The following is a 115343-nucleotide window of genomic DNA, read 5'->3' on the forward strand; positions in this document are numbered from 1 at the left end:
CGACGGAAAAGGCGCCCATCAGCATCTTGTGGTTGGTTTCGACGCTGCGATCCGGCCCGGAAGCGACGACGCGCATCAGGATGGGATCGCCGGGGTTGCGCTGCGGCGGTTCGATGCGCCAGGCTTCGCCGTTCAACAGCTCCCCAGTGGTGAAGCGCCAGTCTTCGGCGGCAAGGTCGAAGAGGTCGGCGACGACAGGGCCGGTGACGCTGAAATGCGTATCATGGGCGAAGCTCTCGCCCGTCTCCTGCTCGCTGAAGCCCGCCCGGATATTCATGCCGCCCGTCAGCGCAATACGGCCGTCAACGATCAGTATCTTCCTGTGGGTGCGCAGATTGGCATAGGGCAGCCGCAAGCCCATGATGACGTTGCCGTTGAAGACGGCAACGGTGACGCCGCCCTCCTTGAGATGGCCGAGAATGCTCGGCACCGAATAACGCGCCCCGACGGCATCGATCAGCACTCGCACCGCAACGCCGCGCTTGACCGCCGAAATCAGCGCGTCGGCGATGCGAAGACCGATGGCGTCGCGATCGAAAATATAGGTTTCGAGCAAGATGCTGCGGTTCGCCTCGTCGATGGCGGTCTTCATCGCCGCATAGGCCTCGTCGCCAGTCTCGAGCATGTCGATCGCATTGCCCGAGGTCAGCGGGTTGCGGGTCACCCGGTCGCCCAGCGTCTGCAGCGCCGCAAAGCGGCGGCCGAACTGGCTGATGACCGTCTCGGCCTCGGCGTCGAAGGTCTCCAGCTCGTCGGTGCCGGGCGCAAGCAGCAGCGCGTCGCGGCGAATGCTCAGCGATTTGCGGCGGATGCGGTTGATGCCGGCAATCGCATAGAGCACCGCGCCGACGATCGGCGACAGAATGATGACGCCGACCCAGCCGATCGCGGCGCGTACCTCCTCCTTGGTCATGGCGGCATGGATCGCCGCCGCGGCTCCCATGGCGATCGAAACGACAAAGAGGATATGCGGCCAGTAGGTCGACAGGAGATAAAACATCGCTGGCCAATATAACCGCGAAATGGTGACGTTCAATTGTGCCCGCTCGCTCCCATGACGGGAATTTTTTCACCGCAACTGTCAGCGTCGCCGGCTCGACCGCGGGAACAATCCCGGTGGTGAGTGATTGATCCAGAAGAGATGAGGATCGCGATCATGAACGTCGCCGCAAACGTCGGCCCCGCCTTGACCCTCGACGTCGCGGATGCCGAAAGCATTGCCGACCTCCGACGTCAGGCCGAAGGCTGCACCCGCTGCGATCTCTACAGAAATGCCACGCAGATCGTCTTCGGCGAAGGCCCTGACAAGGCCGAGGTCGCCCTTGTCGGCGAGCAGCCGGGCGACCGCGAGGATATCACCGGCAGGCCTTTTGTCGGTCCGGCCGGCCATCTGCTTGACCAATGTCTCGAAGAAGCCGGTCTCGACCGCCAGCGCTGCTATGTCACCAATGCCGTCAAGCACTTCAAGTTCACGCCGCGCGGCAAGCGGCGGCTGCATGCAAAACCCAATGCCGGCGAAATTCGGCGTTGCGCCTGGTGGCTCGGGGCGGAACTCAACATCCTGCAGCCGAAACTCGTCGTGGCGCTGGGCGCAACTGCGCTTTACGCGCTGCTCGGACCGAAAGTGAAACTGACGCCGGAACGCGGCCATATCCTGCAGCCGACAAACCGTCCGCCCGTTCTGGTCACCATTCATCCCTCCTATCTGCTGCGCATCCGCGACGAGGCCGAGCGGCACCGGCAGCGCCGCCAGTTCGTCTCAGATCTGCACAAGGCGGCGGAATTTCAACTGAGATGAACGTGGATTCTCAACCCTGATATGCTGCGATGCGAAATATTTAGGGTTGCAGCTCGATTTCGCTTGAAACGGCGGCGCTCCTCTGGAACCATCCCGGCAGTATCGCGTTCGAACGACGGCATTCATGTGACTGGAGATCAGCGATGGCAGAAACTCGGGAAGAGTGGATCAAGAAACGTGCATACGCCCTCTGGGAAGAAGAGGGCTATCCGACAGGGCGAGATTCCATTCATTGGGAACAGGCACGGCACGAGCGCGAAACGCTCGACGGCTCTGCTGCCTCTTCCAACGGCAAGGAAGCCAAGCCCAAGGCCAAGCGCACTGTGACGGCCACGAAGCGTGCTGCAACCGGCGCCAAGACGAACGGCGTCGACACACCAGCGTCCAAACGGACTGCGAGCCGCAAAACGGCGTCCTGAACACTGGCATACCGAACATTGCAATCGAAAGGGCGTCGTCGCGACGCCCTTCGGGCTTTCTTTGTCATACGCCTGAATTAGTTGTGGTTTATGAAGGTTCGGAGGTGGGCTTTTCCATGCGGGGGTGAACAGAAGCCGGATGACGCTGCAAGCTTTGAGGCTTCCCAAAAAGGTTGATCCCTCGCCCGATCGCCGGGAACAAGTCCTGGCCGCGACTGTTTATGGCAAAACCGGGGAAAGCGCCATGAACGGCGGTCTGACCGAGATGCACCCTGTTGCCCTTTTCACAGGCGGCCGCGCCTTGACCGTGGCCATGTGAGGCATGGAGATGTCACTTCTGCTCGTCGCCGCGGTGCTCTATCTCGGTCTTGCCCTTGGGTTGATCCTTGTCGTCGACAGGCTCGTCGGACTGGTTTTTCGCGATCCCCGCAGACCGCTGCAACTGCCCTCCTTCGACATTGGCCGCGCCCTCGCAGCGTCGCAAAAATTCTATCGAAAATAACCGCTCGAAAGCGACCTGCATCGTCCGTGCAAAAGCTTGAACGCACTGTGATTAATGATATTTCGACAGCGCCCTTTCCCTGCCCTCGCAAGCCGCTATCTTGACGGTTGGATGAAGCTGAACCCCTGCAGCCGTGCCTCTTTCAGAAGGGCAAGGGAGGCTGCAGGCCTTTGAATTGCCGCCGCTCACACCGGCGCGGCGGGCGACAGGAAAGCGTTTTTGCATGGGAAGCGTCGGCAACGGCTGGCCGAGAGGCGGCGGCGAAATCGGCGAATTGTTGCGGCATCCGGCCTTTGACGCCATCGGTCTCGGACCGGTCGAGAGCTGGCCTGCCTCTCTCAAGCACATTGCCGAAATGGTATTGAATTCGCGCCAGCCGAAATTCGTCGCCTGGGGTCCGGATCTCGCCTTTCTCTACAATGACGCCTACGTACCCGTATTCCCCGAGCGGCATCCCGCCGCACTCGGGAAACCGTTCCGCGAAGTCTGGGCGGATATATGGGAGCAATTCTCGCCGATCGTCGCCCGCACGCTCAGCGGCAGTCCGCAGCTCTTCAAGGAGCTGCTCATTCCGATGCGCCGCGACGGCCGCACCGAGGACACATGGTTCACCTTCTCCTATACGCCGCTGCGCGACGATGACGGCACGATCGCCGGCATCCTCTGCGCGACACTCGATGTCACCGACCAGGTGGCGGCCAAGCGTGGCGAGAAGCTGGCCCTTGACGAACTGCGGGCCAAATCGGAAGCGCTCGCGGTCGTCAACCGGGCGGGTGCGGCGATCACCGTCGAGCCCGATGTGGAACGCCTGACACAGATTGTCGTCGATGCCGGCGTGACGCTCACCGGCGCGGAATTCGGCGCCTTCTTTTATAATGTCGATGATGGCGAGGGCGGCAGCTATATGCTGTACGCGCTTTCCGGCGTCGACAGGAAAAACTTCGAAAAATTCCCGATGCCGCGCAATACCAAAGTCTTCGCGCCGACTTTCGACGGCGAAGGGATCGTGCGCTCCGACGATATCCTGCTCGACCCGCGCTACGGGCAGAATGCACCGCATTCCGGCATGCCGAAGGGGCATCTGCCGGTCCGCAGCTATCTTGCCGTGCCGGTCAAATCGCGCGATGGCAGCGTCATCGGCGGCCTATTCTTCGGCCACGGCGAACCTGGCCGTTTTTCCCAGGCGGCGGAGGCAAGCCTCGTCAGCCTCGCCAGCCAATCGGCCGTGGCAATCGACAATATCCGGCTCTTCCGTGCCGCCAAGCTCGAGATCAGCCAGCGCCGCGACATGGAAGATCAGCTGCGCAAGCTCAACGAAATGCTCGAGGTCCGCGTCGCGGCCGAGATCGCCGATCGCCAGCAGGCCGAAGCGGCGCTCCAGCAGTCGCAGAAGATGGAATCGATCGGCAAGCTCACCGGCGGGGTCGCCCATGACTTCAACAATCTACTGCAGGTGATCTCGGGCAATCTGCAGCTACTGGGCAAGGACGTGGCGGAAAACCGCCGGGCCAAGGAGCGCATTGCCAACGCGCTTGTCGCCGTCGAACGTGGTTCGCGGCTGGCCAGCCAGCTGCTCGCCTTCGGCCGCCGCCAGCCGCTGGAACCGAAGGTCGTCAATATCGGCCGTCTCGTCACCGGCATGGACGATATGCTGCGCCGCGCGCTCGGCGAAGAGATCGAAGTCGAGACCATCGTCTCCGGCGGCCTTTGGAACACCTTCGCCGATCCGGTCCAGATCGAGAACGCCCTGCTCAATCTGGCGATCAACTCGCGCGACGCGATGGATGGAGCGGGCAGGTTGACGATCGAGGTCGGCAACGCCTTCCTCGACGATTCCTACAGCCGCACCCATCCTGAAGTGAAGGCCGGCCAATATGTCGTGCTCGCCGTCACCGATACCGGCTCCGGCATGACCGAGGAGGTGAAGGAACAGGCCTTCGAGCCCTTCTTCTCGACGAAACCGGAAGGCAAGGGCACCGGTCTCGGCCTGTCGATGGTCTACGGCTTCGTCAAGCAGTCCGGCGGCCACGTAAAGATCTACAGCCAGACAGGCGAAGGCACGACCATCAAGCTCTATCTCCCCCGCTCGTTCCGCAGCGAGGATCGCGCCACCGCCGCCGACACCGTGCCGGCAACCGGCGGGACGGAAACCATTCTTGTCGCCGAGGATGACGAAGGTGTTCGCGCCACGGTCATCGAGATGCTGTCGGATCTCGGCTATTACGTCTTGAAAGCGAAGGATGCGCAAAGCGCGCTGACCGTCATCGAGAGCGGCGCCCATATCGACCTGCTTTTTACCGATGTCGTCATGCCAGGCACGTTGAAAAGCCCGGAGCTTGCCCGCCTGGCGCGCGCACGTCTGCCCGACATAGCCGTGCTTTATACATCCGGCTATACGGAAGACTCGATCGTCCATGGCGGCAGGCTCGATCCCGGCCTCGAGCTGCTCTCCAAGCCCTATACGCGCGAGGATCTGGCCCGCAAGATCCGCCACGTGCTCGCCAGCCGGGCCCAAGGCGGCCGAGGAGCAGCCGATGCAGCTCGGCCCAATGCAAAACCCTCTGAACCACACCATCCCGAAACGGCCGCGAAGCCGAAGCTGCTGCTCATCGAAGATGACGCCTTCATCCGCATGGATACCGCAGAAATCCTGCAGGACCTCGGCTATGACGTGATCGAGGCCGAGAGCGGCGAACAGGGCGCCGACATTCTCGACCATACCGTCGTCGACATCATCGTCGTCGATCTCGGGCTACCCGGCATGTCGGGTTCCGCCTTTGCCGCCAGGGCGCGGGAAGCGCTTCCATCGGTCGGTCTGGTCTTCGCCACGGGCGGCAGCGACCTGCCCGATTCCGATCATCTCTCCGGATCGGTACTGCTGACGAAACCTTTCAACAGCGCCGCGCTCGACCGGGCCGTCAAGGCCGCCCTGCAGCCGCGGCTCTAATGCCGCCGAACTCCGGATATTTGCCCATCAGATCGGCCTCGCTGGTGCAGCTGTCGTCGCGCGCCGTCAATTCGATCGAAATCGCGTCGGCAGGATCGAGGCCGCCGCCATCGTGATGGCTGCCGCCATCGTGGCGGTTGGCACCGCCGTGATAGACGGGAATGCGCGCGCCGCTTTGGCTGACCAGCACGGCGTCACGGTTGAATCCCCTCTGCAGCAGCCAGTCGCGCGGCGCGATCAGGCGGATATCGACCTCGTAGGAATGGCCCATTCCCTCCTTGAAGCTGACGGTGTAGGTGACCGGCGATACCTGGCCGTTCACGTCGATCATGCCGTTTCCATCGGCTTTGACGAAGTGTTTCTCCATGGTCTCGGCTCCTTGCTATATCAGGATTATGCAGGATTCCTCCTCGAAAACCTGACAAAACCGGCTTTTGTTCCGAAATCGGGGCACTGACGCCGAGGGAACTTTTGCGCTCCGCACCGGTTGGATTCTCCTCACAAACGCATTGCATGCTTTGCAAACAACAGGAGGCGAAGATGCCGCGAGGAGACAAATCCGACTATACCGACAAGCAGAAGCGCAAGGCCGAGCATATCGAGGAAAGCTACGAGGATCGCGGCGTTTCCGAGAAGGAGGCCGAACGGCGTGCCTGGGCGACGGTCAACAAGGAAAGCGGCGGCGGCAACAAATCCGGCTCCGGCCGCGGCAAGAAGGACACGCACGAATCCTCCGAAAAGGGCGGCCGCGCCGGCGGCGCTGCATCCGCGGCCCGCTCGAAGGAGGAAAGGTCTGCTTCAGCCAAGAAGGCGGCTGCGACGCGCAAACGCAACGAACACCACAGCCACCACTGACGATGGACGCGGCTGCCTTGGCGCCTGCCGCAGCCGCAAAGAGGTTTCGACATGGCCAAATCGAAGAAGAAATGGTCGCAGAACGTCACCGAACACAGCGACGCGATGGACCTGAAGGAAGGTGTGTTCAAATCGGACGATCCGAAGAAGGTCGCCCGCTCGGTCAAGCATTCGGCCGAGGAGAGTCATCGCCGTAAGTCCAGTCCCTTCCGCGCGGCCATGTCGATGCTGACCTTCTACATCAACCGCGCCGGCGACCAATTGACGAAAAAACGACGGGCCACTCTTGAAGAAGCCAAGGACGAGCTGCGAAAAGACTTCGGTCGTAAACCGAAGGATTGAGCTGAGATGGCCTATGAGCTTTATTATTGGGGCGGCATCCAGGGCCGCGGTGAATTCGTCCGGCTTGCGTTGGAGGAAGCCGGCGCCGATTACGTCGACATCACCCGTGAGCCCGGCCGCGGCACCGGTGCCATGTTCGATATCATGGAAAGCGAAAGCGTAGCGCATATTCCCTTCGCACCACCCTTCCTGAAGGATGGCGAGCTGATTATCCCGCATGTCGCCAACATCCTGTTTTATCTCGGCCCGAGACTGGGGCTTGCGCCCCAGGACGAGGGCCTTCGTCATGTCGCCAACGGACTGCAGCTTACCGTCACCGATTTCGTCGCGGAGGTGCACGACACTCATCACCCGATCGACATGGGGCGATATTACGAAGACCAGAAGCAAGAGGCGAAGGCCCGCTCGGCGGCCTTTATCGGCCAGCGCATTCCGAAGTATCTTGGCTATTTCGAGCGTGTGCTGCGGCAAAACCCTGATGGTTCCGGTCATGTCGTCGGCGACACGCTGACCTATGTCGACCTTTCACTCTTCCAGGTGATCGAAGGCCTGACCTATGCCTTTCCGAAGGCAATGGCCAAACGCAAGGCCGAATATCCCGCCCTCCTGGCGCTGCATGCTGCGGTCGTAAAGCGGGCGAACATCGCCCGCTATCTCGCCTCCCCTCGCCGCTTGCCCTTCAACGAGGAGGGGATTTTCAGGCATTATCCCGAGCTCGACAGCACGGAATAAGCGAGCCATTCATTGCAGCGGCACGGCCGCATCGAAGAAATCGGCCCAGGGATCGCGAGGCCGGGCCTCCAGCCGCTGCGGCACATTGGCGAGGGTGAAGGCGGCCGGACCACCGAGCCCCTTCAGATCGGACCAATCGAGCGGCATCGACACCGGAGCACCCGGCCGCGCCCTGGTCGAATAGGGTGCGACCGCCGTGCTGCCGCGACCGTTGCGGAGATAATCGATATAGATATGCCCGCCGCGTTTTGCCTTCGTCGCCGTTGCCAGATATTTCTCCGGCGCATCGGCCGACATGCTTTCCGCAAGCGAATGAGCGAAACCCTTGACCTCGGCCCAACCGGCCTTCGGCGCAAGCGGCGCCACCACATGCAGCCCCTTGCCGCCTGAGGTCTTGACGAAGGCGGCAAGGCCGCGGGATTCCAGCCGCGCCTTGACGTCAAGCGCCGCCGTTATCACCGCGCTCCAGACCACGTCCTCGCCGGGGTCGAGATCCATGATGATCATATCGGGTCTTTCCCAATGATCGGTCGTCGTGCCCCAGGGATGAATTTCAAGTGCGGCCGATTGCACCAGCGCGACAAGCCCGTCGAAATCGGCAATGCGCAACAGTTTCTCGCCCTCCGGGTCCTCAGGGTCGGCGATCTCCTCGATATGGGAATTCATGCCTTTCCAGCCATGTTTCTGGAAAAACCGCTGGTGGCTTTTTATTCCGTCCGGCAGGCGCAAGAGCGCCAGTGGCCGATTGACGAGATAGGGCGCCATGAAACGCCAGACGGCAGCGTAATAATCCGCCAGATTCTGCTTGGTCACGCCCTCGTCCGGCCAGTAAAGCCGGTCGGGATGGGTCAGGGATACGTCCGATGCCGGTGGGTTTGCGGGGCTCATTCCTCGATCTCGCGTGTCAGGAAATCAAGTAGCCTGTTTTCTTCCGCCCGCAAGCCCCGCAACGGCTCGTAGCCACCTTCGATCAATGCATGATCATTCCCTGAGAGCGCGATGATCGCCGGATGGATGTAGCTCGAGCGTGAAATTGCCGGCGTATTGTGCAGCGCTTCGGCCGCAGCCTCCGACATTTCCTTGACGGTCGGCCGGCCGCCGCCGACAATTTTTTCCCGGGCCGCACCGAAGGCCGCCAGCGATCCGGCCCAGGTGCGGAACGTCTTGGCGGAAATCGGAATGCCCGATATCTCCGCCAGATAGGCATTCAGCCGGCCGGAATCGACGGGTTTCAGCGCGCCGCTCTCATCCTTCCAGACGAAAAGCTGACGGCCGGGCAGATCGGCGATCTCCTCGAGGATCTTCTGCAGCCTGGGATGCTTGAGGCTGCGCTGGACGCGCTTGCCGCCCTTGGCGCGGAACTTCAGCTCGATCCGCCCATCAACGATCTTCAGGTGCCGCTTCAACAGCGTCGTTGCGCCATAGGTGCCGTTTTCCCTGACATAGGCCTGGTTGCCGACCCGCAGATGCGCCTCGTCGAGCAGCGTCGTCAAAGCCGCGAGCACGCCGTTGACATCCTCGGCACCGGTGTCGAGATGGCGCAGCACGGTGCGGCGGATCTTCGGCAATGCCCGGCCGAATTCGATCAGCTGGTGAAACTTTCCGGCGCTACGGAAGGATTGCCAGTCCTTGTGATAGCGATATTGCTTGCGCCCGCGCGCATCGATCCCGGTCGCCTGGAGATGGCCGTTCTCGTAGAGACAGATCCAGACATTCTCATAGGCCGGCGGCAAGCCGAGTGCGCCGATGCGGGCCCGCTGCAGTTCGTCCGAAAGCGTCGTACCGTCAGGCATCACATAGCTGAAGCCCTTGCCTTTCCTGCGCCTGCGGATGCCCGGTTCGGTATCGCTGACATAGATGAGGCCAAGTTCGGTGATGGCTTCGGCATTCATGCTGTTGAGGACCTGCTATTTGCCGCGGCGGCCGAACTGAAACCACCGGCGGCGCTGCGCCTTGGTCGCCCCCTCCGGCGGCTGGGTCTGGCCTGTCGGCGCAAAGACGGCCAGGCTCTGGGTGAAGACCATGACGGGATTGTCCTGGTCGTGCACATCGAAGGCGCCAGTCTCCGCGCCGGTGTCGAGAACCCGGGACCACTCTTTCAGTCCGTTCACCACAGGCAGACGAACTTCGCAATCACCACCGGCATTGAACACGAGGTAGAGATCGTCCATCGTCTCGGTATCCGGCGCATGCGCGCTCTTCGACAAGTAAACGCCGAGCACCTGCAATCCATCGTCATTCCAGGCGCCGTCGTCCATGAAACTGCCGTCCGGCTTGTACCAGGCGATTTCGATGCGCCCGTCCTCGCTGGTCTCGCCGGTCAGGAACCGCTCCTGCCTGAGAACCGGATGGGCCTTGCGGAAGGTGACGGCCTGCCGGCAGAAATCGAGGAAGGGATCGTCGAGCCCGTCCCATCCCGTCCAGCCGATCTCGTTGTCCTGGCAATAGGCATTGTTGTTGCCGCCCTGGCTGTTGCCGAGCTCGTCGCCGGCCAGGATCATCGGCACGCCCTGCGAGAGCATCAGCGTCGCCATCATGTTGCGCCGCCGCCGCGCCCGCGCAGCGTTGATATCGGCATTATCGGTGGCGCCCTCGACGCCCATATTGTCGGAATGATTGTCCGAATGGCCGTCCCGGTTGTCCTCGCCATTCGCCTCGTTGTGCTTGCCGTCGAAAGAGACGGTATCCATCAGGGTGAAGCCGTCATGGGCCGACAGGAGATTGATCGAGGAGGTCGCTCCCCGGTCCGAATGGTTGAATTGCAGCGCCGAGCCGGTGATGCGCGCCGCGAGCTCCGACACCATGCCGCCGTCGCCCTTCCAGAACCGGCGCACATCATCGCGGAACTTGTCGTTCCACTCGCGGAAAGGGTGCGGGAAACCGCCGACCTGATATCCGCCTTCGCCGATATCCCAGGGTTCGGCAATCAGCTTGACCCCAGCCAGGATCGGATCCTGGCGGATCGCGCCGAAGAACAGGCCTTGACGGTCGAACTCCAGATCCTGCCGGCCGAGCGTGCTGGCAAGATCGAAACGGAAACCGTCAATATGCATGACCCCGACCCAATAGCGCAGGCTGTCAAGCACCATGCGCATCACCATCGGATTGGCGACGTTCAACGTATTGCCGGTGCCTGTCGTATCGAAAGTGTGGCGGGGATCGTCGGGGGAAAGGATGTAATAGCTCGCATTGTCGAGCCCGCGGAAGGACAGGGTCGGCCCCTTCTCGCTGCCTTCGGCGGTGTGGTTGTAGACCACATCCATGATGACTTCGATGCCGGCGGCATGGAACCTCTTCACCATGGTCTTGATCTCGGTGATCTTGTCGCCGGATATGTAGCGCGACTGGGGCGCGAAGAAGCCGAGCGTCTGGTAACCCCAATAGTTGCTGAGGTTCTTTTCCAGCAGATAACGATCGTCGAGGAAGTACTGGATCGGCAGGAGCTCGATCGCCGAGATGCCGAGCTTGACGAGATGGTCGACGATCGGATCGCTGCACATGCCGAGAAAGGTGCCGCGCAGCCGATCAGGCACTTTCGGATGCGTCATCGTCAGGCCGCGCACATGCGCCTCGTAAATGATGGTATCAGGCCAGGGCCGGCGGATCGCCTCTTCACCCGCCCAGTCGAAATCAGGATCCTGCACGACGCTCTTGACCATGAAGGGCGCACTATCGCGCTCATCGAAGGAAAGATCGTCCTCGCCGATCCGATAGCCGAACAGCGCGTCGTCCCATTTCAGGTCGCCCGTCACCTGCTTGGCATAGGGATCGATCAGCAGCTTGTTCGGATTGAAGCGATGGCCGGCCGGCGGGTCGTAGGGCCCATGGGCGCGATAACCGTAGACCGTGCCGGGCCCGACGCCGGCAATATAGCCCGACCAGATATCGCCTTCGCGTTTGGGCAGCGGCAGCCGCGCGATCTCTTCCTTGCCGTCGGCAGAGAAGAGGCAAAGTTCGATCTGTTCCGCATGGGCCGAGAAGACGGCGAAGTGGGTGCCTGAACCAATATATTCCGCCCCGAGCTCCGGTTTGAGGAAGTCGAGTTCCGAAAATGAAAAGCTCATGGTGCCCCGCTTGGTAATATGGCCAAGCGGGAAACGTGACGGCGGTTCGAAAGTTCCCTCCGGCAGGCAAAAGGAAGAGATCGCCTCCGGAGAGAATGGCTTATGGCATCAGCTGGCCGCCATTGACCTCGATGATCTGGCCGGTGATGTAGCCGGACAGCGTCGGCGAGGCGAGAAACAGATAAGCGCCAACGCAATCCTCGGAGGTGCCGACGAAACCCATCGGGATCGACTTGCGCTGCAGCTCCATCTGCTCGTCATTGGTATAACGCTCGTGGAAAGGTGTTGCGATGACGCCCGGCGCCACGGCGTTGACGCGGATTCTGTCGGCGACGAATTCCTTGGCGTGGCCGCGCGTGATCGTCGAGACGAAGCCCTTGGAGGCCGCATAGAGGATCGCCCCGTTGCCGCCGCCGTTGCGGGCGGCGATCGAGGTGGTGTTGATGATGAAGCCGCCCTGCTTTTTCAACCAGGGATGGGCCGCACGCGTCGCCGCCAGCACCGAGCGGGCGTTCAGATCCATGACCGCGGCATAATGCGCGTCGGTATATTCTGCGGTCGGCTTGCGCCCCAGCATGCCGCCGGCATTGTTGATGAGCCCGTCGAGATGACCGAAGGTCTTCGCCGTCTCTTCGACGACACGCTCCGTCTCGCCTTCCCGCGACACATCGCCCTGGATCAGATGCACCGTGCCGCCGGCCGCCCGGATCTCCTCGCCAAGCTTCTCCGCCGGCTCGCGGCTGGCATTGTAATGCACGCCGACCTTGGCGCCCTGCGCCGCAAAGGCGCGGGCGAGCGCCGCGCCGATGCCGGTCGAGGCGCCGGTGATCAGCACCGCCTTGCCCGACAGATCCGGCAGTTTGATGGATGCGAGCAATTGAGCAAGTTCTGTCATGGCTATGAAGTCTCCCGAAAAACCAAGGACATAGGTGAAGAAACAGGCACGGGAAGTCTATCAGCCGAAATCTGAGGAGGGCAATGCACGAAAAGGCGAGAATTGCATGAGAGGTCCGACCGACAGCCGCCAGGGGGCACTGCCGGTGAGAAACTCAAGCCTGCAAATTACCCAGATTCCTGGTGATCGCCGGCATGCCTGCCGGCCGCAGATGTTTCCGCAGGGCGGCGATCCTGAAGATGGCGTTGGCGGCACCATAACCGCGATAGCCACGCCGCTCGACGATCTCGAAGAACAGCCCCTCGCCATAGGTCGGGCTGTAGAGCTGGAAATATTCGCCGGCCTCGTCGCGGTCATAGAGGATGTTGTTGGCCTTCAGGCGCTCGGCGAATTCGGCCTCCAGGCCGAAGCGGGCTTCGAGATCGTCATAATAGTTCGGCGAGATCGAAAGCGGCACGAAGCCGTTGGCGGCAAGGGCGGCAGCAGTCGCGAAGATGTCGTCGGTCCGGAAGGCAAGGTGCTGGATGCCGGAGCCGAAGGTCTCGGCGATGAAACGGCCGGCGAGCGTATTGCGGTTCTCCGCGCCGTTCATGGTGATGCGCAGCGAGCCTTGCTCATTCTCGACCACCTGGCTGCGGACGATGCCGGAGGGATCGACGATATCGATCATCGGCGTCTTCTCGGCCTCGACCAGCGCGGTGTAGAACAGCAGCCAGGTCAAAAGCTCCTCATATTTCATCGTCTGCGCCATATGGTCGATCGCTTGCAGCCCGGCTGACTGCGGTGGCATCGCGTCCTCAATCGCGTCGAATTCGATCTCCCAGATGCGGCCGAGTTCGCTCTGGCGGTCGAGGAAATAGAGGATGCCGCCGCCGACGCCGCGCACCGCCGGCATCTCGATCTCGCCGGCATCGAGGGCTTGTTCGAAGCGATCGGCGCCGAGTGCGACGGCCCGCTGCAGCGCCGCCTTGGCGTCGTCGACCAGCAGCCCGGCGGCATAGGCAGAGGCGCCGTGCACGGCATAGGAGGCGCTGGCAAAGCCCTTGCGTTCGGTGTTGACGACGAGGTTGATGGCGCCCTGGCGAAACACCGTCACCCGCTTGCTCTTGTGTCTGGCCGCCTTGTGGAAGCCGAGGCTTGCAAACAGCGCCTCGAGTGCTGCCGCCTCGTCCTCGTCGGCGGTGAACTCGATGAAGGCGATGCCTTCTACCTTGGCGCGTGGCGGCATCACCGGCACCGGCAGCGCGCTCTCCGGCAGCTGGCGCTTGACCTGATCGCCGAGATAGATCAGCGAGCGGCGGCCATCGACGGCAATGGCACTGGCAGATCCGCCGCGGAACTGATCGTTGAAGATCTCCAGCGACAGATAACCGTCATAACCGGTGGCGGCGACCGCCTTCATGAAATCGAGCACCGGCAGGTCGCCTTCGCCGGGCATGTTGCGGAAGTGACGGCTCCAGTAGAGAAGATCCATGTCGATCAGCGGCGCATCGGCAAGCTGGATGATGAAGATCTTCTCCTTCGGGATCGAGCGGATCGAATTGACGTCGATCTTGCGCGACAACGTATGAAAGCTGTCGAGGATCAGGCCGATATTCGGATGATCGGCCCGCCGAACGATCTCCCAGGCATCGCGATGATCGTGGATGTGACGGCCCCAGGCGAGCGCCTCGTAGCCGACGCGCAGGCCGCGCCTGGCGGCGCGCTCGCCGAGGTCATGAAAATCGGCCGCCGCCCGGTCGAGACCGCCAAGGGCAGCGGGCGAGACGTTCGAGCAGACCAGCACGAGGTCGGTGCCCATCTCCTGCATCAGGTCGAACTTGCGCTCGGCCCGGTCGAAGGTGCGGCTGCGCAGCGGCTCCGGCATGCCTTCGAAATCGCGGAACGGCTGGAACAGCGTGATCTCCATGCCGAGATCGCGCACCATGCGGCCGACCTCCCTCGGGCTCTCGTCGAAGCTCAGCAAGTCGTTCTCGAAAATCTCCACCCCGTCGAAGCCGGCCTTGGCGATCGCCTCCAGCTTGTCGCTGAGGTCGCCGCTCAGCGAAACGGTCGCTATCGATGTCTTCATCGCAGTGGTCCTTCCGACTAGCGGTGTTTATGTTGTCATTGTCTTGGCGACGAGCCGCGCGGCCGCCTCGAGTGCAAGCTCATAGCCATCCGGCCCGAGGCCGCAGATCACGCCGGTCGCCGCAAAGGAAATGTAGGAGTGGTGGCGAAAACTCTCGCGCCGATGCACGTTAGTGATGTGCAGCTCGATGATCGGGCCCTCGAAGGTCTTCAGCGCATCATGGATCGCGAGCGATGTATGGGTATAAGCGCCGGCATTGATGACGATGGCGTCGGCGGCATGGCGGGCCTCGTGGATCCAGTCGATCAGCTCACCCTCGTGATTGGACTGTCGGAAGACGACCCCATGCTTTCGCCCTGCGGAGCTCGCATGACACATGGTTTCGATATCGGCGAGCGTCGTGCTGCCGTATATGTGCGGCTCGCGCTGGCCGAGCAGGTTGAGGTTGGAACCGTTGAGAACGAAGATCGGCTTCATGTCAGGATGCTTTCCTTGGATTCGTATTTTGGGATGCCGACGGGAATTTTCCGGCAGCGAGCGCCTCGTAACGATCGTTGAGATCGATCCTCCTTCCCGATGCGGCAGCCTCCGCCACGGCAAGCGTCGCGATCAGCGTTCGCGCGCCATCCTCAACCGTGAGCAAGGATTCCGCCTTGCCGAGAACGACGTCGCGGAAATGGTCGAGCTGGGCGCGGTAGGGATCGATCGAGCTGGCAAAAAGTCGTTGCGACCGGATCGGCTCGTTCCAGTTCTGGCCACCGTCTGCCTGCGCCCAATGGACCAGGCTCGGGAACTCCAGCGAACCGCAACTGCCGACGAAGCGGTAGCTGCTCTCTCCGCTGAACGGAAATTCGACCGCTTCACCGACGCCCTGTTCGGTTGTCCAAGGCGAGACCGCACTGTCGCTCGCAAAGAAGGTGCCGATGCAGCCTGCATCGAATTCGAGCAGGGCGCCGGCCGTATCCTCGACGGCAAATTGCCGCTGGCGGCTTGAGGCGATGGCGCTGACGCCGCGGATCTCGCCGGCGGTGTAACGCAGGAAATCGACCTCGTGGATGAGGTTGATCAGGATCGGTCCGCCGCCCGGCTGGGTGCGCCACGGCGCGATACGGAAATAATCATCCGGCTTGTAGGCCGCCCAGATGGCGGAGACGCCGACAAGATTGCCGATCAATCCGTCCCTGAGCAGGCGCCTCAGCGTCTTGACCTGATCGTGATGGCGGCGGTGGTGGCCGACAAGTGTGCGGACCCTGTTGGCGCGCACCTCCAGAAGCAGATCGGCGGCACTTTCGAGCGTATCGGTGACCGGCTTTTCGATCAGCATATCGATTCCGAGACGTGCGCATTCGATGCCGATCGCCGCATGGCTCTGATTGGGCGAGGCAATGATGACGGCCTGCGGCCGCGCCTCGTCGAGCAGCGACCTGTAATCCTTGAAGACCGCAATGCCGGGATATTGCGCCGAGACGGCATCGCAATCGAGGTCGGCGATGCCGGCAAGGTCGAAGTCGGGATGCTCGATAATCTTCTTGATGTGCTTGCGGCCGATCAGGCCCGCGCCGATGACGCCGATGGATATATTTGCCATGCTTTCAACCATTCCGTTTCAGTCACATGAAGTCTGCAGGCGCGCGCGAGGCGACTGTCTGCGAACGGATTTCCGAGATATTTCGAAGGGCGCGTCGCCGTCGAAGCAAAGGCCCCTTCCCGCTCAGTGCCCGAGAATCTGTCCGAGAAAAGCGCGGGTGCGCTCGTTCCGCGGCGCGGTGAAAAATTCCTCGGGCGGCGCCTCCTCGATGATTTCGCCGTTCGCCATGAAGATCACGCGATCGGCCACAGCGCGGGCAAAGCCCATTTCATGGGTCACGCAGATCATCGTTCGCCCTTCGCCGGCGAGCGAGACCATGGTGTCGAGCACCTCCTTGACCATCTCGGGATCGAGGGCGGAGGTCGGCTCGTCGAAGAGCATCACCTTGGGATCCATGCAGAGCGCCCGGGCGATCGCTACGCGCTGCTGCTGGCCGCCGGAAAGCTGCGCCGGATATTTATGCATCTGATCGGAGATGCGCACACGCTCGAGATGGGCGCGTGCGACCTCTTCCGCCTGCGCCGCCTTCATCCCGCGCACCTTCATCGGCGCAAGCATGCAGTTCTTCAGAACCGTCATGTGCGGGAAGAGATTGAACTGCTGGAAGACCATGCCGACCTCACGCCGGATGGCGTCGATCGAGGCGCCTGATTTCAACTCGATGCCGTCGACGACGACCCGGCCGCCAGCAAAATTCTCGAGATAATTGATGCAGCGGATGAGGGTCGATTTTCCCGAGCCGGAGGGCCCGCAGAGAACGAGCTTCTCGCCCCGCCTCACTGTCAGGTCGATGCGCTTGAGGGCGTGGAAGGCGCCGTAATACTTGTCCACGGCTTCCATGACGATCATTGGATCGGCACTGGCATTGTCCGTAATTTTCGTCATCGTATTCACGGCGTCTTCCCATCTGCTTGGTTATTGAACGGCGAACGGAATATCAGGTAACGAATCCGGGAAGTCGGGCGTGTCCTGGCCAAGCCATTTCTGGTAGATCTTCTCAAGGCGGCCATCGGCGCGAACCTTGTCGATGAAGGCGTTCAACTCCTCGACGAACTGCTTTTGGCCCGGGCGCACGGAAATGCCGTTATATTGCCGGTTGAACTGCAGTTTCTTTTCGAATTTGAAGTCGGGCGCGATCTTGGCGATGCTGAGGAAGTAGGTGTTGTTTGCGCCGAGCGCGTCGACCTGCCCGGAGAGAAACGCCTGGATGGCGGTAGCATCGTCATCGAAGCGCTGGATCGTCGCGCCTTCGGGGGCATTTTTGGTCACCTGCGTATCCTGTGCCGAGGAACGGGCAACGGCAATCCGCAGGCCCTTGAGGTCCTCCGGCGCCTTGATATTTGTCTCCGGTTTGGCGAGCAGTATGATGTCGATCGCCGAATAGGGCTTGGTGAACTGCACCACCTTGGCGCGGTCGGGATACATGCCCATGACGGCAATCAGCGCATCGACCTTGTTGGTCATCAACGTCGGGATGCGATTGGCGACGGCAACGCGGTTGAACTCGACCGGCACGCCGATCTCGTCGCCGAGAAGCTTGGCGAAATCGGCATCGAAACCGGCGCTCTGATTGCTTTCGTCGACGAATCCCCATGGCGGATTCTCGCCCTGAATGCCGATCACGATCTTGCCGTTCGCCTTCAGCTCCGCGAAGCTCTGCGCGTCGGCCTGGCCGGCGCCGAATGCGACGAAAAGGCCGAGGCCGATTGCCCCCACAGCCCCCCAGGCTTTCCTCAACACATTGGTATTCTTGGTCATTAGGCTTCCTCCTTGCCCTTTGGCGTTATTCCCCTGCGCGCGTTAGCGGGCGCTCGCAAAGCGTTTTTCCAGCTGGAAACTGAAGTGCGACAGCGGCCAGCACAGCGCGAAGTAAAGCGCGCCGACGAGGCCGAAGACGATAAGCGGTTGATAGGTCGCGTTGGACACGATCTGGCCGGCGCGCGTCAGCTCGGTGAAGCCGATGATGGCGGCAAGCGACGTGCCCTTGACCAGCTGCACCAGGAAGCCGACGGTGCTCGGCAGCGAAATCCGCAGCGCCTGCGGCAGGATGACGTAGATGATACGGGTCCGGTATCCGAGCCCGAGCGCCTTGGCCGCCTCATCCTGCCCCTTCGGCAGGGCCATGATGGTGCTGCGCCAGATTTCGCCGAGATAGGCGCTCGCATGCAGCGTCAGGCCGGCGGCAACAGCGATCCAGGCATTGACCGTGATGCCGATCAGCGGCAGGCCGTAATAAATCACAAAGAGCTGCATCAGCAGGGGCGTTCCCTGAAAGACGATGATGAAGGCTGCCGCAACACCTCGCAGCGCCTGGAACGGCGCGGTGCGGATCAGGGCGATGCAGAGCCCTCCGCCGGCGCCGCAGACAAAGGCGATGGCTGCGAGCAGGATCGTCCAGCGTAAAGCTTCGAGCAGAATGATGAACTGGTTAAGGCCGAGTGTCTGAACCATTGCCGTCACCGCGTGGGATAAGAGAGAAGGCCGCGATCGATTGCGGCGAACAGCCCCGTCAGCATGGCGGACATTCCGAGATAAAGTCCGGTCAGGGTCAGGTAGACCTCGAAGCTGCGAAAGGTCGTCGATTCCAGCTCCTGACCGATGCTGGCCAACTCCATCGCCGATATCGAGGCGACGACGCTCGAGGTCAGCATCAACAGGATGAACTGGCTTGCGAGTGCGGGAAAGCTGACGCGCAACGCAGGCCGAAGGATGATGTAGCGGAACACCTGGAAACCGTTCAGGCCGAGCGCGCGACCTGCCTCGACCTGGCCCTTGTGGATCGATTCCACCCCGCCGCGGATGATCTCGGCGGCATAAGCGCCGCCGTTAAGACCGAGCGCGACGACAGCGGCGGCATCGGGAGCCAGCCTGATGCCGATCGACGGCAGGCCGAGATAGATGAAAAAGGCCTGAACCGGAAAGGGGGTATTGCGAATGATCTCGATGAAACCCTTCACCAGCCAGACGAACGGCCCGAACCCGGTCCGGCGCAGCGCAACGCAGAGAAGGCCGATGGCAAAGCCCATCGCCATTGCTTTGGTCGAGATCGCAAGCGTCAGCCAGCATCCATAGAGAAGCCGAGGCCACGCGTCGAAAATGACGCTGAAGTCAAATTGATAGCTCACCGTGAGCCCCTCCCGAACCGCAAGCGCCTTCTCCATCCCAGACGCCTACGTGAAAATGTTCATATCGGTACAAAGATAGCTAGATGATGGAACATCTGTCAACTCTCCTCGATCAACGTCAACAACTTCCACGAATTTCTTTTATGTTCAGCTGCTTAACCGACAATCTCACGGCATGTGAATTTTATTTCTGTGCATTTGTTGCGTTTTCATCGGAGGTTTTGTTTCTTCTAAAATGTTCTAGTTAGTTCAAAAACTGCCGAACATAGGCAAGAGGAATCCGGTGTCCGGAGGAATTTTACCGTCGTGGAGTTTTCAGAATGTTCGAGAATGACCATACTTGCAAAGCGGGTCAAAGCTCGCGATAAGGGCGATTACATTTGGCTGGTCAGTGAGGAACCATGGCTGAAATTGGGGGCAAATCCGCCAAGTCGCAAACGACGCAAAAATATCAGCGGCAGCAGCGCTCCAACGATCCCGATCAGACCCGCGCCGATATTCTCGAGGCGGCGGAGGATCAATTCGCCCGGCGCGGTTTCGCCGGCACCACGATCGACAGCATTGCGCAGAAGACCCGCCGCAGTAAGCGAATGGTCTACTACTATTTCAATTCGAAGGCGAAGCTCTATGTCGCGGTGCTCGAAAATGCCTATGCGCGCATCCGCGTCGCCGAGGCGAAGGTCAATCTCGGGGAGGACGATCCCCGCCAGTCGCTGAAGAACCTCGTGGACTTCTGCTTCGATTTTCACTTCGATCATCCGACATATGTCAAATTGATCATCAGTGAAAATCTCAACGAAGCAAAGTACCTGACGGCCTCGTCCCTGATCGGCGAACTGCACCGGCCGATCCTGCAACGCATCGATCAATGCCTGCGTCTCGGATATCAGAAGGAACTCTTCCATCAGGTCGTTACGCCGATGGAAATCCATATGACGCTGAGCGGTCTCTGCTTCTTCAACGTTTCGAACCGCGCGACTTTCTCGGCGATCTTCGACGTCGACATGACATCCGCGGCCGCCCGGCGGGCGCGCAAACAGCAGATCCTGCTGACAATCCTCGGGCGGCTGAACACGACGATGGATGGCTTCGTTTCGGATTTTTCCTAAGGCTTCATCGTTCGTCAGCGGATGCTCAAGGGCCACCTCACGAGGACACGCCGAAAGCAGGCTGCGGCTTCTGGCGAGCCAGGGGCGGGAAGGCGAGCGCGATTGCCGCCGCACCCAGCCCGACCATCGCCGAGCCGATGAACAGCCAGGAATAATTGGCGAAGGTGTCGAAGATCCAGCCGCCGATCAGGGGGCCGAAGGCCATGCCGAGGCTGGAGAGCATCGTCGCCGCGCCGAGCACGGTGCCGATGATGCGCTGGCCGAAATATTCCCGCGCCAGGACCGCATAGAGCGGCATCACGCCGCCATAGGCGCTGCCGAAAATGATGGCGAGCGCGTAGAATTCGCCGAGCTGGCTGACGACGAGGTAGGTCGCGAGTGCCGCCGCCTGCACCAGCAAGCCGGCGACGAGCACCGGCTTCACGCCGATCCTGTCGGCAAGGCTGCCATAAAGCAGCCGGCCGCCGAGCCCCGCCAGGCCCTCGACGCTATAGATGCTGACGGCCGCCATCGGGGCGACGCCGCAGATCGTCGCATAATTCACCATGTGGAAGATCGGCCCGGAATGCGCCGCACAGCAGGCAAAGAAGGTCAGGCCAAGCACGACGAACTGCGGCGACCGGAAGACTTTCGACAGCTGTGGCCGGGCGCCATCGACCGCGAACTCGCTATCGCTGTCGGCGGCAGCGGCAGGCGGACGCCTGACCAGCAGGGCGGCCGGCAGCAGCAGCACCCATACCGCAACGCCGATGATCAGCATGGCGGGACGCCATTCATAGGCGGAAATCAGCCAGCGCGCGAAAGGCGAGATGGTCATCGGCGCCACGCCCATGCCGGCGGAGACGAGCGACACGGCAAGCCCCCGGTTTTCGTCGAACCAGGCGGTCGTCGCGGCGATCATCGGCGCGAAAAAGGCGCTGGCGGCCAATCCGACGAGCACGCCGTAGGTCAGCTGGAACTGCGTGAGCGTCTCGGCGCGGCTGGCGAGCACCAGCGCCAGACCGAGCAGCACGGATCCGATCATCACCACCAGCCGCGGACCAAAGCGGTCGCTGGCAGCACCCCAGAGGAAGCCGCCGAAGCCCATGACGATGAAGTTCAACGTCATCGCACTCGCAATCCCAACATGCGACCAGCCGGTGGCGCTGGCGATCGGTTCCTGAAAAATCGCCAGCGAGAACATCGCGCCGATTGCCACACACGACATCAATGCGCCCACGGCGACGATGACCCAACGATAGGAAACACCCATGGCTTCAAACCTCCCTGCCGACAGAGTGATCGCGAGGCATGCGGCCGGCCGCATCTCGCCTACGATCAAAGACGTTTGAACCGCCGCGATTTCAACAGCGCCGTCACATCTTTTTTCCGTATGGTCCTAGAGGGTACGGAACATCACCAGCGCGTCGACATACCCTTCGGTCGGATGCAGAAAGACGCCGGGAAGCCGGCCGACGATCTCGAAGCCGAGCGATTGCCAGAGCTCGACGGCGCGGCGATTGCTGCTGACGACGAAATTGAACTGCATGGCCCGAAAGCCCCTGGCGCGGGCATGCTCCAGCGAATGTTCGTGCATGCGGCGGGCAATGCCACGGCCGCCGGCTGCCGGATCGGTCATGTAGCCGCAATTGCAGACATGGCGTCCGCCGCCCGCCTGATTGGCCTTGATATAATAGGTGCCGAGGATGACGCCATCCTCTTCGGCAACGAAGGTCTCGCGGTCCGGCCCCATCCAGTAGGCCAGCGCATCGGCTTCCGAGAGGTCGCGGTCGAGCGCATAGGTCTCGCCGGCGCGGATCGTCGGGCCGATGATCCTCCAGATGGCGCTTCGGTCGTCGTTGTTTGCAGGTCGGATCAGCATGCCCGGTTTCTACAGAAGCCGGGCGCGGCGCGCAACGGCGCGCTCAACCCCTTTCGAGCGCGATCGCGATCCCCTGCCCGACGCCGATGCACATCGTCGACAGCGAATATCGTCCGCCGGTCTCGTGAAGCTCGAGCGCCGCCGTGCCGGTGATGCGGGCGCCCGACATGCCCAGCGGATGGCCGAGCGCGATCGCGCCGCCATTGCGGTTGACCCGCTGATCGTCATCGGCAATGCCGAGCGCGCGCAGCACCGCCAACCCCTGGCTGGCAAAAGCCTCGTTGAGTTCGATGACGTCGAACTGTTCCTGGCTCATGCCGAGCCGGGCCATCAGCTTGCGCGAGGCGGGAATCGGACCGACGCCCATGACGCGTGGCGGAACGGCGGCGGAGGCGCCGCCGAGGATGCGGGCGATCGGCGTCAGGCCGTGTTTTCGCGCCGCCGCTTCGGAAGCGACGATCATCGCAGCGGCGCCATCATTGACGCCGGAGGCATTACCTGCGGTCACCGTGCCGCCTTCCTTTTTGAAAGGGGTGGCAAGTTTCGCCAGCGCCTCGATCGTCGTCGCGCGCGGATGCTCGTCCCTTTCGACGATGACGGGATCGCCCTTGCGCTGCGGAATGGTCACCGGGGTGATCTCCTTCGCCAGCCGTCCATTCGCCTGCGCGGCCGCCGCCTTCGCCTGGCTGCGCACGGCAAAGGCATCCTGGTCCGCGCGGCTGACATGATAGTCCTCGGCGACATTCTCCCCTGTCTCCGGCATGGAATCGACGCCATATTGCTTCTTCATCACAGGATTGACGAAACGCCAGCCGATCGTCGTGTCGTGGATCTCAGCCGCCCGCGAAAAGGCCGTCTCGGCCTTCGGCATGACGAAGGGCGCGCGCGACATGCTTTCGACCCCACCGGCGATCATCAGCTCGGCCTCGCCGGCGCGGATGGCGCGCGCCGCGGTGATCACCGCATCCATTCCGGAGCCGCAGAGCCGGTTGATCGTCGTGCCCGGGACGGCGATCGGCAGGCCGGCCAAGAGCGCCGACATGCGCGCCACATTGCGGTTGTCCTCGCCCGCCTGGTTGGCGCAGCCGAAAATCACGTCGTCGACGGTTTCCCAGTCGACGGCGCCGTTGCGCTCCATCAGCGCCTTCAGCGGGACGGCGCCGAGATCGTCGGCGCGCACCCCTGAAAGCGCGCCGGCGAAGCGGCCGATCGGCGTTCTGACATAGTCGCAGATAAAGGCTTCGGTCATGGCTTTTCCTCAGAGTTTCGGGACGACGAGGTCGGCAACCGACCCCTCGATATGCAGCCGCGCGCCGGTCATCGCCTGCAATTCCGCCGCGGACATCGCAGCCAGCTTCTCGCGCAGGACGAAACGGCCGTTGACGATGTCAATGACGGCATGGCTCGTGTAGACGCGGGTGATGCAGGCCACGCCGGTCAGCGGGAAGGTGCATTTCTCCACCAGCTTCGGCTCGCCTGATTTGGTGACGTGCTCGGTGATGACGCAGACCTGCTTGGCGCCATGCACGAGATCCATGGCGCCGCCGACAGCCGGCACCCCCTTGCTGCCCACCCGCCAGTTGGCGAGATCGCCATTCTCGGCAACCTGATAAGCGCCGAGGATGGCAACGTCGAGATGGCCGCCGCGCACCATGGCGAAGCTGTCGGCGTGGTGGAAGAAGGCCGCGCCCGGCTTTAGCGTCACCGCCTTTTTGCCGGCATTGATCAGATCCCAGTCCTCGTCGCCTTCGGCCGGCGGCTCGCCGAAATTCAGGATGCCGTTTTCGGTGTGGAAGATCGCTTCGCGGCCGGGCGGCTGATAGCGGGCGACCATTTCGGGAAAGCCGATGCCGAGGTTCACATAGGCGCCGTCGGCGATGTCCTGCGCGGCGCGCCAGGCGATTTGCGCATTGGAAAGCTTGATGTCTTCACGAGTGTTTATAGTGCGGGTATCGACGGTCATACGTAGGCCACTCCGGCTCGAATGAGCTCTTCTTCCTGCTGCGGATTGGGAACGGCAACGACGCGGTCGACGAAGATGCCGGGGGTCACCACATGCTCGGGATCGATACCGCCGGCCGGCACGATCGATGAGACCTGGACGATGGTCTTTGCCGCCGCCATGCACATCAGCGGATTGAAGTTGCGGCCGGCCTTGTTGTAGGTGAGGTTGCCGTGTGCGTCGCCGACCGCGGCCTTCACAATGGCGAAATCGGCCTTCAGCCAGCGTTCCTGCACATAATGGCGGCCGTCGAATTCGGCGATGACCTTGCCCTCGGCGAGTTCCGTGCCATAGGCCGTCGGCGTGTAAAACGCCGGAATGCCGGCGCCGCCGGCGCGGATGCGTTCGGCGAGCGTGCCCTGCGGCACCAGCTCGAGCTCGATTTCGCCGGCCAGGTATTTGTCGGTGAAGGCGCGCGGATCCGACGAGCGCGGGAACGAGCAGATCATCTTCCTGACCATGCCGGCATCGATCATCGCGGCGATGCCGATGCGGCCGTTGCCGGCATTGTTGTTGATGACGGTAAGGTCCTTGGAGCCCTTATCGATCAGGGCGTGGATCAATTCGATCGGCGCGCCCGAACCGCCGAAACCACCGATCATGACGGTGGCGCCGTCGCCGATCTCGGAGACGGCCTCTGCCGTACTCCCGACTGTCTTGTCCATGCAGGATATCTCCTTGGCTCGACCGGGCCCAGTAGCTCGCGATCCCGTCTTCTGGTTTCAAGAGATAAAGCGCAGCAGGCACATTCTGCAAGGCGGTTTGTGCGATATTTGACATTTGTTCATATATCGCACATCATAAAGGCGTTAATCGGAGATTGAAAATCATGCGCGAAACGGATTTCGTCAGCGGCTTCGCCCGCGGCCTGAAGGTCATCGAAGCCTTCGGCGAGACGCGGCAACGGCTTTCGATCGCCGAGGCCTCGAAGCTGACGGCGCTCGACCGCGCCACGGTGCGCCGTTCGCTGTTGACGCTCGCCGAACTCGGCTATGCCGATTATGACGGCAAGTTCTTCACGCTGACGCCGAAGATCCTGCGGCTTGGCCATGCCTATCTCGCAGCGACGCCGCTGCCGGCGCTGTTGCAGCCGCATCTCGATCTTCTCTCGGAACGCGCCGGCCAGAGCGCCTCGGCCTCGGTGCTCGACGGCACCGAAATCGTCTATATCGCCCGGGCCTCGCAGCGCCGCGTCATGTCGATCAATCTCACCCCAGGCAGCCGCCTGCCGGCCTATTGCGCCTCGATGGGCCGGGTGCTGCTCGCCGCCCTTCCCGAAAGGGAGGCCCGCGCCGTGCTTGCCCGCAGCGAATTGAAGCAGAACACTGCCAATACCAAGACCAACCCGGAGGACCTCATTGCCGAGTTCCGCCGCGTCCGCTCCGAGGGGTATGCCATCATCGATCAGGAGCTGGAAATCGGCCTCTGCTCGATCGCCGTCCCCGTTGAAAACGATCGCGGCGAAACGGTCGCGGCGATCAATATCGGCGCGCCGGCGGCCCTCGTTCCGGCCGCTGACCTCAAGGAGCGCTATCTCAAGCTGCTGCAGGAGGCACAAGCCGCATTGCGGCCGCTCTTGCGGCGGTAACGGCGCGCAACAAGCGCCCAGTTCGGTGATCTCCAAAATCAACGCGTCGTCGCTTTGTCGGACACAATGTATATTGCCGAAGCCTTACCGGCGGCCATTCGGCACCTCACCCGATCTGCCCTCTTCAATTATCGTAGAGATGACCACTTGCTGTATCATAAATTCCGATATACATCATGACATCGGAAATTATGGGGAAATGATGGAACGTTCTTTCTTAACCATCGCCGCCGGCGAGAATAGTGACGCAATCCGCGCCCTTTCTGCTCCGGCGCGGATCGAGATACTTAAGCTGCTCTGCGCTAAAGGGCCAATGAATATCAATGATATCGCACGCACCCTGTCCCTTCCCCAGTCTACAGTCGCAACCGGTATCCAGATCTTGGAGGACGCGCGGCTGGTCGAGTCGCAGCTGGCCAAGGCCCGCAAAGGCAACCAGAAGATCTGCTCGGCGATCTACAGCGAAATCCTGATCAGCTTCGAGGAAAGTGCGGCCCAGCGCGCTAATAATATTATCGAAGTCGAGATGCCGGTCGGGCTTTACACTAGCTGCGAAGTGCATGCGCCCTGCGGTCTCTGCTCGACGGAAAGCGTCATCGGCCCGCTTGATGTGCCGGACTATTTCCTCGATCCGCAGCGCATGCAGGCCGGGCTCGTCTGGTTCGGCCGGGGTTATGTCGAATACAAATTCCCCAATAATGCCAAGGTCTTGAACAAGGATATCCGTGCCATCGAATTTTCGCTGGAGCTGTCCTCGGAAGTGCCCGGCACCAATCCGGACTGGCCCTCGGATATCACGCTCTGGGTCAATGGCATGGCAATCGGCACCTGGACGTCGCCCGGCGATTACGGTGACAAGCGCGGCGCCTTCACGCCGGCCTGGTGGAAACTCGAAGGCTCGCAATATGGGGCGATGAAGACCTGGCGCATCTCGACGCGCGGGACATTCATCGACGGCGTCGCCGCCTCCAATGTGACGCTCGGCGATCTCGCGCTCGGCCAGCACTCCTCCATCCGCCTGCGTGTCGGCATCGCCGAAAATGCTGGCCATACCGGCGGCGTCAACATCTTCGGCCGCGGCTTCGGAAATCATGGCCGCGACATTATCATGCGCCTGCACGTCTGAACAGAAACTATCGGAAATTCTGATTTACAAAACGCGATTTTTCTTTCTTCAGATACCTCTAAATAATTATCAGGCCTCTGAAACTAAACAGCTATTAAGCGAAAATTCAATAGTATGATTAAATGCAGGAGTCGGTTGACACAACGACATTCCTGATATCAAGCTAAAGGCAAGAAAACAAAATTCTTGATACATAAACGGGAGGATCCGTTGAAGACGAATGTCGTTGCCCACCGCGATTTCCGCATCGCGACCATTGATGCCAGGCTCTACAGCTCGTTTCTCGAGCATCTCGGCAGAGCGATCTACGGCGGCATCTATGAGCCCGGACATGCCACAGCCGACGAGGACGGATTTCGCCGCGACGTGCTCGATCTCGTCCGCGAGCTCGACACGCCCTACTGCCGTTACCCCGGCGGCAACTTCGTCTCGGCTTACAATTGGGAGGATGGCGTCGGCCCGCGTTCGGAGCGCCCGGTTCGCCTCGACCTTGCCTGGCGCACCCGTGAAGCCAACCAGATCGGCGTCAACGAATTCGTCGACTGGTGCAAGAAGGCCAATACCAAGCCGATGCTCGCCGTCAATCTCGGCTCCCGCGGTCTCGATGCCGCCCGCAACTTCCTGGAATATTGCAATCATCCCGGCGGCACCTACTGGTCGGATCTGCGCCGCAAGCACGGCTGGTCCAATCCGCACGATGTGAAATTGTGGTGCCTCGGCAACGAGATGGACGGCCCCTGGCAGGTCGGCCACAAGTCGGCCTATGAATACGGCCGGCTGGCCGACGAGACGGCCAAGGCGATGCGCGGCTTCGACAAGTCGCTCGAACTCGTGGTCTGCGGCTCGTCGAATTCCGACATGAAGACCTATCCCGATTGGGAAGCCCAAGTCCTCGAGCAGTGCTACGACAGCGCCGACTACATCTCGCTGCACATGTATTTCGCCAACCGCGAGAAGAATACGCTCAACTATCTCGCCCGGGCGACCAAGCTCGACCGCTATATCACCACGATCGGCGGCGTTATCGACTATATCAAGGCGAAGAAACGCTCGAAGAAGACGATCGGCATTTCCTTCGACGAATGGAACGTCTGGTACCATTCCAACCAGCAGGACAAGGAGATCCTGGCGCGCGACGAGTGGCCGGACGCGCCGCATCTGCTCGAAGACGTCTATAATTTCGAGGACGTGCTGCAGGTCGGCGGCATCTTGAACACCTTCATCCGCCGTTCCGACCGGGTGCGCATCGCCTGCATCGCCCAGCTCGTCAACGTCATTGCGCCTATCATGACCGAGGACGGCGGTGCTGCCTGGCGCCAGACGATCTATTATCCCTTCTACTACGCCTCCCGTTATGGCCGCGGCACAGCGCTGCAGCTCGTGGTCGACGGCCCGACCTATGACAGCGACGAGGAGAACGAGGTTCCTTATCTCGATGTTTCGGCCGTCCATTCCGAGGATGGCAGGACGCTCACCTTCTTTGCCGTCAACCGCCATCCCGATACGGCCCTCGATCTCGACGTGCGGCTGGAAGGCTTCGGCGGCGCCCGGCTGATCGAGCAGGTGGAGATGACCCATGGTAATCTCGAAGCCGTCAACACGGCACAGCGGCCGGAAACGGTCGTGCCTGCAAAGGTCGAGAGCGCCAAGATCGACGACGGACGTGTGCGGGCGGCGCTGAAACCGCTGTCCTACAACGTCATCCGGCTGTCTGTGTGACAGCTGCCGCCGGGATGCCGATCGGCCCCGGCTGAAAAATCGGCCCGCTGCGAGGAGGCAGACGGGCCGGAGCGATGGTTCGCCGAAGACTTTGCCCGCCAAGTGCTGAGGCTTTTGTGAACCGACAACCGCGACTTGCCCATGCGTGCCCATGCGGCCGCCGCTCGTCGCTTTCAAGGGAGGAGTTCATGCAAAAGTGGAAGAGGTTTGCGTTCGGCTTCGTGCTGGCCACGCTCGGTCTGACCGGTCTGGCCACCGCCGAGGACTACACCTCCTTGCCGCGCAAGGAGACGCTTATCGTCGAAAATCCGGAAGGGACGATCAAGAATCCCGGCTGGTTCAATATCTGGGTCAATGGCGGCGGCGGGGTATCGACCGGCCTGCAGCAGCTAACCATGGATACGCTCTGGTATATCGACCCCGAACAGGGGCTCGGCGGCGCGGCCTGGGACAATTCGCTCGCCGCCGACAAGCCGCAATATAATGCCGACTTCACCGAAATGACCGTGAAACTGCGCAAGGGGCTCTTCTGGAGCGACGGCGTCGAATTCACGGCCGACGACGTCGTTTATACCGTCAAGACCCAGATGGATCATCCCGGCATGGTCTGGAGTGCGGCCTTCTCGGTGCAGGTGGCAAGCGTCGAGGCGACCGATCCCCAGACCGTGGTGTTCAAGCTGAAGAAGCCGAATTCGCGCTTCCACGCCATCTTCACCGTGCGCTGGAACGGCGCCTGGATCATGCCGAAGCACGTCTTCGAGAAGGTGGAGGATCCGCTCCGCTATGATTTCGCCAACCCGGTCTCGCTCGGCGCCTACAAGCTGAAGGCTTACGACCCGCAGGGCAAATGGTATACCTGGGAGAAGCGCGACGATTGGCAGCGGACTTCGCTTGCCCGCTTCGGCGAGCCGGCCCCGAAATATGTCACCTATACCGATCCGGGCCCGCCGGATAAGCGGACGATCGCCCAGCTCGAGCACAATCTCGACATCATTCACGACAACACGCCGGAGGGCATGTTCACCCTCAAGGAGAAGTCGAAGACCATCGACACGTGGTTCCCGGGCTTCCCGTTCGCCCATCCAGATCCGACGCTACCGGCCGTCATCTTCAACACCCAGAATCCGCCCTTCGACAATGCCGACGTGCGCTGGGCGCTGGCGCTGCTGATCGACATCAAGGCGGTCGACATGGCGAGCTATCGCGGGGCAGCAACGCTGTCTGCGCTCGGCGTGCCGCCGACGGCGGCAACGATGAAAGACTATCAGGCGCCGATGCAGGATTGGCTGAAGGACTTCGAGATCGATACCGGCAAGAGCAAGATCAAGCCCTATGACCCGACAGTCGGGCAACAGATCGCCGATATCCTGCGTAAGCAGCCGAAGTTCAAGGACCAGATCCCGACAGATCCGGAAGCGATCAGCGGTGCCTTCGGCTATGGCTGGTGGAAACCGAATCCGAAAGCGGCCGGCGAACTTCTGGAAAAGGCAGGCTTCAAGAAATCCGGCGGCAAATGGCTGACCCCGGATGGCCAGCCCTTCAAGATCCGGATGACGGTCGAAGGCGACACGCGCTCGGTCTTCACCCGCGCCGGCACGCTGATTGCCCAGCAATGGGCGGCCTTCGGTATCGACGCGAAAGCCGTGCCCGCCGCGAAACTTTGGCAGACGGCGCTGCAGCCCGGCGATTTCCAGGTGGCGATCGCCTGGAGCGTCGAAACCTGGGGCGGCGATCCCGACCTCTCCTTCTTCCTCGACAGCTGGCACTCGCAGTTCGTGGCGAAGAAGGGTGACGTTCAGCCGCCGCGCAACTGGCAGCGCTGGTCCAATCCGGAGCTCGACAAGATCATCGAGAGCATCCGCGGCATCAGTGCCGATGATCCCAAGGGCATGGAGCTCGGCAAGGATTATCTGAAGCTGGTCGCCAAAGAAATGCCGACGATCCCGCTGATGTCCTATAACGTCTTCACCTCGATGGATACGACCTATTGGACCGGCTATCCGACGATCAAGGACCCCTATACGGATCCGGTGCCGAACTGGGCGAACTCGCGGCTGATGATGGTCAAGCTGAAGCCGGCTCAGCCGCAATAACCCTCCCAACGCCGGCGCGCAAGCCATCGCGCCGGCCCCCTCATCGACGGGCATGTGGCCTGAAACCGCCGCTGCTCGTCGATCCTTTCAAGAAGGGAAGCAGAGAGGTAACTCCGACTTATGACGTCCTATCTGATCTTTGTGCTGAAGCGGTTCGGTCAGTTTCTCCTCGTCGTATTCCTCGGCGTGACGATCACCTTCTTCGTCACCCACATGACCCCGATCGATCCGGTCGAAGAAAGCATAGGCGCCATCACGCAGATGGGTCAGTCCGATCCGAACGCGATCGAGCTGATGCGTCAGTCGCTGCGCGAGCTCTATGGAATGCAGGGTTCGATCTGGCAGCAATATGTGCATTTCTGGCTGCGGCTTGCGACCGGCGATCTCGGTCCCTCGCTCTCGGCCTTTCCGACCCCCGTTTCGACAATCATCCTGCGATCGCTCCCCTGGACGATCGGGCTGATGACGGTGTCGACGCTGATCACCTTCGTGCTCGGTAATGCGATCGGCGCGCTCGCCGGCTATTACCGCAAGGACATGGTGCTGAAGGCCGTCAGCCTCGTCTTCATCGCGCTGCTGCCCATTCCTTATTATATTCTCGCCTTCGTGCTGCTCATCGTCTTCGGCTTCATTTGGCCAGTGCTGCCGATCAATGGCGGCTATGAGATGAACGCCAATCTGGACCTCTCCTTCGCTCTCGTCGTCGATATTCTCAAACATTCGATCCTACCGGCCCTGTCGCTGATCCTTGTCGGCGCCGGCAGCTGGCTGATCGGCATGCGGGCGCTGGTTTCCAACATCATCACCGACGACTATGTAGTCTTTGCCGAGCTCGGCGGCGTGCCTAAGAGGAAGATCTTGCGCTCCTACATCGCCCGCAACGCCATGGTGCCGCAATTCACCGGGCTTGCCATGTCGCTCGGCGCGATTTTCAACGGCACCGTCATCACCGAGATCGTCTTCGGCTATCCCGGCATCGGCAATCTGCTGATCGAAGCGGTGCATGCCGGCGACTACAGCCTGGTGCTCGGCCTCAGCGCGCTGTCGATCGTCGGCGTCGCCGCCGCGGTCTTCATCATCGACGTGCTGAGCCCGCTCATCGATCCGCGCATCAAGGTGGAATAGCCATGTTTACCATCATTCGTGACCTCTCGCGCCACAACATGGAATTCCTCTGCGGCCTGCTGCTCTTTGCCGTCATCGTCGGCCTGGTGATCCTGTCCTATTTCTCGCCCTACGGGCCGACCGACATCTATCTGCTGCCGCCCGACATGCCGCCGGACGGCGAATATTGGCTGGGCACCACCTCACGTGGCCAGGATGTGTTCTGGCAGCTGACGACGGGGCTGCGCAACACGCTCTATTTCGGCATCGGCGTCGCCTTTCTCTCGCGCATCATCTCGCTGGTCGTCGGCCTGGTCGCCGGTTATGCCGGCGGGGCGGTCGACCGGGTGCTGATGGCGATCAACGACAGCGTCATGGTCATCCCGCAATTTCCGCTGCTGATCCTTTTCTATTTCGTGCTGAAGGACAACATGACCTGGGTGGCGCTGATCGTCATCATGGCCTCGCTCGGCTGGTCCTATGATGCGCGGCTGATCCGCTCCGTGGCGCTCGGCCTGAAGACCAGGCCGTTTACCACGCAGAGCGTCTATTCCGGCATGACCATGCGCAAGATCCTCGTCGAGGAGCACCTGCCCTATGTGCTGCCGATCGTCTTCGCCACGACGATGAACAACATGATCTGGTCGATCGGCATGGAGATCACCCTGTCGGTGCTCGGCTTCACCGATATCGAGACGCCGACCATGGGCATGATGATCTACTGGGCGAATGCGCATTCCGCGATGATATCAGGCATATGGTGGTGGGTCGCCGCCCCCGTCGCCGTCATCGTCATTCTCTTCCTGGCGCTGTTCCTGCTGTCCATGTCGATGAATGAATACAATGATCCGCGCAGCCGGCTCAACCGGATGGGAAGTTAGCATGGACCCTTTGGTCGAAATCGAGAATCTCAAAGCCTATTATCGCGCCTTCCTCTACGGCGTCGATCGCGAAGTGCGTGCCGTCGACGATATCAGCCTGACGATCGGCCGCGGCGAGGTCTATGGCGTCGCCGGAGAATCGAGCAGCGGCAAGACGACCCTGATCAAGACCATTGCCGGCGCCATCCGGCCGCCGCTGAGGGTCGTGTCGGGCAAGGTCAAATTCCATTTCGCCGGCGGCACCCAGGATATCTACGCGATGACGCCGGAAGAGCGCATGGCGCTGCGCTGGCGGCATCTGTCCTATATCATGCAGGGCTCGATGAACGTACTCAATCCGGTGCGCCGGATCCGCCATTCCTTCACCGACTTCGCCTTCCGCCATATGCAGGTCAGCAAGCCGGTCTTCTTTGAGAAGGTCGCCACCCATCTGCAGCGGCTGAAGCTCGATCCGCATCTGCTCGACGCTTATCCGCACGAACTCTCCGGCGGCATGCGCCAGCGCACGACCATTGCGCTCGCCACCATCCTGACGCCGGAATTCATCATCGCCGACGAGCCGACGACGGCGCTCGACGTCATCGTCCAGCGCGACGTGCTGCAGATGATCCGCGACATCCAACGCGAGATGGGCTCGTCCTTCCTGTTCGTCACCCATGACATGGGCGTCCACGCCACGGTTTCCGATCGTATCGGCATCGTCTATGCCGGGCGTCTCGTCGAGGAAGCGCCGACCGCCAAGCTCTTCAGCATGCCGCTCCACCCCTATACCCAGCATCTGGTCGGCAGCCTGCCGCGCATCGGCGATGCCTCGACGCGGCCATCGCTCGAGGGCCGTCCGCCGAACCTCGCCATGCCACCGGAAGGCTGCCGTTTCCATCCGCGCTGTCCGAAGCGGATGGATATCTGCTCGCAGAAGGTGCCGCCGCTCGTCACCGTCCAGCCTGGGCGGCGGGTGGCCTGTTTTGCAGTTACGGGAGATCAGCTTTGACGGCTCTGCTTCACCTCTCGAATGTCACGAAAATCTACCGCCAGGGCGGCATGCTCGGCCGGCGGCTGATCACGGCGGTCAAGGATGTCAGCTTCGAAGTCGGGGCGGAACCGGAGATCCTGTCGATCGTCGGCGAATCCGGCTCGGGCAAATCGACGATCGCGGCGATGATCCTGGGGCAGACCGAACCGACGGAAGGGCGGCTGGAATTTGCCGGCAAGACCGTCTCGATCCATAGCCGATCCGAACGCACGGCGTTCATGAAGGAGGTCCAGCCGGTGCTGCAGAACCCCTTCGAAGCCTTCAATCCGCTGAAACGGGTCGATCGCTACCTCTTCGAGACGGCCCGTAATTTCTCCGCCTCGGGAAAGCGACCGGACCGCAAAGAGGCCGAGCGCATGGCCGATGCCGCGCTCCATCATGTCGGCCTGACGCTGGAAGAGATAAAAGGCCGCTTTCCACACGAACTCTCCGGCGGCCAGCTCCAACGGGTCGCCATCGCCCGCGCGCTGATCCCGCAGCCCCGCCTGCTGGTTGCCGACGAGCCGGTCTCCATGGTCGATGCGTCGCTTCGCATGGCGATCGTCAACCTGTTCGGCCGCCTGAAAAACGAACTCGGCCTTTCGATCATCTACATCACCCACGACCTCGCCACCGCCTATTACATCAGCGACAACATCATCATCATGCGCAAGGGCGAAATCGTCGAACGCGGCCAGGCCCGCCCCGTGCTTGATAATCCGCAACACCCCTATTCGCGCGCGCTGAAGGATGCGGTGCTGGCGGCGGAGTTTGGTGAGGCGGTGTGAGTGGCTTGAAGCGGATATTTCGGTGGCGGCCGCCGCTGCAGCTGAAGCAGGCGCCAGGTAGCCTCCACGCCGACGGCGTGCTATTCTGTCGGTAAATATCAAGGTGAAGCTATGCGCCGGTTTCTTACATCGGTAGCGTTGTTTTTATCAGCGACCGCGGCGGCCGCGGGTGATCCCTTGTTCGATGCCGTTTCAGCAGGAAACACCGTTGCCGTAGAGCAATTTCTAGCTTCGGGTACCGATGTCAACAGCCGCACCCGCGATCAGGCAACACCACTCATCAACGCCGCGCTTGCAAAGCAACTGGCCGTTGCCGAGTTGTTAATAAAAAGAAATGCCGATGTCATGGCAAGGAATTCAGGCGGCTTTACGCCCCTTCACGCTGCGGCATTTTCGGGTAGCGTACCCATCAGCAAGCTGCTCCTAGACCACGGAGCAATTCTCGACGATGCGTCCAACAAAGCGGGTGTTACGCCGCTCATGGTTGCGGGCGAAGAGAACCATGTCCTCCTCGCGGAGTTTTTCCTCGCCAATGGGGCCGATGTCACCCACGCCGAGGTTCACGGCTACGCGCCGATCACGAGGGCTATGTGGAAAGGCAATTTCGATATCGTCCGCCTCTTCAAGCGACATGGTGTGTCGTGCCCTCCGGCCAGCGTTCTCGGCGCGGATAATTACGCTAAGTGCATGGAAATACACGAATAAACAGGAGACGCAAATGCATTCTGGAAACGGGACACAATGCATTGGTCGATCTTTGGCAGTGATCGGCCTAGCTGTCGCAGGCGCTGTCGGCGGATCGCCGGCCATGGCCAACGACTCGGTAAACACGGGGTACTTCGGTGGCGTCGCTATCATGGGATACGACACTGTCGCCTACTTTACCGAAGGCAAAGCGACGAAAGGTTCGGAAAAAATTTCCTACGAATGGATGGGGACTCCCTGGCATTTCGCAAATGCCAAACATCGCGAGATGTTTATGAGCGAACCGCTTAGATACGCGCCGCAATACGGCGGCTACTGCACGGGCGAGGTGAGTGGCGGGTCTGTCACGGTCAACATCGATCCGGAAGCCTTCAAGATCGTCGAAGGCAAGCTTTATCTGATGTATGACAAGGCGGATGCGGAGGACTTTGCCGCGCATCCGGCAGACACTGTTGCCAAGGCGGATGCCAGATGGGCGAAGGTCTCGGCCGATCTCGAACTCGATCAGTATCACTGACGGACTGGCAGGGCTCTATTGGGCAGGCGAAAAATAGAAAACCTTGGTCGAATTTACGTAAGCATAGCTGGTTTCGTCGGCCGGGTTTGGGTGTCTGTAGACCGGGCCGCAGTCGGGCCGGCCAAATGCGTTTTCACTTTGCTCGCAAAGCAGGTCTCCTTTGACAGAAACCTTCTCGGTCATCATCTGGGATGCCGAGCGGAATGCGGCCTTACCGTCCAGTTGGACTTGCATTAGCGCAGGGCTTTCGGACGGCTCGGTCTTTCCTCGCAGAAGCTTGCCTATGACTGTGGCCGCGATCTCGGCACCCTTCAACCGATTTTGCTCATTCCCCTGGAAACCAAACGGCCATTCCGGCAGTCCGGCCTTGCGCAACGCGTCCAGGATAAATGCCAAATCCTCGTCCCTGAAATGGGCATAGCCGAGCCGCCAGGAAGCGAGGCAGTCACGCCCCCCGAGAAGACGTTCAGCCTCGGCGACAGTCGCTCGAGCCTCATCCATGCGACCGACACGGACATAGGCCATGGCGAGAGCGGTAACGAACTCGCCGTTGCCTTGGGAGCCATAGCCCGCGCGTTTGAAACTGTCTATTGCCCTCTCGTAGTCACGTTGCAGATAAAAAATCATGCCAGCCGTATATCGGTCGACAGCGGAGGGGTTCGGATCGATCCTGAGCGCCTTCTCGACAGCCGCAGCGGCATCGGCGTGATTGCCCGATATCAATTGAACATATGCAGCCGCCATATGGGCTTCAGCGTCGGCGGGGCCGACTGACACGGCCTTCTGCGCGGAGGCGATCGCCTGCTCGTAACGTCGGTCCACGACCTGCATGATAGCGAGGACCGCATAAGGCGACGGCAGTTCGGGATCGAGGGCGAGTGCGCGACTTGCCTTATCGTAGGCTCTTTTTCGCGCCAGTGCACTCTGGAGGACGTCATCATACGCGCTTCGCCAGACATAGGCCGTCGCGTGCGCATCGGACGCGAAGGCTTCGGCAAAGCCGCTATCGAGTTCCTCCGCCTTCTCAAACAGCGCCAATGCCTCCAGCATCCGAGAACGGCGTCCGGTACGGGCCGCCTGCTCGGCACGCAGATAATAGTCATATGCCTCGAGATTGGCGGTCGGCGGGCGGGCAATTCGCTCTGCTTCGGACGGGGAGAGTTCCAGACCGAGCGCATTAGCGATCTGGCGGCTCATCGAATCCTGCACAGCAAACACGTCGGCGCCGCTGCGATCAAACCGATTGGCCCACAGATGGTCGCCGCTCTCGGTGTCGACCAGTTGCGCGTTGACGCGCATCAGGTCGCCCATTCGCTGCACACTGCCCTCCACGATATAACGCACGCCGAGATCACGGCGTATGTCCGCCAGCACGTGAGGTTTATCCTTGTAGGCAAAGACGGAATTTTCGGAAATGACATCAAATTTCGACAACCTGGCGAGATCTGTAATCAGGTTGTCGGTAATGCCATCGGCGAAATAATCCTGGGTTTGGTCACTCAAATTGGCGAAGGGCAGGACCGCGATCGATGCGCGTTGTTTATGCGGCCATTGCCATGCGAAGACTGTCGCACTGGCGGCGATCAATAATCCTGCCAGCGCCAACAGCGCCATACTCCGGGGCCTTGCCCGAGGGGAGAAGACGACTTTGCCGGTGTGGGCTGGGTCGAGCAGGACGCAATACACGCGAACCGGGTCCGCTATGTTTTTCAGTCGATGTTCGCCGAGTGCCGAGAAACCGACATCGACCTTGTGCGCGACGTGGTCGAATGCGGTACCGGAGATGAAAATTCCGCCAGGTTCGGCAATCGCTTGCAGACGGGCGGCAATGTTGACGCCGTCGCCATAGATGTCATCGCCTTCAACAATAATGTCGCCGAGATTGATCCCGATGCGAAACCGAATGCGCTGTTCCGCAGGAAGTCCCGGGTCTCTGCCGGACATTCCCCGCTGGATTACGGCCGCGCATTGAACCGCGTCCACAACGCTAGCAAACTCGACCAGCGCCCCGTCACCCATGAGTTTGATGATCCGGCCATGGTGCTCTTCGATGGCGGAATCGACCAGCTCCCGACGGCAGGCCTTCAACCGCTCAAGCGTGCCGCCCTCATCCGCGCCCATGAGACGACTATAGCCTACCACGTCCGCGGAAAGTATCGCGGCGAGACGCCTCTCCATTTCTCAGCCCACCCTTTCGATACAGGGAGCTGGACATCTTACCACGCCCGAGGGCGCGCTGGCACCGGACTCGGGTTTTTATCGGCAGGCGTTGCGGCCCTTTGAGACAGGAGGCGTTCGTCGGTAATTCCTCAGGAGGCGGATGCAATCTTCACATTCCCGCCATGTCCGCCTCCCCCGAAGACCCGGCGCTCGCCGAAGGAGGAGCGGATTTGCCCATGGGGGCCGGGCAGGCCGATTTCGGGGAAGAGCAACTCGGAAACCCGGTAGGCTTCTTCCAGATGCGGATAGCCGGAGGCGATGACGGTATCGATTCCGAGCGCCTGATATTCCCTCAAACGTTCCGCGATCGTCTTCGGAGATCCGACCAGTGCGGTTCCCGCGCCCGTGCGGACGAGACCGATCCCCGCCCAGAGATTGGGAGAGACTTCAAGCTTGTCGCGGCGCCCCTGATGCAGGGCAACCATGCGCGCCTGGCCGACCGAATCCGAGCTCTTGGCGAACACCTCCTGCGCTGCGGCAATCGTTTCGTCGGAAAGCTTGGAAATCAGCCGGTCGGCGGCAGCCCAGGCCTCTTCATCGGTCTCGCGAACGATGAAGTGAAGACGGATGCCGAAGGTGACGTTCTTGCCCTGCGCCGCGGCGGCCTTGCGGACCTTGGCTATCTTTTCTGCCACCTGCGTCGGAGGTTCGCCCCAGGTCAGGTATTTGTCGGTGATGCCGCCGGAAAAGGCGATCGCAGCGTCGGACGATCCGCCGAAATAGAGCGGAGGACGCGGTTCCTGTACGGGCGGCAGACCAAGTCTCGCATCGATGGCCTTGATATACTTGCCGTCGAGGTTGGCCTTACCGGTCTCGACCAGCGAGTTGAATACCTGAAAGAACTCGCCGGCATGATCGTAGCGTTCGTCATGCGGCAGGAAAATGCCGTCACCGGCGAGCTCCTGGACGCTGCCTCCGACCACGATGTTAATCAGCAGGCGGCCGTTGGAAACGCGGTCGAGCGTCGCGGCGAGGCGCGCATAATAGGCCGGCGATGCCGTGCCCGGCCGAATGGCCACCAGAAATTTCAGTCGCTCGGTATGGGCGGCGAGATCCGCGGCCAGAATGAAGGATTCTTCGCACGCCGCACCCGTCGGGATAAGCACGCCGGAATATCCCAGCCGGTCGGCAGCCTTCGCGATCTCGCGGAAATAGCCGGGATCTGCCGGGCGACTGAGATCGTCCGACCCCAGATACTGACCGTCACCGGACGAGGGGATGAACCAAAGAAAGTCGAGAGGCTTGTCGATTGCCATCATTCCATTCCTGTCAAAGCGGGAGCCGTTGCAGATTGCCGCGAGATTGTGAAATTCCAAAAAATCAGAGAGCGCCGTGCCGCGGGGGCAGGATGCCGTTCAGATAGAAGTTTCCGATATGGTGGTATTTCCAGCGCACCGGATCATGCAGCGAATGCGTCCGGGCATTGCGCCAGAAGCGGTCGAGCCCATAGCTTTCGAGCGTCGAACGCGCACCGCCGAACTCGATAAGCTTGGTGGCGGCAAGCTGCGCCACCTCCGTCCCGAGCGCCTTGACCTCCGCGACGGCGATCGATGCCTGCGCTACGCTCGCCGCCGTCGGTTCTGCGGTGGCGCGGTCGACAATGCGGCCCGCCCTTGCAAGCAGCGCATCGGCCGCATGCACTCTGATCGCCACGTCGCCGACGCCGTGTATGGTGTGCGGATCCTCATAACCGTGCTCGATCGCCAGTTCAAAAAATGGCCGAGCATGGGCCCGAACATAGGAAATCGTTTCGGCGAGCGCCCCGCGCGCGATGCCGACCTGCACGGCGGCATGGATGATCTGCGCGAAAGGACCCATCGGCGTCGGCAGTTCGAAGCTTCCATCATGGTCGACGATCTGGAACGGCGTCACCTCGACGTCGTCGAAGGTCACGGTGCCGCTGCCCGTCGAACGCTGGCCGAAGGACGACCAGTCGTCGACGAATTCGAGCCCCGGAGTCGCCCGGTCGAGGAAGACCAGATGGACGCGGCCGTTCGGTCCCTTCGCCACGGCGACGACGATATGGGCGAAGAGGGAGCCGGTCGCGTAAAACTTCTGCCCGTTCAGGTAGAGCTTTCCGTTGCGATCGGCGAAATGCGTCCTGAAGTCGACCGGCGTCTTCGTGCCGATCTCGGTGAAGGCATTGCCAAGGCGGTCACCTTCCAGCGCGCGCCGGAAATAGTGCTGCTTCTGCTCCTCGCTGCCATTCAGCCGCAGCGCCTCCAGCATGTAGAAATGGTTCTGCGGGATCTGCCCGATCGAGGAATCCGCAGCCGAGATGATGGCGGTGACCTCGGCCAGCGTCACCGCCGAGACGCCGGCGCCGCCATAGGCTTTCGGGATGCCGATCGCCCAGAGACCGCTCTGCGAAAAGCGGTCGATCTCGGCGAGCGGAAGGCGTCTCTCGCGGTCCCGTTGGGCGGCACCGGCCGCAAATTCAAGCGCAAGGTCCTTGGCGATCCGGATGGCCTCCGCATCGTCGCGGATGACATGGGCCAGGCGCCGACGCGGGGCGATGTGCGGCGCAGGACGGCCGGCGGTGAGCGCGGCCTCCCGGTGCAGCTTGCGATCATTCGTGCTCATCTTGGGCTCAGTTCCAGGCGTGGCGCGGCGGATGGACGCCGTTCAGATAATAATTGCCGACGTGGTAGTATTTCCAGCGCACGGGATCATGCAGCGTATGGACGCGGGCATTGCGCCAGTGGCGGTCGAGTCCATGCTCAGCGAGGGTCGAGCGCGTTCCCGCAAGTTCGAACAGTTTGTTCGTCGACAGGATCGCAATTTCCGTGGTCAGAACCTTGGATTCGCCTGTCTTGATCGTCGCCTCCGAGACCGTCTCCAGCGTCGGATTGGCGCGCGCTGTGTCGATGGCGTGGCCGGCGATCTCGAGCAGCGCTTCGGCCGCATGCAGCTTGATCTTCAGGTCGCCGATCTGGGCGATGGTGAAGAGGTCTTCGCCGGCCGTCGCCTTGCCGCTGTCGATCCAGGGGCGGCTATATTTGCCGACGAACTCGATCGTGTCGTCGATCGTGCCCCGGGCGATGCCGACATCGATCGCCGACTGGATGATCTGCGAGACGGGGCCGCCCACCGTCGGATGGTCGAAAGAAGTGACCTTCAGCGCCCGCGCCTTCGGCACGCGCACATTTTCGATCTTGACCGAACCCGACGCAGTGGTGCGCTGGCCGAAGCTCGACCAGTTGTTGGTGACGGTGAGACCCGGGGCATCGCGGTCGGCAAAGACGAGATAGCCCTGGCCGGTCTCGTCGACACCGACGATCGGCACGATATGGGCAAGCAGCGCGCCGGTCGTGTAGAATTTCTCGCCGTCGACGATCACCTCGTCGCCCTCATGAACGACCTTGGTCTCGAAATCGGCGACGGTCTTGCTCTTCAGCTCGGAGAAGGCATTGCCGTATCGGATCCCTTCGAGCGCCCAGCCGAAGAACAGTTTCTTCTGCTCTTCCGTGCCGTCGAGATCGACGGTCGCGACGATCGCCAGATGGTTCTGGGTGATCTGCGCGATGGCCGGATCGGCTGCAGCGATGATGGCGATCACCTTTGCAAGCGTGGCATAGGAGACTTCCGGACCACCATAGGCTTTCGGTACGTTGATGCTCCAGAGACCGCTCTGCGAATAGGCGTCGAGCTCGGCGACCGGCAGCAGTCCCTCACGGTCACGCAGGGCGGCCCCGACCTTGAAGCTCGCGGCCAGCGTCTCGGCGATCTGGATCGCCTCCTCGTCACTCCCGATCACATGCGCCGGCTTGACCGGGCGCGGACGGGGCGTGAAGGGATCGGTGGAATTGACGCGCGGATGGACGCTGTAATCGATCTTGGTGTCGGTGATGCTTCCCATGGGAAAACCTCGTCGGGTTGGATTGAAATTTCAGCTGGCATTGGCAAGCGTAATCGCCTGGTTGCGTTTGAAGGCCTCGATGTCGCGGTAACGGTCGGCCGGATGCGCCTTGGGCAGATAAGGCCCCTCGCCGAACAGCTTCTGCCGCAGCGTGCCGGGGCGATAGCCGGTCGGATAGACGCCGCGCGTCTGCAGTTCCGGCACCAGATAGCCAACGATATCCTCGAAGCTCTCGGGCGTTACGGCATAAGCAAGGTTGAAGCCGTCGACGTCGGTCTCGTCGACCCAGGCCTGGAGCTCGTCGGCAACGGTGGAGGGCGATCCCACGACCACCGGTCCCATGCCGCCGATACCGCCCCATTCGGCCAGCTCCCTGATCGTCCAGCGCTTATTCGGATCGCCTTCCGACAGGCTCTCGATCGCCGAATGGATGGCGTTGGTCTCGACCTTGCGCACGAGGTCATCCGGCGCGTAGCGGGAAAAGTCGACGCCGGTCCAGCCGGACATGAAGACCAGCGAACCATCATAGGAAACGTAGTCGAGATAGTCGCGGAATTTGGCGCGCGCCTTCTCATCGGTCTCGTCCACGATGACCGTCATCAGATTGTAGATGCGGAACTTCGACGCATCGCGCCCAACGGTCGCCGCCCGCACCCGGACATCGCGCACATAGTTCTTCAGGATCGTCCTGGTCTGTGCCGCGACAAAGACGCATTCCGCATGCTCCGCCGCGAATTGCTTGCCCGGGCCGGAAGCGCCGGCCTGGTAGAGCACCGGGGTCCGCTGCGGCGACGGCTCGGTCAGTGCGTATCCCGGCACTTCGAAGAAACGGCCCTTGTGGCCGATCTCGTGCACCTTCGAGGGATCGGTGAAGATGCGCTTCTCGCGGTCGCGCAGCACGGCACCTTCTTCCCAGGACCCCTCAAGGAGCTTGTAGATGACCTCCAGATATTCGCCCGCCACTTCGTAGCGGTTGTCATGCGCGCGCAATCCGCCTTGCCCGATATTCTTGGCGCCGCTCTCCAGATAGGAGGTCACGATATTCCAGCCGACGCGCCCCTTTGTCAGGTGGTCGGCGGTGGCCAGACGCCGCGCGAAGGGATAGGGGTGCTCGAACGAGATGGAAGCGGTGATGCCGATGCCGAGATGTTCGGTGGCGAGTGCAATCGGCGCCGCGAGCTGGATCGGATCATTGACCGGAATCTGCGCCGCCTGATGGATGGCGTGGTAGTTGTTGGCCTTGTAGACGTCGTAATAGCCAATCACGTCGGCGATGAAGATGCCATCGAAGACTCCCTTTTCGAGCGTCCTGGCAAGATCCTGCCAGTAGTCCAGATCCTTGTATTTCCAGGATTTGTCACGGGGATGGGCCCAAAGGCCGGGCGACTGGTGGCCGACGCAGTTCATGTCGAAGGCGTTGAAGTGTATCTGCTTGGTCATTCCTCGATCCCATCCGGATTTCAGGCGTGGTCCCTGAAGCATCCTGATGCGGCGCCTATTTAACAGTTATTATATGTTTTTTATGTACTATTTCGGGGAATTTTTTTCCGAGTTTTGTCAACGGGCGACCACCGGCTAGCCCTAGGTTATCACTCGCTGACCGGCCTCATCTGACCGCATCCGATCACACTTTTCCACGCGACCCGCCCTCTCGAAGCAAGAGGTGCCGCTGAATATGAAAATAAATTCTATAATTTTTATGTACTTTAAATTCCTGTTGGTTAACGGCGCGGGTGATCTGTCGAATGATCCCCCCAAGGCCGACGCAGCTGCCACACGGATACCCGCTCCGTGGGCATTCCTGCGGCCGGCACCGTCGCAACGAGGATCAATTCATGTCCAACCCCATCATCGACCAAGCCTATCGCCGCCGCACGGTGTTGAAGACCATGCTGGCATCAGGAGCGCTCCCTCTCCTGTCATCGGGCGTCTTTTCCTCCGCCCTGGCCGCGGACAACCGGTTCGCCGGCCGCACCCTCAATCTCCTGATCATTCAGCCGCATGTCATCACGGGCAAGAAGATCGCCGAGGATTTCGAGAAGCTGACGGGTGCGAAGGTCAACGTGACCGCGGTTCCCTACGACCAGGTCAGCGTCAAGGCGACCCTCGACTTTCAGTCCGGCGCCGGTGAATTCGACGTCATCGACTATTTCTATACCTACAAGGGTCAGCTCGCCGAGGATGGCGTGATCGAGGACGTGACCGACTTGATCGAGAAAGACAAGGCGGAAATCCAGCCCGACGACTTCATCCAGACAATTTATGACCAGTACACGCTGCATGACGGCCGTCGCTATGGCCTGCCTTATGACGGCGACAGCCACCTTCTGTTCTACAACAAGGAACTGTTCGATCGTTACGGCCTCAAGCCGCCGACGACCTGGGACGAATACAACGAAAACGCCAAGGTCATCACCGCGGCGGAATCCAGGAACGGCATCTATGGTGCTGCGGTCCTGGGTGCGAAGATTCCCGTCATCATCCTGTCGACCTATGCCAACCGCCTCACCGGTTTCGGCGGCAACTTCCTGAAGGCAGACGGCACCTCGGCCCTCGACAGCACCGAAGCCGTGGAAGCGCTGAAGTCGCTGCTCGCATCCGCACCGCATGCATTGCCGACGCCGCTCGAGACGCGCTTCGAGGAGGGGCTGCCTGCCTTCCTCAGCGGCAAGGCCGCCCAAATCGACTTCTGGACCGACCTTGGCGGCTACGCCCAGGATCCCAAGGGCTCGAAGATCGTCGACAAGTGGGGCGTCACCCGCATCCCCGTCGGCGGCGCCAACAAGACGCCGCGGCTTGCCTTCAACGCCGGCTTCGGCTTCGCAATCACCAGCGGCTCGAAGAACAAGGACGTCGCCTGGGAACTGATCAAGCTCGCGACCAGCAAGGACTACCACGAACAACTGCTCACGCTGACCGGCTCCGGGATCGATCCCGACCGTCACTCCGGCCTCAACTCCGAGAAGTTCAAGGCCTTCCAGCCGCTCGTGCAGCCGCTGCTGGCAGACGGCGCGCTGGAAAACAGCCTCGCCTGGCCGACGGCCGTCTATGCCCCGAAGCTGGAAAACGCGCTGACCGATGAACTGGCGCTGGCCCTTGCCGGGACGAAGAATGCCGAACAGGCAATCGCCGATGCCCACAAGGCCTGGACGAACATCATCGAAGCCAATGGCTGATCATTGAGCCTCGGCCACCTGGCCGACGCAAAACACGAGACCCGAAGGCGTGCCTCGCGCGGGGCACGCCTTTCGAGAGAAGAACAACAGGCGCGATGACATGACTGCGATCGATTTTCCCCTCGCTCGAAGACGAGCCGCCTCAACGACCGCCGATCACCGCCTTTCGGCCCACCGGCTCGTCCGCTGGCTGTGGATCTCTCCGATCCTGCTCGGGCTCGCCGCGACCCTGGTCTACCCCACGCTCTTCCTGGTGGCGCTTGCGCTCAGCAAGAGCACGCTCGGCAAACCCTTCCGCAGCTTTGTCGGATTGCAGCATGTGCGGGAGGTCCTCCAGGATCCGCTGTTTGTGACCTCTGTGGCCAAGAGCATCGCCTATGCTTTTGTCACGGCGAGCATCCAGCTGGTGATCGGCTTCCTGATCGCCTTGCTCTTCACCCGGCTCCTGAAGGCCGGACGGTTCCTGGTAAGCCTGATCCTGCTGCCGCTGATGACGCCGCCGGTGATGGTGGGAGTCGCATGGAAATTGATCCTCGCGCCGGCCGGAGGGCTCCTGAACGGGCTCCTCCTGAACCTTGGCATTGTCGACGCACCCGTGAGCTTCCTCGGCGATCCTGTCTTTGCCTGGTTCGCGATCGCGGTTGCCGATGTCTGGCAATGGACGCCCTTCGTCGTCATCCTCAGCTTCGCCGCCCTTTCGACCATTCCCGAAGGCGTCCACGAGGCTTCGATCATCGATGGGGCATCACCGCTGCAACGCTTCTGGCACATCACGCTTCCGCTCGTGGCGGCGCCGCTCTCCTCGATCTATCTGCTGAAGCTCATCCTCTCCTTCAAGGTCTTCGACCTCGTCTATGTCCTGACGTTCGGCGGTCCGGGCTTTGCCACCACGACGACCGGCTTCTCCATCTATCGCCGCGCATTGGAACAGTTCGATGTCGCCCGCGCCGCCGCCGAGACCCTGATCTACAGCCTGGTGATTGGCGCAGTGCTCTGGCCGGTCATCCGCATCCACCAGCATCTCGAGAGGAAAGACGCATGAAGATCAGCCGCTCCGACCTCCCGCTCGTTGCCGCGACCGCACCGATCTTCGTCTTCTTTACCCTGCCGATCGCCTATCTCGTCTCGGTGTCCTTCAAGACCAAAGACGACGTGCTGAGCGGCCGTTTCCTGCCGACGAGCCCGACGCTCGACAATTGGCCGGCCGCTTTCGAGGCCGCCCATCTCTCAGGATTCATCGCCAACTCCGTTGCCGTGTCGCTGCTCGCCGGCGCCCTGACGCTGTTGCTCACCCTGCCCGCCGCCTACGCCGTGCTGCGGCTCGGCATCGGTGGCAAATGGCTCGCCGATCTCACTCTGTCGAGCTACATGGCGCCACCGATCGTGGCTCTCATTCCGCTGTTCTATCTTCTCAAGGCCACCGGGCTCCTCAACACCCATGTCGGCCTGGTGATGCTCTACGGCTTTGCCAATATCCCCGTCGCCTTCTGGCTCCTCACTCCTTTTCTCCGGCGCATGCCGCTGGAGATCGAACAGGCGGCGGCACTCGACGGAGCCGGCCCTCTCAGGATCCTCGTCCATATCGTCGTGCCGATCATTGTACCGGGCATTGTGGCGACGCTGATCATTGTCTCGGTTCTCGCCTTTAACGAGTTCCTCTTTGCCTCGGCCTTCACCTTTTCCGACGAGACGCGCACGCTTCCTGTCGGCATCTCGCTCTTCCAGGGGGATCGGCTGGTCAATTTCGGCCAGATGGCAGCCGCCTCGCTCGCCGGCATCGCACCGGTCTATCTGGTGGCGCTGTTCCTCCAGCGCTATCTCGTGGCAGGTCTCGCCCATGGCGGCCTCAAATGATCACCGCAGACGGCTCGAAACGCTTGCACTTCAAGCGCGAACAACTTACATACTGAACCAGATGGTTCAGTATGTAAGCCCTCCCCTCGATCTCTCGTTTGCGGCGCTGTCCGATGCGACCCGCCGCGGGATCATCGATCAGCTTGGGCGGGGGGACGCGTCGATCACCAGTCTCGCGGACGCGTTCCAGATGACGCTGACCGGCATGAAGAAGCACGTCCAGGTTCTCGAGCGGGCGGGGCTCGTCGTTACGCAGAAGGTCGGACGGGTAAGAACCTGCAAGCTGGGGAAAAGCGGTCTCAAGGCGGAGGCCGAGTGGATCGAGGCGCATCGCAAGCTCTTCGAGGCGCGCTTCGAAGCATTGGACGAAATCATCAGCGAGATAAAACAGGAGGGACGCGATGACTGAGCAAGTTAACGGTGCATTTGGTGCGCAGAACCCCACGTCAGTCGAGCGCAAGGGGGATCGCGAACTTCTGGTAACCAGGACATTCGATGCGCCGCCGAGCACGGTTTACAAGGCGTGGAGCCAGCCCGAGCTGTTCCAGCGCTGGTGGGTGCCAAAATCGGTGCCCGGCATTTGGCTCGTATCGTGCGAGATGGACGTCCGCACCGGCGGCAAATATCGGCTCGAATTCGGCGCCGGCGGTTCGGACACCATGGCCTTCTATGGCAAATATCTCGAGGTGGTGCCGAACGAACGCATCGTCTGGACCAACGACGAAGGCGAAGAGGGCGCGATCACGACCGTGACCTTCGAGGACCAGGGCGGGAGGACACTCCTGACTTTCCATGAAGTCTATCCGTCCAAGGAGGCGCTTGAGGAAGCGCTACAGGGCTCGGCGGCCGCGTTGCCGGAGCAGTTGAAGCAGCTCGACGAATTGCTGTCCAGCCTGGGCGCGTAGCGCGGTCGGGAAACTCGAGGGCTAAGCGGCGGCTGAAAGTCCTTTCGTGCCCTCTGTCTCCCTGCTATCCTGAAAGCAAGGAGACGGCGCCATGAGCGAGACCCGAAAGCTGGCTGCAATCCTGGCCGCTGATGTGGTCGGGTACAGCAGGCTTGCCGGCGCCGACGAGGAGCGCATCCTGGCGAGATTGCGGGCACTGCGGAGCGATCTCATCGATCCGACGATCGCCGTGCACCATGGCCGGGTGGTGAAGCGCACCGGCGATGGTGCGCTGGTCGAGTTCCGCAGCGTGGTGGACGCCGTGCGTTGCGCCATTGAGGTGCAGAACGGCATGGTGGAGCGCAATGACGGCGTGCCGCAGGACCGTCGCATCGAGTTCCGGATCGGTATCCATTTGGGCGACGTCGTCGAGGAAAGCGACGGCGATCTGATGGGCGACGGCGTCAACATCGCCTCGCGATTGGAGGGCGTCGCCGCAGCGGGCGCGATCTGCCTGTCCGAGGATGCCTATCGCCAAGTCAGGGCAAGGCTCGACCTCTCGGTCAGCGATCTTGGCGATACGCAACTCAAGAACATCGCCGAGCCGATCCGGGTCTATTCGCTGCAAGTCGGCAGCACCGGGGCCAAGGCAGCAGCGACCTCGGAAACCGCGACGAGCCAACCGGCGGCGGCAGCATCGCCGAAGCTGTCGATCGCCGTCCTGCCCTTCGTCAACATGAGCGGGGACGCCGAACAGGACTATTTCGCCGACGGCATCTCGGAAGACATCATCACGGCGCTATCGAAATTGTCGCAACTCTTCGTCATCGCCCGTAATTCGTCGTTCACTTTCAAGGGCAAGAACGTCCAGGTGCAGGAGGTGGGCACGAAGCTCGGCGTCCGGCATGTCCTCGAGGGCAGCGTCCGCAAATCGGGGAACAGGGTACGCATCACCGCGCAGCTCATCGACGCGACCACCGGCGGGCATCTCTGGGCGGAGCGGTTCGATCGCGACCTGACCGACATATTCGCGGTTCAGGACGATGTCACCCAGCAGATCGTCGACGCGTTGGCGGTCAACCTGACAGAGGGCGATCGCAAAAGGCTGGCGCCGGGGCAGACCGGGCACCCCGAGGCGTATGACTGCTTCCTGCGTGGCCGGGAGTTGTGGCACCGGCTGACGAAGCAAACGAATAGCGACGCCCGCGACCTTTTGCAACGCGCCGTCGAATTGGACCCGAACTTCGCCTCGGCGCACGCCTTCCTCGCCCTGACCCACGGTCTCGCCTACCTGAACCGGTGGAGCGAGTCGCCGCAGCGCTCGATCGAGCAGGCCGAAGAGGCTGCGACGCTGGCGGTGGCGCGGGATGACAGCGATCCCGTGGCGCACTGGGCACTGAGTGTGGTCAGACTATACTCGCGCCAGCACGATAGAGCCATCAGCGAAGCCGAGCGTGCGATCCTCCTCAATCCGAACTTCGCCGAAGGGCAGGTCAGCCTCGGCGAGGCGCTTCTCTATTCAGGCAGATCCGAGGAGGCACTCGCCTGTTTCGATCGGGCAAGGGTCCTGAACCCGTACTTTCCGGATGTCGTTCTCCACTTTCAGGCCTGGGCCTGGTTTCAACTGCGACGGTACGAACAGGCCGTCGAACTGTTGCTGCAGCGCGTGAACCGCAATCCGGTCACCGATGTCTCGCGCGCGCTTCTCGCCGCCTGTTACGGACACCTCGGCCGTCTCGAAGAGGCTCGGGCGACGTGGCAGGAGGTGCTGCGCATCAATCCCGACTTCTCCTTGGAATACCGCCGCAAAGTCTTGCCCTTCAAGAATTCCGCCGATTTCGAGCTCGCCGTAGAGGGGTTACGCAAGGCCGGTGTCGTGTGACGGATGATGGACGTCCCTCCCGGTTAAAGGGGATCGCACAACGACTCACCTAATGTTGGCTTTCAGCGCTCCAGAATGCCCGCGATCCTAACCAGATCCGCAACCGACGATGCGCGCATTTTGCGCATCATGTGACCGCGGTGAAGCTTTACGGTGGCTTCCGCCAGTTGGACTTCAGCCGCAATCTGCTTGTTCAACTTGCCGGCGACAACAAAGGCCATGATCTGCCGCTCACGCGCGGTGAGTTTGGAATATCTTTGGCGCAATGCAGCCGTTTGATCGGCCTCTTCGCGTCGAGCATTATCACTCGCCAGGGCACGGTTGACCGCTTCGAGCAAATCCTGCTCCCGCACCGGCTTGGTAAGAACATCGATAGCACCTGCTTTCATCGCGCGGACAGCCATCGCGACGTCGACATGGGCGCTGATCAGCACCACCGACCTTGGATGCCTGCTTTTCGCCAGCGCCTCCTGAAACTCCAGGCCGCTCTGGCCCGGCAGACGGATATCGAGAACAATACAACCTGCCTGATGCGGATCATCCCCAGCAAGGAACTCCGACACCGAGCCATGGGTTGCGGTGGCCAGACCAACGGATTCGAACAATCCCTTCAAAGCTTCGCGGACGCTTTCGTCGTCATCGATGATGATGACGGTCGGCGGGCCTCTTTTTCGATCATCGATCATCTGCGGCTGTAACCTCCGCCATCGGCAGCGTAAACGTGAACACTGCCCCAACCTGACTGTCTGCCGCCGAAGCCCAGATCCGGCCGCCATGGGCTTCGACAATGGAACGGCATATTGAAAGCCCCATCCCGATGCCATCTGCCTTCGTGCTGTAGAATGTTTCGAAAACCCGATCCAACGCGTCGGAAGAAATGCCGCGCCCCATATCCGAGACACTGACTTTCACGAATTGGTGCTCGTCCTCGGCGCATCTTATGGCGATACGCCGGTCTCCTGAAGACGCGGCCATCGCTTCGGCGCTGTTCATGACCAGATTCAGCACGACTTGCTGCAACTGGGTTCGGTCAGCAATGACCTCAAGAGACCGTTGCGGAAGATCGAGATCGAGTTCGATATCTCGATGACGAAGTTCCCCTCTCAAAAGATCCAGCACGTGATGCAAAGCGCCCTTCAAATCCGTTTGCTCCATCCGGGCTGGTGACTTCTGAGCCATTGCCCGGATGCTCGCAATGATGTCGCCGGCGCGATGACCATCCTTGACGATCCTCTCGGCCGCGAGCCGGGCCTGCTCGATATCGGTGTGTCCCGGCTGCAGCCAGCGCAGGCACGTGCCGGCATTTGTGACGATTGCCATGAGCGGCTGATTGACCTCATGGGCGATCGAAACGGCAAGCTCACCCGTGGCTGTCATTCGCGTCACATGCGCCAGGTTGCTCTGGCTTTGTCTCAAGGACTCTTCGGCTCGCTTGCGATCCTCGATATCGACGACGACGCCGTACCACCGCACGACATTCCCATCACTGTCCAGCAGGGGGCTTTGCCGGAGGTTGAACCATCGATATTCGCCATCCGCCCGTCTGATGCGCGCGTCCACCGGACGACTTTTTTTCGTGGCGACGATATCGTCCCATGCCACGCGCATCGGCTCGACATCATCGGGATGAAACATGCGATAAAAGCCGAAGCCGACGATTTCCTCGACGGGCAAGCCGACGTAATCGATCAGATTTCGATTGAAATATTCTAGCCGGCCATCCGGAGTGCACGACCAGGCCATTGCCGGAATCGTGTTGATGATGAGACTGAGCTTGTGTTCGCTCTCCCTGAGCGCGGTTTCGCTTTCTCTCAGCGCATTCTCTGCAGCTTGCAGATCTTCGATATCGATATTGCAGCCGAACCAACGCACGACGCCGTTGGCATCGATCAGCTTGCGGCCCGAGAAATAGAACCAGCGGTAGTTGCCGTCCGCTCCGCGAATACGACCCTTCAGAACGGTATGGTCGGAATGTTCGAGATCTCGCTTCCAGATGGCGACCATGCCTGGAATATCATCCGGGTGGTAAAGGTCGAGAAAGCCCCATTCGAGGATCTGGTCGGCGGGACGGCCTGCATAATCCAACCAGCTTTGATTGACGAAATCGGCGCTGCCATCCGGTCGCGCCGACCATACGAGCACAGGCAATGAATTGATGATGAGGCTTAGATTCTCTTCGCTGGCGGCAAGCGCCGTTTTCGTCTCTTTCAGCGCATTTTCGGCCTGCTTGCGGTCTTCGATATCAAGCACCACGCCATACCATCTGACGACATTTCCGTCGGGATCGAACCGAGGCTTTTGACGAAGCGTGCACCAGCGATAGTGGCCGTCCGCGCGCCTGAGCCTTCCCTCGACCTCCCTCGCATTTTTGGAAGCCATGATTTCATGCCATTCGGAAGCGAGACGCGACGTATCGTCGGGATGGAATATTCCATAGAATCTCTCTCCGGAGATTTGCTCGAGCGGCGCCCCGATAAAGTCGAGAAAGTGCTGGTTGGCGAAATCCAGCATGCCATCCGATGTCGCCGACCACACCATGGCGGGGATCAGATCGATGATGGGATCGGTTTCCGGCTCTCTATCCACAACACTCTCCGTGCAGAGTTTGAGACGGCGCCCACAGGCAGAGCCTCATTATCGTCCGCGGAAAATAGTTACGGGATTTCTATGGGTTGCGTAAGGACAAATCGATATACCAACGTCTACGTCGGCAATGCCATCGTCTAGGCGTGCGGGACCTAGATCGCAATTGAGGGAGAGCGCGAACCCGCTTACTCCTAACCATCGAAGTCCCTGATTAAACGCGACGTCGGCTCTTCCAACGTCGCGTCCAAACTGGGCATTTGCGCGCAGCGAAATTGCATTTGCCGCAACCCCGGCCTGGGTGACGGCCGGACACCGCCTATCACGTCAACTGATGTGCGGCCTGAATGGCCAGATCAGCCGCCACTCGGCGCCAAATCTTATTCATCTCGATCATTGCGAGACCATCATGCGTCGTTTGATCATATGCCTGATGTTGGCTGCCGCCAGCATGACTGCCACGACAATCGCAAGCGCGGTTCCCGCGCACGCCACGGCCGAAGATCGCCAAGCTCCGGCTCCCGTCCACTACCGCACCGCAAAAATCGACGGCCTGGACATCTTCTACCGGGAAGCCGGTCCGGCCGACGCACCCGTCGTGCTGTTGCTCCACGGCTTTCCGACGTCCTCCCATATGTTCCGAAATCTGATCCCGCTTCTTGCGGACCGGTACCACGTCATTGCGCCGGATTATCCGGGATACGGGCAGAGCGCCGCTCCTGATCGCGGCACCTACGCCTATACGTTTGCCGGGGCTGCCGACATCGTGGATAAGCTGATGGCTCATTTGGAGGCCAAAAGCTACGCGATGTACGTCATGGATTACGGCGCGCCTGTCGGCTATCGTCTGGCGCTGAAACATCCGGAACGGGTCAGCGGTCTTATCATCCAGAACGGCAACGCCTACGAGGAAGGGCTGAAGGAGTTCTGGGACCCGATCAAGACCTACTGGTCCGACGGATCAGACAAGAGCCGCGAGGCGCTGTCCGGCCTCGTTACCCTTGAAACGACCAAATTCCAGTATACCGACGGCATGGAAGACGTGTCGCGCATCAGCCCCGACAACTGGGTTCATGACCAGGCTCTCCTGGACCGCCCGGGCAACAAGGACATCCAGCTCGACATGTTGTATGACTACCGCACCAATGTGCCGCTCTACCCTGACTTTCAAAGCTTCTTTCGCGAGCGCAAACCGCCCACGCTGATCGTCTGGGGCAAGAACGACTATATCTTTCCTGAGGCCGGCGCTCATCCTTATCTCAAGGATCTTCCGAATGCAGAGATTCATATCCTGAACTCGGGTCACTTCCTTCTCGAGGAAAAGCTGGACGTCGCTGCTCCGCTCATCAATGATTTTCTTGATCGCAACGTCGCAAAGAAGTGACCATCATGCATGGTTACCGGCGGTGCGACCGAGGTTCCGCCAAGCCGAGGTCGCACCGCCGTAGAGCGAGACCACTGTCCCGATTTTTGGAGATCACCATGCCCTACCACTTTCTGGACGTCGCAAGCACTCCGAATGTGCGGCTGGCACAGGCGGAAATGGGTGCGGATCAAATCTGGTTGGGTGCCCACCATCGCGAGTCGGATAGTTTCACCGAGAGCGAGCTTGCCTTCATTGCCGCAAGGGACAGTTTCTATATTGCCTCTGTATCGGAAACCGGTTGGCCTTATGTGCAGCACCGCGGCGGCCCTGCAGGCTTTTTGAAAGCCGTCGACCGGAAAACCCTGGCTTTCGCCGATTACAGGGGGAACCGTCAGTACATCAGCACCGGAAACTTTGCCGCAAACGACCGGGCCTGCCTCTTCCTGGTGGATTATCCCCGCAGAGCGCGTCTCAAGATCTACATGCATGTCGAGAAGCTGACACTCGATGCCGATCCCTCGCTGACAGATCTTGTTTTCGACGCCGGCTACCGCGCAAAGGCGGAGCGGATTTTCCGGCTGAGGCTGCAGGCGTTTGACTGGAACTGCCCTCAGCATATCACGCCTCGCTACACCGAGCAGGAAGTTGAGACAGCGGTAACGCCCTTGCGTGAGCGCTTGACGCAACTTGAAGCAGAGAACGCAGCTTTACGTGCTCGGCTCCAGGCACTTGGAGAACAATGATGGACACGACACGGCCGTCTCGGGGACCGTGCTCGGCTGCCTCCGCAATGAAGGCAGACCGGGCAACCGAGGCGTATGACTCCGCTCAGGAAGCGGCCACACCTTGACCGTCTTCTACCCGAATCAACGACCCGTGATAAGAAGGGCGCATGGGCATCAAGAACTATCTGATCGAAGGCGGCTCGGGGACGGGAAAGACCTCGGTCGCGACCGAACTGGAGCGGCGAGGCTATCATGTCGTCCATGGTGACCGCGTGTTGGCCTATGTCGGCGACCCCGAGACAGGACAGCCGCTCGCAGGACCACCCGAAGGGGCAGACTGCATCGCCTGGGGATACGCTCACTGGATCTGGCCTGTCGACAAGGTCCGAGCTATCGCTGCCGACACCACCCATCCTGCCACGTTCTTTTGTGGCGGTTCGCGCAACTTCCACAAATTCCTGGACCTGTTCGATAAGGTGTTCGTGCTCGACATCAACGTTGAGACGTTGAACCGGCGACTGGACGGGCGGCCGAATGAGCCGGGCTTCGAGCCGGCCGAGCGGGCCCTGGTGCTCCGCTACCATCGCAGCCGGGAGTATCTTCCTGCCGGCAATAAGATCGACACGGCGAATACCGTCCCAGGTGTCGTCGACGATATCCTCGCTCAACTCACCTGAAACCCGCAAATTACTTGACTGCGATTATCAAGGATAATACGCGCTTCGACCAGTTTCTGCCATTCGAAGCGCGAGCATGACCCCCGCCGACCTGTTTCCTGAAATCGCTCGCGCCGATCAGCGTCCGGCCCTTATCTTCGCCGACGGACGGACGCTCTCCTATGCCGACCTCAACGCCCGGACGCTGCGTTTTGCCGAGCGGCTGGGACGGGGCGAAAAGCGCCTTGTCGCGATTTCGGCCGAAGTTTCGGAACATGTGATCGTCGCCTATCTCGGCGCGCTGCGTGCCGGGCATGCGGTGGCGATGCTGCCGCCCTGCGATGACAGGCTGTGGCAAGAGTTTCTGTCAGCCTTTCAGCCTGATTTCACCTACCGCGCGGCCGGTGGCCGCTGGCGGCTCGTTGGGGAAAGCCGTCAGCGAAGCGACGCACCGCTGCATCCGGATCTCGCCTTGCTGCTGATGACCTCGGGCAGTTCCGGGCCTGCGAAAGCCGTGCGCCTGTCCTATGCCAATCTTGACGCCAATGCGCGTGCGATTGCCGGTTACCTCGAACTCTCCCCTGCCGACAGAACCGCGCTCGTCCTGCCGCTTCACTATTCCTACGGCCTCTCCGTCATCCATTCCCATCTCGTCGCCGGCGGCAGCATCTTCATTCCAGGCGCCTCCGTGGTGAGCGAGAATTTTGCAAGATTGCTCGGCGAAAGCGGCTGCACCAATCTTTCAGGCGTGCCCTATTCCTATGAGCTGATGGAAAGGACGGGCTTCCGAAGCCACGAACTCAAGGCTTTGCGCTTCATGACGGTGGCCGGCGGACGGCTGGCGCCCGACCTCATCCGCCTCTACCGCGACCATATGCGCGCGACGGGCGGCCGCTTCTTAGTCATGTACGGCCAGACCGAAGCAGCCGCCCGCATCGCCTTCGTGCCGCCGGAAAGCCTGGCGGACAATGAGGAGCGGATCGGCATCGCCATTCCCGGCGGCAGCCTCAGCCTGGTCGACGATGACGGGCATGCGCTCGACCTACCTGACGTTGCCGGAGAGCTTGTCTATGCCGGCCCGAATGTGATGATGGGCTACGGCGCCGACCGCGCCGATCTTCGGCGCGGCGTCGAGGTCGCGGCATTGAAAACCGGCGATATCGCCATGCGCGACGAGGACGGTTTCTACAGGATCGTCGGCCGCAAGAGCCGTTTCGCCAAGGTCGCCGGGCTCCGGATCGGCTTCGACATCATGGAACAGGTCCTGGCCGAGAAGGGGATCGCGGCTGCCGTTGTCGGTGACGATCACGGTCTGCAGGCCTATGTGACCGATGCCGCTTCCGCCGATCGGGCGCTTGATATACTCGTCGAGGCGAGCCATCTTCCGGCGAGCCTGGTTTCCGTCAGGGCGCGGCGAGACCTCCCGAGGCTTGCCTCCGGCAAGGTCGACTATGCCGGCCTGCGCGAGGAGATGCTGGCGACGCGCGAGACGAGACGAGCCGCGGCGGTCAGCGTGCTCGATGCCTATGTCAGGGTCTTCTACCCCCGCAGTGTTGGTCGCAGCGACAGCTTCGTCTCGCTCGGCGGCGATTCGCTGCGCTTCCTGCAATTGACGATGGAACTCGACAGGCTTGGCATCGCGCTGTCGGAAGGCTGGGAGCAGACGGCGATCGCCGAGCTTGATATCGGACCGCAGGTGGCACGGACCGACAGCGCCGAGGTCAGGGCGCTGCCGACCGATCTGGTGTTGAGGGCGATCGCCATCCTGCTCGTCGTCACCCATCACGAGATGCTCTGGCCCATTCCCGGCGGATCGGGCGTGATGCTGCTTCTCGTCGGCTTCAGCCTGGCGCGCTTCCAGTCGGGCCATTTCCTCGCCGGCAATTTCCGCCATGCGCTGCGGCCGGCAATCAATGTTCTCATCCCCTATTTTCTCATCGTCGCCGCCTATGGGCTCGCCTGGCGCACCGTTCCCTGGGCCTCGCTCACGCTGACCGGCAATTTCGGCTATGCCGAGCCGGAGCGCCACGAGATGCTTCCCTATCTCTACTGGTTCATCGAAGCCTATGCGCAGACGCTGCTGGTTTTCTCGCTGGTTTTTGCCGTGCCTGATGTGCGCAGGCTGGCACGGGCGCACCCCTTTACCTTCTCGCTCGCACTGCTGGCGCTGGCGGTCGCGGCGCGGTTTTCTCTGCCGCTCTTTTTCGATATCGGCAAGCGGCAGATTTTCACCATCTACTGGGGCCTGCATCTCGGCATGTTCGGCTGGTGCGCCGGCCTTGCCGGCAAGACGGCGCAGCGGATCATCCTGACGGCGATAGCCGCCGCCGTGCTCGGTTATCTCGCCTTCTGGGAAACGCTCTGGATCGGAACGACGGTCAAATATCTGACGATCTTCGCAGCGCTTCTCGCCCTTCTCTACCTGCCGCGCATTCATCTGCCCGCGCGGCTGGGGCGTGTCGTTACGCTGATCGCCGTCTCGGCCTTTCCCACCTACCTGCTGCACCGTTTCGTGCCGGAACTGCTGATGCCGCAGGCAGCGGCCGTGCTGCCGGCTCCCCTCTTTCATCTGCTGGCGATATCAGGTGGCCTGGCGCTCGGCGTCGTCGCCAACAAAATCGCGGCCGACCTTCGCAATCTGCTCGGCGGGATAGCAGTGGCCCGCTCCACGGGCGGACGTACTGTCATGGCGGAGACTGTCTGAACCGCAAGCGAACAGCAGAATATATTAGCATCGCCGCACGAAAAGCTTGCATGCAGGCATTAAATCGGATGTCCTGAACATGGCTTCAGTGGTGTTGGGCGCCCCGCTATGAAAACCCTCGACGCGCGAATTCGGTTTACAGGTGAGCGGCGCCAAGTCACGGCCCTTTTCTATGACATTGTCGGCTCCACCGAGCTCTTATTGCGCAGCGAGCCGGAGAAATTCTTCCGGTCGGTCTCGGCATTACATCAGAGCGCCGAAGCGATCATCAAGAAACACGGCGGATTTCTTCATCAGCGGCTCGGCGATGGCGGATGCTGCTTCTTCGGCTATCCCGAGCAGTCCGAGGATGCCGCCGAAAGCGCGGTGCGGGCTTCGCTGGCGCTGCTGCGCCTCGCGGCCGGAGCCAAGGGCAAGGCGCGCACGCCCTTCCGGCTGCGGATCGGGGTTGCCACCGGCCTTGTCGTCTTCTCGACCGAAGGCGACGAGATCGTCGGCACCGCTCCGGTTCTGGCGGCGCGCCTGCAGGCCGAGGCCGAGCCCAATTCCGTGCTTGTCGCTGAATCCACCGTTCAGCTGACGCGGCAAAAATTCGAATACAGCCTGCTGCGGGAAGCGAGGCTCAAAGGCTTTGACGAGCCGATCGGGCTCTGGCGCCCAAGGGAGCGTGATCCTGCGGCCTCAGAAGCAGCGCCACCTCAGGAGCCGGACCGGCCTATTCGTGGCCGAGAAAGAGAGCTTGCCGCTCTTGCCAGCGCCTGGAATTCGGCGCTCGCCAACAAGGGCAGCCTGATCGCCATCGTCGGCGAGGCGGGTATCGGCAAATCCCGGCTGGTCGGCGAATTCGCTCGGAACCTGCAGGGGACCTCACACGAGGCCGTGGTCTTTCAGTGCGGCAGGCGAATGGAGAGCCAGCCTCTGCATCCCTTCGTTTCATTTCTCGAGCGGCTCGTCGGCGACGCATCTATTCTGAAGGATGGCAACGTCCGCGCCGTCAAGCAGGCGCTGCAGGCATCCGGCCGGGAGGTGGACGCCGCCGCCGTCGAAACGATCCTCGCCTTCACCGCCGACCTATCGCCGGCGCCGTCGCGCAATCTTCGCGTCTCCGACCTGTCCGGGCGCGCCTTCCGGCGCAAGGTCATCGAGGCAGCCGCCGACCTGCTGACATGCAAAGCGGCCGGCATTCCGACGCTGCTGATCTTCGAAGATGTGCACTGGGCCGACGACATGACGCTGGAGTTGATCGACCGGCTTGGAGCGCTGGCGGCCGGGCTGCCGATGCTCGTCGTGCAGACATCGCGGATCAGGCGATCCCTCGCGGTCGCAACCGAGATCGAACTGTCAGGCCTGACCGCTGCCGCGGTTCGCGATCTCGTCGCCTCGATCTGGCGCGAGCATCCCCCGCCCGGCCTGTCGGATTTCGTTCTCGATCAATGCGATGGCATGCCGCTTTACGCCGAAGAGTTGACCAATTTCCTGCGCGAACGGCAGCCGCTCGGCACGTCGTTGTCGGCGTGGAAAGGGCTGCTCAGGGAAGGCGGCGTCTCCTCGCTCAATGATCTGCTGTCCGCCCGATTGGCGGCGACCGGTTCGGCGCGGCGGGCGGCGCAGTTTGCCAGCGTCATCGGCCGCGAATTCAGCATCTCGCTGCTCGCCTACCTTCTCGAAGGCGTCAGCCGCCAGAAGCTCGATACCGACATCGACCGGCTTCTCTCCCAGGGCATCATCGAGCGCTCCTCGGTCACGCATGGCTCTTTTCAGTTTCGGCACGTGCTGGCGCAGGAGGCGGCCTATGGCAGCCTTTTGAAGAGCGACCGGCGTCGCATCCACAGGCGGATTGCCGATCGCCTGATCGGGGAGACGAAGCCGAGCCTGCCGGCAGCGATCGCCGCCTGGCAATGCGCCGAGGCGGGCCTGCATGATGCGGCCGCCCGATTTGCCCTGGCGGCGGCGGAAGCATGCGTTCTTCGCTCCGCCATGCGTGAGGCAAATGTCTCCCTGGAACTCTGCGAGCGGGAGGTCGACAGCCTCTCCCGGCGCCACCCCGACCGCACTGAGCTCGCCTTGAGCCTGTTCGAACTGCGGGGCGTCGTGGCGGCGGCGCTTGAGGGCGAAGGTTCGCAGAGCGCGCGCCGGGTCTATTCCCGCGCGATGCAGTTCCTGAAGAAACAGCCGCCGGCCCTTCGGATGAAACACTTCCCGGTCTATTGGGGATGGTGGTTCACGGCGCCGAATATTCTGACGCAACAGTCGCGCGCGCGGGTTGTCGTCGGCGACATGCAGGCCGTCGAGGATCGGGAGACGCGGTTGCAGTCCTATCATTGCGGCTGGGCGACGAGCTTCCATGCCGGTGAGCACGCCTTCTGTCTCGATTGTGTCGCCAAGGGCCTCGGTCTTTACGAGGCCGACAGCGCGGTGCGCAATCGCGCCTTCTTCGGCGGACATGACGCCAAGGTCTGCGGGCTGGGCGAAAGCGCGCTTTCCTACCTGCTGCTCAACCAAACCGGCGCCAGCGAGGATGCGATCCGAGAATGCCTGGAATGGGGGACGGCGACCGATCACGCCGGCAGCATGGTGCATGCGCTTTATTACGCCATGGTGCTTGCCCGCTGCCAGAGCCGATATGCCGAGGTCCATGCGCTCGGCGAACAGATGCTGTCGCTCGCCGAGCGACACGGACTGGCGGCAAGCCAGGCGCGGGCCAACATGTATTGCGGCTGGGCGGAGCTGATGACCTCACCGGCAGGGCGCGGCGCGGCGCGTTTCGAGGCCGGTCTTCTGCTGCAGCAGCAATTGGGCACCGACGATAATTTTTCCATGCACAGCGACATGCATGCGCAAGTGCTGCAGCGGCTCGGCAAGCCGGCCGAAGCGCTGGCAATCGCCCAGAATGCGATCAGCGTCGGCCGCAGCAGCGGCCAATGGTTCTGGCTCGCCGAACTCTACCGCCTCAGCGCCGAGTTGCGGCGCGATATCGACGATGCGCCGTCATCAATCAGACGAGACCTGACGAAAGCCGTGCAGATTGCCGAGGGACAAAAGGCCGCCTGGCTGGCCGAAAGGGCAAAGCGCAGCCTGGACGGGCTGCAAGGCAATGGCTCGCGATAGAGCGGATGGACATAGGGATGCTCGATACCATCGCCGATATAATCCCTGATACCGAGCTCCCCTCGCCTCCCGATCCCCGGCAGACGGTGCAGCGAATCCTCGCGCGCAGGACGGAATACGGCATCACCAGGCTCGGTTCGATCACCGGGCTCGACTGGACCGGCATCCCGGTCGTCCAGGTCGTGCGGCCGCACTCACGCTCCGTCGCCGTCAGCCAGGGCAAAGGACTGACCTTTCCCCTGGCGGCGATCTCGGGCCTGATGGAATCCCTCGAAGGCTGGGCCTCGGAGCGGATTGATCAGGAGCGCATCTTCACCGCAAGCCTGCGCGACATGAACGGCCGGGGAGACTGGTCGCACCTCGGCATCGGCCGGGACGAGGCAATGCTCTCCTGGATTGCCGGGCTGGACCTCTTTTCGGGGCGGAAAATCGCCGTGCCGCTTGCCCTCGTCGATACCGCCTACATCGTCCCGTCGCCGCATCCCCATTGGATCGCCCGCGACACCACGGGCCTTGCCGCAGGCACGAGCCTGCAAGGCGCCGTCATGCATGCCTGCCTGGAGATCCTGGAGCGGCAGGCGCGCTGCACGGCGATGAAGACGCCGCATTTCTTCGACCGTTTCCAGATCGACCACCGGACGGTTCAATCGGAAAGCGCCGGCGACATCCTGCGGCGGCTCACCAAGGCGGGTTTTGTCGTCGGCATCTGGCAGATCCCGGCGCCGCACGCTCTGCCGGTCTACTGGTGCCACGTCATGGAAGATGCCAGCCGGGCCCCCTTTGCGCCGCTGCCGGCGGAGGGCTTCGGCTGCGATATCAGCCACGACAGGGCGCTGACCAGCGCATTGCTCGAAGCCTGCCAATCCCGCCTCGGCGTCATTTCAGCGGCGCGCGATGATATCAGGACGGAGCTTTACGGCCATGCCGACGTGAGCGAACTGGCCGCCTGGCGCGGACAACTCGCGAAAGGCGGCCGCCCCTATGTCGGCGCGGAGGATGCCGGCGCCGGCGAGCGATCGATCCGGCCGGTCATCGAGGCGATGAAGCTGGCTGGCGCCAAAGCGGCCGCTCTTGTGGTTCTTCATTCGGATGACCGCGTCCCGCTTCACGTCGTCCGGGTGGTTGCGCCGCCGCTGGAAACCAATCCGGAGGCCGATCTTGCGTGAGGACATCGTGGTTTTTCTCGGTCCTACCCTTTCCGAGGCGCAAGCCCGGACCTATCTGGATGCGATCTATCGTCCTCCCGTCGGCTGCGCCGATGTCGTGCAGGCCGTGGCCAAATATGCGCCAGCGGCGATCGTGCTGATCGACGGCGTCTTCGGCCAGCTTCCGGCGGTTCGCCACCAGGAAATCCTGTGGGCGATGGCCCGCGGCGTGCGCATCTACGGCGCCGCCAGCATCGGCGCACTGCGGGCCGCCGAACTCGCGCCACAGGGCATGACCGGCCACGGGCTGATCTACCGCTGGTACAGGAGGCACCCGTTCGCTGACGATGCCGACGTGACGGTGCCGATGGCGCCCGCAGCCCTCGGATCGCGCGCATTGGGCGACGCCCTCATCGACATCAGGCTGACGCTGAAAAAGGCCGAGCGCGCCGGCGTCATCGAAAGGCGGCTGCGAGGCGACCTCGAAACGCTGGCACGCGGACTTCACTTCAGCGAACGATCCTTCTCCAGGCTCTTGACGGCGGCCGAAAACAACCCCGGCCCGGCCGGCCAGATCCAAGCACTAAAAGCCTGGCTGAAAACCAGCGCCACAAGCCGGAAGCGGGAAGATGCGGTAAATCTGCTTACATATCTTGCCGGTCAAAAGATCAAAATACCGAAAAAACGCCCTACCCACGCATTTGAACTTACGGAATCATTCGCCAACGACATGGAGTACTACAACATGATCGATAGTCTATTGTCGAAAGGCACGTAGTACTGGTATAGTCGACGATCGCATGACGTTGGGCAACGAGCGGTGGGGGCAGCATTGGATGCCATCACGCATAACGAGGGCGCAGGTAACGGGGCAGCTGCAGAGCGGCCGCTTGGAACACGTTTCCTCGTCTTTCCCCAGCCATCCTTCATTCCCGGTTACGAAAAGCCCGAAGTGGTGTGGATCGGGCCTTCGGCAGGTCCGATCCTGGCGGGGCCGTCCGACAGCCGCATCTATGTGGCAAATCCGGTCGAGGCGAAATCGCCCTATGTCGCGCCTTATATCCCGCCCTATCCCGGCCTGCTGCAGCCGCCGGCCGAGCCCGGCCCCGACGGGCATTTCGATCACATCGGGCCGGGCTCACCGGCCTTCCTTTCGACCCACAGCTATGCCTGCACCCGCCGCGTTCTCGACATCTGCGAGGGCTATCTCGGCCGCTCGATCGTCTGGTTCTTCCAGCCGACGCTGGAACGGCTGGAAATCGTCCCCCGCATCCCGCATTGGCAAAACGCCCAGTCCGGCTTCGGCTTTCTCGAGCTCGGCGAAAGCGAGGAGCACGGCCGGGCATCCTGTTTCGCGCTGAATTTCGATGCGGTCGCCCATGAAATGGGCCATCTCATTCTGCTCAGCGAACTCGGCATCCTCGAAGGCGACGGCGCAGGCAGCGATTTCTTTGCCTACCACGAAGCCATCGCCGATTTCATCTCGCTGCTCGGGTTGCTGAGCTTCGACACGGCGCTCGACCGGCTGCTGCGCCGCACCGGCGGCAATCTGCTGCTGCACAACGAACTCGACAAATTTGCCGAGCTCAGCGACGAGAAGCAGCTGAGATTGCTCAACAATTCGCTTCGCGTCGGCGATGTCAGCCAGGAAGTGCACGACCAGTCGAAACCCTTCGCAGCCGGGCTCTTCGACAGCCTCGTCGAAGTCTACCAGACGCTGCTGTTCGAACGCGGCGTATCCGACATCGATCCGAGGCACTTCAGCGATCTGCGCCAGCAAATGGCGCCGGCGCTGATGGAAGAAGCACTTCACGTATCGCCAGCATCCTACGAGCTGGTGCATTTCGCCGCGAAAGCCGCGCTGCAGGAAGCGCGCGACATCATCGGCGAAGCGCTCATTCGCTCCTGGAAATACCTCGATCCCGACAGCCTGACCTTCGAAGCGGCGGCCCTGGCCTTCCTCGAGGCGGCCACCCGCGGGCGCGGGATCTCCTATCTCGACCAGCTTGACGATTGCATGAGGTGGCGCGGCATTCTCTAACCAAAGACGGGAGGCATCGATGATAGACGACAGCGTTCCAGCACCGCCTGGACCCCGCTATATCGCGGATGAGATCATACTCTACGGCATAGACTTGAATGACGCCAAGGGCGTCGCCCATCTGGATGTTGGGCTTGTCAATAATGCAGAACTACAAGTAAAACTGGATGCGGGAATAGTAGCCGGCTACACAGTGCTTGCTTATGGCTACGCCTTCGAGGGCCACTGCTACAGGCTGGATTCAGTCCGCATTTTTATTATTACAGGTCCGATTGCGGAGAAGGCAGTGGGCTGCTGCTTTGACGACGAGTTGCGTAAGCTGGGTTACAAAATGTGGCGGATCACCGCATCTGAACAAATCCTCGAAATCTCAACGTCCTTTGGCAACGCAAGGACCCTCATCCTGGAATCGCAGTTGCCCGGTAAGAGATCTCCTAGTTCCTACGCCATCACCTTGAGGATGGCGCATCGCAATGGTCGCCTCACAAACGAGTAGATTGGTTCTACAGCAAGGGGAGCGTAACTATGCCATATAAAGTGAGTATTTACTTTGCTAAAGACTACGCATCGATCACAGTGAAAGACTGGCTTAGCGATAGCATCTGCATGGATATTCTGACGGATACAGAACTAAAATACGTCGCAGTAAAAAAGTCGGCCACTTTCCAAGTGTTGATCGGACAGAAAAACAACGTAGGTGAGGTGATAATCGATGAAGCGGCGGCAGGTGCCACTTCTATACCTACCAGCTACAAAATTCCAGCTGAGCTCGATGCGACCGGAACAATCACCTTCCCTAAGCCAGCCGCCGTATCGCAAAGCGATATCGGCAAGCTTACCGAAGAGATCGAGGCCATAAAACAGCGGATTGGTCCATAGCAATTCTACGCGGCCTTGTATCCCTAGACTACGCCGCGCGTACCCTGTCGCGGCCGCTCATCTTGGCGTCATAGAGCGCCTGGTCGGCGCGCCGGTAAAGCTCCGAGGCGCTGTCGGACGGCAGACTGGCGGCGATGCCGGCGGAGCAGGTGTAGCTGAAGTCGGGCGAGTCGGCGAGCGGCCGGGAAAAGCGGATCACCGTCAGCATGCGCTCGACCATGGCTAGGGCGTCTTCCGGGCTCGTCGACGGCATGACGAGCAGGAATTCCTCGCCGCCGACCCGGCCGAAACAATCGTTGCGGCGCACATTCTGATGAATGCGATGGGCGAAATCACGCAGCACCAGATCGCCGGCGTGGTGGCCGAACCGATCGTTGATCTGCTTGAACTTGTCGATGTCGAAGACGGCAAGGCAGCCGCTGCCGCCAGTCCGGGCGGCGGCCAGCATGTCGTCGACGCGGGCCATGACGAAGCGGCGGTTGGCGACGCCAGTGAGTTCGTCTGTATAGGACGCCTTGATCGCCTGATCGCGATCCTGGCGGACCGTTCTGCCCTGCGCTCTCAACCGGGTGATGTCGCTGGCAATGCACAACATCCAACCATTCTGCTGCACCGCCTCGGTCATCCACAGCCAGCGGCCGTCGCACAGATCGGTCTCGAAGGCGCGATAGCCGATCTTGCCGCGACGCGACTGGGTCGAGCGCAGCCACGCCTCGAAATCATCGGTCCGCAGGACGGTGCCGCGGCCGAGCTCGAAATTGCGCCGCATGAGATCCGGCCAGAGCGGCGTCTCATCGGGCTCGATGAAATAGGCCGAACGAAAGGCGCTGTTGGCATATTGCAGCCGGTCATCCCCATCATAAACCGCAATCAGCGTTTCGGTCTGTGCAGAAAGATTGAGAAGCTGTTCGACGTGTGCGTCCATCCCGTACCCTGTCTGGTTGTCCTGGCATGACATGGCGCAGAAATCCTATGAGGAAAGGGCCGGCTGCGGCAAGCAAAGGCGCCTCCCGTGATTACGGAAACGTCAACAAACACCGCGCCGCCGCCGGCTTCACCTCAACCACTAACGGTTAAGCTCGTCGAAAAAAGCAACGATTGGCTCACAATCAGCGCTAAGAGCGAGTCCGTTTATCGCACGCTCGGAAACGGGGACGAAGCTCTGGGCGAAGTAGGACCAGTTGTAGAACTGGTCCCAACCACCCTTCCTGACCACGAGCACTGCATGAAACGCGAACTGGTAGTTGGTGGAACCACCGCCGTTCGTAAACGGTGTGTGCATCCTCAAACCCGCCAAGTCAGCCCACCGGCTTACTGCCTTGTACCGCCCGAGATAATCCTTGGGCACCTGCACGCAATAGGGATGTGAACCGGCGACCGCGAGTGCACGCCACTCCACAATCGTGATGTTGAGGGCAGACCAAAGAAATAGGCCTGCAATAGGTCCAGCAACTGACGACACCACCACCATGTGAAGCAGTTTGACCGCCCTCGGGCTATCGATCCTGCCTAGCGCGAGCGCAAGGATCGGCAGATCGACTAGGCCAGCCAGCAATACAAACAACCAGATGGCGGGACTAAACTGATCCGTCACCCATACCATTGGAGCAACAACCAGACTCATCCCGAAGTGCACAGCGACGGCTCGCCTCATTAAGCGAGAAGCCGGTTGATCCAGAATAAGTGCACCGGCCGAAATGGCAAAAGCCATAAGCGGACCCGAAAACCACAACAGACATATAAGGACAGCCGTGAGGTCCCAACTGTAGTAGGCGGTCGGGTGGACTGACCATAGAAAAATCCCTGCCATCAAGGAGCACCAGCCGCAGAGCAGGATTAGGTGGAATACCGGCAATGGTCTCGAAGGTGTCGACACGGAGGAAGCGGTCATGTTTCTTTGACCAGATTTTTCATTAGCGATTTCGAACGTCAGAAGGGACGTCGCGGTGCTGGCGGCGGATTTCAGCCCGGCGGTGTAGGCTCACCCCACGGCGCTTTGGTCGACATGGTCCGTTTCAGGCGGTCATTGGGCTGTGCTGGCACGTCGAGGCGGGCAAGGTATTCGGCATAGATCTCGGGGCTGACCTTGAATATGGTTCGCTCGAGCAGCACTTCCGGACTTTTGTTCCTGGGCGAGGAGGGCATGGGAAACTCTTGTCTGAAGCAGACACATAGCGTAACGATGCTCACCTCTACAAGCGCTGTAGAGATGGCGTCGTTACGCGGTTGGTCTGCTATTTCCTGCCCAGTCGCTATGCCTATTTCCCGTCAGGCTTTCCCGTTTGTGTCGTCGCTGCCTTGACGCCGCCCTGCTGCAAATCCGCCTGGTCGGCAACGATGGCGGCCGCCTCGTCGAGCAGGACGTCCTTGGCCTTCTTGCGGGCGTTTTCCATGGCGATATCGGCGCTCAGGCTGCGCTCGTCCGACTGCAGGCCGTCATCCCCGGTCGGATCCTCGCCGTCGCTCGCCTCGGCCCGGTCCTTGAACCGCTTCTCGCGGGCCGCCGCTTCCTTGCGGCGTTCGGCTTCATTCAGCGACACGACGCCTTTTTCGCGCTGCGCCTTCAGCTCGGCAATGTCTTCGATCAGACGCTGGAAATCCGGATCGCTCTTGACCCGCGCGTCATGACGGCTTTGCAGGGCCGGCAGCAAGGCCGTGACGTCGCCTTCCGGCGTATATTTCGCCGGCTTGATCTCTGCCCAAGGCAGGGCATTGTCATAACTCGTCTCGCCGAAGCTCGTCGGGTCGGACAAGCCTGGCAGGCTGATATCCGGGGTGACGCCGCGCAGCTGCGTCGTACCGCCATTGACCCGGAAGAACTGCGAAATCGTCACCTTCAGCTCGCCGAGCTCCGGTTTGCTGTTGTGAACCACCTCATCGAGATCGACGACCGTCTGCACCGTGCCCTTGCCGAAGCTGCCTTCGCCGATGATGGCGCCGCGCCCGTAATCCTGGATCGCCGCGGCAAAAATCTCCGATGCCGAGGCCGAACCGCGATTGATCAAGACGCCCATCGGGCCGGTCCAGGCGGGCGCTGCAAGATCGGCGCTCTTCACCGCGATCTTGCCGTTGCTCGCGCGCTGCTGAACGACCGGCCCCTTGCCGATGAAGAGGCCGGTGAGATCGATCGCCTCGTCGAGCGAGCCGCCGCCATTGTTGCGCAGATCGATGAGAACGCCGTCGACATTCTCCTGGCTCAGTTCATCGAGCAGCTTGGCAACGTCGCGGCTGGCGCTCTTGTAATCCTTATCGCCCTTGTTCTTGGCTTCGAAATCCTCATAGAAAACCGGCAGGGTGATGATACCGATCTTGCGGGTGGCGTCGCCCGCCTTGACCGAGAGTACCGTCTTCTTGGCCGCCTGCTTGTCGAGGCTGATCTTGTCGCGCACCAGGCTGACGACGCGATGCGTGGCATCGGCGCCGGCATCGGCCGGCAGTATATCCAGGCGCACGACGGAGCCCTTCTTGCCGCGGATCATCTGCACGACTTCATCGAGGCGCGTGCCCACCACTTCCTTGATCGGCCCGTCCTTGCCCTGGCCGACGCCGGTGATGCGGTCGCCGACGGCAAGCTTGCCGGAGAGCTGCGCCGGCCCGCCGGGCACGAGCTCACGGATCGTCGTGTAATCGTCGCGCTCCTGCAGCACCGCGCCGATGCCGAACAGCGACAGCTTCATCGAGACATTGAAATCGGCCGAAGCGGCCGCGCCGAAATAATCCGTGTGCGGATCGACCGCGTTCGAATAGGCATCCATGAACGACTGAAAGACATCGTCGCTCTTGAACTTGTAAGCGCGCTCGAGCGTGTTTTCATAACGCTTGTCGAGCGTTTCGCGAATGGCCGCATCGGTCTTGCCGCCGAGCTTCAGCCGCAGCCAGTCGCTCTTGACGCGCTTGCGCCAAAGCTCGTTGCTCTCGGCTTCCGACTGCGGCCAGGGCGCTTTTTCGCGCAGCACCGCATAATCTTCCTTCACGCTGAAATCGAAACCCTGCTTGAGCAGGCTGCGCGCATAGCTCATGCGGTCGGCAACGCGCTGTTCATAAGCATTGAAGATCGCAAACGGGATCTTCAGATCCTTCCGCTCGATCGCGTCGTCGATCGCGCTGCGGTCCGCCATGAACTTGTCGATATCGGCCTGCAGGAAAAGCATGCGATCCGGATCCAGCGACTTGATGAACCCGTCCATCACCCGCGCCGACAAGGCATCATCGAGCGCCACCGGCTTGTAGCTGTAGCGCGACAGAAACTGCGCGCTCAACAAAGCCGCATCCGCCTGCCGGTCCAGCGGCTTCAAGACAGGCGGCGGTGCAACTTCAGCATATGCGGACGGCGCAATTGCAAGAAATGCACCAAGAAAAACGTAGGCTATGCGCATGCAGCGTGGATCCAATTCTTATGCGTGCTTTGTCGATGGGCGATTTAGGTGGCGCAATTATGGTTCTTTGGCAAGCAGGTGGCAATGAATGGTTTCGGAAGCCGCGAAACTGTTCGGAATGATGGACGGCGGCAATGCAGCATATTGGAACCGATTGCCGTGTGTTCCGGGCGGCCCGAAGCATTCGTTCTCGCCCGCTCTATGCAATTCTGGATGAATGATCGCAAAGCGCGGTTGATTGGGCCAAGCCGCGGACGTCTCAGACGTGAATGCCGAGCGTAGATTTCATCACCAAATGGTGCTATTTTCAACACCAGAATCGGGAGCCCGACCATGCGATCAACCATCAATCTCGACGACACCCTCCTGGAAAGGGCCAGGTCCCTAACCGGCACGAAAGAAACCGCCAGTCTGGTCCGCCAGGCGTTGGAGACGCTTGTTCGTGTGGAGTCGGGAAAACGCCTCATCGCGCTGGGCGGAACTATGCCGGATGCGGAGGCAGCCCCACGCCGCCGGAGCGCAGCCGCCAAGTGATACTTGCCGACACTTCCATCTGGATCGATCATTTCCGGCATGCCGATTCAGAGCTGCGCAGGATTATCGAAGACGATGGTCTCTTATGCCACCCAGCCGTGATCGGAGAGCTCGCACTTGGCAGCCTTCGGGATCGCAGTAACGTGATAGCTTTCCTGGCGGCCCAGCGCCAAGCGTTCGTCGCGACGCACGACGAAGTCATGATGATGATCGATCGCCACGCCATTTTCAGCATGGGCATCGGCTACACCGATGCCCATTTGATGGCTTCAGTTCTACTCGATCGGCGAGCGGCCTTATGGACGAGAGACAAGCGTCTGCGGGCAGCGGCCGAAAAGGCGGGGGCTTCCCTTCACACGCCCGACAATGCGCGAAGCTAAATGCTGTATCAAAGCGATGGCCGCGTAAGGGCGGGCGTGAGCCCGGCTCTTTGAACGAGCATGAAGTGGCGCGAGCGTTTCAGTGTGCGGTGCCCGATTTCTCCCTTGCCTTCACAATGGCGTCCGCTTCCTTGCCGTATAGCTCCTCGAAGTGATCGAAGGTCTTGGAAAAATAACCAATGCCCTGCGTCGCCGAGCGCAGCGACCGCGCCAGATCTTCAAGTGCGCCGCCCGGAACGAGCGCCCGGAAGATGTCCCATCCCTTGGCGGCTTCATCACGGTCGAAGCCGAGAACCTGGCCGTTGAGAGCGGCGACGATCTGGACAAGGCTGCCGGAATAGGCCGACGGGATGTGGAACTCCGTGCGGAATATCGGCTGCATCAAGACGGTCGATCCTTCGGAAAACGCCTGTCGCACCCCCATTTTCGACGCAGTCCGGAAGGCGTGTTCCGAACTGTCGACAGTATGGTGCTGACCATCCAGCAGCGTTACGCCGACATCGATGACTTCGAAGCCCAGCGGGCCTTTCTCCATCGCTTCGCGCGCACCCGCTTCGACGGCGGGGAAGTAATTGCGCGGAACGGCGCCGCCCTTGACAGTTTCGCCGAAGGTAAAGCCCTGGCCGCGCTCGTTGGGATGAATGCTCAACTTCACATCCGCGAATTGCCCGGCACCGCCGGTCTGTTTGCGATGGCGGTAATGAACCTCCGATGGTTTGGCGATCGTCTCGCGGTAGGTTGGGCTGGGCGTTCGGTCGGTCACGGAGATGTGAAAGACTTCCGCCAGCGTTCGGCAGAGATCACGCAGATGCACCGGCCCCTGGGCGCGGACGAGCTGAGCGCCCGTGCCTTCCTCCTGCAAGACTTTCAGGCCGCGATCCGTCTCGGACAGTTTCGCCAGTGTTTCGGAAAGTTTGTTTTCATCACGCTCGCTGGCCGGAACCAGGATCCTTTCAAGCATCGGCGTCGGTGGTTCCGTCCACTCGGGCGGGGCGACAACCGCGCCGGAGGTCAACAGCGAAGGGACGGGCAGGTGGTCGGACTTGACCGTCGCGAAGACATCCCCCGGTGCCGGCAGAACCGGCGAATTGGACCGCCCGTTTGCGAGACTTTGGACGGCGCCGAGACTGGAGCCGCCGAGTGATGCGCCTTGCCGCAGTCCCTCGCCAAGGGCGCGCACGAGCACCGTCTTGCCGACATTCTGGCGATGATAGGCATGGAAGCTCACGGCCGCCAGCTTGCCTTCATCGACGGTGCCCGCCTGCGCGAGACGCTGCCTGAGAATCCCGACCGGCGGCGCCTCGTGGCGCAGCGCCTTCATCAGCCTCATCATGCCGTTGCCGTGACTTGCAGCACCGATCAGGACCGGGATAATTCTGTTTTCCCTGAGAACCCGCGAGGAAATGGCATAGAGCGCGTCGCTGGATGGCTCGCGGTCCTCGATCAGTTCCTCGAGAAGCCAGTCATCGAATTCGGACAGGTGTTCCAGGAGCTCGGTGCGCGCTTCGTGCTCGCGTTCGGCAGTGCTTTCGGGAATTGCGATCAGCGCCGAAGGCTGGCCTTCCCGGTAGCGCCACGCCCGTTCCGAAATCAGATCGCAACTGCCGATGATCCTGTCCCCCTCGCGGATCGGGATCTGGCGAAGCAAAAGGGTGTGGCTGGCGTAGTCTTGAAGCGCGGCGATCACGTCCCTCAACCGCCCTCGCGGTTCGTCCATCCGGTTGACGAAGAGGATGCAAGGCGTCCCCGAGGCTTCGATGATCCTGAGATAGGGCGCGGCGAGCACAGCCTCCTCGGGGGCCGGTGAAACGCACAATATGCAGGCGTCGCTGGCAAGAAGCGCGTGCTGCGCATGCGCCAACGCTTCGTTGGGCCCTGGCGCATCCAGGGCACACCACGCCTCGTTTCCGAAGGTGAATTCTGTGAGGTTCAATCCATAAGGGGAGCTGGATTTTCTCGGCGTCCCCTCCAGCGAGCCGAGCTTTTCCACGACTGTCGATTTTCCGGTCTGCGAGGGTCCAAGCACGGTAAAGCAACGCATCGGCATTCCTCCAACTGCCATAAACACACTTTTCAGCCATCATAGGATGCCCTGAACCGCTGCAAGGCGCCAGAGGTGTTCGGTTTCACGACGTTTTAGTTTCTCCGCGTGACCGTGGCTCCCCAAAAGTTTGGGTTGACCGCTCTCGATGACGAAGCAACACTTGTCCCCAGCAGCAAGGCAGGAGGAAACACGATGGATGACCCAGATCGCTGGCGCCAGATGGCAAGTGCACCGAGAGACGGCAGCCGGATCCTGGTGACGATCAGGGCGTCCGAACAGGGGCCGGCGGAAGTTGATCTCGCCTATTGGTCGCATGGCGATCAATTCGCGGGAGAAGGCTGGCGCGCCTCGGATTCCTCGCCCGGGCACATCATCGAATATGCCGAGCCGGAATTGAAGTGTTGGATGCCGATGCCCTCAGCCAATCGCACCTCGATGCCGTCGCCCTGGGAAGGCGATGACGACGAGCAGCTTGACGGGTCCGGGATTTAAGGGCTCGCGACCCAATCGTTGCTGCCTAGCGCCGACGACGCCTGCTCGAACATTGTCGCAACATGCGGTCGAAATCCTTGACAGAGGTTGTGCCCACGTCCGCATCAACGTCACGTTACAAATGGACGACGTTTGTGTCGCACGCTGCCTCCACTCACTTCAACAAGCCCCCGTTTCCTGGCGCCCGACAACTTAGGCACGGCGGATGGACGGAGGTCAGTCGAAAAAGCCCGCATCCTCTTCCCTGAGATACTTCCTTGCCCCTTCCGCGTCGATGTCGAGGCCCAGCCCCGGCGCCTCCAGCAGGTCCACCATGCTGTCCTTCACGATCTGCGGCGGCAAGCCGATTATGAGATCCTCCCACCAGGGGTCGGAGGCGGTCGGATATTCGAAGGCGATGTAATTTGCCGGCAAGGTGGCGCAGACATTGATCAAGGCGCCGAGGCCCAGCACGCCGTTAGCGACGCCATGCGGCGCCATCAGGATCGAGTGCATGTAGGCGTGCTCGGCGATCCATTTAAGCTCCGCGATGCCGCCAACATCGGCCGGATCGGGGCCGATGACGCGGACCGCCTGCGTCTCGATCAGTTCCTTGAAATTGTGCCGTAGATAGATCTGCTCACCCGTGTGGATTGGCGTCGAGGTGGAGGTTGTCAGTTCCCGATAGGCCTGCGGATTGACCCAGGGCACGTAATCGCCCGTCAGCATGTCCTCGAGCCACATCAGATTGTACTTTTCCACCGCGCGGGCGAACCTGATCGCATCCGGCAGCATCCAGCCCGGGCCGCAGTCGAGCGCCAGGCCGACCTTGTCGCCCAGCACTTCCTTCATCGCGGCCACGCAGTCGAGCATGTGATTGAAACCGCGCTCGCTGATCACGCCCTGATCCATGGCGCCGTGATAGCCGGCCTTCTTCTGCGTCACGCCGTAGTGGAAACCCTCGACGGCATCCTTCATGTTGGAGTGGAACGAGATTCCTTGCTTGATCATGAAGAAGTTCTGCGGCTGCTCCATCATCCATTTGACATCAGCGGCGTAATCCTCCGGCCGCTCGCCCGTGCGTATCTGGCGGATCGAGCCGTTGTAGACGCGCACCTTGTCCCGCACCTTGCCGCCGAGCAGTTTATAGGCCGGCACGCCGGCGGCCTTGCCGGCAATATCCCACAGCGCATGCTCGATCGCGCTCACCGCCGCGCCATACGGCTTGAAAGAGCCGCGTTGGCGGATCTTCAGCATCACTCGTTCGACGTCGGTCGGGTCCTCGCCGACTAGCGCCTCGCGGAAATGCAGAACCCAGGGCTTGAGATAGGCCTTGGTGAATTCGACTTCGCCCAAGCCATAGAGGCCCTCGTCCGTGACGATGCGAATGATCGGATGTTTGCCGATAACGGCGCAGCGCAGATCGGTGATCTTCATCTTCGGCCCTTTTCGCCTCAGCTCCAGGTGCGATCCCAGGAGTATTCGTCGTCCCAGTGATCCGTCGGCTGCCAAATACCGGTGACACCCGGCTGCAGATGCTGCGAAATCACCTCATCGACGACGTCGTCAATTCCCAAGCCCGGCTTGTCCGGGACAGTGATGAAGCCGTCCTTGACCAGCGGCTTGGGAAGGCCGGTAACGATATCGTCCCACCAGTCGACATCGGCGGAGTGGTATTCGAGCGCCATGAAATTTTCGGTCGCCGTCGCGACATGTGCGGCGGCCATTGCGGCGATCGGGCTTTCCGCCATGTGGATGGCCATGGCGACACCATGGTCCTGCGCCATATCGCCGATCTTCTTGGTCTCGAGGATGCCCCCACTGGTGAGCAGGTCCGGGTGGATGACGGAGACGCCGCCGCTCTTGAGCAAAGGCTCGAAGCCCTCCTTGAGGTATATGTCCTCGCCGGTGCAGATCGGCACCGTGGTGGAGTCCTGCAGTTGTCGGTACTGCTCGGTATACTGCCACGGGATCACATCCTCGAGCCAGGCCGGCACATATTTTTCGATGCGCCTGGCAAGGCGAATGCCGTTCTGCATCGAGATATGGCCGATATGGTCGATCGCCAGCGGCACATCCATGCCGATGACCCCACGGACCTCGGCGATGTATTGCTCGAGCAGATCGAGGCCCTTGTCCGAAAAGTGCAGGCCCGTGAACGGGTGCGGGACGTTATGCAGATCGTACGAAGCGTTGCGGATACGCCGCTCTTCTATGGTCTTCAGCGGCCCTCGAACGGGACTGTTTCGATACCCTTCTAGTGAACCGGCAGGAAAGACGACCGCACCTGGGACATCAGCGATCTGCATCAGACCCAGATCCATCTTGAGGAAGGTGAAGCCGAGCTCCATGCGCTGCTTGAGGCGCCTTCCCGTTGCGGTACCGCTCGCCACAGCGGCATCGGTATCGCAATAGACGCGCACTTTCTCCCGAAAACGGCCGCCAAGCATCTGGTAGATGGGGACGCCATAAGCTTTTCCGGCAAGATCCCACAAGGCGATTTCAACCGCCGATACGCCGCCACCTTGCCGGCCGTGGCCACCGAACTGCTTGATCCGGCGAAAGAGGCGGTCGATGTCGCAAGGACTTTCGCCAAGCAATCGGCTCTTCAGCATCAGCGCGTAGGTGGCACTGGCGCCGTCGCGCACCTCGCCCAGCCCGACGATGCCCTGGTTCGTGTAAATCTTGAGCAGCACCGAGGCGAACGGCGCTCCGGTAATTTCGGCTACCCGCATGTCGGTGATGCGAAGGTCTGACGGTTTGGAATGCGTGTTCACCCGATTGAGAGCCTCGTCGGCTGAATATGCCTCTGGCATGACTTTTCCTCGTTCTGGTGGGAGCCCGTCACCGTGCACGCTGGGGCGGCCGAGCGGTGTTGGCTAGTCGAGTTCTATCTCATGGTCTTGAAGGTATTCGCGGTTCATCTCAACGCCGAGACCAGGCTTTGCTGTCAGCTTGAGGCTGCCGTTCGAAACATCGAGTGGTCTGTCGATGAGGTGATCGTATTTGCCGAGGTTCCATTCCGACGTTTCGAGTTTGTAGAAATTGGGAACGGTCATCATCACCTGCGCACCCGCAACCACGTTGATCGGGCCTGCGGCGTCATGCGGCGAGACCGGAATATAGTAGGCTTCACAGAGGGCAGAAATCTTCTTGAGTTCGGTAATGCCGCCGGTCCAGGTGACATCGGGCATGATGTAGTCGGCGAGCCTGTTTTCGAGCACCGGCACGAAATCCCACTTGGTGTGGCCGCGCTCACCCCACGAGATCGGTGCGTTGACCTTCTCGCGGACTTGTCTCAGAGCATTTAGGCTCTCCGGTGGACAGGGCTCCTCGAACCAGTCGATCTGACCAGCTTCCTCAAGGCTGCGACACAGGCGAATGGCGGTCGGGACGTCGAACCGGCCATGCGCATCAATGAGGATGTCGACATCAGAACCCGCTGTTTCGCGGATCAGAGCCGTGAGTTCGGCAGCTTCGCGCTCGTCCTTGCGGGTCATGCTGCCATCGAGGTAGCCGTCTCGCTGTTCGCGCGGCAGTCCATCGGCTGCGCGTCCCTGGTGAGGGAACGGATCGAACTTGAGCGCAGTGTGACCTGAATCGACTATGTCTCGTATTTCGCGGACCACAGCCTCACTGCTGGTAAATTTGGCCTGGTTGGGATGGGTGTAGAGTGAAATTTCATCGCGTATGGGCCCACCCAAGAGCTCGTAAATCGGCTTGCCAAGGACTTTGCCTCGAATGTCCCACAGGGCTATGTCAACGGCGCTGACGCATTCGACTGCGGCGCCGCGACTGCCCATATAGGTGAAGCTGCGGAATATCTTGTGCCACAGATACTCGATTCGAGCCGGGTCCTCGCCTGTCAAAGCGGCGCCGATCTGGCGCAGGATTGTGCAGAGAGCGCGATTGGCAAGCCTTGTCGTGGTTGTGATCTCACCCCAGCCACTCAGCCCTTCGTCGGTCGTCACTTCGACGAACAGGAACTCTCCCCAATAAGAAGCACCGGACTTGATTAGCCACGGCCGAACGCTAGTGATTTTCATCTCAACTGCCCTTATCTGAAGTGTCGGATAAACGATATTTCAGGGCCGGTGTTCTACCCTGCGCGGGCGGCATTACGCGCACGCATGTGTTCTAGGATGTGCCGGCCGGAACCCTCGACATGGCGCGCGATGAGGTCGCCAGCTTCGTCAGCATTCCCGGCTTTGACATGCGCGATGAGCTCGCGATGCTCGCTAAGGATCGCGGCACGCCGGGCGAGCGTGAAGTTGAAACGCCGGCTCACGGCTCGAAGCACTTCGCGATGTTTCCACCAAAGCTCGGCGGCATGGCGGTTGTAGTGCCTTTGGTACATTACGGTGTGGAAGGCCGTGTCCAGTTCGCTATGCCTGAACGTGTCGGCGAAGTCGTTCTCTTCAATCAGCCCCTGGATACGTTCGAGTTCAGCAATGTCCTCGACGGTGGCCATGTTCACGAACCAGCGCGTCAGTGAGGGCTCGATCAAAACGCCGATCTCGTAGATATCCCGAACAAAGTCCTGATCGATCGGCCGGACGCGCGCTCCGCGGTTGGGAACGAAGGTGACAAAGCCCTCGCCGCGCAACAGTTGCAGAGCCTCACGCACGGGGTTGGTTGACGTGCCGTGGCGCCGGGCGAGATCGGTGATGACGAGCCGCTCGTTGGCCGCGAGCCGCCCTTCGATGATGTCGTCCCTGATCAGTTGGTAAACAGACGCGCCCTCGCTCGAGGCCCCGGTGGCGTCGATCCCCTCGGGGGGCTGCGCTTTAAATTCGCTTGCTTCAGCCAAGACTTTCCCCAATCCATACACATATTCTGGGGATATCATGCAAATCTCTCCAAAACAATGTACGATTTCCTCAGTTGACAGACAATCTTCGACGTGAAAACGTATGATAAGGTCGAAGGGATACATTAAGTGGGAGAATCCCACGACCTGGGAGCAAGACCGCCTCGATTGAGGGCGGCTTGGGAGAAACCTGGGAGAATACCTATGACGAGTCTTTCGCTCGGCGGCGTCGTGGTACGCGGCACTGTATCCACTGCTTTTATGGTATCGTTGATGTCCGTGCCTGCGCTCAGTGCGCCGGTCGACTTGAGCCAGTGGTCACCGCAATATGTGCGCTCCATCGCCGGCACGCAGGAGTTCGACACGGCGGCCGATTGCGGTAAGGTCACCCCGCTCGACTACAAGGGGCGGCTGACATTCTGGTATCAGGGCGTGTTCGAGGGCGACCCCGACCTGCTGCGCCAGTATTACAAGGACTTCTTCGAGAGCTTCCGCAAAACCTACCCAAACATCCAGCTTGAGGAACAAGCCCTCACCTATAACGACCTGCTCGACAAGTTCCGGACCGCGCTTCTTGGCAATGCGGCGCCCATGGCTGTCCGCCTGCAAATCCTGGGCGGCACCGAGTTCGCCGCCAAAGGCTATTTGCAGCCGCTCAAACCCGAGGATGTCGGTTATTCGACCGAGGACTTCTGGCCGGGCGCCATGAAGGCGGTGACTTGGGAGGGGGTGACCTACGGCATTCCAACCAACAACGAGACGATGGCGTTCATCTGGAACGCCGACATCTTCAAGCGTGCAGGCCTCGATCCGGACAAGGCTCCGGCGACCTGGGATGACGTCGTCAAATATTCCAAGCAGATCCACGATAAACTCGGCATTGCCGGTTACGGCCTCGTGGCTCGCAAGAATGCCGGCAACACGCCCTACCGCTTCATGCCGCAGTTGTGGGCCTATGGCGGCGGCGTCTTCGACGAAGCGACCGCAAACCCGACCTATAAGGAGGTCCAGCTCAATAGCCCGCAGAGCAAGGCGGCATTGCAAGCCTCCTACGATATGTATGTTCGCGACAAGTCTGTTCCGGTCTCGGCGCTCACCAACCAGCAGGCCGACAACCAGCCCCTCTTCCTCGCTGGCCAGCTCGGCATGATGATCTCGCACCCGTCCGACTACAACGTCATGCTCGACCTGCAGAAGAAGACGACAGGCAGCGACAAGGAAAAAGCGCAGACCGTGATCGACAATATGCGCTACGGCCTCATTCCGACTGGCCCCGACGGCAAGCGTGCCGTCGTGTTTGGCGGCTCCAACATTCACATACTGAAGCCCGAATATGTCGAGGGCGGCAAGGTAGACGAGCCGGCGGCAAAGGCCATCATCTGCATGTGGACGAGCCCCGAATGGTCGCTGAAGATGGCCTATGCCGGCTCGAACCCGGGAAACCTGAACGGTTTCAAGACCAAATGGATGAAGGAACGTCTTGATAACATCAAGTTTCTTGATGTCACGACTTCGATGCTGCCCTACGGCATCCCGTTTCCGGCGCTGCCACAGTCGCCTGAGATCATGAATATCATCGTCCCCGACATGCTGCAGAATGCTCTGACTGGGGCCATGACAGTAGACCAAGCAGCGGACGACGCAGCCAAGAAGGTAAAAGACCTGATGGACGGCGGACTCTAGTCAAGCCTGACGATCTAGCCGGCTGCGCCCCGAGCGCAGCCGGTTTGTTCCGAAAAATAAGGGCACGGCACAGTGACGATCTTGACTGGCAAGGCCGAGACTCGCCGAAGACTGCAACCCGATCGATCCGGCGTGCTGCGAAAGATTTGGGAGCATCGCGCTGACTACGCGTATGTGCTTCCCGCGATCGCCGTAATGCTCATCGTCATTGCCTACCCGATCTACTACACGATCGAGCTGTCGTTCTTTAATACACCACCTGGGCTGCAGATACGGGACAAGATCTTCGTCGGCCTCGACAACTACGTCGCCATCCTCACAAGTCCGGTGTTCTGGAGGGTCACCTCGAACACTCTAATCTGGACAGTGGGGTCCACTTTTATCTCATTTGTGCTGGGGTTTGCCTGCGCCCTGGCGCTCCATCGTGACTTTGTCGGCCGCGGCATTCTGCGGGCCATCCTGATCATTCCCTGGGTCATCAGCGCGGTCGCCGGCTCCTATATCTGGAAGTGGATCTACCATTCAGACTTTGGGATAATCGGCGCGGTGCTGGTCGGCCTGGGATGGGCCGATCGGCCGCCGAATTTCATCGACAGCGTCAGCACAGTGCTGCCCTCCCTGATCGTCGTCAATATCTGGCGCGAGTTTCCGTTTGCAATGATCATGATGATGGCTGGCCTGCAGACGGTTCCCGACCAGTTGCTGCGCGCCGCAAAGGTCGACGGCGCCAATGCATGGCAGCGGTTCTGGCACGTCACCTTTCCGCATTTGAGAAACGTCTCGACGGTCACAATCCTTCTGCTGGCAGTGGCCAACTTCAATTCTTTCATCATTCCCTGGATCATGACCGGCGGCGGGCCGTCGAACGCATCGCATATCTGGATCACCCACATTTACGAACTCGCCTTCGGCCGCCAGCGCTGGGGGGTGGCATCGGCCTATTCGGTGCTGCTGTTCCTGATCCTGATGTCGCTCGGATATTTTTACGTCCGGGCGCTGAGCGGTAACGAGCAGAAAGATGGGAGCCAATGAGCGCAATTGCAGAAATTGCTCATCGAGGCCACGCGCGTCGGCGCTTGCGCATTGACGGCTGGCGGTGGGGCGGACGCATCTTCCTTGTGTTCATGCTGCTTTACACCGCATTGCCGATGGTCTGGATGCTGATCACCTCGATCAAGTCCGGCTTCGCCGCCATGCAATTCCCGCCGCAATGGTGGCCGGACCAACCGACCCTCGCCAGCTACCAGAAATTGCTCGATCCGCAAAACAGCGTCGGCCGGGACTTCCTGCGCTTCTTCTGGAACAGCCTTTTCGTCTCCACCACCACGACCATCCTTTCGGTGATCGTGGCAGTTCCTGCGGCGTACGCGTTTTCGCGCTTCACCTTCCCGGGCCGGAACTTTCTGTTCTTCGCGGTCTTGCTTCGCAACATGTTCCCAGCGGTGATCTTTCTCGTGCCGCTCTTCATTCTGATGCGCGCGATTGGGCTCGTGAATACGCATGGGTCGCTCGTCCTCACCTACCTCACATTCGGCCTGCCGCTGGCAATCTGGCTCCTCAAGGGCTTTTACGACAACATCCCGGTGCAGCTCGAGCAGGCGGCGCGCATCGATGGGGCGACGCGATTCCAGGCCTTTTTCCTGATCGTGATGCCGCTCTCGGCGCCCGGAATCATCGCCACCGCGATCTATTCCTTCATCGGCGCGTGGAACGAGTACATCTACGCCTACACCTTTCTCTCCAAGAACGAGCAGTTGACACTCCCGGTCGGCATCCAGCGCTTCTTCTCCGAAAATACCACGGACTTTCCGGGCCTGATGGCGGCCAGCTTCATGATGAGCGTGCCCGTCGTGATCCTGTTCCTCGTCCTTCAGAGATACTTCGTACGGGCGCTTACGGAAGGCGCAGTCAAGCACTAGGGGAGTTGCCGGTGGCCCATGTGGTCCTCAAAGATCTGGTCAAGACCTATGGCGGCTTCAAAGCTGTCAACAATGTTTCGCTGACGGTCAACGACGGCGAATTCGTTGCGCTCGTCGGCCCTTCGGGCTGCGGCAAGACAACCACGCTCAACCTTGTGGCGGGGCTCATCCCCATCACATCTGGCGACATCGTCATCGGCGACCGGGTGGTCAACGACCTCGACCCCAAGGACCGGGACATCGCGATGGTGTTCCAGAACTACGCGCTCTATCCGCAGAAATCCGTCTACAAAAACCTGGCGTTCCCGCTTCAGATGCGCAAACTGCCAAGGGACGAGATCGACAAGAAGGTCAGGGAAGCAGCGCGCGTGCTCGACATGACGCAGCTGCTCGAGCGCAAGCCACGCGAGCTGTCGGGCGGGCAACAACAGCGCGTGGCGCTGGGCCGTGCCCTCGTTCGCGATCCGGCGGTGTTCCTGATGGATGAACCCCTCTCCAACCTCGACGCAAAGCTGCGCGTCCAGATGCGGTCGGAGATCAAGCGTTTCCATCAGGACCTCAAGGCGACGATCATCTACGTGACGCACGACCAGCTCGAAGCGGTCACCATGGCCGACAGGATGGCCGTGATGAACGGCGGCTACCTGCAGCAATATGATTCACCGGCGCAGGTCTTTGCCCATCCGGTGAACATGTTCGTCGCCAGCTTCGTCGGCAGCCCGGCGATGAGCCTTGTTCCGCTGGAGGCATCAACGGCGGGCGGCAACACCGTCCTGACCAGCGCGGAGGGCTGGCGCCTCGAGCTTTCGCCAACCAACACCCGGAAGGTCGAGAGGGCAACAACCAGGAAAGTCGTGCTCGGCGCACGTCACTCGACGATCAAGCTGCACAAGAGCGCGATGCCTGGAAGCATCCCTGCCAAGGCCTATACGGTGGAGCCGACCGGAGACGTCACCTTCGTGCAGGCGTTCCTGTCCGGCGCCATCGTCAATGTCAGCGTGCCGCCGACCATCGCCGTCGAGCCTGACGAACAGATCTGGCTCGAGTTCGATCAGGAGCGGATGCATCTGTTCGACGGCGAAACTGAAATGGCCCTCAAGGCGAACTGAGATCAGGGATGCATGCGAAACGAGGCATGAATGACTACGAAGCTTAAAATCACCGCGATCAAGCCCTATCCAGTATGGGTCGGAACGCGCAACCAGATGCTGGTCAAGGTGGAGACCGACAACGGCATCTTCGGTTGGGGCGAGAGCGGCTTGAGCGGCCGCGAGAAGGCCGTGGCCGGCGCAATCGAGCACTATCGCGAGTTTCTCATCGGACGCGACCCGATGCAGATCGGTCGGATCTGGCAGGAGGTTTACCGCAGCCAATACTTCGAAGGCGGGCGCGTTCTGCAGGCGGCGATCTCCGCGATCGACATTGCCCTTCACGACATCAAGGGCAAGGCGTTGGGGGTACCGACCTACGACCTCCTCGGCGGCAAGCAGCGGGACCGTATTCCGACCTTCGCCTCGACCGGCGACGAGGCCGAGGGCGATGTCGCCATCGAACGCGCCCGCGAACTGCGCGCACAGGGTTGGCAAGCGATACGCTTCTTTCCCATCGGGCAAAGCAGCAACGACACCTTTGAGCCGCGGGAGTCGATCGGCGGTACCGCACGGATGCTGAACAGGGCGCGCGAGGCGCTCGGCGACGATGTCGTCCTCGGCATCGACTATCACCATCGGCTGTCGGTGGCAGAGGCGGCGAGCTTCTGCAACAAACTCGGCCGTGGCGTGCTGGATTTCCTCGAGGAGCCGATACGCGACGAAACGCCGGAGGCCTACGAATCCCTGCGCACGATGACCGACATCCCCTTCGCCATTGGCGAGGAATTTGCCAGCAAGTGGCAATTCCTGCCCTACATCGAGCGTGGCATCCATCAGTTCAACCGGCTCGATGTCTGCAATGTTGGCGGGCTCACCGAAGCGATGAAGGTCGCTGGCTGGAGCGAGGCGCACTATGTGGACCTGATGCCGCACAATCCGCTCGGTCCCGTCTGCACGGCCGCGACCATCCATCTCGCTGCTGCGGTGCCGAATTTCGCATGGCTCGAGACCAGGGCGCCCGAGGCAAAACTGGGTTTCGATAATTCCGACTTCTTCCCCGTGCAGCCACGGCTCGACGGTCCGGACTATCCGGTCAGCGATCTGCCGGGGCTCGGCGTCGAGGTCAACGAAGAGGCGGTCAAGGCAGAGAGCTTTCGCTTCTGGGAAGCGCCTCACCTGAAGCGCCGCGACGGTTCTGTCACAAACTGGTAGTCTCATCCTCCGGAGCCAAAAATGACCCATACGTCCGACATCACGCGACCGCCCAAAGAGCTGATCGACGCACTGAAGGAGATCGGCGCCGCCACGGTTTCCGGCACGCTTGGCCATATGGGCTTCCGCAATCCGCACATGGTCGGTCCGGTGTCGCAGAACCGCGGGAAGTCGATCGTCGGGCCGGCCCTGACGCTTCAATTCCTGCCGCAGCGGCCGGACCTCTTCACCGAGGGAGAATATGCAGATCCGGAGACGCAGTTGCACCGCCATGTGCTCTATCACGTGCAGGAGGGCGATGTGGTCGTGGTCGACGCGCGCGCCGACATGAGCTCCGGCGTCTTCGGCGATATGATGTCGACCTATTTCAAAGGCAGAGGTGGCGCTGGCTTCGTAATCGATGGGTGCATGCGCGATCGGCCCAATGTCGAGAAGCTGGACCTCCCTCTATGGCTGCGCGGCTGGACGCCCAATTATCATGTGCAGACTAGCATCTACCCCAATGCCGTCAACGTTCCGATCGCCTGCGGCGGTGTCACTGTAATCCCCGGAGACATCATCGTCGCCGACGATGACGGGGTGGTGGTACTTCCGGTCGCAATGGCCTCTGAGGTCATCGAAGAATCGCAAAAGCATCACGATTGGGAGGAGTTCTCGCGAGAAAAGCTTATGGGAGGCGCGTCGTTGCAGCGCTACTATCCGCTGCATGACGATGCCCGTGGAGAGTACGAAGAATGGCGCAAAAACCGGTTGGGAACAACTTAGCCAATGGCTCGTCCCCGGCAGGCAGCCGATTTTCGATCTGCCAGGCGGGATTCGGCCGAGTTTCGCCTTCACTTTCTAAATTGCAAAAGCCCCGCGGTCGTTGCCACACCGCGGGGCTCCTTGATGCCTAACCCGGGAGAAAGAGGTCAGGCGGCCTGAACTTTCTTCGATGTGCGGGCCCATTCCGGCAGCCAGTCGCCGTGGCTGGCGAGCAGGTCGTCGACCAGCGACCAGATTTGGTCGAGGTCGAGTTCGGCTGCCGTGTGCGGGTCCATCATCGCGGCGTGGTAGATGTGCTCGCGATTTTCCGTCATCAGCGCCTGCACCGTCAGCTCCTGCACGTTGATATTGGTGCGCATCAATGCCGTCAGCTGCGGCGGCAGGTCGCCGATGAAGGTCGGCTGGATGCCGGAGGCGTCGACCAGGCACGGCACTTCGGCGGCGCAATTTTCCGGCAGCGAGGTGATGCAGCCATTGTTGCGGACATTGCCGTAGATGACCGATGGTTCGCCGGTCCAGACCGAGTTGATGATCGAGGAGGCATATTCCTTCGACGGCGTCACCTCGATCTTGTCGGCGCTGCGATAGGCTTCCGCCTGGCCCTTCCAGCGCTCGATCTGCTCGATGCAGCGCTTCGGATATTCATCGAGCGGGATGCCGAATTTCTCGATCAGGTCGTCGCGGCCCTCCTTGATGAAATAGGGCGTGTATTCGGCGAAATGCTCCGAGCTTTCGGTGACGAAATAGCCGAGCCGCGTCAGCATCTCGTAGCGCACCTTGTTCGGGCAGCGCGGGTTCCACCCGGGCTTCGGCGCCCTGCCCTCGCGATAAGCGCGCAGCAGATCGGGATAGAGATTGCGGTAGGAGCCGTCGGCCTGGCGATGCTCGAATTTGAGATAAAAGGCCATGTGGTTGATGCCGGCGGCGCGGTAGCGGATTTCCTCGTAGGGAATGTCGAGGTCGTGCGCCAGCTCCATCGCCGTGCCCTGCACCGAATGGCAGAGGCCGACCTGGCGAATAGCAGGATATTTCTCCGATATCGCCCAGGTGTTGATCGCCATCGGGTTGACATATTGCAGCATAATCGCCTCGGGGCAGACGGCGAGCATGTCCTCGCAGACCTTCCAGAGATGCGGCACGGTGCGCAAGCCCCGCATGATGCCGCCGACGCCGAGCGTATCGGCAATCGTCTGGCGCAGGCCGTATTTCTTCGGCACCTCGAAATCGGTGACGGTGCAGGGCTCATAGCCGCCAATCTGGAAGGCGACGACGACGAAATCGGCACCGGCGAGCGCCTTGCGCTGGTCGGAGTAGGTCTCGGCCCTGGCCTTGACGCCGAGCGTCGAGATCAGCTTGTTGACGACGATGGCGCTTTCTTCCAATCGTTGCGGGTTGAGGTCCATCAGGGCGATCGTTGCGCCCGAGAGCGCCGGACGCTGCAAAACGTCGCCGATGATGTTCTTCATGAAGACGGTGGAGCCTGCTCCGATGAACGTGATTTTGGGATTTGCTGCCATTATAACCTCCGGCATGCGGTCAATCATGCTACCTCGAAAGCGGCTTTGACGAGCCGTTCGGTGTAGGCGGTCTTGGGATGGGTGAGAACTTCGTTGACGGGACCTTCCTCGACGATCTTGCCATGCTGCATGACGATGACGCGGTGGCAGAGCGCCCTCACAACCTTGAGATCGTGGGAGATGAAGAGGTAGCTGAGGCCCCGCTCGTCCTGCAGCTTGCGCAGGAGCTCGATGATCTGCGCCTGGACGGAGAGGTCGAGGGCGGATGTCGGCTCGTCGAGCAGGATGAATTCCGGCTCCAGCGCGATGGCGCGGGCAATGGCGATACGCTGGCGCTGGCCGCCGGAAAATTCATGCGGGAAACGCGAGAGAATATTGCCGGGCATGCCGGCTGAGATCAGCGCCTCGCGCACCCGGTCCTGCCGCTCGGCCCTGTTAGCACCGAGCCGGTTGACGACGAGGCCTTCCTCGATGATCTGGCCGACCGTCATGCGCGGGTTGAGCGAGGAGAACGGGTCCTGGAAGACGATCTGCATGCGGGCGCGCAGCGGCCGCATCTCGGCCCGGGACAACCCGTGGATCGGCTGGCGGTCGAAATGGATTTCGCCGGCCTGGGGCGTGTTCAGCCGCAGGATCGCCTGGCCGAAGGTGGTCTTGCCGGAGCCGGATTCGCCGACGAGGCCAAGCGTCTCGTGACGGCGCAACGTCAGGCTCAGGCTGTCGACGGCGACGAGTTCGCGCATCTCCGGTTTCAGGAAAGTGCCGTGGCGCAGCATGAAGCCGACGCGCACGCCCTTGGCGTCGAGGATGATATCCGAACCCTCCGGCAGCGGATTGGCCTGGCCGCGCGGCTCGGAGGCGAGCAGGTGTTTGGTATAGGCATGCTGCGGATTGGCAAACAGCGCCTCGGTGACATTGTGCTCGCGCACCTCGCCATGCTGCATCACATAGACATAGTCGGAGAACTGGCGCACCACCGTCAGGTCGTGGGTGATGAGGATGACTGCCATCCCCAGTTCCTTCTGCAGGTTGCGGATCAGATTGAGGATCTGCGCCTGCACGGTGACGTCGAGCGCCGTCGTCGGCTCGTCGGCGATCAACACGTCGGGATCGTTGGCGAGCGCCATGGCGATCATCACGCGCTGGCGCTGGCCGCCGGAAAGCTGATGCGGATATTGCTTCAGCCGCGCCGCCGGATCGGGGATCTGCACGTGTTCGAGCAGTTCCAGCGCCCGCTTTTCCGCTTGCCCGCGGCTCATGCGGCGATGCACGCGGATCGCCTCGATGATCTGGCTGCCGATCGTATAGATCGGGTTCAGCGAGCTCATCGGCTCCTGAAAGATCATCGAGATGCGGTCGCCGCGGAGCTTGCGGCGAGCCCGCTCGGAGAATTTCAGGATATTGCTGCCGTCATAGGAAACGGTCGAATTGCCGGAGACGACGGCGCGCTTCGACAACAGCCCCATTACCGTGCGCGCGGTCACCGACTTGCCGGAGCCGGATTCGCCGACGATGGCGATGGTCTCGCCGCGATAGAGCTGGAAGGAGACGTCCTTGACGGCTTCGACCATGCCGTCCTCGACCTTGAAATTCACCGCGACATTGCGGGCGTCGATGATCGGCGTCTCCGAGCGGCCGTCATGATCGTGGCGGACGGGCGGGGCGAAGGTATTGACCAGGGAAAGCGCCATATCAATCACCTCAATAGGGGTCGACTGCGTCGCGCAGTCCATCGCCGAGCGCATTGAAGGCGAAGACGGTGACGAGCACGAAGCCGACGGGAGCGAGAATCCAGGGATAGGAGCCGATGACCGAATAGGTCGCCGTATCCTGCAGCATCAGCCCCCAGGAAATCAGCGGCGGCTTGACGGCAAAACCGAGGAAACCGAGAAAGGATTCCAAGAGCACGACGCTCGGTATGTGCAGCGTCACCGCGACGATGACGTGGCTCATCACGTTCGGGAAGATATGCTGGATGATGATGCGCTTGTCGGTGGCGCCGACGGCCATCGCCGCCCTGACATAATCGATGCGGGCAAGCGCCAAGGTCTTGCCGCGCACCTCGCGCGACATCTGCGCCCAGCCGAGCGCCGACATGACGATGATGACGAAGGCGAGGAAGACATTGGTCGGCGCCGTCACCGGAATGAGCGAGGTCAGCGCCAGATAGAGCGGCAGCTGCGGGAAGGCGAGCACCAGCTCGACAAAGCGCTGCAGCCAGATATCGAAGGTGCCGCCGAAATAACCGGAGACCATGCCGACCGTCGTGCCGATCAGGGTGACGATGAAGACGACTGTCAGCGCAATCATCAGCGAGATGCGCGAGCCGATGATGGCGCGCGACAGCACGTCGCGGCCGAACTTGTCGGTGCCGAGGAAGTGCACCGGCTGGCCGTCGGTCGAGCCGAAGAAGTGGCGGTCGGCCGGGATCAGGCCGAACAGCTTGTATTCGGCGCCCTTGACGAAGAAGCCGAGCAGCCTCGGATTGTCGTAATCCATGCCGACGATCGGCTGGAAGGTGACCGTGTCGAGCTCCTCGCTATCCGACAGCGCATAGACGCGCGGCTGGAAGACGAAATTGCCGTCCTTGTCGTGGAAGCTCATCACCTGCGGCGGCGCGAAGCCGACATCGGTCGCCTTCGGGTCCATCGGCGCGAAGAAATCGGCAAAAACCGCCATGAGGATCAGCAATCCGACCAGGATGAGCCCGGCCATGCCGGTCCAGGAGCGCCTGAGACGGCGCCAGACGAGCGCCAGATAGCTCTCGCTGCCGTGCGACGGCTTCTTGACCGCAAGTTCGGTGGGGGGCGTGGCGGACGAGTCGAAAGCAAGCATCTCAGGCTCCTCCGAATTGACGGACGCGCGGGTCGAGCAGAGCGAGCAGCATGTCGGCGATGATATTGCCGACGATCAGCGTGGCCGACAGCACCATCATGAAGGTCGCGGTGACATAAACGTCGCCGATCGCCATCGAGCCGACGATCGCCGGGCCGACGGTCGGCAGCGCGAAGATGATGGCGGTTTCGATCTCGCCGGTCAGCATGTAGGGCAGCACGACGCCCTGATACATGACGAGCGGATGCAGCGCGTTCGGCACCGCATGGCGCATCACCACAGCGCCGCCGGAAAGCCCCTTGGCCTTGGCGGTCTCGACATATTGAGCGTTCAGCGTGTCGAGCAGATTGCCGCGCATGACGCGCATATTGTAGGCGAGCCCGCCGAAGGTGGCGATCGCCACAACCGGCCAGACATGGCTGACGAGATCGACGAATTTCGCCCAGGACCAGGGCGCCCCGCCATATTGCGGCGAGAAGAAGCTGCCGATCTCCGTCACGTTGAACTGGAAGACCAGGAGATAGACGATGATCAGCGCCATCAGGAAGCGCGGCACCGTCATGCCGAGGAAGGAAATTCCCGAAAGCAGGCTGTCGATCCAGCTGTACTGGCGCGTCGCCGCCCAGATGCCGAAGCCGATGCCGAGCACGGAGGCGAAGATGTGGCAGACGAGGGCCAGAAGCAGGGTGCGCGGCAGGCGCTCGCCGACGACGTCGGCAACCGGCTTGTTGTAGAACATGCTGTAGCCGAAATCGCCGCGGGTGACGATGCCGCCGATCCAGTTGACGTATTGCACGACCATCGGCTTGTCGAGGCCGTGCTCGACCCGGTAGGCCTGCGCCTGGGCGTCGGCCTGGGCGTAGGAGGCGCCGCCCTGATTGATCAGCTGCGATCTTATATAATCGGCATAGTCACCGGGCGGTGCCTGGATGATCGCGAAGGTCACCACGCTCAGAATGAAGAGAACGGGGATCGCGGAGGCTATGCGCACGAGCAGGAATCGCAACATCGGACGGTTCGCTTCTCTTTGCCGCCAGTCGCTCCTTGTCAGCGCGGCCGGCTTGTTGGTCATATCAGGCCGCGCGCCACGCGCGGCCTGACTCTCACTTCAGCTGGGAGGGAATTTTTCCCGGGCGCCGCATCACCTGCGACGCGCTTAGCTTTTACTCCCTGATGCCATGCATCAGTTGGTCGGACCTTTGTCGCCGGGCTTGCCGGGCAGCTGCTCGGGGAACAGCTCGTATTTGCCCTGCTTGTCGGCGGCCACCCACAGGCGTTCGCGGATCACCGAATCTTCGGCCCAGTTGAACATGAAGATCGGCGTGCCCTGCGGCACATTCGAGAAGCGCTTGTTGATGATCAGCGCGCCCGGATATTCCGTCAGTCCGACCGTGTTGACGTGCTCGGTCGAGATCTTCTGATACTGCTTCATCAGATCGACGCGCTCGTCATTGTTCTGGCTGGTCGTGAACTTGTTGACGACGTCGACCAGTTCCTTTTCGAAGGGCATCAGATCGAGCTGATCATCCTTGCCGGCGCGATGCTGCCAGCTGGTGCGCGGGCCGACCGGGGCGAGCTGTTCGGTATTCTGCACCACCGACGACAGCTCGGTCGTGTTGCGCTGGATCAGCCAGTCGAAACGGCCGCCATAATGGGCGTCGTCACGCTTTGCTCCGTCGAGGCCGTTGAGGATGACCTTCAGCCCGAGCTTCTCCATCTGGCCGACGACACCCTCGGCAAGGCTCTTGTCGGTCGTGTAGTCGTTGTTGACGAGCATGACGATTTCGACATCCTTGCCGCCGGCCGTGCCGGCCGGGAAGTTCACGATGCCGTTGCCATCCGTGTCCTTGAGGCCGGCCTTGGCAAGTTCCGCCTTGGCGCCCTTGAGATCGAAGGGATAGTAGACGGTGGAGTTGCGGTCGTAGAAGCTGGTGCCGGAGGACAGCCCGCCCGGATAGATCGCCGTGAACGGCCCCTTGACCAGCGAGTCGCCGATCGCCTTGCGGTCGAGCGCCATGGTGATGGCCTTGCGGAAGTCCTCGTTGCGGTTCAGCTCGCGGATCGCCTGGCCGCGCTCATCCGGGTTGCCCCAGCCGTTGGCGGAGAAGTTCATGCGCAGGTTATAGCCGATCAGGCGCGGCCCGAAGGCGAGACGGGCGGGCGCGGTCTTCTCGGCGGCGCGCTTCAGCGAGGCGACGAAGTTTTCCGGCTGCTCGAGGTTCGAAAAGTCGGCGGAGCCCGCCACCGCCTGAACGTCGCGGTCGGCCCAGGTCGAGAGCTTGTAGTGCAACTCGTTCAGATAAGGCAGCTGATTGCCCTTCTCGTCGACCTTCCAGTAATAGGGGTTGCGGCGGAGCACGATGATGTCGTCGGAGCGATATTCCACCGGCACCCAGGCGCCCATCACAGGCATGTTCATGTATTCCGGCGGGAAGGCGTTCTTGAACTGGTCGTAGGTGTTCTTCGAATATTTCGGATGCTGGGGTTTGAGGATATGCGACGGGCCCGGGCAGAAGTTCGGGTAGGCCATCGTGTAGAGATATTGTTTCGGGAAGGCCTCCTTGAAGGTCCACTCGACGGTGTAATCGTCGATCTTCTTCAGCGTCGTGCCGACACCGAAAGCCTCCGGCGAAGCGCCACCGCCGAGCGGCGAAACATTCGGATCGATCACTTCGTCGTCCCAGTAGAACATGATGTCGTCGGCGTTGAACGGCGCGCCGTCTGACCATTTGGCGCCTTCGACCAGGTGCATCGTCAGCTTATGGCCGTCCTCGGACCAGTCCCAGCTCTTGGCGAGGTTCGGTAGCGGCTCGGTGTCCTGGGCCTTCACCTGGAACAGCGGCGCGGTGCGCGTCAAGCATTCGGACAGGCCGATATCGATGCCGCCCCAGCCCTGTGTCTGGCCGGCGCCGTAGTTCCAGCCCTCCGGCCGGCCGCCGATGACGTGGCGCATCGTATCGCCGTAGACGCCGACGCCGTCTGGCATGTTGCCCGTCTTGAAGACCATCGGCTCCTTCGGCAGCCGGTCCTTGACCGGCGGCAGCTTGCCGGCGGAGACGAAATTCTTCGTCACCCAGTCGGGCTCGTGATATTCGGGCAGCGCCTTGAACTCCAGAATGGAGTCGCGCGCGACATAATTGATCTTGCCTTCGGCCGGGAATTCCGGCGGCACCGGCGGCACGGTGGGTTCGGAAGCATGGGCATGCAGCGCCAAGACCGAAACGCCGAGCGCCAGTCCGGCCAGAATGCCTGCTTTACGGAAATTCATCATCGTTTCTCCCTCTTGTTCCGGAGCGCGGGGGCAGCCGGCTCCTTTCTCCTCGAACGGCGTGAAAGCGGGTTGATGTCATGGATTTCCCTCCCGGAAACCCATGACGACCCATCCTTCACGAAAATCAGCCGGCCTGTTTCAGCGCCGCCTTTTCCGCACGCAGCTCTTCGATCGAGCGGACGCTGCGGCGTGCTGCACCCGCCCAGTCGCGGGTCTGCACCTTGGATTTCGACAGCCGCTCCTTGGCGGCCGGCACGGCATCGGCATATTGCGGCAGCCAGCGCGCCTGGGCAACGACCATCTCGTCGACCATCTGCCAGACCTCCTCGGGCGTCGAGACGGCGCCGACCAGCGGATCGTGCAGCACGGCGAGCTTCAGAAGGTCGATGTCGCCGGAGATCGCCGCATGCACCGACATGCGCTGGACGTTGATCGAGGCAATGCAGGTCGCCGCGCAGGCTTCCGGCAGGGTGACGCCCGAGACCATGTTGATGCCGAAGCGGTCGACGAAGCCGGGCGATTCGATGATCGCATCGGCCGGCAGGTTGGTGATGACGCCATTGTTCTTGACATTGAAATGGCCGCGATAGACCCGGTTGGTCTCAAGCGCCTCGAGAATATGGCTTGCATGTTCGTTCGAGCGCTTGGCTGGATCGATCGGCTTGCCGGCGGATTCCAGGAATTGCGGAAATTCCGTCTCGAACCAGTTGCGCGTTTCGGTGGAATAGCGGAGATAGCCGCCGGTCTCGCCGTGGATCCAGTCGGACATGTCGATCCAGCGGGTAATTTCCTCCGGCCGCTTGCGGTACCAGGGCAGGTATTCGGAAAGATGGCCGTTGCTCTCGGTCGAATAGACGCCGAAACGCTTCAGCACGTCGATGCGCAATTTCTCCTGCTGCGAATAAACAGGGTGCGCCTCGAAGGCGGCGATGAGCTCATCCTTGCCGATCTTGCGGCCGTTGAGGCGCAGGTCGATGAACCAGGTCTGGTGGTTGATGCCGGAGCAGACATAGTCGAGTTCACCAAGCGATTTGGCGCCGAGCACCTCGGCGATCTGTTCGGCGCCGTGCTGGACGCCGTGGCAGAGGCCGACCGTATCGACCCTGCCATATTCGATCGCCGCCCAGGTGTTCATCGCCATCGGATTGGCATAGTTCAGGAACTTCGCACCCGGCTCGGCGACCTCGCGGATATCCTTGCAGAAGTCGAGGATGACGGGGATGTTGCGCTGGCCGTAGAGGATGCCGCCGGCGCAGATCGTATCGCCGACACACTGGTCGATGCCGTATTTCAGCGGAATTCTGATATCGTCGGCATAGGCCTCGAGGCCGCCGACGCGCACACAGCTGATGATGTAGCGCGCCCCTGCCAGCGCCTGGCGCCGGTTGGTGGTCGCCGTCACCTTGGTCGGCAGCCCGTTCGACTCGACGATGCGGTCGAGGATCGCCTTGATCATTTCGAGATTGTGTTCGCTGAGATCGGTCAGCGCGAATTCGACGTCGCGGAACTCCGGAACGCACAATATGTCGGTGAACAGCTTCTTGGTGAAACCGACGCTGCCCGCACCGATGATAGCGATTTTGAAACTCATGATCTTCACCTCGACCCGATGGAATGCTAGAGAAAATATGGTTGTGAGGGATCAGGCCGCATGCCGGCGCATGTGGTTTAAAGAGCCGTAAAAGCTGCCTGTTTTCCTCCCGGCCGCTGTCTCGGCCGCGTTCTCCTCGTTTTGTTGAGCGGGATTATGCCCGAATCCGGCGGGCCGACCAGAGAAGGATTATGCTTTCAGGGGTAATTTTGTGCTGCAGGATTTGATCGCCAACGGACAGTCGATGAGGACGGTTTCGCTGCCCCGCGGACGCCAGCGTCTGCACGCCATGCCGACCAGCGCCGGCTACGAAGTGCGGGAGAACGAGACCTATGACTGGGACGGCCGAAAACGCGGCCAAACCCCGTTCACGGTGCTGCAGCACACGATCAGCGGCAGCGGCCGGCTGCGCTACTTGAATCGCAATTATCGTCTCCAGGGCGGCGACACGCTGCTGGTGCTCGTGCCGCACAATCACCGCTACTGGCTGGAGAAGGGCGAGCGCTGGGAGTATTTCTGGATCTCGATGAATGGCGAGGAAACCCTGCGCATCCACCAGCTGGTGCTGTCGACCGCCGGCCCGGTGCTGAAGCTGCAGCCTTCGACCATCGATCATCTCGCCGATTGCAGCCTGCGTCTCGTCAAGGGCGCGGCCTCGCCGGGTGCGGCCTCGGCGATCGCCTATGAAGCGGCGATGGCGCTCTATGACGACGTCTTCAACTCGCCGGCCTTTGCCGCCGAACTCAGCCCGATGCAGCCGGTGATCGACCATATCAACACCAATCTCGACAAGCCGCTGCCGGTCAACGAACTCGCCGCCATCGTCGGCCTCAGCCGCGCGCATTTCTCCCGCAGCTTCGCCGAAAGCGAAGGCGTGCCGCCGGCCGAATTCGTGCTGCAGCAGCGGCTGCAGCGCGCCGTCAAGCTGCTGACCAAGGCGGATTTCCTGCCGGTCAAGGAGGTCGCCATCATGTGCGGCTTCGAGGACGCCAATTATTTCTCGAAGGTCTTCCGCCGCATCTACGGCACCAATCCCACCGAATTCCGCACGACCGGCATGTATGCCAGCATCGGTCGGCCGAAATAGCGCCGGCCGCTGTGCGGCCGGGTTCTCAGGCCCGGACTTCGAACACCATGTTGAACGGCGTTTCGGTCGCCCGGCGGAAATGCTTGAAGCCGGCGTCGAGCGCCACCTTGCGCAGCCGCATCTCCCCCGCCTGGGCGCCCAGCCCGAGCCCCACCTCCTGGGAGAGCGATGCCGGCGTGCAGATCATCGTCGAGGCGCCGTAATAGACGCGTCCGACAGGATTGAGATTGTCCTTGAGATGATCATGGGCAAAGGGCTCGACGATCAGCCAGGTGCCGTTCGGCGCCAGCGTCTCCTTGACGTGCCGGCCGGCACCAACCGGATCACCCATGTCGTGCAGGCAGTCGAACATCGCGACCATATCATAATCGCGGCCCGGAAATTCCGCCGCCTTGCCCTGCTCGAAGGTGACGCGATCGGCGAGTCCGGCCTCTTTGGCGGCGGCCTTGGCTCTTTCGATCGACGGGCCGTGATAGTCGAAGCCGGTAAAATGCGAGGCGGGATAGGCCTGCGCCATCAGGATGGTCGAGGCGCCGTGACCGCAGCCGACATCGGCGACATTGGCGCCGGCCTTGAGCTTTTCGTCCATGCCGGCAAGCGCCGGAATCCATTCATTGATGAGATGGCTGTTGTAGCCCGGGCGGAAGAACCGCTCGGTGCCGCGGAACAGGCAGGTGCTGTGTTCATGCCAGCCGAGACCCTTGCCGGTGCGGAAGGCGTCGGCGATCTTCGGCTCGTCCATCCACATGGATTGCACCACTTCGAAGGCGCCGACGAAGAAGGCCGGGCTGTTTTCCTCGGCAAAGACCATCGCCTGTTCCGCCGTCATGCTGAAACGATCGGTCTTTTCGTCGTAAACGATATAATCCGCAGCCGCCTGGGCGCTCAGCCATTCCCTGACATAGCGCTCCTTGATCCCGGTTTTGGCGGCAATCTGCTCAACGCTCATCGGCTTCCCGTCGGCCATTGCCTTGAACAGCCCCACCTTGTCGCCAAGCACGACCAAGGCCCCTGACACGGCGGCGCCGACATCGCCGACCAGACGGCCGACAAGCGCATCGAGTTTCTGCATATCTGGCTCACGCATCGTTACCTCCCGGGCGTGATAAGGGAGCCTTAAATTAGACTTTGCTGATGTGTAGTCAATCAACCCTGACTATCGCCCGATGAGGGTACGCATCAAAGGTCGCAGCAATTTCATGGGCTTGCTTTCTTCGGACGCGCTCACATCTTCATAGTGCTGCGCCAGAGCCAGATCAGAGTCTCAATGCCAGGTGGATATTCATGCTTTCTGCAGCCCAGTGCCGTGCCGCGCGTGCTCTCATCGCCTGGTCCAAGCGGGATCTGTCGGAAGCCTCTAAGATAACCAAGGCGACGATTGCCGGTTTCGAGGCCGGAAGGCTTTTTCCTGACGAGCGAACGCTGCGGCATGCCAAGCGCGCCCTGGAAGAGGCTGGTGTGCTTTTCATTCCGGAAAATGGCGGCGGCGCCGGCGTTCGCTTGGCAAAACCGACATCGGCTTCTATAGACACGAACGAGACCGAGACGGTTCAATATGAAGAATATCTCAAAAACGACGCCCCTCCCGGCGCTGGCGGCTGAATGACGAAGAAGCAGAAGCTTGAGCACTCCGAACTGGCCGGAGAATTCACCGACGACGGCATCACCCTGCTCGTCGATATTTTTCGAACCGCCGGCAGCAACGAAGACTGGACGATGGAAGTCGTCACCCAGTCGGAAGACCTGATCCGCTGGGACGAGCCGTTTGCGACCGACCGGGAGGCTTTCGACGAATTCCTGGCGGTGGTGGCGCGCGACGGCATCCGGTCCTTTCTCGAGGACGAAGAACCTTCCGTGCATTGAGGGGCAGCCCCGTGAAAAGCATCAATGATCTCGTCGCCTCGGCGAAAACCGTCTGCGACCGATACCGGGCCGGGCGAATGGAGCGCGAAACCGTGCGTGAATGGGTCCTCGGACTGGGCGCCTATCCATCGCCGCATGGGGAGCGCGTGCGCGAAGCGATGGAATGGTTCCGCCTGCACAATCGCGAGCCTGTTTCGGACGATATCGTGCTGGTGGACATCGACCGGCTGAAGGCGATTTCGGCGCCGTGACGAGGAAGCGCTTTGCTTCAGCGGCGATCCGGACTAGCGCAATTGCGCCGTTACTCGGCGGCGTAGGACCAATGACGATCATGAGCCTTAGGCATAATGCGCTCATCGCAGCTTACATGCGAAGAGGGCTGGGGGTTCTGCGGGCTTCGGTAAACGTGACACGCTTACGAAGGCTGATATGAGTCCTGGATCTCAGGCGTGAAGCGCAAACCAAGCGCGGCTGGGTCAATTTAGTTCGTGCGATATGTAGAAGGAACAGCACGTGGCAGCATTTCCGGAAAAGGCAAAGGTCGTCATCATCGGGCTCGGCGGCATCGTCGGCGCCTCCATCGCGCATCATCTCGTCGAGCGCGGATGGGACGATATCGTCGGCATCGACAAGTCGGGCATCCCGACCGATATCGGCTCCACAGCCCATGCCTCGGACTTCTGTTACACTACGAGCCACGACTATCTGTCGGTCTGGACGACGCAATATTCGATCGATTTCTACGAGAAGATGGGCCATTACGCCCGCATCGGCGGCCTCGAAGTGGCCCGCACCGGCGACGATGCCTGGATGGAGGAAATCAAGCGCAAGCTGTCCTCGGCCCGCGCCTTCGGCACCCGCGCCCATTATGTCAGCCCTGCCGAGATCAAGGAAAAGTTCCCGCTGATCGAGGAAGATCAGGTGATGGGTGGCCTCTTCGATCCGGATGCCGGCCTCGTCATCCCGCGCTCGCAGACCGTCGCCGGCAAGCTGGTCGATGCCGCCGAAAAGGCCGGCAAGCTGCAGGTGTTCGGCAACACGCCGGCGAAGTCGCTGATCGTCGAAGGCGGCCGCATCAAGGGCGTCGTCACCCATCGCGGCACGATCATGGCCGACCACGTCATCGTCTGCGCCGGCCTCTGGGGACGCCTGATCGCCGAGATGGTCGGCGAAGACCTGCCGGTCATGCCGGTCGATCACCCGCTCACCTTCTTCGGCCCCTATAACGAGTTCGAAGGCACCGGCAAGGAAATCGGCTTCCCACTGCTGCGCGACCAGGGCAACTCCGCCTATATGCGCGATACCGGCGACCCGGCGACCACCGAGGGCGGCCAGATCGAGTGGGGCTATTACGAAGCCAACAATCCGCGCATGTGCCATCCGCGCGAGCTTCTCGAAAAACACGAAGCCCGCCTTTCGCCGTCGCAGCGCGATCTCGAGATGGAACAGATCCTCGAGCCGCTCGAGCGCGCCATGGAACTGACGCCGATCCTCGGCGAACTCGGCTATAACGAAGGCCACTCCTTCAACGGCCTGCTGCAGGTTTCCGCCGCCGGCGGCGCCTCCTGCGGCGAGAGCCAGAAGGTGCGCGGCCTCTGGTATTGCGTTGCCATCTGGGTCAAGGACGGCCCGGGCTACGGCAAGCTGATCGCCGACTGGATGACCGACGGCCGCACCGAAATCGACCACAACAGCATCGACTACGCCCGCTTCTATCCGCACCAGTTGACCGAAGAATTCATCGAAGGCCGCTGCTACGAAGCCGCGCAGAAGATCTATTTCCCGGCCGTTCATACCCGCGAACCCTATCTATCCGGCCGCAACGCCAAGCGCTCGCCCTTCTACGAGCGCGAAAAGGAGCTGGGCGGCTACTTCATGGAACTGGGCGGCTGGGAGCGTGCGCACGGCTATGCCGCCAACGAGCACCTGCTGGAGAAATACGGCGACCGCGTGCCGGTGCGCGAGAACGAATGGGACAACCGCCATTTCTGGCGCGTGTCGAACGCCGAGCATCTGGCGATGAGCGAGGATTGCGGCATCGTCAATCTCAGCCACTTCCACATGGTCGATATCGAGGGACCTGACCATGTCGAACTGATGGAATGGCTGTGCGCCGCCAAGGTCGGCGGCGATGCCAATATCGGCAAGGGCGTCTACACCCACTTCCTCGACGACGAAGGCATGGTCCGCGCCGACTTCACCGTCTTCCGCATGGCCGACCGCTGCCGTCTCGTCAACGGCGCCGATGCCGGCCCGCGCGACCTGCACTATATGAGACGCGTCGCCCAGGATCGCGGCCTTGACGTGACGATCACCGACGTCTCGGAAAAATTCGTGACGGTCGGCATCTGGGGTCCGAACGCCCGCGAGACGCTGAAAAAGGTCGTGACCGATCCGGCCGGGCTCGATCAGGAAAACTTCGCCTTCGCAGCCATCAAGCCGATCGAAATATCAGGCAAGACGGTCACCGCCTTCCGCATCTCCTATGTCGGCGAGCAGGGCTGGGAACTGCACATGAAGTACGAAGACGGCCTCGCCGTCTGGGACGCGCTGCGCTCGACCGGCGTGATGGCCTTCGGCGTCGAAACCTATGCGAACTCGCGCCGCATGGAAAAGAGCCTGCGCCTGCAAAACGCCGACCTGCTGACCCAGTACAACCTGATCGAAGCCGATCTCGCCCGTCCGAAGGTCAAGGAAGCCGATTTCCGCGGCAAGGCGAAACATCTCGAATACAAGGCGCGCGAACACCAGCCGGCCATGCTCTGCACGCTTGTGATGACCGAGAATACCGACAAATCGGGCGTCAAGCGTTATCCGCTCGGCAACCTGCCTGTTGTCGATCCCGCCACCGGCGAGGTCCTGGTCGACGAGCTCGGCCGCCGCTCCTACACGACTTCGATCGCCTACGGCCCGACAGTCGGCAAGAACATTGCGCTCGCATACCTGCCCTGGTCCTATTGCCAGGTCGGACGCAAGCTCAATGTCGAATACTTTGCCGAGACCTATCCGGTGGAAGTCGTCGGCGTCGGCTATAAGCCGATCTACGACCCGGAAAATCTGAAGCCGCGCACTTAAGCGCTGAAATCCCTGTGGCGCCCCATGCGGGCGCCACAGTCGTTCTAAGCCTGTGTTCTAGTCACCGTCGCCATTGCCGTTCTCGAGGCCATCGCCCGGGGCTCTGCTCGGGACGAAGCGCTTCGAGATCAGCCAGCAGCCGAGCGCCCAGAGTGCGCCCGCACACCATCCGGCGAAGACGTCGGTGGGATAGTGAACGCCGAGATAGATCCGGCTCAAGCCGATGATGACGGCGAGGAAAACGCCGGCGGCCATGACGAAGATCCGCGTCGAGCGGTAACGCTGCGTGCGGGCCAAGAGCGCGCCCAGCGTCAGATAGGTCACCGCCGAAACCATCGCATGGCCCGAGGGAAAACTGAGATCGCTGACCTCGACGAGATGCGGCACGATATCGGGGCGCGGCCGGGCGACGAGGATTTTCAGCGTCGTGCTCGCCAGCCATCCTGTCAGCACCGAGGAAAAGACGAAGATCGCGATCGGCCAGCGCCGGTCAAGCAAGAGATAGACTGTAACGAGAACGGTCATCAGCGAGAGAACGGTGATGCCACCGAGACTGGTGATGTCGCCGACGGCATGCGTCAGCCAGCCGGGGCCGATCGGCACGCCAAGCTCACCCGGCTGTCGCAACGCCAGCAAGATCGTCTCGTCGAAACGGAGCGTCTCGCCTTCGAGTACCTCGCTCGTCAGCCGCTGCAGCACGAACAGCCCGCCGGCGATTGATGCCATGGTGATCAATGTCAGCGGTTCATATGCGCCGAGTCTCGCCCAAAATCCGCGTTGTTGAACCTCGCTCATCCCTGAGTTCGAACTCCCTTCTTATCATGCCGCTCTCCGCCAGATCGGCAAGGTGAGCCGCAAATTCAAGACCTTGCGACATTTGAGGCGTGTTCATAATGGCATCCGCCGCCCATCCCGGCGGCTCGGTAGCAAAAGCTCAACCTTCTTTTGCTATCGCTGGAGCGATTGACCTGGAGAGGTTTCGGCGATGAAAATTCTGACCGCGATGGTTCTGATGGCAGCCGTCCTGCCGCCGGTCTCGGCCTTCGGCGAGACCGAATGGATGGGCGGCGCAAGGCAATGGTCGGTCGGCTTTGCCAGCGAGCACCCTGCCTACTGCCGGCTGCTGTGGGACAGCGAACTGGGCAAGACGATGGAATTCCGCCAGAGCGGCACCGAAACCTTCTGGCTGGTCTCGAAGAACACGTGGGACATTCCCACCGGCACCACGACCGAGGTGACGCTGACCGATCGAGCGGCAACGAAGGTGGTCGCCGCCGAATTCTTCGACAAGAACACGCTTCGCCTCTGGCCCAAAGGCAGCAACGGCAGCGGCGGACTGAAGAAAATCATCAAGAATTCCTTTGCTGGAACGCCTGACGTGCAATTGACCTTTGCCGGCGACGAAGGCGACTGGACGCTGCCGCTTTCGCGGGTGGACCAGCTCTATCCAACCTTCGCCCAGTGCCTCAAACGGCTCGAGGCCAGCGAGCCGGCCAAGCAGGATTCGGCAACAAGCAAACCGTTCTGACGACTCGCCTAGACAGCCGGCGGCGCTGTCTCGCGGATCAGACTGCGAACGGCCTCGATATCGCCGTTCAGCGGCCGCTCGTCGCCATAATGAGACACATGTTCACGCACGGCTTGATAGAGGAGATCCGTGCCCGCCGCCCGCGGCGCCGTCGCCGCCAGGAAATCATGTGCCTGGGCCGCGGCCATCAGCTCGATCGCCAGAATATATTCGGCATTGTCGATGACGGCGAGCAGCTTGCCGGCGGCGGCCGTCGGATGGGCGAGGAAATCTTCCTGCAGACCGGAGGTCAGGCCGCCGTCCATGGCGGCGGGTGCGGCAAGCCGGCGGTTGTCGTTGCTGAGGGCGGCTGCGGTATATTGGGCGATCATGAAGCCGGAATGGCTGCCGGCATCGCTCGCCAGAAACGGCGGCAGGCCGCTGACCAGCGGATTGACCAGCCGGTCCATGCGCCGTTCGCTGATCGCGCCGATCTGCGCCAGCGCAACGGCGAGACTGTCGGCCGCCTGGCCGAGCGCGGGGGCGACGGCATGGGCCTCGGAGGAAACGACGGGCTGCTCCGGCGTGCCTGACACCGCCGGATTGTCCGTGACCGAGGCAAGTTCCTGATCGGCGATGCGGGCGGAATTGTCGAAAACGTCGCGAGCAGCACCATGGGCATGCGGCACCGAGCGAAGGCTCAGCGCATCCTGGGTGCGCCGGCCGAAGGCGGCGGCGACGAGGCCGCTGCCCTGGAGGCGGGCGCGCAAGCTGGCTCCGACCTTTTCGATCCCGGCAGACGGGCGCAGCGCCAGCACCGCCGCGTCGAAGGCGGCGATCTGACAGCCTGCCGCTTCCAGCGTTAGCGCCGCGATGGCATCGGCCCAGTCGAGCAGCCGTTCGGCACGAAAAAGCGCCGTTGCGGTCAGCCCCGTGGCGCAGGCCGTGCCGTTGACGAGGCTCAGGCCCTCCTTGGCACCGAGCACCAGCGGCTGCAGGCCGATCGCCGCCAGCGCCTCGCGGCCGCTCATGCGCCGACCGGCCACAGTGGCGCTGCCTTCGCCGATCAGGACGAGCGCGGTATGGGCATTGTGGGTGAGATAACCGGCCGAGCCTTTCGACGGCACGTCGGGAATGCAGTCGTGCTCCAGCAAGGCTGTAAGATGCTGGACGATCTCACGACGCACGCCGGAATGGCCATGGGCGAAATTGGCGATCTGGGCGGCGATGATGGCGCGCACTTCGCGCCCGGCCAGCAGCGGCCCGACGCCGCAGGCATGGCTGAGCACGATGCTGCGCGACAACAGGCTCTGCGAGGCGCGGTCGACCACGGTGTCGGCGAGCGCTCCGACGCCGGTGTTGACGCCATAGGCACGCACGCCGGTTTCGACGATGCTGGCGACGATGCGGCTTGCCTGCTCGACCCGCGCCCAGGCGGCTGGCGACAGCGCAAGCGCCTCCCCTGCCCCGACCCGCGCGACATCGCGCCAGGTCAGCACCCTATCGATGATGATCGTCATTGGCCTGTTCCGAAATGACCGATGAATTGGCGGAAAGCCGGCGACGCGCCGCCGCCGAACATATCGTCCGGCTTGCCGCTGCTTTCGACCAGCCCTTCGCGCATGAAGACGACGCGGTTCGAGACGTTGCGGGCAAAGCTCATCTCATGGGTGACGACGAGCATGGTCATCCCCTCTTCGGCAAGCGCGCGCATGACGCGCAGCACTTCGCCGACGAGTTCCGGATCGAGTGCGGAGGTCGGCTCGTCGAAGAGCATGACCTTCGGCTTCATCGCCAAAGCGCGGGCGATTGCGGCGCGCTGCTGCTGGCCGCCGGAGAGATGGGCGGGATAGGCATGGCGCTTATCCGCGATGCCGACCTTTTCGAGCAGCGCTTCGGCCTCGGCGATGCACTCGGCGCGCGGCCGCTTCAGCACATGGATCGGCCCCTCGATGACGTTCTGCAGGATCGTCATATGGGACCAGAGATTGAAGGACTGGAACACCATGCCGAGTTCGGAGCGGATATGGTCGACCTGCTTCTGGCTGACCGGTCTTGTCTTGCCGTTCTTGTGAACCATCTCGATGTGCTCGCCATCGACCCAGATCTCACCGTCGCTGGCGGTTTCGAGCAGGTTGATACAGCGCAGAAAGGTCGATTTGCCGGAGCCGGAGGCGCCGAGCAGCGAAATCACGTCACCGTCCTCCGCATCGAGGGAAATGCCGCGCAGCACCTCGTGCGTGCCGAAGCTCTTGCGGATATTGCGGACCGAAAGTCGGGTTACGCCTGGCATGGTTGCTCCAATCGATTCAGGTTCCGCCTAGACCTTCAGCGCCTGCGGGATCGCGCGGCGGTGTCGGGACAGCGAATATTCGAGCAGGGCCATGCCCTGCAGGATGATGAAGTTCAAAACGAGATAGATGATCGCCGCGCAGAGGAAGACTTCCATCGTGCGGTAGGTTTGCGAGATCAGCCGCTGGGCCACACCGGTGACCTCCCAGACGGTGACGAGGCTGGCGAGCGCCGTCGATTTCATCATCAGCACGATCTCGGTGGAATAGGCCGGCAGCGCGTGGCGGAAGGCGATCGGCGCTAGGATGCGGCGCACCATTAGGAAACCGGACATGCCGATCGAGCGGGCGGCCTCGATCTCCTTCGGGGACACGGCGCGGATGCCGCCGCGGAAGATTTCCGCCGTGTAGCCCGCGGTGCAGAGCGCCAGCGACAGCACGGCGCAGACCATCGGCTCGCGCAGGAACGGCCAGAGGAAGGAATAGCGGATGACGCCGAACTGGCCGAGGCCGTAGAACACCAGGAACATCTGGATCAACAGCGGCGAGCCGCGGAAGACGAAGATATAGCCCTTGGCAAAACCCGACAGATAGCGGTTGCCGCTGACCCGCATCGTGACGATGACCAGCGCCAGCAGGCCGCCGAAGAAGATCGACAGCGAAAACAGGATCAGCGTCGTCGGCACGGCCTTCAGCAGCGTCACCATGGTCGAAGCGAGAAAGGTGAAATCCATCGTCGCCTCCTTACGCCTGGCCCATGGCGGAGGCCGGCATGCTGCGATTGGCGCGGCGTTCCGCGCCGTTGAAGATACGGTCGGAAAGGCTGGTCAGGATCAGGTAGAGGCAGCCGCCGGCGATGAAGAACAGGAAATATTGCCGGGTCGAGCCGGCCGCGACCTGGCTGGTGCGCATCAGCTCGGCAAGGCCGGTGACCGAGATCAGCGCCGAATCCTTGAGGCTGAGCTGCCAGACATTGCCGAGACCGGGAATGGCGAAGCGAAGCACCTGCGGGATGATGATACGGCGAAAACGCATGCCGCGATGCATGCCGATCGCCGAAGCGGCCTCGAGCTCACCCTTGGAGATCGCCAGATAGGCGCCGCGGAACACCTCCGCCTGATAGGAGCCGGAGATGATGCCGACGGCAAGCGCGCCGGCGGCGAAGGAGGGCAGGCCGAGGAAACCCTCGTAGCCCATCGCCTTGCCGATCGAAGTGACGGCGGAGGAACCGCCGAAATAGATGAGATAGATGATCAGCAGTTCCGGCACGCCGCGAAACACGGTTGTATAGACGTTGCCCAGCGCGACGAGGAGAGGATTGCCGGAAAGCTTCGCGCCCGCGACGATCGCGCCCAGCACCGCGCCGATCGCAAGCGCCGTCGCGGTGACGGCCAGCGTCATCAAGGCAGCGAGAATGAGCAGCGCGCCCCATCCCGTCGAGCCGAAGCCAAGCAGTTCCAAGATTGCCATAGCGTCCGTTCCCCGTCCGTGGCAGTGTTTTGTCGATCGAGAATAACACGCGGTCTCCGGCGATAAAGCCGGAGACGGCGCCTGCGGCCAAACGGCCGAAGCGCTTACTGCTGCGGGCTCACGTCGACCTTGAACCACTTCATCGAAAGGTTCTTGACCGTGCCGTCGGCGAGCGCCGACTTGATCGCCACGTTGAACTTGTCGCGCAGATCGGTGTCGGCCTTGCGGATGCCGAGGCCCTCACCCTCGCCCCAGATCGAGCCGACGATCTCGGGACCCGTGAAGTCGAGCGCGCCGTTGGCGGCCTGGAAGGCATTGGCGAAATAGACGGCGTCGTCGAAGCCGAGGTCGATACGGCCATTCTGCAGGTCGAGGTCGCGATCGGCACCGGTCTTGTATTCGCGGATCTCGGCAATATCGCCGAAGTTGTCATAGACGAACTTGGCGTAAACGGTCGCCGCCTGGATGCCAATCGTCTTGCCCTTGAAGGCTTCCTTCAGCGCGTCGATCTCCTTCACGCCGGTCTGGCCAGGCGTCATCTTGATCGTGGCGCCGGTGCCGGCGGCTTTCGCCAGCGGGCTGTCCTTGGCGGTGGCGAAGGCGGCGGGGGTCGCAGCATAGGGAACGGTGAAGTCGATGACCTGCTTGCGCTCCTCGGTGATCGACAGCGCATCCATGATGACGTCGAACTTGCCGGCATTCAGTGCCGGGATCATGCCGTCCCAGTCGGAGGCGACGAGCGTGCATTCGATCTTGGCGCGCTCGCACAGCACCTTGGCAAGCTCCGGCTCGAAGCCGCCGAGCGTGCCGTCGGCATTGGTGAGGTTCCACGGCGCATAAGCGCCCTCGAGCGTGATGGTCGCCTTCGTCCAGTCCTTGGCAAAGGCGGGGGCGGCAAAGGCGGAAAGAGCGGCGACGCCGCAAAACAGGATGGCGCTAAATTTCATTGATGAATTCTCCTCTGGAGTTGAAACAGACCTTGCGGCACCGCCGATCTCCGCCGGCTTGCCCTTTCCGTCCTATTTTTATCTCAAGGACCGATTGGGAGGTTGTATATGGTACCATATGAGATATTTTGTGATATGCAAGAGGAAAGTCGATTATGTGGCAAATTGCATCCGTGCAAAAGGAATAGGCAATGAAGCGTTCCGGCGAGATGAAGCGCGACCTGGCGGGAAATGACAGCACGCCGCTTTACGCCGGCGTCAAGCAGGTGATCCTCGACCGCATCCACAGCGGCGAATGGCCGCCGAAATACCGCGTGCCGTCGGAAAACGAGCTGGTCGTCGAACTCGGCGTCAGCAAGATGACCGCCAATCGGGCACTGCGCGAACTCGCCAATGAAGGCGAACTCGTCCGCATCCAGGGCGTCGGCTCCTTCGTCGCCGAGCGCAAGGGTTATTCGGCGCTGTTCGAGGTGCGCAATATCGCCGAGGAAATCGCCGAACGCGGCCATGTCCATGAAGCCTCGGTCGTCGTTCTGGCCCGGGAAACCGCCTCTCCCGAGATCGCTGACGCCCTGGAGCTGGCAATCGGCGCCGCTGTTTTCCACTCGCTGATCGTCCACAGCGAAAACGGCGTTCCGGTGCAGATCGAGGACCGGTTCGTCAATCCGGAGGCCGCGCCCGAATATCTCGAGCAGGATTTCACGACGCTCACGCCGAACGCCTATCTGACCGCCGCCGCCCCGCTCAGCGGCTCCGAGCACGTCGTCGAGGCGGCGATGCCGCAGGCCTGGGAATGCAAGCTGCTGACCATCCTGAAGAGCGAGCCGTGCCTGACGATCCGCCGGCGCACATGGTCGGCGAAGCAGGTGGTCTCGACCGCCCGCCTCGTCTATCCCGGCTATCGCTACCGGCTCGAGGCACGCAGCGGCAAGATGTTCGAAGACTAAAACACCTGCGATGTTGTATATGGAACTTACGGCTACTGCGACGCCGGCGTGAACCGCGCCACCAGGGCGTGACGATCGCCGGGATAGGTGAAGCGCACGTGGGTCACCGGGCCGGCGCCGCTCCAGGTGCGGCGCTCGACCACCAGGCAGGCGGTGTTGCGGGCGATATCGAGGGCGGCCGCCACGTCGGCGCTGGCGGAAACGGCGTGAATCCGGTGTTCGGCGGTGCTCCACGGCACCTGGTTGAGCAGCCACGGCCCCGGCGCCACCGTCAGGAAATCGGCATCGGCCGCCTCCGGCACGGTCGCAAGGCTGATCAGCCGCTCCTCCAAACAGAAAGGCCGCGCGCCGGCATTGTGGATGCAGACCACCTCGACGACCGAGGACGCCAGAGGCAGTTCCAGCCGGCTTCTGTCTTCCGCCTTGGCCTTGCGGCTCGCCTTCTTCGCCACCGCATAGGAATAAGGCAGGTTCAGCGACTGCACCTCGGCCTTGATGTCGTGGATTTCGAGAACCGCCGATTGCGCCTGCGGCTGGGTGACGAAGCTGCCGGATTTCTTCCGCCGCTCGATCAGGCCGGCCTTGGCGAGCTGGGTCAGCACCTTGTTCACCGTCATCCGCGAGACGTCATACTGCGTGGCGAGATCGACCTCGAAGGGAATGCGATGCCCCGGCGGCCATTCGCCCGAGACGATACGGCCCTCGATGTCGCCCAGGATGCGCTGATGCAAGGTGGGATCCCTGCTTTGATTCATCGCCACGTTCCGATTGGTTTCCCGATCTAGTCCGAATGCCCCGCTCATGAAAAGCTCTTTTTCAGGCGGCCAGCAACTCACCCATCGCGGCAAGGAAGCGACGGTCGATGGCGTCACGCTCGCGATGGCGGCCGCCCTCCACCTGCTTGCGGCCGCGTGCCCAGACGCAATCGACGGAGATGCCGCCGGCAAACAGCCAGTGATCGAGGATCTGGTCGCCGGAGAGATAGGGAACGGCTGACGTATCGAGCGAAACGAGATCGGCATGATGGCTTTCGGCGATACCGGCCGGGGCTTTCAGCGCCGCACCGCCGCCGGCAAGCGCCTGGTTGAACAGCGAAAGCGCCGTTGAACCGCCGGGTGCGGCCACGACATTACGGGCGCGCAGCGCCAGGCGCTGCGAATATTCGAGCTGACGCAGTTCCTCCGGCAGGGAGATCCGCACGTTGGAATCCGAGCCGATGCCGCAACGCCCGCCCTCTTCGAGGAAAAGCGGCGCGGCAAAGGCGCCGTCGCCGAGATTGGCCTCGGTGATCGGGCAGAGGCCGGCGATCGCGCCGCTTTTGGCCATTCGCCGCGTCTCGTCGTCGGTCATGTGCGTCGCATGGATCAGGCACCAGCGCTCATCCACAGGCAGATGATCGAGCAGCCATTGCACCGGCCGCGCGCCCGACCAGGCGACGCAGTCCTCGACCTCCTTCACCTGCTCGGCGACATGGATATGGATCGGGCCGTCGCCCGCCAACGGCACGACCCTGGCCAATTCCTCCGGGGTTGCGGCGCGCAGGCTGTGCGGCGCCAGTCCGAGTTCAGCGCCGTCGAGCCGGCCGGTCACCGCTCGGCATCCCTCCATCAGCCTTTCGAAGCTTTCGAGCGAATTGATGAAACGCCGCTGGCCGTCGATCGGCTGAGCGCCGCCGAAGCCGGAATGGGCATAGAAGACCGGTAGAAGCGTCAGGCCGATGCCGGTCTCCTGGCTCGCCGCGCCGATACGCTCGGCAAGCTCGGCGATATTGGCGTAAGCGCCGCCATCCCTGTCGTGATGGAGATAGTGGAATTCGCCGACGCGGGAAAAGCCTGCCTCCAGCATTTCTGCATAGAGCTTGGCCGCGACCGCCTCGACATGCTCCGGCGTCATCGCCAAAGCGAATTTGTACATGACCGTGCGCCAGCTCCAGAAGCTGTCGTTTGCCGGACCGCGTACCTCGGCAAGACCGGCCATCGCCCGCTGGAAGGCATGGCTGTGCAGGTTGCCCATGGCCGGAACGATCAGGGCATGGCGCTGATCGCCGGGTGCGGCGGCAACGCCCACCTCGACCCGGGCGATGCGCCCGGCTTCGAGCGTCAGCCGCACGTCCTTCTGCCAGCCTTGCGGCGTCAGCGCCGTACCTGCGTGAAGTATGGTCATGACCTTTTCTCCCCTTCTGCCGCGCCGTCGATCTTTCTTTTCCAGAAGAGCGCGCAAAATTTCTCTTGTCACCTGCTTATTATGTATATACATGTTTCAGCATAAGGAAAGGCGCAAAGCTGATGACCGGGAACAATTTTTCTGAAGGAACCCCATCTGCCGACGTCAGGCCGGCGCTGTGGCGCAACGCCCGGCTGGCGACGCTCGCGTCTGGCAGAGCCGGGCTCGGCATTGTCGAAAAGGGCGCCGTTCTGATCGAAAACGGCCGCATCGCCTTTGCCGGCGCCGAAAGCGAGCTTCCGGCATCGGCCATCGAACGCTCCGACATCGTCGATCTCGAAGGCCGCTGGGTGACACCGGGTCTCGTCGACTGCCACACCCATATCGTTCACGGCGGCAATCGCGCCCGCGAATTCGAGATGCGCCTCGAAGGCGCGACCTATGAGGAGATTGCGCGTGCCGGCGGCGGCATCGTCTCCTCCGTTCAGGCGACCAATGCGCTGTCGGTCGAGGAACTTGTCGCCACGGCGCTGCCGCGGCTCGATACGCTGCTTGCCGAAGGCGTGACGACGATCGAGATCAAATCAGGCTATGGTCTCAACCGCAGCGGTGAAGTGAAGATGCTGCAGAGCGCCCGCCTGCTCGGCCATGTCAGGCCGGTGCGCATCGCCACCAGCTATCTCGGCGCCCATGCGACGCCGGTGGAATATAAGGGCCGCAACGGCGATTATCTCGACGATGTCGTGCTGCCCGGCCTCGACGACATGTATAATCTCGGCCTCGCCGACGCCATCGACGGCTTCTGCGAGGGCATCGCCTTTTCCACGGCCGAGATCGCCCGCGTCTTCGACAAGGCAAAGACGCTCGGCCTGCCCGTCAAGCTGCATGCCGAACAGCTCTCCAATCTCGGCGGCGCCAAGCTGGCGGCCGCCTATGGCGCGCTTTCCGCCGATCATCTCGAATATCTCGACGAGGAAGGCGTTGCGGCAATGGCCGCCGCCGGCACCGTCGCCGTGCTGCTGCCCGGCGCCTTCTACGCGATCCATGAAAAGCAGAAACCGCCGGTGGAGGCACTGCGCCGGGCCGGCGTTCCGATCGCAATCGCCACCGATTGCAATCCGGGCACCTCGCCGCTCACCTCGATGCTGCTCACCATGAACATGTCGGCGACGCTGTTCGGCCTCACCGTCGAGGAATGCATCGCCGGCGCCACCCGCGAAGGCGCGCGCGCGCTCGGCCTCATCGGCGAGACCGGAGCGCTCGAACCCGGCAAGTCCGCCGACCTCGCCGTCTGGAATGTCGAAAGCCTCGCCGAGCTCGTCTACCGCATCGGCTTCAACCCACTTCACGCGCGCCTCTTCAAGGGCGAAAGGAACGGTCGATGACCATTACGCTCCACCCGGGCTCCGTCTCGCTCAAGGATCTGGAAATCATCTATTGGACGGGTGTGCCGGCAAGGCTCGACCCCGCCTTCGATGCCGGCATAAACAAGGCCGCCGCCCGCATCGCCGAGATCGCCGCTGGCAACGCGCCGGTCTATGGCATCAATACCGGTTTCGGCAAACTCGCCTCGATCAAGATCGACAGCGCCGATGTCGCCACGCTGCAGCGCAATCTCATCCTGTCGCATTGCTGCGGCATCGGTGCGCCGCTGCCGGAAAATATCGTCCGGCTGATCATGGCGCTGAAGCTGGTCTCGCTCGGCCGCGGCGCCTCCGGCGTGCGGCTGGAGCTGGTGCGGCTGATCGAAGGCATGCTCGACAAGGGCGTCATCCCGCTGATCCCGGAAAAGGGCTCGGTCGGCGCCTCCGGCGATCTCGCGCCGCTTGCCCATATGGCCGCGGTGATGATGGGCGAGGCCGAAGCCTTCTTCGCCGGCGAGCGCCTTTCCGGAGCAGCGGCCCTGGAAAAGGCCGGGCTGAAGCCAGTCGTTCTCGCCGCCAAGGAGGGCCTGGCGCTGATCAACGGCACGCAGACCTCGACGGCGCTGGCGCTCGCCGGCCTCTTCCGCGCCCATCGCGCCGCGCAATCGGCGCTCATCACCGGCGCCATGTCGACCGATGCGGCGATGGGCTCCTCCGCGCCCTTCCATGCCGATATCCACACATTGCGCGGCCACAAGGGCCAGATCGATACCGCGGCGGCGCTTCGCGCCCTGCTCGAAAACTCCGTCATTCGCCAGAGCCATATCGAGGGCGACGAGCGCGTGCAGGATCCCTATTGCATCCGCTGCCAGCCGCAAGTCGACGGCGCCTGTCTCGATCTGCTGCGCTCGGTCGCCCGCACTCTCGAAATCGAGGCCAATGCCGTCACCGACAATCCGCTGGTGCTCTCAGACAATTCCGTTGTCTCGGGCGGTAATTTCCACGCCGAACCCGTCGCCTTCGCCGCCGATCAGATCGCGCTCGCCGTCTGCGAGATCGGCGCGATCTCGCAGCGCCGCATCGCGCTGCTGGTCGATCCGGTGCTTTCCTACGGTCTGCCGGCCTTCCTCGCCAAGAAGCCGGGCCTCAACTCCGGCCTGATGATTGCCGAGGTCACCTCGGCGGCGCTGATGTCCGAGAACAAGCAGATGTCGCACCCCGCCTCGGTCGATTCGACGCCGACATCGGCAAACCAGGAAGACCATGTCTCGATGGCCTGCCACGGCGCCCGGCGCCTGCTTGGCATGACCGAAAACCTGTTCGGCATCATCGGCATCGAGGCGCTGACCGCCGCCCAGGGCGTCGAATTGCGCGCGCCGCTTTCGACGAGCCCGGAGCTTTCGAAGGCGATCGCCGCGATCCGCAGCCAGGTGCCGAGCCTTGATAGCGACCGCTACATGGCGGGCGATCTCGCCGCCACCGCCGAACTGGTGGCGACGGGGGCGCTGAATGCTTCGGTTTCGTCAGGTATCTTGCCGGTTTTGGAGGGTTGAAATGATCGGGAAAGAAAAAGTCCCCTCCCCAACCCCTCCCCACAAGGGGGAGGGGCTTAACCTGAGGCCCTCGCCGTATTCACTCTTGAGCGCAGCATATGCAGCCAGCTTGTTGTTTTGCGAGCCGGTGCCACAGCTTAGCCCCTCCCCCTTGTGGGGAGGGGTTGGGGAGGGGTTTTTGCCATGACCACACCATACGAAATCCATCGGGGCACCTCCCCTGTCATCCTCGCCTTCCCCCACACCGGCACCGACGTCCCGCCGGCGATTTACGATCGCCTCAACGACAACGGCCGGATCCTCGCCGACACCGACTGGCACATCCACGAGCTCTATGAGGGGCTGCTCGATGACGCCACGACGGTGCGCGCCACCTTCCACCGGTACGTGATCGACGCCAATCGCGATCCGGCCGGCGTCAGCCTCTATCCCGGCCAGAACACCACCGGTCTCGTTCCGGAAACGGACTTCGACGGCAAGCCGATTTGGAAGGACGGGCAGGCGCCCGACGCGGCTGATATCGCGGCGCGGCTCAGGGATTTTCATGCGCCCTATCATGCGGCTCTTGCAGCCGAGATCGAGCGCGTCAGGGCCATCCATGGCGTGGCGGTCCTTTATGATTGCCACTCGATCCGCTCGCACATTCCCTTCCTCTTCGAAGGCAAGCTGCCGGATTTCAATATCGGCACCGATATGGGCAGGACCTGCGACGGCGCCATCGAGCAGGCGACGCTCACCGTCGTCGAAGCCGCGGCTGGCTATGACAGCGTGCTCAACGGCCGCTTCAAGGGCGGCTGGACGACCCGCCATTATGGCCGGCCCGAGACCGGCGTGCATGCGATCCAGATGGAGCTCGCGCAATCGACCCATCTGCAAAGCGAGGTGCCGCCCTTTGCCTATGACGCCGCCAAGGCCGACAGGCTTCGCATCCATCTCAAAGACATTCTGGTGCGCATCGAGCAGATCGCACCAGGCCTGAAACGATAACGATCACTCGACAGGGGAACCGCCATGAGCAATCCACGCCATAACATCCGCGAAATCCGCGCACCCCGCGGCAACGAGCTCAATGCCAAGAGCTGGATGACCGAAGCGCCGCTGCGCATGCTGATGAACAATCTCGATCCCGATGTCGCGGAAAATCCGAACGAGCTCGTTGTCTATGGCGGCATCGGCCGCGCCGCCCGCACCTGGGAGGATTTCGACCGCATCGTCGCGACGCTGAAGACGCTGACGGAAGAAGAAACCCTGCTGGTGCAGTCCGGCAAGCCGGTCGGCGTCTTCCGCACCCACAAGGATGCGCCGCGCGTGCTGATCGCCAATTCGAACCTCGTGCCGCACTGGGCGACCTGGGATCATTTCAACGAGCTGGATAAGAAGGGCCTTGCCATGTACGGCCAGATGACGGCCGGCTCGTGGATCTATATCGGCACGCAGGGCATCGTGCAGGGCACTTACGAGACCTTCGTCGAGGCCGGCCGCCAGCATTACGGCGGCAATCTCAAGGGCAAATGGATCCTGACCGGCGGCCTCGGCGGCATGGGCGGCGCCCAGCCGCTCGCCGCCGTCATGGCCGGCGCCTGCTGCCTCGCCGTCGAATGCAATCCTGATTCGATCGATTTCCGCCTGCGCACCCGCTATCTCGACGCCAAGGCCGAAACGCTCGACGAAGCGCTCGAGATGATCGACCGCTGGACCAAATCAGGCGAAGCCAAGTCCGTCGGCCTGCTCGGCAATGCCGCCGAAATCCTGCCGGAAATGGTCCGCCGCGGCATCCGCCCCGACATGGTCACCGACCAGACCTCGGCCCACGACCCGATCAACGGCTACCTGCCGAAGGGCTGGACGATGGCCGAATGGAAGGCCAAGCGCGAAAGCGATCCGAAGGCGGTGGAAAAAGCGGCGCGCGCCTCGATGCGCGAGCATGTCGAAGCGATGATCGCCTTCTGGAACGCCGGCATTCCGACCCTCGACTACGGCAACAATATCCGCCAGGTCGCCAAGGAAGAAGGCTTGGAAAACGCCTTCGCCTTCCCGGGCTTCGTGCCGGCCTATATAAGACCGCTGTTCTGCCGCGGCATCGGCCCCTTCCGCTGGGCCGCCCTGTCAGGCGACCCGGAGGATATCTACAAGACCGATGCCAAGGTGAGGGAACTGACCCCCGGCAATACCCACCTGCACAACTGGCTCGACATGGCGAGAGAACGCATTTCCTTCCAGGGCCTGCCGGCGCGCATCTGCTGGGTCGGTCTCGGCGACCGTCACCGCCTGGCTCTGGCCTTCAATGAAATGGTCAGGAACGGCGAGCTTTCGGCTCCGATCGTCATCGGCCGCGACCACCTCGACTCGGGCTCCGTCGCCTCGCCGAACCGCGAGACCGAAGCGATGAAGGACGGCTCCGACGCCGTCTCCGACTGGCCGCTGCTGAACGCCCTGCTCAACACCGCCTCGGGCGCCACCTGGGTGTCGTTGCATCATGGCGGCGGCGTCGGCATGGGCTTCTCCCAGCATTCGGGCGTCGTCATCTGCGCCGATGGTACCGACGATGCGGCCAAGCGCCTCGAGCGGGTGCTGTGGAACGATCCGGCGACCGGCGTCATGCGCCACGCCGATGCCGGCTACGACATCGCCCTCGACTGCGCCCGGGACAAGGGCCTGCGCCTGCCCGGCATTCTCGGGAACTGAGCCCCATGCGGATCCTGCGGGCCGGCGATCACAAGCGCATGCCGTGGAAAAACGGCGGCGGCGAAACGGTGGAGATCGCCGTTTCGCCCGAAGACGCCGGCCTTGCCGGCTTCGACTGGCGCGTCAGCATGGCAACCGTCGCAGCCGACGGGCCGTTCTCGATCTTTCCCGGCATCGACCGCACGCTTGTGATTCTCGACGGCAACGGCATGGTGCTCGAGATCGAAGGCAGGGCGCCGGTGCTGCTGACGACGGCGAGCGATCCGCTGGCCTTCCCGGCGGATATTCCGGTGACGGCAAAACTGCAGGACGGCGCAATCACCGATCTCAATGTCATGACCCGCCGCGAAGGGCTCGTCCATAAGCTCAGCCGGATCGAACTCGACGGCAGCAGCAGCATGGTGCTTCCAGCACCGACATGCCTGTTGCTCTGCCACAGCGGCGCATTGTCATTCCGGCGGGGCGACGAGACCGGCGCACTGGCAGCCAGCGATGCGTTGCTGATCGAAAATGCGGCCGCAGCCGAACTTAAAATCGACGGCAATGCGAAATGTTATCTCGCCTCGATCGCCGCAGGCTGATATTCCTGTAACATATTGGAAAACCAGAGCAATATCCGGGTTTTGTGGCCACCGACACCGTTCGATCTCCTCTCGGGCCATGGACGTCATTCCCGCTTTCGGTCTAAACTTTGCCTTTGTGATGCAAAAGAAGACCTAGACTGCCCGCAGCTTCAGGGGCAGCAAGGGAGAAGGCGTGACGGATCCATACGAAATTCTCGGCGTTGACCGCGATGCGGACGAGGCAAAGCTGAAGGCCGCCTACCGGCGCCTCGCCAAGGTCGCCCATCCCGATTCGGGCGGCGATACGGACGCCTTCGCCAATTTGCAGAAGGCCTATGCGCTGCTTCTCGATCCCGTCCGCCGCAAGGTTTACGACGATACCGGCTACGACGTTGAATTCGCCG

105 protein-coding genes and 1 pseudogene (2 of these 106 cut by a window edge) are annotated in these 115343 nt (G+C 61.7%); 57 read left to right on the top strand and 49 right to left on the bottom strand.

Annotation, left to right across the window (positions count from 1 at the left end; translation table 11 throughout):
* Positions 1-1000, bottom strand: partial view of a phospholipase D-like domain-containing protein gene (locus EFD56_RS08445; protein ID WP_010008718.1) — the 5' portion only. 464 nt of this gene lie to the left of the window's left edge; the window shows 1000 of its 1464 coding nt (coding positions 1-1000); the start codon lies at positions 998-1000; the stop codon falls past the left edge of the window.
* A 156-nt stretch (positions 1001-1156) separates the two neighbouring features.
* On the opposite strand from EFD56_RS08445, the gene EFD56_RS08450 reads away from it, so the two are divergent.
* The 5 genes from EFD56_RS08450 to EFD56_RS08470 all read left to right on the top strand — a co-directional run bounded on the left by EFD56_RS08450 (position 1157) and on the right by EFD56_RS08470 (position 5666).
* On the top strand, positions 1157-1798 hold the full coding sequence (locus EFD56_RS08450) for a UdgX family uracil-DNA binding protein (protein ID WP_085744212.1): 642 nt from the start codon (positions 1157-1159) through the stop codon (positions 1796-1798).
* Positions 1799-1941: 143 nt separating this feature from the next.
* Positions 1942-2217: a DUF2934 domain-containing protein gene (locus tag EFD56_RS08455; protein WP_010001657.1), complete on the top strand. Its 276-nt coding sequence runs from the start codon at positions 1942-1944 to the stop codon at positions 2215-2217.
* Positions 2218-2356: 139 nt separating this feature from the next.
* A complete protein-coding gene (locus EFD56_RS08460; RefSeq protein WP_085744050.1) occupies positions 2357-2536 on the top strand; it encodes a hypothetical protein in 180 nt (59 codons plus the stop codon).
* A gap of 9 nt (positions 2537-2545) precedes the next feature.
* A complete protein-coding gene (locus tag EFD56_RS08465) occupies positions 2546-2719 on the top strand; it encodes a hypothetical protein (RefSeq protein ID WP_183818245.1) in 174 nt (57 codons plus the stop codon).
* A 223-nt stretch (positions 2720-2942) separates the two neighbouring features.
* Positions 2943-5666, top strand: a complete 2724-nt coding sequence (locus EFD56_RS08470) for a hybrid sensor histidine kinase/response regulator (RefSeq protein WP_126905055.1) — start codon at positions 2943-2945, stop codon at positions 5664-5666.
* Here the strand turns inward: EFD56_RS08470 and EFD56_RS08475 are convergent.
* The gene (locus EFD56_RS08475; RefSeq protein WP_085744049.1) at positions 5638-6033 is read right to left on the bottom strand and encodes a hypothetical protein; all 396 of its coding nucleotides are present in this window, start codon (positions 6031-6033) and stop codon (positions 5638-5640) included. The genes EFD56_RS08470 and EFD56_RS08475 overlap by 29 nt on opposite strands.
* A 173-nt stretch (positions 6034-6206) precedes the next feature.
* Between EFD56_RS08475 and EFD56_RS08480 the strand changes: the two genes are divergently transcribed.
* The 3 genes from EFD56_RS08480 to EFD56_RS08490 are packed head-to-tail and all read left to right on the top strand — an operon-like array spanning position 6207 to position 7595.
* Entirely contained in the window at positions 6207-6521 is a 315-nt protein-coding gene (locus EFD56_RS08480) for a hypothetical protein (RefSeq protein ID WP_040111419.1), read from the top strand.
* A 51-nt stretch (positions 6522-6572) separates the two neighbouring features.
* Positions 6573-6863 (top strand): DUF3175 domain-containing protein, encoded by a 291-nt coding sequence (locus EFD56_RS08485; RefSeq protein ID WP_029531957.1) that lies wholly within the window; start codon positions 6573-6575, stop codon positions 6861-6863.
* Between the two features lie 6 nt (positions 6864-6869).
* The gene (locus tag EFD56_RS08490; RefSeq protein ID WP_085744048.1) at positions 6870-7595 is read left to right on the top strand and encodes a glutathione S-transferase; all 726 of its coding nucleotides are present in this window, start codon (positions 6870-6872) and stop codon (positions 7593-7595) included.
* Positions 7596-7604: 9 nt separating this feature from the next.
* On the opposite strand, the gene ligD is transcribed toward EFD56_RS08490, so the two are convergent.
* The 11 genes from ligD to EFD56_RS08545 all read right to left on the bottom strand — a co-directional run bounded on the left by ligD (position 7605) and on the right by EFD56_RS08545 (position 19338).
* Complete coding sequence (gene ligD / locus EFD56_RS08495) at positions 7605-8483, bottom strand: non-homologous end-joining DNA ligase (RefSeq protein WP_085744047.1); 879 nt, start codon at positions 8481-8483, stop codon at positions 7605-7607.
* Positions 8480-9487, bottom strand: a complete 1008-nt coding sequence (locus EFD56_RS08500; protein WP_097602551.1) for a DNA topoisomerase IB — start codon at positions 9485-9487, stop codon at positions 8480-8482. The genes ligD and EFD56_RS08500 overlap by 4 nt, the downstream gene beginning before the upstream one ends.
* A gap of 15 nt (positions 9488-9502) precedes the next feature.
* Entirely contained in the window at positions 9503-11659 is a 2157-nt protein-coding gene (gene glgX, locus EFD56_RS08505; RefSeq protein WP_126905056.1) for a glycogen debranching protein GlgX, read from the bottom strand.
* 100 nt (positions 11660-11759) lie between these two features.
* Complete coding sequence (locus tag EFD56_RS08510) at positions 11760-12554, bottom strand: SDR family NAD(P)-dependent oxidoreductase (protein ID WP_012490543.1); 795 nt, start codon at positions 12552-12554, stop codon at positions 11760-11762.
* 154 nt (positions 12555-12708) lie between these two features.
* The gene (locus EFD56_RS08515; protein WP_126905057.1) at positions 12709-14625 is read right to left on the bottom strand and encodes a bifunctional sugar phosphate isomerase/epimerase/4-hydroxyphenylpyruvate dioxygenase family protein; all 1917 of its coding nucleotides are present in this window, start codon (positions 14623-14625) and stop codon (positions 12709-12711) included.
* Positions 14626-14652: 27 nt separating this feature from the next.
* Positions 14653-15102 (bottom strand): type II 3-dehydroquinate dehydratase, encoded by a 450-nt coding sequence (aroQ, locus tag EFD56_RS08520; protein ID WP_064819851.1) that lies wholly within the window; start codon positions 15100-15102, stop codon positions 14653-14655.
* A 1-nt stretch (position 15103) separates the two neighbouring features.
* Positions 15104-16213, bottom strand: a complete 1110-nt coding sequence (locus EFD56_RS08525; RefSeq protein ID WP_126905058.1) for a Gfo/Idh/MocA family protein — start codon at positions 16211-16213, stop codon at positions 15104-15106.
* A 123-nt stretch (positions 16214-16336) separates the two neighbouring features.
* A complete protein-coding gene (locus EFD56_RS08530) occupies positions 16337-17089 on the bottom strand; it encodes an amino acid ABC transporter ATP-binding protein (RefSeq protein WP_269467267.1) in 753 nt (250 codons plus the stop codon).
* 39 nt (positions 17090-17128) lie between these two features.
* The gene (locus tag EFD56_RS08535; RefSeq protein WP_085744042.1) at positions 17129-17971 is read right to left on the bottom strand and encodes a transporter substrate-binding domain-containing protein; all 843 of its coding nucleotides are present in this window, start codon (positions 17969-17971) and stop codon (positions 17129-17131) included.
* Between the two features lie 42 nt (positions 17972-18013).
* Positions 18014-18664 (bottom strand): amino acid ABC transporter permease, encoded by a 651-nt coding sequence (locus EFD56_RS08540; protein ID WP_085744041.1) that lies wholly within the window; start codon positions 18662-18664, stop codon positions 18014-18016.
* A 5-nt stretch (positions 18665-18669) separates the two neighbouring features.
* Positions 18670-19338 carry an amino acid ABC transporter permease gene (locus tag EFD56_RS08545; protein ID WP_126905059.1) on the bottom strand — a complete coding sequence of 223 codons (669 nt, stop codon included), beginning with the start codon at positions 19336-19338 and terminating at the stop codon, positions 18670-18672.
* A 401-nt stretch (positions 19339-19739) separates the two neighbouring features.
* On the opposite strand from EFD56_RS08545, the gene EFD56_RS08550 reads away from it, so the two are divergent.
* Positions 19740-20447 carry a TetR/AcrR family transcriptional regulator gene (locus EFD56_RS08550; protein WP_126905060.1) on the top strand — a complete coding sequence of 236 codons (708 nt, stop codon included), beginning with the start codon at positions 19740-19742 and terminating at the stop codon, positions 20445-20447.
* Positions 20448-20484: 37 nt separating this feature from the next.
* On the opposite strand, the gene EFD56_RS08555 is transcribed toward EFD56_RS08550, so the two are convergent.
* The 5 genes from EFD56_RS08555 to EFD56_RS08575 form a co-directional block, all read right to left on the bottom strand.
* A complete protein-coding gene (locus tag EFD56_RS08555; protein ID WP_085744040.1) occupies positions 20485-21699 on the bottom strand; it encodes an MFS transporter in 1215 nt (404 codons plus the stop codon).
* 126 nt (positions 21700-21825) lie between these two features.
* Positions 21826-22308, bottom strand: a complete 483-nt coding sequence (locus tag EFD56_RS08560; RefSeq protein WP_037113260.1) for a GNAT family N-acetyltransferase — start codon at positions 22306-22308, stop codon at positions 21826-21828.
* Between the two features lie 43 nt (positions 22309-22351).
* The gene (pcaF, locus tag EFD56_RS08565; protein WP_085744039.1) at positions 22352-23557 is read right to left on the bottom strand and encodes a 3-oxoadipyl-CoA thiolase; all 1206 of its coding nucleotides are present in this window, start codon (positions 23555-23557) and stop codon (positions 22352-22354) included.
* A 9-nt stretch (positions 23558-23566) separates the two neighbouring features.
* Entirely contained in the window at positions 23567-24271 is a 705-nt protein-coding gene (locus tag EFD56_RS08570) for a CoA transferase subunit B (protein ID WP_085744038.1), read from the bottom strand.
* Positions 24268-24975, bottom strand: coding sequence for a 3-oxoacid CoA-transferase subunit A (locus EFD56_RS08575; protein WP_004669675.1), 708 nt, complete (start codon positions 24973-24975; stop codon positions 24268-24270). Before EFD56_RS08575 ends, EFD56_RS08570 begins: the two co-directional genes overlap by 4 nt.
* A gap of 164 nt (positions 24976-25139) precedes the next feature.
* Here EFD56_RS08575 and EFD56_RS08580 point away from each other — a divergent pair, with 164 nt between their 5' ends.
* From EFD56_RS08580 to EFD56_RS08625, 10 genes are all read left to right on the top strand, one after another.
* On the top strand, positions 25140-25898 hold the full coding sequence (locus EFD56_RS08580; protein ID WP_037145185.1) for an IclR family transcriptional regulator domain-containing protein: 759 nt from the start codon (positions 25140-25142) through the stop codon (positions 25896-25898).
* A 199-nt stretch (positions 25899-26097) separates the two neighbouring features.
* Entirely contained in the window at positions 26098-27024 is a 927-nt protein-coding gene (locus EFD56_RS08585; protein WP_016736612.1) for an ArsR/SmtB family transcription factor, read from the top strand.
* 210 nt (positions 27025-27234) lie between these two features.
* Positions 27235-28743, top strand: a complete 1509-nt coding sequence (arfA, locus tag EFD56_RS08590; RefSeq protein WP_037145181.1) for an arabinosylfuranosidase ArfA — start codon at positions 27235-27237, stop codon at positions 28741-28743.
* Positions 28744-28931: 188 nt separating this feature from the next.
* The gene (locus tag EFD56_RS08595; protein WP_085744036.1) at positions 28932-30836 is read left to right on the top strand and encodes an ABC transporter substrate-binding protein; all 1905 of its coding nucleotides are present in this window, start codon (positions 28932-28934) and stop codon (positions 30834-30836) included.
* A gap of 120 nt (positions 30837-30956) precedes the next feature.
* Entirely contained in the window at positions 30957-31961 is a 1005-nt protein-coding gene (locus EFD56_RS08600) for an ABC transporter permease (RefSeq protein ID WP_004669682.1), read from the top strand.
* 2 nt (positions 31962-31963) lie between these two features.
* Complete coding sequence (locus EFD56_RS08605; RefSeq protein WP_004669683.1) at positions 31964-32821, top strand: ABC transporter permease; 858 nt, start codon at positions 31964-31966, stop codon at positions 32819-32821.
* Position 32822: 1 nt separating this feature from the next.
* Positions 32823-33812: an ABC transporter ATP-binding protein gene (locus EFD56_RS08610; protein ID WP_085744035.1), complete on the top strand. Its 990-nt coding sequence runs from the start codon at positions 32823-32825 to the stop codon at positions 33810-33812.
* Positions 33809-34621, top strand: coding sequence for an ABC transporter ATP-binding protein (locus tag EFD56_RS08615; RefSeq protein ID WP_037145167.1), 813 nt, complete (start codon positions 33809-33811; stop codon positions 34619-34621). Before EFD56_RS08610 ends, EFD56_RS08615 begins: the two co-directional genes overlap by 4 nt.
* Positions 34622-34732: 111 nt before the next feature.
* On the top strand, positions 34733-35326 hold the full coding sequence (locus EFD56_RS08620) for an ankyrin repeat domain-containing protein (protein ID WP_085744034.1): 594 nt from the start codon (positions 34733-34735) through the stop codon (positions 35324-35326).
* A gap of 13 nt (positions 35327-35339) precedes the next feature.
* On the top strand, positions 35340-35843 hold the full coding sequence (locus EFD56_RS08625) for a YHS domain-containing (seleno)protein (protein ID WP_183818231.1): 504 nt from the start codon (positions 35340-35342) through the stop codon (positions 35841-35843).
* Between the two features lie 15 nt (positions 35844-35858).
* On the opposite strand, the gene EFD56_RS08630 is transcribed toward EFD56_RS08625, so the two are convergent.
* The 5 genes from EFD56_RS08630 to EFD56_RS08650 form a co-directional block, all read right to left on the bottom strand.
* The gene (locus EFD56_RS08630) at positions 35859-38021 is read right to left on the bottom strand and encodes an adenylate/guanylate cyclase domain-containing protein (RefSeq protein WP_126905061.1); all 2163 of its coding nucleotides are present in this window, start codon (positions 38019-38021) and stop codon (positions 35859-35861) included.
* A gap of 131 nt (positions 38022-38152) precedes the next feature.
* Positions 38153-39322, bottom strand: coding sequence for an FMNH2-dependent alkanesulfonate monooxygenase (gene ssuD / locus EFD56_RS08635; protein WP_126905062.1), 1170 nt, complete (start codon positions 39320-39322; stop codon positions 38153-38155).
* A 61-nt stretch (positions 39323-39383) separates the two neighbouring features.
* Positions 39384-40646: an SfnB family sulfur acquisition oxidoreductase gene (locus EFD56_RS08640; protein WP_126905063.1), complete on the bottom strand. Its 1263-nt coding sequence runs from the start codon at positions 40644-40646 to the stop codon at positions 39384-39386.
* Positions 40647-40653: 7 nt separating this feature from the next.
* The gene (locus EFD56_RS08645; protein WP_126905064.1) at positions 40654-41922 is read right to left on the bottom strand and encodes an SfnB family sulfur acquisition oxidoreductase; all 1269 of its coding nucleotides are present in this window, start codon (positions 41920-41922) and stop codon (positions 40654-40656) included.
* A 30-nt stretch (positions 41923-41952) separates the two neighbouring features.
* Positions 41953-43362: an LLM class flavin-dependent oxidoreductase gene (locus tag EFD56_RS08650; RefSeq protein ID WP_126905065.1), complete on the bottom strand. Its 1410-nt coding sequence runs from the start codon at positions 43360-43362 to the stop codon at positions 41953-41955.
* Between the two features lie 395 nt (positions 43363-43757).
* Here EFD56_RS08650 and EFD56_RS08655 point away from each other — a divergent pair, with 395 nt between their 5' ends.
* The 6 genes from EFD56_RS08655 to EFD56_RS08680 all read left to right on the top strand — a co-directional run bounded on the left by EFD56_RS08655 (position 43758) and on the right by EFD56_RS08680 (position 49718).
* On the top strand, positions 43758-45098 hold the full coding sequence (locus tag EFD56_RS08655; RefSeq protein WP_126905066.1) for an ABC transporter substrate-binding protein: 1341 nt from the start codon (positions 43758-43760) through the stop codon (positions 45096-45098).
* A 100-nt stretch (positions 45099-45198) separates the two neighbouring features.
* Positions 45199-46140, top strand: coding sequence for a carbohydrate ABC transporter permease (locus EFD56_RS08660; RefSeq protein ID WP_126905067.1), 942 nt, complete (start codon positions 45199-45201; stop codon positions 46138-46140).
* Positions 46137-46952 carry a carbohydrate ABC transporter permease gene (locus tag EFD56_RS08665; RefSeq protein ID WP_126905068.1) on the top strand — a complete coding sequence of 272 codons (816 nt, stop codon included), beginning with the start codon at positions 46137-46139 and terminating at the stop codon, positions 46950-46952. Before EFD56_RS08660 ends, EFD56_RS08665 begins: the two co-directional genes overlap by 4 nt.
* A gap of 61 nt (positions 46953-47013) precedes the next feature.
* Complete coding sequence (locus EFD56_RS08670; RefSeq protein WP_085744206.1) at positions 47014-47361, top strand: ArsR/SmtB family transcription factor; 348 nt, start codon at positions 47014-47016, stop codon at positions 47359-47361.
* Complete coding sequence (locus tag EFD56_RS08675; protein WP_037145147.1) at positions 47354-47857, top strand: SRPBCC family protein; 504 nt, start codon at positions 47354-47356, stop codon at positions 47855-47857. The genes EFD56_RS08670 and EFD56_RS08675 overlap by 8 nt, the downstream gene beginning before the upstream one ends.
* A gap of 91 nt (positions 47858-47948) precedes the next feature.
* The gene (locus EFD56_RS08680) at positions 47949-49718 is read left to right on the top strand and encodes an adenylate/guanylate cyclase domain-containing protein (protein ID WP_126905069.1); all 1770 of its coding nucleotides are present in this window, start codon (positions 47949-47951) and stop codon (positions 49716-49718) included.
* Between the two features lie 62 nt (positions 49719-49780).
* On the opposite strand, the gene EFD56_RS08685 is transcribed toward EFD56_RS08680, so the two are convergent.
* Both EFD56_RS08685 and EFD56_RS08690 read right to left on the bottom strand, forming a co-directional pair.
* The gene (locus EFD56_RS08685; RefSeq protein ID WP_126905070.1) at positions 49781-50404 is read right to left on the bottom strand and encodes a response regulator transcription factor; all 624 of its coding nucleotides are present in this window, start codon (positions 50402-50404) and stop codon (positions 49781-49783) included.
* Positions 50394-52304 (bottom strand): PAS domain-containing sensor histidine kinase, encoded by a 1911-nt coding sequence (locus EFD56_RS08690; RefSeq protein WP_126905071.1) that lies wholly within the window; start codon positions 52302-52304, stop codon positions 50394-50396. The genes EFD56_RS08685 and EFD56_RS08690 overlap by 11 nt, the downstream gene beginning before the upstream one ends.
* A 406-nt stretch (positions 52305-52710) precedes the next feature.
* Here EFD56_RS08690 and EFD56_RS08695 point away from each other — a divergent pair, with 406 nt between their 5' ends.
* From EFD56_RS08695 to EFD56_RS08740, 10 genes are all read left to right on the top strand, one after another.
* Positions 52711-53685: an alpha/beta fold hydrolase gene (locus tag EFD56_RS08695; RefSeq protein ID WP_126905180.1), complete on the top strand. Its 975-nt coding sequence runs from the start codon at positions 52711-52713 to the stop codon at positions 53683-53685.
* Positions 53686-53783: 98 nt separating this feature from the next.
* Positions 53784-54410, top strand: a complete 627-nt coding sequence (locus EFD56_RS08700; RefSeq protein ID WP_126905072.1) for a pyridoxamine 5'-phosphate oxidase family protein — start codon at positions 53784-53786, stop codon at positions 54408-54410.
* A gap of 149 nt (positions 54411-54559) precedes the next feature.
* Positions 54560-55069 (top strand): DEAD/DEAH box helicase family protein, encoded by a 510-nt coding sequence (locus EFD56_RS08705; RefSeq protein ID WP_126905073.1) that lies wholly within the window; start codon positions 54560-54562, stop codon positions 55067-55069.
* Positions 55070-55145: 76 nt separating this feature from the next.
* Positions 55146-57752 (top strand): AMP-binding protein, encoded by a 2607-nt coding sequence (locus EFD56_RS08710; protein ID WP_126905074.1) that lies wholly within the window; start codon positions 55146-55148, stop codon positions 57750-57752.
* A gap of 108 nt (positions 57753-57860) precedes the next feature.
* Positions 57861-60860: an ATP-binding protein gene (locus tag EFD56_RS08715; protein WP_126905075.1), complete on the top strand. Its 3000-nt coding sequence runs from the start codon at positions 57861-57863 to the stop codon at positions 60858-60860.
* A gap of 5 nt (positions 60861-60865) precedes the next feature.
* Positions 60866-62026 carry a YcaO-like family protein gene (locus EFD56_RS08720; RefSeq protein ID WP_126905076.1) on the top strand — a complete coding sequence of 387 codons (1161 nt, stop codon included), beginning with the start codon at positions 60866-60868 and terminating at the stop codon, positions 62024-62026.
* Positions 62019-62783 (top strand): TfuA-like protein, encoded by a 765-nt coding sequence (locus tag EFD56_RS08725; RefSeq protein ID WP_126905077.1) that lies wholly within the window; start codon positions 62019-62021, stop codon positions 62781-62783. Before EFD56_RS08720 ends, EFD56_RS08725 begins: the two co-directional genes overlap by 8 nt.
* A gap of 42 nt (positions 62784-62825) precedes the next feature.
* Positions 62826-64046, top strand: a complete 1221-nt coding sequence (locus EFD56_RS08730) for a gluzincin family metallopeptidase (RefSeq protein WP_126905078.1) — start codon at positions 62826-62828, stop codon at positions 64044-64046.
* A gap of 19 nt (positions 64047-64065) precedes the next feature.
* Entirely contained in the window at positions 64066-64542 is a 477-nt protein-coding gene (locus tag EFD56_RS08735; RefSeq protein ID WP_064826183.1) for a hypothetical protein, read from the top strand.
* Positions 64543-64571: 29 nt separating this feature from the next.
* Positions 64572-64925, top strand: coding sequence for a hypothetical protein (locus EFD56_RS08740; protein WP_126905079.1), 354 nt, complete (start codon positions 64572-64574; stop codon positions 64923-64925).
* A 28-nt stretch (positions 64926-64953) separates the two neighbouring features.
* Here EFD56_RS08740 and EFD56_RS08745 read toward each other — a convergent pair whose 3' ends face one another.
* From EFD56_RS08745 to EFD56_RS08760, 4 genes and pseudogenes are all read right to left on the bottom strand, one after another.
* Positions 64954-65850, bottom strand: coding sequence for a GGDEF domain-containing protein (locus EFD56_RS08745; RefSeq protein ID WP_016736587.1), 897 nt, complete (start codon positions 65848-65850; stop codon positions 64954-64956).
* A gap of 141 nt (positions 65851-65991) precedes the next feature.
* Positions 65992-66636, bottom strand: a complete 645-nt coding sequence (locus tag EFD56_RS08750) for a hypothetical protein (RefSeq protein ID WP_126905080.1) — start codon at positions 66634-66636, stop codon at positions 65992-65994.
* Positions 66637-66887: 251 nt separating this feature from the next.
* Positions 66888-67046, bottom strand: a pseudogene (locus EFD56_RS08755) (type II toxin-antitoxin system TacA family antitoxin); the annotation flags it as partial.
* Positions 67047-67183: 137 nt separating this feature from the next.
* Positions 67184-69301 carry a carboxy terminal-processing peptidase gene (locus EFD56_RS08760; protein WP_126905081.1) on the bottom strand — a complete coding sequence of 706 codons (2118 nt, stop codon included), beginning with the start codon at positions 69299-69301 and terminating at the stop codon, positions 67184-67186.
* Between the two features lie 333 nt (positions 69302-69634).
* Here EFD56_RS08760 and EFD56_RS08765 point away from each other — a divergent pair, with 333 nt between their 5' ends.
* Together EFD56_RS08765 and EFD56_RS08770 are read left to right on the top strand one after the other, a co-directional pair.
* Entirely contained in the window at positions 69635-69835 is a 201-nt protein-coding gene (locus EFD56_RS08765; protein WP_126905082.1) for a type II toxin-antitoxin system VapB family antitoxin, read from the top strand.
* Entirely contained in the window at positions 69832-70215 is a 384-nt protein-coding gene (locus EFD56_RS08770; RefSeq protein WP_126905083.1) for a type II toxin-antitoxin system VapC family toxin, read from the top strand. The genes EFD56_RS08765 and EFD56_RS08770 overlap by 4 nt, the downstream gene beginning before the upstream one ends.
* A 79-nt stretch (positions 70216-70294) precedes the next feature.
* Here the strand turns inward: EFD56_RS08770 and EFD56_RS08775 are convergent, their stop codons facing one another.
* A complete protein-coding gene (locus EFD56_RS08775) occupies positions 70295-72256 on the bottom strand; it encodes an elongation factor G (RefSeq protein ID WP_126905084.1) in 1962 nt (653 codons plus the stop codon).
* Positions 72257-72451: 195 nt separating this feature from the next.
* Here EFD56_RS08775 and EFD56_RS08780 point away from each other — a divergent pair, with 195 nt between their 5' ends.
* Positions 72452-72751, top strand: a complete 300-nt coding sequence (locus EFD56_RS08780) for a hypothetical protein (RefSeq protein WP_010001186.1) — start codon at positions 72452-72454, stop codon at positions 72749-72751.
* Between the two features lie 216 nt (positions 72752-72967).
* Here EFD56_RS08780 and EFD56_RS08785 read toward each other — a convergent pair whose 3' ends face one another.
* From EFD56_RS08785 to EFD56_RS08800, 4 genes are all read right to left on the bottom strand, one after another.
* Complete coding sequence (locus EFD56_RS08785; RefSeq protein ID WP_085744015.1) at positions 72968-74167, bottom strand: mandelate racemase/muconate lactonizing enzyme family protein; 1200 nt, start codon at positions 74165-74167, stop codon at positions 72968-72970.
* Positions 74168-74184: 17 nt separating this feature from the next.
* Positions 74185-75546 (bottom strand): mandelate racemase/muconate lactonizing enzyme family protein, encoded by a 1362-nt coding sequence (locus EFD56_RS08790; protein ID WP_016736579.1) that lies wholly within the window; start codon positions 75544-75546, stop codon positions 74185-74187.
* 63 nt (positions 75547-75609) lie between these two features.
* Positions 75610-76776: a mandelate racemase/muconate lactonizing enzyme family protein gene (locus EFD56_RS08795; protein WP_085744014.1), complete on the bottom strand. Its 1167-nt coding sequence runs from the start codon at positions 76774-76776 to the stop codon at positions 75610-75612.
* A gap of 53 nt (positions 76777-76829) precedes the next feature.
* Positions 76830-77540, bottom strand: a complete 711-nt coding sequence (locus tag EFD56_RS08800) for a GntR family transcriptional regulator (RefSeq protein ID WP_064819817.1) — start codon at positions 77538-77540, stop codon at positions 76830-76832.
* A 204-nt stretch (positions 77541-77744) separates the two neighbouring features.
* Here EFD56_RS08800 and EFD56_RS08805 point away from each other — a divergent pair, with 204 nt between their 5' ends.
* From EFD56_RS08805 to EFD56_RS08830, 6 genes are all read left to right on the top strand, one after another.
* Positions 77745-79223: an ABC transporter substrate-binding protein gene (locus EFD56_RS08805; protein WP_126905085.1), complete on the top strand. Its 1479-nt coding sequence runs from the start codon at positions 77745-77747 to the stop codon at positions 79221-79223.
* A 72-nt stretch (positions 79224-79295) separates the two neighbouring features.
* A complete protein-coding gene (locus EFD56_RS08810) occupies positions 79296-80255 on the top strand; it encodes a carbohydrate ABC transporter permease (protein ID WP_037113302.1) in 960 nt (319 codons plus the stop codon).
* Positions 80252-81142: a carbohydrate ABC transporter permease gene (locus EFD56_RS08815; protein WP_029531942.1), complete on the top strand. Its 891-nt coding sequence runs from the start codon at positions 80252-80254 to the stop codon at positions 81140-81142. The genes EFD56_RS08810 and EFD56_RS08815 overlap by 4 nt, the downstream gene beginning before the upstream one ends.
* Positions 81143-81153: 11 nt before the next feature.
* Positions 81154-82251 carry an ABC transporter ATP-binding protein gene (locus tag EFD56_RS08820; RefSeq protein WP_126905086.1) on the top strand — a complete coding sequence of 366 codons (1098 nt, stop codon included), beginning with the start codon at positions 81154-81156 and terminating at the stop codon, positions 82249-82251.
* Between the two features lie 30 nt (positions 82252-82281).
* Entirely contained in the window at positions 82282-83445 is a 1164-nt protein-coding gene (locus EFD56_RS08825) for a mandelate racemase/muconate lactonizing enzyme family protein (RefSeq protein ID WP_064819813.1), read from the top strand.
* Positions 83446-83466: 21 nt separating this feature from the next.
* A complete protein-coding gene (locus EFD56_RS08830) occupies positions 83467-84210 on the top strand; it encodes a ribonuclease activity regulator RraA (protein WP_085744013.1) in 744 nt (247 codons plus the stop codon).
* Between the two features lie 146 nt (positions 84211-84356).
* On the opposite strand, the gene melA (EFD56_RS08835) is transcribed toward EFD56_RS08830, so the two are convergent.
* From melA (EFD56_RS08835) to melA (EFD56_RS08860), 6 genes are all read right to left on the bottom strand, one after another.
* Positions 84357-85727: an alpha-glucosidase/alpha-galactosidase gene (gene melA / locus EFD56_RS08835; RefSeq protein ID WP_126905087.1), complete on the bottom strand. Its 1371-nt coding sequence runs from the start codon at positions 85725-85727 to the stop codon at positions 84357-84359.
* Positions 85728-85750: 23 nt separating this feature from the next.
* Positions 85751-87418, bottom strand: a complete 1668-nt coding sequence (locus EFD56_RS08840; protein WP_126905088.1) for an ABC transporter ATP-binding protein — start codon at positions 87416-87418, stop codon at positions 85751-85753.
* 10 nt (positions 87419-87428) lie between these two features.
* Positions 87429-88562: an ABC transporter permease gene (locus EFD56_RS08845; protein WP_126905089.1), complete on the bottom strand. Its 1134-nt coding sequence runs from the start codon at positions 88560-88562 to the stop codon at positions 87429-87431.
* A 1-nt stretch (position 88563) separates the two neighbouring features.
* On the bottom strand, positions 88564-89571 hold the full coding sequence (locus EFD56_RS08850) for an ABC transporter permease (RefSeq protein ID WP_012490484.1): 1008 nt from the start codon (positions 89569-89571) through the stop codon (positions 88564-88566).
* 174 nt (positions 89572-89745) lie between these two features.
* Entirely contained in the window at positions 89746-91833 is a 2088-nt protein-coding gene (locus tag EFD56_RS08855; RefSeq protein ID WP_126905090.1) for an ABC transporter substrate-binding protein, read from the bottom strand.
* 124 nt (positions 91834-91957) lie between these two features.
* A complete protein-coding gene (melA, locus tag EFD56_RS08860) occupies positions 91958-93424 on the bottom strand; it encodes an alpha-glucosidase/alpha-galactosidase (RefSeq protein ID WP_126905091.1) in 1467 nt (488 codons plus the stop codon).
* A gap of 244 nt (positions 93425-93668) precedes the next feature.
* Between melA (EFD56_RS08860) and EFD56_RS08865 the strand changes: the two genes are divergently transcribed.
* Entirely contained in the window at positions 93669-94511 is an 843-nt protein-coding gene (locus EFD56_RS08865) for an AraC family transcriptional regulator (protein ID WP_126905181.1), read from the top strand.
* Between the two features lie 25 nt (positions 94512-94536).
* On the opposite strand, the gene EFD56_RS08870 is transcribed toward EFD56_RS08865, so the two are convergent.
* Positions 94537-95598: a class I SAM-dependent methyltransferase gene (locus EFD56_RS08870; protein WP_037113310.1), complete on the bottom strand. Its 1062-nt coding sequence runs from the start codon at positions 95596-95598 to the stop codon at positions 94537-94539.
* Positions 95599-95795: 197 nt separating this feature from the next.
* Between EFD56_RS08870 and EFD56_RS08875 the strand changes: the two genes are divergently transcribed.
* The 4 genes from EFD56_RS08875 (at position 95796) to EFD56_RS08895 (ending at position 99449) form a co-directional block, all read left to right on the top strand.
* On the top strand, positions 95796-96113 hold the full coding sequence (locus EFD56_RS08875) for a helix-turn-helix domain-containing protein (RefSeq protein ID WP_126905092.1): 318 nt from the start codon (positions 95796-95798) through the stop codon (positions 96111-96113).
* Entirely contained in the window at positions 96114-96374 is a 261-nt protein-coding gene (locus tag EFD56_RS08880) for a hypothetical protein (RefSeq protein WP_010006063.1), read from the top strand.
* Between the two features lie 11 nt (positions 96375-96385).
* On the top strand, positions 96386-96625 hold the full coding sequence (locus tag EFD56_RS08885) for a hypothetical protein (RefSeq protein ID WP_064829252.1): 240 nt from the start codon (positions 96386-96388) through the stop codon (positions 96623-96625).
* A 262-nt stretch (positions 96626-96887) separates the two neighbouring features.
* Positions 96888-99449 carry a GcvT family protein gene (locus EFD56_RS08895; RefSeq protein WP_126905094.1) on the top strand — a complete coding sequence of 854 codons (2562 nt, stop codon included), beginning with the start codon at positions 96888-96890 and terminating at the stop codon, positions 99447-99449.
* A gap of 57 nt (positions 99450-99506) precedes the next feature.
* On the opposite strand, the gene EFD56_RS08900 is transcribed toward EFD56_RS08895, so the two are convergent.
* Entirely contained in the window at positions 99507-100244 is a 738-nt protein-coding gene (locus tag EFD56_RS08900; RefSeq protein ID WP_126905095.1) for a phosphatase PAP2 family protein, read from the bottom strand.
* Between the two features lie 190 nt (positions 100245-100434).
* Here EFD56_RS08900 and EFD56_RS08905 point away from each other — a divergent pair, with 190 nt between their 5' ends.
* Positions 100435-100977, top strand: a complete 543-nt coding sequence (locus EFD56_RS08905; RefSeq protein ID WP_126905096.1) for a hypothetical protein — start codon at positions 100435-100437, stop codon at positions 100975-100977.
* Positions 100978-100985: 8 nt separating this feature from the next.
* Here EFD56_RS08905 and EFD56_RS08910 read toward each other — a convergent pair whose 3' ends face one another.
* From EFD56_RS08910 to EFD56_RS08930, 5 genes are all read right to left on the bottom strand, one after another.
* Positions 100986-102476: an HAL/PAL/TAL family ammonia-lyase gene (locus EFD56_RS08910; protein WP_126905097.1), complete on the bottom strand. Its 1491-nt coding sequence runs from the start codon at positions 102474-102476 to the stop codon at positions 100986-100988.
* A complete protein-coding gene (locus tag EFD56_RS08915) occupies positions 102473-103249 on the bottom strand; it encodes an ABC transporter ATP-binding protein (RefSeq protein WP_085744006.1) in 777 nt (258 codons plus the stop codon). The genes EFD56_RS08910 and EFD56_RS08915 overlap by 4 nt, the downstream gene beginning before the upstream one ends.
* A gap of 27 nt (positions 103250-103276) precedes the next feature.
* Positions 103277-103981: an ABC transporter permease gene (locus tag EFD56_RS08920; protein WP_004674851.1), complete on the bottom strand. Its 705-nt coding sequence runs from the start codon at positions 103979-103981 to the stop codon at positions 103277-103279.
* Positions 103982-103991: 10 nt separating this feature from the next.
* On the bottom strand, positions 103992-104717 hold the full coding sequence (locus EFD56_RS08925) for an ABC transporter permease (RefSeq protein ID WP_085744005.1): 726 nt from the start codon (positions 104715-104717) through the stop codon (positions 103992-103994).
* Between the two features lie 104 nt (positions 104718-104821).
* Positions 104822-105664 carry a transporter substrate-binding domain-containing protein gene (locus EFD56_RS08930; protein ID WP_085744004.1) on the bottom strand — a complete coding sequence of 281 codons (843 nt, stop codon included), beginning with the start codon at positions 105662-105664 and terminating at the stop codon, positions 104822-104824.
* A 191-nt stretch (positions 105665-105855) separates the two neighbouring features.
* On the opposite strand from EFD56_RS08930, the gene hutC (EFD56_RS08935) reads away from it, so the two are divergent.
* On the top strand, positions 105856-106611 hold the full coding sequence (gene hutC / locus EFD56_RS08935; protein ID WP_085744003.1) for a histidine utilization transcriptional repressor HutC: 756 nt from the start codon (positions 105856-105858) through the stop codon (positions 106609-106611).
* 32 nt (positions 106612-106643) lie between these two features.
* Here the strand turns inward: hutC (EFD56_RS08935) and hutC (EFD56_RS08940) are convergent, their stop codons facing one another.
* Together hutC (EFD56_RS08940) and EFD56_RS08945 are read right to left on the bottom strand one after the other, a co-directional pair.
* Entirely contained in the window at positions 106644-107366 is a 723-nt protein-coding gene (gene hutC / locus EFD56_RS08940; RefSeq protein WP_085744002.1) for a histidine utilization transcriptional repressor HutC, read from the bottom strand.
* Positions 107367-107427: 61 nt separating this feature from the next.
* Complete coding sequence (locus EFD56_RS08945) at positions 107428-108774, bottom strand: formimidoylglutamate deiminase (protein ID WP_085744001.1); 1347 nt, start codon at positions 108772-108774, stop codon at positions 107428-107430.
* Positions 108775-108896: 122 nt separating this feature from the next.
* Between EFD56_RS08945 and hutI the strand changes: the two genes are divergently transcribed.
* From hutI to EFD56_RS08975, 6 genes are all read left to right on the top strand, one after another.
* Positions 108897-110159, top strand: a complete 1263-nt coding sequence (gene hutI / locus EFD56_RS08950) for an imidazolonepropionase (protein ID WP_126905098.1) — start codon at positions 108897-108899, stop codon at positions 110157-110159.
* Positions 110156-111691, top strand: coding sequence for a histidine ammonia-lyase (hutH, locus tag EFD56_RS08955; RefSeq protein WP_085743999.1), 1536 nt, complete (start codon positions 110156-110158; stop codon positions 111689-111691). The genes hutI and hutH overlap by 4 nt, the downstream gene beginning before the upstream one ends.
* A 183-nt stretch (positions 111692-111874) precedes the next feature.
* The gene (gene hutG, locus EFD56_RS08960; protein ID WP_126905099.1) at positions 111875-112678 is read left to right on the top strand and encodes an N-formylglutamate deformylase; all 804 of its coding nucleotides are present in this window, start codon (positions 111875-111877) and stop codon (positions 112676-112678) included.
* 24 nt (positions 112679-112702) lie between these two features.
* Positions 112703-114376 (top strand): urocanate hydratase, encoded by a 1674-nt coding sequence (gene hutU, locus EFD56_RS08965; RefSeq protein WP_085743997.1) that lies wholly within the window; start codon positions 112703-112705, stop codon positions 114374-114376.
* Between the two features lie 5 nt (positions 114377-114381).
* Positions 114382-114957 carry a HutD/Ves family protein gene (locus EFD56_RS08970; protein ID WP_085743996.1) on the top strand — a complete coding sequence of 192 codons (576 nt, stop codon included), beginning with the start codon at positions 114382-114384 and terminating at the stop codon, positions 114955-114957.
* Positions 114958-115132: 175 nt separating this feature from the next.
* Positions 115133-115343: the 5' end (the start) of a J domain-containing protein gene (locus EFD56_RS08975; RefSeq protein WP_085743995.1), read on the top strand. It continues 419 nt past the right edge of the window; 211 of the gene's 630 nt are visible here — the first part of the coding sequence; the start codon lies at positions 115133-115135; its stop codon lies beyond the right edge, outside the window.

This window comes from Rhizobium phaseoli, assembly GCF_003985125.1.
Classification (GTDB): domain Bacteria; phylum Pseudomonadota; class Alphaproteobacteria; order Rhizobiales; family Rhizobiaceae; genus Rhizobium; species Rhizobium phaseoli.

Excerpts from the sequence above, each read along its gene's own strand:
- EFD56_RS08450 (WP_085744212.1), top strand. The coding sequence starts at position 1,157 with ATGAACGTCGCCGCAAACGTCGGCCCCGCCTTGACCCTCGACGTCGCG.
- EFD56_RS08455 (WP_010001657.1), top strand. The coding sequence starts at position 1,942 with ATGGCAGAAACTCGGGAAGAGTGGATCAAGAAACGTGCATACGCCCTC.
- EFD56_RS08460 (WP_085744050.1), top strand. The coding sequence starts at position 2,357 with ATGACGCTGCAAGCTTTGAGGCTTCCCAAAAAGGTTGATCCCTCGCCC.
- EFD56_RS08465 (WP_183818245.1), top strand. The coding sequence starts at position 2,546 with ATGTCACTTCTGCTCGTCGCCGCGGTGCTCTATCTCGGTCTTGCCCTT.
- EFD56_RS08470 (WP_126905055.1), top strand. The coding sequence starts at position 2,943 with ATGGGAAGCGTCGGCAACGGCTGGCCGAGAGGCGGCGGCGAAATCGGC.
- EFD56_RS08475 (WP_085744049.1), bottom strand. The coding sequence starts at position 6,033 with ATGGAGAAACACTTCGTCAAAGCCGATGGAAACGGCATGATCGACGTG.
- EFD56_RS08480 (WP_040111419.1), top strand. The coding sequence starts at position 6,207 with ATGCCGCGAGGAGACAAATCCGACTATACCGACAAGCAGAAGCGCAAG.
- EFD56_RS08485 (WP_029531957.1), top strand. The coding sequence starts at position 6,573 with ATGGCCAAATCGAAGAAGAAATGGTCGCAGAACGTCACCGAACACAGC.
- EFD56_RS08490 (WP_085744048.1), top strand. The coding sequence starts at position 6,870 with ATGGCCTATGAGCTTTATTATTGGGGCGGCATCCAGGGCCGCGGTGAA.
- ligD (WP_085744047.1), bottom strand. The coding sequence starts at position 8,483 with ATGAGCCCCGCAAACCCACCGGCATCGGACGTATCCCTGACCCATCCC.
- EFD56_RS08500 (WP_097602551.1), bottom strand. The coding sequence starts at position 9,487 with ATGAATGCCGAAGCCATCACCGAACTTGGCCTCATCTATGTCAGCGAT.
- glgX (WP_126905056.1), bottom strand. The coding sequence starts at position 11,659 with ATGAGCTTTTCATTTTCGGAACTCGACTTCCTCAAACCGGAGCTCGGG.
- EFD56_RS08510 (WP_012490543.1), bottom strand. The coding sequence starts at position 12,554 with ATGACAGAACTTGCTCAATTGCTCGCATCCATCAAACTGCCGGATCTG.
- EFD56_RS08515 (WP_126905057.1), bottom strand. The coding sequence starts at position 14,625 with ATGAAGACATCGATAGCGACCGTTTCGCTGAGCGGCGACCTCAGCGAC.
- aroQ (WP_064819851.1), bottom strand. The coding sequence starts at position 15,102 with ATGAAGCCGATCTTCGTTCTCAACGGTTCCAACCTCAACCTGCTCGGC.
- EFD56_RS08525 (WP_126905058.1), bottom strand. The coding sequence starts at position 16,213 with ATGGCAAATATATCCATCGGCGTCATCGGCGCGGGCCTGATCGGCCGC.
- EFD56_RS08535 (WP_085744042.1), bottom strand. The coding sequence starts at position 17,971 with ATGACCAAGAATACCAATGTGTTGAGGAAAGCCTGGGGGGCTGTGGGG.
- EFD56_RS08540 (WP_085744041.1), bottom strand. The coding sequence starts at position 18,664 with ATGGTTCAGACACTCGGCCTTAACCAGTTCATCATTCTGCTCGAAGCT.
- EFD56_RS08550 (WP_126905060.1), top strand. The coding sequence starts at position 19,740 with ATGGCTGAAATTGGGGGCAAATCCGCCAAGTCGCAAACGACGCAAAAA.
- EFD56_RS08555 (WP_085744040.1), bottom strand. The coding sequence starts at position 21,699 with ATGGGTGTTTCCTATCGTTGGGTCATCGTCGCCGTGGGCGCATTGATG.
- EFD56_RS08560 (WP_037113260.1), bottom strand. The coding sequence starts at position 22,308 with ATGCTGATCCGACCTGCAAACAACGACGACCGAAGCGCCATCTGGAGG.
- pcaF (WP_085744039.1), bottom strand. The coding sequence starts at position 23,557 with ATGACCGAAGCCTTTATCTGCGACTATGTCAGAACGCCGATCGGCCGC.
- EFD56_RS08570 (WP_085744038.1), bottom strand. The coding sequence starts at position 24,271 with ATGACCGTCGATACCCGCACTATAAACACTCGTGAAGACATCAAGCTT.
- EFD56_RS08575 (WP_004669675.1), bottom strand. The coding sequence starts at position 24,975 with ATGGACAAGACAGTCGGGAGTACGGCAGAGGCCGTCTCCGAGATCGGC.
- EFD56_RS08580 (WP_037145185.1), top strand. The coding sequence starts at position 25,140 with ATGCGCGAAACGGATTTCGTCAGCGGCTTCGCCCGCGGCCTGAAGGTC.
- EFD56_RS08585 (WP_016736612.1), top strand. The coding sequence starts at position 26,098 with ATGATGGAACGTTCTTTCTTAACCATCGCCGCCGGCGAGAATAGTGAC.
- EFD56_RS08595 (WP_085744036.1), top strand. The coding sequence starts at position 28,932 with ATGCAAAAGTGGAAGAGGTTTGCGTTCGGCTTCGTGCTGGCCACGCTC.
- EFD56_RS08600 (WP_004669682.1), top strand. The coding sequence starts at position 30,957 with ATGACGTCCTATCTGATCTTTGTGCTGAAGCGGTTCGGTCAGTTTCTC.
- EFD56_RS08605 (WP_004669683.1), top strand. The coding sequence starts at position 31,964 with ATGTTTACCATCATTCGTGACCTCTCGCGCCACAACATGGAATTCCTC.
- EFD56_RS08610 (WP_085744035.1), top strand. The coding sequence starts at position 32,823 with ATGGACCCTTTGGTCGAAATCGAGAATCTCAAAGCCTATTATCGCGCC.
- EFD56_RS08620 (WP_085744034.1), top strand. The coding sequence starts at position 34,733 with ATGCGCCGGTTTCTTACATCGGTAGCGTTGTTTTTATCAGCGACCGCG.
- EFD56_RS08625 (WP_183818231.1), top strand. The coding sequence starts at position 35,340 with ATGCATTCTGGAAACGGGACACAATGCATTGGTCGATCTTTGGCAGTG.
- EFD56_RS08630 (WP_126905061.1), bottom strand. The coding sequence starts at position 38,021 with ATGGAGAGGCGTCTCGCCGCGATACTTTCCGCGGACGTGGTAGGCTAT.
- ssuD (WP_126905062.1), bottom strand. The coding sequence starts at position 39,322 with ATGATGGCAATCGACAAGCCTCTCGACTTTCTTTGGTTCATCCCCTCG.
- EFD56_RS08640 (WP_126905063.1), bottom strand. The coding sequence starts at position 40,646 with ATGAGCACGAATGATCGCAAGCTGCACCGGGAGGCCGCGCTCACCGCC.
- EFD56_RS08645 (WP_126905064.1), bottom strand. The coding sequence starts at position 41,922 with ATGGGAAGCATCACCGACACCAAGATCGATTACAGCGTCCATCCGCGC.
- EFD56_RS08650 (WP_126905065.1), bottom strand. The coding sequence starts at position 43,362 with ATGACCAAGCAGATACACTTCAACGCCTTCGACATGAACTGCGTCGGC.
- EFD56_RS08655 (WP_126905066.1), top strand. The coding sequence starts at position 43,758 with ATGTCCAACCCCATCATCGACCAAGCCTATCGCCGCCGCACGGTGTTG.
- EFD56_RS08660 (WP_126905067.1), top strand. The coding sequence starts at position 45,199 with ATGACTGCGATCGATTTTCCCCTCGCTCGAAGACGAGCCGCCTCAACG.
- EFD56_RS08665 (WP_126905068.1), top strand. The coding sequence starts at position 46,137 with ATGAAGATCAGCCGCTCCGACCTCCCGCTCGTTGCCGCGACCGCACCG.
- EFD56_RS08670 (WP_085744206.1), top strand. The coding sequence starts at position 47,014 with ATGGTTCAGTATGTAAGCCCTCCCCTCGATCTCTCGTTTGCGGCGCTG.
- EFD56_RS08675 (WP_037145147.1), top strand. The coding sequence starts at position 47,354 with ATGACTGAGCAAGTTAACGGTGCATTTGGTGCGCAGAACCCCACGTCA.
- EFD56_RS08680 (WP_126905069.1), top strand. The coding sequence starts at position 47,949 with ATGAGCGAGACCCGAAAGCTGGCTGCAATCCTGGCCGCTGATGTGGTC.
- EFD56_RS08685 (WP_126905070.1), bottom strand. The coding sequence starts at position 50,404 with ATGATCGATGATCGAAAAAGAGGCCCGCCGACCGTCATCATCATCGAT.
- EFD56_RS08695 (WP_126905180.1), top strand. The coding sequence starts at position 52,711 with ATGCGTCGTTTGATCATATGCCTGATGTTGGCTGCCGCCAGCATGACT.
- EFD56_RS08700 (WP_126905072.1), top strand. The coding sequence starts at position 53,784 with ATGCCCTACCACTTTCTGGACGTCGCAAGCACTCCGAATGTGCGGCTG.
- EFD56_RS08705 (WP_126905073.1), top strand. The coding sequence starts at position 54,560 with ATGGGCATCAAGAACTATCTGATCGAAGGCGGCTCGGGGACGGGAAAG.
- EFD56_RS08710 (WP_126905074.1), top strand. The coding sequence starts at position 55,146 with ATGACCCCCGCCGACCTGTTTCCTGAAATCGCTCGCGCCGATCAGCGT.
- EFD56_RS08715 (WP_126905075.1), top strand. The coding sequence starts at position 57,861 with ATGAAAACCCTCGACGCGCGAATTCGGTTTACAGGTGAGCGGCGCCAA.
- EFD56_RS08720 (WP_126905076.1), top strand. The coding sequence starts at position 60,866 with ATGGACATAGGGATGCTCGATACCATCGCCGATATAATCCCTGATACC.
- EFD56_RS08735 (WP_064826183.1), top strand. The coding sequence starts at position 64,066 with ATGATAGACGACAGCGTTCCAGCACCGCCTGGACCCCGCTATATCGCG.
- EFD56_RS08740 (WP_126905079.1), top strand. The coding sequence starts at position 64,572 with ATGCCATATAAAGTGAGTATTTACTTTGCTAAAGACTACGCATCGATC.
- EFD56_RS08745 (WP_016736587.1), bottom strand. The coding sequence starts at position 65,850 with ATGGACGCACACGTCGAACAGCTTCTCAATCTTTCTGCACAGACCGAA.
- EFD56_RS08750 (WP_126905080.1), bottom strand. The coding sequence starts at position 66,636 with ATGGCTTTTGCCATTTCGGCCGGTGCACTTATTCTGGATCAACCGGCT.
- EFD56_RS08760 (WP_126905081.1), bottom strand. The coding sequence starts at position 69,301 with ATGCGCATAGCCTACGTTTTTCTTGGTGCATTTCTTGCAATTGCGCCG.
- EFD56_RS08765 (WP_126905082.1), top strand. The coding sequence starts at position 69,635 with ATGCGATCAACCATCAATCTCGACGACACCCTCCTGGAAAGGGCCAGG.
- EFD56_RS08775 (WP_126905084.1), bottom strand. The coding sequence starts at position 72,256 with ATGCGTTGCTTTACCGTGCTTGGACCCTCGCAGACCGGAAAATCGACA.
- EFD56_RS08780 (WP_010001186.1), top strand. The coding sequence starts at position 72,452 with ATGGATGACCCAGATCGCTGGCGCCAGATGGCAAGTGCACCGAGAGAC.
- EFD56_RS08785 (WP_085744015.1), bottom strand. The coding sequence starts at position 74,167 with ATGAAGATCACCGATCTGCGCTGCGCCGTTATCGGCAAACATCCGATC.
- EFD56_RS08790 (WP_016736579.1), bottom strand. The coding sequence starts at position 75,546 with ATGCCAGAGGCATATTCAGCCGACGAGGCTCTCAATCGGGTGAACACG.
- EFD56_RS08795 (WP_085744014.1), bottom strand. The coding sequence starts at position 76,776 with ATGAAAATCACTAGCGTTCGGCCGTGGCTAATCAAGTCCGGTGCTTCT.
- EFD56_RS08805 (WP_126905085.1), top strand. The coding sequence starts at position 77,745 with ATGACGAGTCTTTCGCTCGGCGGCGTCGTGGTACGCGGCACTGTATCC.
- EFD56_RS08815 (WP_029531942.1), top strand. The coding sequence starts at position 80,252 with ATGAGCGCAATTGCAGAAATTGCTCATCGAGGCCACGCGCGTCGGCGC.
- EFD56_RS08825 (WP_064819813.1), top strand. The coding sequence starts at position 82,282 with ATGACTACGAAGCTTAAAATCACCGCGATCAAGCCCTATCCAGTATGG.
- EFD56_RS08830 (WP_085744013.1), top strand. The coding sequence starts at position 83,467 with ATGACCCATACGTCCGACATCACGCGACCGCCCAAAGAGCTGATCGAC.
- melA (WP_126905087.1), bottom strand. The coding sequence starts at position 85,727 with ATGGCAGCAAATCCCAAAATCACGTTCATCGGAGCAGGCTCCACCGTC.
- EFD56_RS08840 (WP_126905088.1), bottom strand. The coding sequence starts at position 87,418 with ATGGCGCTTTCCCTGGTCAATACCTTCGCCCCGCCCGTCCGCCACGAT.
- EFD56_RS08845 (WP_126905089.1), bottom strand. The coding sequence starts at position 88,562 with ATGCTTGCTTTCGACTCGTCCGCCACGCCCCCCACCGAACTTGCGGTC.
- EFD56_RS08850 (WP_012490484.1), bottom strand. The coding sequence starts at position 89,571 with ATGTTGCGATTCCTGCTCGTGCGCATAGCCTCCGCGATCCCCGTTCTC.
- EFD56_RS08855 (WP_126905090.1), bottom strand. The coding sequence starts at position 91,833 with ATGATGAATTTCCGTAAAGCAGGCATTCTGGCCGGACTGGCGCTCGGC.
- melA (WP_126905091.1), bottom strand. The coding sequence starts at position 93,424 with ATGAGTTTCAAAATCGCTATCATCGGTGCGGGCAGCGTCGGTTTCACC.
- EFD56_RS08865 (WP_126905181.1), top strand. The coding sequence starts at position 93,669 with ATGAGGACGGTTTCGCTGCCCCGCGGACGCCAGCGTCTGCACGCCATG.
- EFD56_RS08870 (WP_037113310.1), bottom strand. The coding sequence starts at position 95,598 with ATGCGTGAGCCAGATATGCAGAAACTCGATGCGCTTGTCGGCCGTCTG.
- EFD56_RS08875 (WP_126905092.1), top strand. The coding sequence starts at position 95,796 with ATGCTTTCTGCAGCCCAGTGCCGTGCCGCGCGTGCTCTCATCGCCTGG.
- EFD56_RS08880 (WP_010006063.1), top strand. The coding sequence starts at position 96,114 with ATGACGAAGAAGCAGAAGCTTGAGCACTCCGAACTGGCCGGAGAATTC.
- EFD56_RS08900 (WP_126905095.1), bottom strand. The coding sequence starts at position 100,244 with ATGAGCGAGGTTCAACAACGCGGATTTTGGGCGAGACTCGGCGCATAT.
- EFD56_RS08905 (WP_126905096.1), top strand. The coding sequence starts at position 100,435 with ATGAAAATTCTGACCGCGATGGTTCTGATGGCAGCCGTCCTGCCGCCG.
- EFD56_RS08910 (WP_126905097.1), bottom strand. The coding sequence starts at position 102,476 with ATGACGATCATCATCGATAGGGTGCTGACCTGGCGCGATGTCGCGCGG.
- EFD56_RS08915 (WP_085744006.1), bottom strand. The coding sequence starts at position 103,249 with ATGCCAGGCGTAACCCGACTTTCGGTCCGCAATATCCGCAAGAGCTTC.
- EFD56_RS08920 (WP_004674851.1), bottom strand. The coding sequence starts at position 103,981 with ATGGATTTCACCTTTCTCGCTTCGACCATGGTGACGCTGCTGAAGGCC.
- EFD56_RS08925 (WP_085744005.1), bottom strand. The coding sequence starts at position 104,717 with ATGGCAATCTTGGAACTGCTTGGCTTCGGCTCGACGGGATGGGGCGCG.
- EFD56_RS08930 (WP_085744004.1), bottom strand. The coding sequence starts at position 105,664 with ATGAAATTTAGCGCCATCCTGTTTTGCGGCGTCGCCGCTCTTTCCGCC.
- hutC (WP_085744003.1), top strand. The coding sequence starts at position 105,856 with ATGAAGCGTTCCGGCGAGATGAAGCGCGACCTGGCGGGAAATGACAGC.
- hutC (WP_085744002.1), bottom strand. The coding sequence starts at position 107,366 with ATGAATCAAAGCAGGGATCCCACCTTGCATCAGCGCATCCTGGGCGAC.
- EFD56_RS08945 (WP_085744001.1), bottom strand. The coding sequence starts at position 108,774 with ATGACCATACTTCACGCAGGTACGGCGCTGACGCCGCAAGGCTGGCAG.
- hutI (WP_126905098.1), top strand. The coding sequence starts at position 108,897 with ATGACCGGGAACAATTTTTCTGAAGGAACCCCATCTGCCGACGTCAGG.
- hutH (WP_085743999.1), top strand. The coding sequence starts at position 110,156 with ATGACCATTACGCTCCACCCGGGCTCCGTCTCGCTCAAGGATCTGGAA.
- hutG (WP_126905099.1), top strand. The coding sequence starts at position 111,875 with ATGACCACACCATACGAAATCCATCGGGGCACCTCCCCTGTCATCCTC.
- hutU (WP_085743997.1), top strand. The coding sequence starts at position 112,703 with ATGAGCAATCCACGCCATAACATCCGCGAAATCCGCGCACCCCGCGGC.
- EFD56_RS08970 (WP_085743996.1), top strand. The coding sequence starts at position 114,382 with ATGCGGATCCTGCGGGCCGGCGATCACAAGCGCATGCCGTGGAAAAAC.